The organism is Flagellimonas lutimaris (assembly GCF_003581615.1).
GTDB lineage: Bacteria > Bacteroidota > Bacteroidia > Flavobacteriales > Flavobacteriaceae > Flagellimonas > Flagellimonas lutimaris.
This window is the reverse complement of the sequence record NZ_QXFH01000070.1, coordinates 230,687-346,029: the sequence shown is the minus strand read 5'-3', so window position 1 is coordinate 346,029 and position 115,343 is coordinate 230,687. Positions and strand designations below refer to the sequence as shown.

The following is a 115,343-nucleotide window of genomic DNA, read 5'->3' as shown; positions in this document are numbered from 1 at the left end:
GAGTATGGTAACAACTTTGCCGACACCTTTGTAGAAATTGCTCCTAATTCGAACTTTAAAGAAGTAGATAACAAAGTAAGGGCAATAATTGCCTCGAAAATGGATAGTGATAATGGAATCCCAAATGAGGCTTTTTTGCATTCCATCAAGGATTGGCATTTACGTTCAGATTTTAGAGGTGGAAAGAAGGTTGGAGGCCAAATTACCTTTGTTCGCTTAGTAGCATTTATTGCATTGATCATACTGTTGATAGCGTGTATAAATTTTATGAATCTATCGACTGCTAGGAGCGGGAAAAGGGCTAATGAAGTAGGGGTTCGAAAAGTACTGGGTTCCAGTAAGAAACTACTGGTCTCCCAATTTATGATGGAAGCTTTGATCATGGCGGGTATTTCTGCTTTGTTGAGCATTGTTTTATTGTTGGTTTTATTGCCATTGTTCAACACGCTGGTGGAAAAACAGATTGAATTAAGATTACTTGAACCAGTACATATATTTTCTCTTTTATCAATTACGTTGGTTTCCGGTCTTTTGGCAGGGTGGTACCCTGCCTTATATCTTTCGTCTTTTAGACCTGGACAGGTGCTTAAAGGGAATGGCAAAAATCAAGGCAGCGCAACGATAATTCGCAAGGGGCTTGTAGTCACACAATTTGCGGCATCTATTGTTTTCATCATTAGTAGTATTATAATCTATCAGCAAATACAACATGTTAGAGCTCGTGATGTAGGTTATAAAAAAGAGAACTTAGTTAATGTCTCGGTTAGCGGAAACATGGTTGATAAATTCTATCCAATTAAAGAAGATTTGATGGCTTCCGGGGCAGTTGAAAATGTAGCCCTTACAAATTCTTATATGTTATCCAGTGGTAACAACGGGTCGGGTTTGAGCTGGCAAGGAGGCGTAAATACTGAAGATGTTCTGGTTAGATTTAGATATGTGAGCCCTAGTTTTTTTAATACCGTTGGTTTAGATATGGTTGAAGGACATGGTTTTAATGAAGATAGGGCCGTGGATAGTACCAATGTAATTATAACCCAATCTTTTGCGGATCTTATGGGAGATAAGAGCGCTCTAGGTAAGACCATCATGCGCAATGATATCAATTATAATGTCATAGGAGTTGTAAAGGATTATCTCTATGGCGATATGTACGGTAATGGAAAAACAGGTCCGGTCATGTTCTATAATAATTATGATGGGGCCAATGCCATGTATATAAATATAAGACCAGAATCGTCAAGAACAGAGGCATTGGCGATGATTGAGGAAATTCTTAAAGAATACAATCCTGCGTTTCCATTCGAATATCGTTTTGAAAATGACATGTTCAATTCTAGGTTCAGAAATGAGGAATTGATTGGTGAGCTTTCCAAAATCTTTTCTCTTCTAGCCATTATTATTTCTTGTATGGGATTGCTTGGACTTGCTGCCTTTACAGCAGAGCAACGTAGAAAGGAAATTGGCGTTAGAAAGGTGTTGGGGTCTAGTATTACGGGTATTGTTGGCTTGCTGTCCAAAGATTTTATGCGATTGGTGTTTATGGCAATTGTCATAGCCATTCCTATTGCATGGTTCTTTATGCAAAATTGGTTGGAGAGCTATGCCTATCGTATTTCCATTAATGCCTGGGCATTTGTGATAGCAGGGGCCATTGCCATAATCATAGCCTTGTTGACCATTTGTTTTCAAGCAATTAATGCGGCTAGGGTAAATCCGGTTAAAAGTTTACGTTCGGAATAAATCAATCAAAAATCATCAATCATGTTCAAAAATCACCTAAATATCGCTTGGAGAACTATCAAAAAGGACAAGCTCTTTACTTTTATCAAAATAGGAGGTTTTGCCGTGGGTATTGCCGCCTGTCTTTTAATTGCCCTATTTATTCGTAACGAGGTCAGCTACGATCAGCATTATGCCAAGAAGGACCAAATCTATAGGGTGGTGATGCAGGGCGTGCTCCAGGGCGAGGTATTGAAAAGCACACACTTCCAGTTGCCTTTTGCTGAAGCAGTCCAATCGGATTTTCCAGAAATAATCAAGGCGGGAAAAGTAAACAATATTGAGATTTTTGGTGCAGGCAAGCATGGAATTCGGGTGAACGGTAAACAGGAGAACACTTTTGAGGAGAACTTTGTTCTGGCCGACCAAGAAGCATTCGATATTTTGGAAATCAATCTGAAACAAGGTAATCCAGAAACTGCTTTAATAGAACCCAAAAGCCTTGTGATTTCGAAATCCAAGGCGGAAAAGTATTTTCCAAACGGTAATGCTCTGGAGCAGACCATATTTTTGGATAACGACACTTCAAAACCGTATACCATTACAGGCGTAATGGAGGATATACCCGAGAACTCCCATCTTAACTTCGACTTTATGCTTCCCGTGGAGGACAATTATGGTAGCTGGACGAACCAGAACTATTTCACTTATGTATTGGTCAACCCGAATACCAACATTCAGGAATTGGAGCAAAAAATGTCTTTGATTGTAGAAAAATATATCATCCCGGCACAAATAAAGAGAGGCCGTTCCGCTGATTTTATAGATGTGTTGAGAACGATTGAATATAAACTGCAACCGATAACGGATATCTACCTAAAATCAGATATTAAAATGCAGGACGGTCTAAAGCACGGTGATATTAAGTTTATATGGTTGTTTGCTGCAATCGCCGCCTTTGTATTGCTCTTGGCCATGATTAATTTTATCAACCTTTCCACGGCCAAGTCGGCCAATAGGGCAAAAGAGGTAGGGCTTAGAAAAACTATTGGTGCTTTTAGGAATAATCTCGTGAACCAGTTTCTTACGGAATCGGTGGTTTTCAGTATCATTTCTTTTGTGTTGGGGATTGCACTCGCATGGGTATTGCTCCCTACGTTTAATGAGATTGCTTCGAAAAACATGGAATTGCCATGGTCCACATGGTGGTTTCTTCCAGCTTTATTGATAGCCGCTCTATTGATTGGAGTTTTGGCCGGTTTGTACCCAGCGTTCTATTTATCTGCATTTAGACCAGTGAACGTTTTAAAAGGCACGCTGAGTGTTGGAAGTAAAAGTGGAAGATTAAGGAGTGGTTTAGTGATTTTTCAGTTTACCACTTCGGTAATATTGATTATTGGAACATTGATTATTTATCGTCAAATGGACTATATAATCAGTAAGGAGTTAGGATATAATAAAGAGCGGGTTGTGGTTCTCGAGGGAACCAATATTCTTGGGAACAAAATAGAATCTTTTAAGGAGCAACTATCATCTTTATCACAAGTAAAAAATGTAACATCCACCAATTACCTACCTGTTGATGGGGGAAGTAGAAATGGAAACACTTTTATGGTCGAAGGGCAAGATGATGGTGGTAGAGGCATTCCAGCTCAAATTTGGAGAGTGGATTATGACTATATTAAAACTTTGGGCATTCAAATGACAAAAGGAAGGGATTTCTCCAAGGAATTTGCCTATGATTCGATTAATTCCATTGTCATCAATACTAAAATGGCCTCTGATTTAGGTTTAAAAGACCCAATTGGCAAAAAAATTGACAATGGTGGTCAAACCTTCGAAGTAATCGGAGTTATTGAAAACTTCCATTTTAAATCTTTGAAAGAAGATATCTCTGCACTCTCCTTGGTGATAGGAAAGGATGTTGGTGCCGTTTCCGTAAAACTGGAAAAAGGGAATCCATCAGAAGCTTTATCATCCATAGAAAAGGTGTGGAACAGGAATATACCGAACCAAGCACTCAATTATACTTTTTTGGAACAAGAGTTTGCACAAATGCATGATGACGTTCAACGAATGGGCAAAATATTCAACAGTTTCGCCCTTTTCGCCTTACTTGTAGCTTGTTTGGGATTATTTGCCCTATCTGCCTTTATGGTGGAACAACGACGAAAGGAAATAAGCATCCGACGTGTTTTGGGAGCCCCGTTCAAGAATATTTACCAGTTGCTTACGCTCGATTTTTTAAAGCTGATCGTTATTTCCATCTGCATTGCAATTCCAATTGGGTGGTACTTTATGAACCGATGGTTGGAGGGGTTTGCTTATCACATAACCATTGGTTGGGAAATATTTGCAACCGCGGCACTTATAGCGCTTGGCATAGCAATACTTACAATTAGTTATCAATCGATAGGAGCGGCATTTTTGCAGCCTACTAAAGGATTACGTACAGAATAAATCAATCAAAAACCATCAATCATGTTTAAGAATTATGTGAAAATAGCCTGGAGAAACCTTACTAAGAACAAGGGTTATACCATTATTAATGTAGGCGGTCTTGCACTTGGAATGGCTGTGGCCTTAATTATAGGGTTATGGATCAAGGATGAGCTTTCCCATAACAGTTATTTTTCGAACAAAGATCAAATAGCGCAGATATATCAATCTCAGACAAATAATGGAGAAACAGGAACTGGGCCAGCCATTCCACGACCTTTAGAAATGGCTATTAGGGAAGGCTATATGGATAATTTTAAGCATGTAGTGATGTCATCCTGGACCACCCCACAGTATCTTAAGTACAAAGAAACCAGTATTTCAAGGGAGGGAAACTTTATGCAACGAGAAGCTCCTGAAATGTTTGACCTTAATATTTTAAAAGGAGAAAAGGATGGAATTCGGGAAATCAATTCAATCATGCTTTCGGAATCTACAGCTAAAGCTCTTTTCGGTGATGCTGACCCTATTGGAAAAACGATTGAGGTTAATAGTCAATATGATATGATGGTTACAGCGGTATTCGAAGACATACCGTTCAATACTTCTTTTAGCGACACAGATTTTTTGATGCCATGGGATAAGTACGTTTCCGTTAATGAATGGGTCAAAAATTCTGTAGACCACTGGGGCAACAACTCTTATCAGATGTTTGTCCAGATTGCGGATAATACTTCCATGGAAGCGGTTACAGATAAGATAAGAAATGTAAAAAAAGACCTTAACGAAGACTCTCGAGAATTTAACCCTCAATTGTTTTTGCTTCCTATGAAGGACTGGCATTTGCGTTCACGATTCGAAAATGGAAAACAAGCCGGTGGTAGAATTAAGTACGTATGGTTATTTGGTATTATCGGCGCTTTTGTATTGCTTTTGGCTTGTATAAACTTTATGAACCTTAGTACTGCAAGGTCCGAGAAGAGGGCCAAGGAAGTGGGCATCAGAAAATCGATTGGGTCACAACGTAGTCAATTGATCAATCAATTCTTGGGAGAGTCGTTTTTGGTAGTGCTTTTTGCATTTGTTATTGCTGTTGCCATTGTAGTGCTTTCGCTTAACGGGTTTAATGACCTGGCCAGAAAAGAGTTGGTGTTTCCATGGGGGTCTATTGGTTTTTGGGCGTCGTCTTTGGTCTTCATTCTGTTTACCGCATTATTGGCAGGCAGTTATCCTGCACTTTATTTGTCTTCGTTCAAACCAGTTGATGTGCTAAAAGGCACCTTTAAAACGGGGAAACATTCCGGTTTGCCCAGAAAAATATTGGTAGTGGTTCAGTTTACGGTATCCGTGGCTTTCATTATAGGCACTGTAATCGTGATGCAGCAAATCAACCACGCAAAAAACAGACCTATAGGTTATGACAAGGAAGGTTTGGTACAAGTGCCGACAATGAGTGAGGATTTTACCGGAAAGTTTGAATTGATGCGTGAAGAATTCATCAATTCCGGAGCCGTTACCGAAATGTCCACGTCAAGTGCTCCTACTACCCGCATATGGTCCAATAGAAGCGGGTTTGACTGGGAGGGCAAACCGGAAGGTTTCCAGGAAGATTTAGCTTGGACCGAAGTATCTCCGGAATATGCCAAGAGCCTTAATTTAAAAATTATAGCAGGAAGGGATTTTTCACGAGAGTTTGCTTCTGACTCTACTGGTGTTCTACTTAATGAAACTGCAGTGAAATACATGGGCCTTCAAGATCCTATAGGGAAATTAATCACTGATCCTGACACAGAAAACCCTATCGATCCTATGAAGATTATTGGAGTGGTCCAGGATATGATAGCCCAATCTCCATACGAACCCGTAAAGCAAGGGATGTATGTGTTTGACAAAGATGGAAATGGTTCTTTTTATAATATGCGGTTGAACCCTAGCCAAAGTGCCAGCCAAAATATAGCGGTAATCGAACGAGTTTTTAAGGAGCATTTTCCCAATATCCCATTTCAATATGATTTTGTGGATGAAGAGTATGGTGAAAAATTTGCCGCAGAAGAACGGATAGGTCGTCTTTCCGGAATTTTCACTGCCCTTGCCATTTTAATCAGTTGTTTGGGATTGTTTGGACTGACATCTTTTGTAGCAGAACAAAGAACCAAGGAAATTGGGGTAAGAAAAGTACTGGGCGCCTCTGTGTTCAATGTGTGGAACATGTTGTCCAAGGACTTTTTAAAACTGGTAATTATCTCCTGTTTTATAGCAGTCCCTATAGCCTATTATGTAATGAACGGTTGGTTACAAGAGTATCCGTATCGTGTGATCTTGAAATGGTGGATTTTTGCTCTGGCCATGATCGGGGCTTTAGCAGTTACCATTTTAACGGTAAGCTTTCAGGCCATTAAAGCAGCAAAATTAAATCCAGCCAGAAGCTTAAGAACAGAATAACAGTATCATCAAAAAACGGAAATCATGTTTAAAAACAACATTAAAATAGCATGGAGGAGCCTTAAAAAGCAGCCATTCTTCACCTTTCTCAACATATTTGGATTAGCTATCGGAATGGCTGGGGGGCTTTTGCTCGGTCTTTACATTTATGATGAATTAAGTCACGATACCATGTTCACCGATGCAGACCGGATTTATCGCATTAATGCAGATATGAAGTTCGGAGGCAAGGCGGAGCAAATGGCCGAGGTCTCCGCACCCATGGCGGGCGCAATGATGAATGATTATCCCGAGGTGGAACTCACCACACGGTTCAGGGGTGTTGGAAGTGTTTTTATCAAAGAAGAGGGAACACGCAGCAATGTACGCGAACCAGGGGTCACCTATGCCGACTCCACCTTCTTTGAAATGCTGGGGATAAAACTCCTTTATGGTGATGAAAATACTGCTTTGACAGAGCCCAATACCGTGGTGATGACCAAAACTGCCGCTGTAAAACACTTTCCAATAGACCAGGCCGTCGGAAAGACCGTTTTGCTGAATGACCGAGATGTATATACCGTCTCTGGTATTGTGGATGATATGCCTGAGAATTCCTTTTTAAGGGACAGGGACTTGTTCTTGGCCATGTCAGGATATGAAGATTCGCGGATGGCCGAATGGGGAAGCCATAATTATTATACTCTCATAAAATTGATTCCCGGGGCTTCAGTAGCAGATTTGGAGGTCGAAATGCAGTCCATGGTAGGGAAATATCTTATTCCTTATGCCCAAAGGTTTTTTCCTGGAATTACCGAGCAACAGTTCTTGGATTCTGGAAATTACATGAAATACTCCACCATCGCCCTTACGGACATACACCTATATTCCGGGAGAGGACCAGAATTTAGTCCGGTAAGTGATATTAAAAATGTCTACATCCTAGGAGCCATAGCGTTAATTCTTCTCATATTGGCCAGTGTCAACTTTATGAATCTCACTACTGCGCATTCCCTAAAACGATCTAAAGAAGTGGGTATCCGAAAAACATTGGGATCTCAAAGAAGTAGTTTGATAGGCCAGTTTTTAACCGAATCCGGATTGATTGCGATGGGATCCCTTGTGTTTGCCGTAATTATTGCCGCAGTTACAATGCCATTGTATAATGATCTCAGTGGTAAGGAACTGTCCATTCCATTTACAAACCCCTTGTTCTGGGTGGTTTTGTTGATGGCCTCCTTGGCCCTGGGCATTCTATCCGGTAGTTATCCGGCCTTTTTTATGTCCCGTTTTGTTGCGGCCAAAGTACTGAAAGGTCAGGGAGACAATTCCATTGGCGGGGGACGTGTCAGGAACATTCTGGTAGTGCTCCAGTTTTCCATTTCTGTATTCCTGATCATGGGCACATTGACGGTTTTCCAACAATTGAGTTACATTCAAGGAAAAGATCTTGGCTATGCCAAAGATCAAGTTTTGGTGATTCAAGGGGTTAATTCATTGGATGGCAACAAAAAGGCTTTCAAAAACGAAGTGGGGCAATTAAGCCAGGTGAATACGGCCACATTAAGCAGCTATTTGCCCACACCATCTTCTCGAAGCGATAGTTCATTTATGCGAAAGGAAGATCGAAGTCAGGAAAAGGCCATCAATATGCAACAATGGCGCGTGGATGAAAATTACATTTCCACTATTGGGCTCTCGTTGGTCTCAGGTAGAAATTTTGATGTTACTCGATACGCTAGCGATTCCACGGCAATTATCCTTAATGAAAAAGCGGTGGCTATTTTGGGGGAAACTCCCGAAACTGTATTGGGCCAACAATTTCTGGATAATTTTGACGAAGAATCACTGATTACAGTAATCGGGGTTGTAAAGGATTTCAATTTTGAATCCCTACGGGATGAGGTTGAGGCACTTGCCCTATTTTACGGAACTGATAGGGCCAGTAATTTGATTATTAAACTGGCCAAAGGTGACGTTACCCGAACCATTGGGGACATTGAGAATATCTGGATGAATATTGCCCCCACTCAACCATTCGAATATTATTTTATGGACGACTCCTTCAATACAAGTTATGAAGCGGAGCAACGTCTGGGGCAAATTTTCATGATTTTTACCGTTCTGTCCATAATAATTGCCTGTTTAGGACTTCTTGGGCTTGCTGCTTTCAATGCGCAAAAACGGGTAAAGGAAATAGGTGTGAGAAAAGTGCTAGGTGCAGGAGTGGGACAAATTGTGTATCGTCTCTCCATGGATTTCCTAAAACTCGTCGGGCTCTCGGTAATCATTGCACTTCCTTTAGGATGGTTTGCCATGGATAGGTGGTTACAAGACTTCTCTTACCGAATAGATATTCCATGGTGGATTTTTGCACTATCCGCATTCATGGCTGTGGGCGTTGCCCTTTTAACGGTGAGTTATCAAAGTATAAAAGCGGCGATTGTAAATCCAGTAAAGAGTCTTAGAACAGAATAGATCAACCAAAACCTAAAAAATGTTCAAGAACTATTTAAAAATCGCCTGGCGGAACCTGATCAAGAACAGAATATTTAGCATTGCCAACATAATGGGGCTTACCTGCGCGTTTGCCGTTGCACTTTTGTTGACCATGACCGCAATGTTCGAACTCTCTTTTGATCAATTTCATGAGAATAAAAATTCCACATATCAAGTCTATCTTACCAACCAAACTCCTAGAGGAGCAGAAGTAAGCACATCAAATCCAGTGCCTTTGGCGAAGGCACTGAAAGAAGAAGTTCCGGGAATAAAACAGATTACGCGTTCCTTGAGTGAAGATGCGCTGGTAACCTACAAAGAAAAAAATTTGAATTTGGATGCTGAATATGTAGATCCAGAATTCTTCAACCTATTTACGTTTGCCGTAATTAATGGTAATACCAACAATCCGCTTCCCACCAAAAATTCGGTATCCATTTCGGAGGAAACTGCGTTAAAAACTTTTGGTACAACCAATGTTGTGGGAGAAATTCTTCAGATAAGAATAGGAAGCGAGGAAAAACCATTTACCGTTGCATCCATTTTAGAAAATACACCAGCTAATAGCAGTATGGATTTTGATATTGTGATTCCTTTTGAGAATCATCCGGAATATGAATCCAACAAAGATGTATGGAACTCTCAGTTTCTACCTGTTTACTTGCAGTTGGAAGAAGGAGTGACAACTCAACAATTTGAGGAGAACACAAGAGCCTTTGCAAACCTTCATTATGCGGAAAGTATTGAAAGTGACAAAAGAGATGGTGCCACTCCCGATGTCAACGGGCAATACAAACAATTTCACTTGATGCCCATTACGGACATGCATTTTGCATCTTTTAAAGCAGGTAAAGCTGAAGCGCCACGAACCTTTCCGTATATTATTTTAGGGGTAGCGTTAGTAATCATATTTATTGTTTGCGCCAATTTCATTAATATGAATATTGCCTTGAGCGAAAAAAGACTCAAAGAAATTGGAATGCGCAAGACGCTTGGTGCTGTCAAAAAGCAATTGTTCTTCCAGTTTTGGATGGAAAGTGTGATTGTTTTTTTGATTGCGATAGGTTTGGGACTTATGGTCAGTAATTTGCTCATAGACCCGTTCAAGACCCTTTTTAATACAAAGGCCACATTCGCCGAGGTGACCCAACCAGGAATTATTGTGCTGTTTGCGGCGTCCATTTTTGTAATCACTCTGATTGCTGGAGGGTACCCTGCATTACTTTTGAGCAAGCTGAGTACACTTCGGGCACTAAAGGGTAAACTCGATTTGGGCAAAAACCGACTGCGCAATGGGTTGATCGTCCTTCAATTTGTTATCGCCATTATCTTGATCAGTGGAACTTTGGTATTGCATGGGCAAATAGACTTTTTACGTAACAAAGACCTTGGATACAACAAGGAGCAAGTGGTGTCTATTCCCTTAAACGGAAGAAAGGATAGCTATGCTGTTCTGGATTTATTGCGTGATGAGCTTTCCCAAAATTCTGACATTTTGAGCGTTTCGGGTTCTGATAGTAATTTGGGACTTGGAAAAGACGGAAGTATTACTAGCAGTGCAATGGGCTTTGAATACAAAGGCAGAGGTGTCGTCACCAATGCCCTAACAGTGGATTATGATTATGCCAAAACGCTGGACATTGAGCTTAAATCAGGTCGAATGTTCAACCGAGAATTTAGTACGGACAGCCTTAGTATGGTAATCAACGAAAGTATGGCGAAGCAATTAGGAGAAGAGGACCCTTTGTCCATCCGTATTCCCATGGACGATTCCATTACATATTCGGTTGTTGGAGTTGTAAAAGACTATAATTTTCAGGAAGTCAGCAGAAAAATAAAGCCACTTACGCTTTTCATGAATCGTAATTGGGACCTTTATTATGCCTATGTGAAAATTGCCCCACAAAATACGGCACAATCTTTTGATGCCATAAAAAATGCATGGGAGAAAGTTGAACCACAGGCCGAGTTCTTGGGCTCATTTCTGGACGAAAATGTGGACCGCACCTTTAAAAGGGAAAAAACCATGGCAACCATTATTACAAGTGGCAGTGTATTGGGAATTATTTTAAGTTGTCTGGGGCTCTTTGCCATATCCATGTTGGTAGTTGCCCAACGAACCAAGGAGATCGGAGTACGAAAAGTGGTTGGTGCAAGTGTATCTTCTGTGGCACTTTTGCTGACCAAAGATTTTTTAAAGTTGGTCGGCCTTGCCTTTTTTATTGCCACACCAATTGCTTGGTACTTTTTAAATGAATGGCTTCAGAACTATGCATCCCATGTTAGCTTAAGCCCATTGTTTTTTCTTGGCGCAGGACTTACAGCCAGTCTTATTGCCTTTATTACCGTGGGTTCACGCACAGTAAAAGCAGCATCTGCCAATCCAGTAAAAAGTTTACGAACAGAATAGAACACAAATACTACTGTAAAATGAAAAGTAATATATTGAAAGCGCTATGCCTATCATTGGTTTTCGGTAACACTTTATTGGCTCAAGAGGGGTTAAAAGATGATAGCCTTGCGTTTAAAATTGACAAATTCTTGAGTGAAAGTGTTGCTAACGGTTATTCAGGAAGCGTTTTAGTGGCCAAAGAAGGTGAATTTGTTTTCTCGAAGGGATTTGGTTGGGCCGATAGATCCTTGAAAATAACAAACACTCCGTCAACGGTATTTAATGTAGGCTCAGTAACCAAGCAATTTACGGCGGCTGCTATTTTGAAGCTTATGGAAGATCAAGAACTGAAAGTTTCGGATAACATTGAAAAGTATTTTCCACAAGTACCTGCCGATAAAAGAGACATTACGATACATCATTTGCTTACTCATACATCTGGTGTATCACCAAGAACAGGAGGATTCAGATATGATAAAGCGAGCAAAGAAGCTTTTTTAAAGGACTTTTTTGAAGCAGAATTAATGTATGCGCCGGGAACAAAACATACTTATGCCAATGCCAACTATATTTTGTTGTCAGCAATAATTGAACAAGCCTCCCAACAAGATTATGAAACATTTTTAAGGGAAAACTTTTGGACTCCTTTGCAAATGAACCATACAGGTTATAAGGAGATACATTTTAATAGCGAGCAGCTTGCGCACGGATACTATTTCCATTATACAGATGGTGAATGGCGGGATTGGGGAATAACTCAAGAACATCTACCCTACAACAATGAGCATTGGTACAGTATCGGAAAAGGAGACATATATTCTACCGTCGAAGATTTGTACAAATGGCACCTTGCTTTGGAAAACAGTAAAGTACTGTCTGCCGAAACAAACAACTTAATGGAAAAGGCCCATGTCCCAGAGAATGAAACTAGAACATCATTTTATGGGTATGGTTGGGCCATATTCAATTCACGGAACAACACAAAAATTGTTGCACATAACGGTAGTAATGGAATTTACTTTGCGGATTTTCTCAGGTTTGTAGAAGATGATTTAGTGGTAATTGCTTTGTCTAACATCATTTTAAACCACCAATCAGAAAATGTAGCATGGGATATTGCTTCAATGGTGATAGATGAAGAATACAGTTCCAAAATAATTCCAAAAAACAAGTATGAGCTGGTTTTTGATTTTATTAGGTCGAACTCTCCTGATAAAGTGAGTCTATTACCTCAATTTATTGAGAGCAAAACCGAAACGCCAATAAATGATAAGGCGCTCTTGAACCGAATCGGCTTTAAACAAGTATCAGAGAACAAGGATGTTGAATGGGGCGTTGCACTGTTAAAACTGAATACAGATCTTTTCCCAGAAGATGGAAATCTTTGGGATTCTTTAGGTGAAGGATATTATTTGCTTAATGACAAGCCCAACGCTATTAAAAGTTTTAAAAAGGCGATAGAGCTTAAACCTGGGGCGAATTGCTATTGGTGCGAAAATTCTAGAAAAAAATTAGACGAAATAAAAAACAAATAAGATGCTATTACAACTCAACAACATATTTAAATGGGTACATTCAGGAGGTCAACGCTTCTTTTTACTGAAGGACATCAATCTTGAAGTAGAAGAAGGAGAATTTATCTCTGTAATGGGACCTTCGGGCTCGGGAAAATCCACTTTGCTCAACGTTATTGGGATGTTGGACACCTTTGACGAGGGAGAGTATAATTTCTTGGACGAATCCGTTCATTCTCTAAAGGAGAAACACCGTTCTAATCTGTATAAACAATATATTGGTTTTGTATTCCAATCCTATCATTTGCTGGATGAACTTACGGTAAAGGAAAACTTGGAAATGCCGTTGATTTATAAGAAAATTAAAGGCGCTGAACGTAAGGCCAGGGTAGCTGATATGTTGGACCGGTTCAACATTGTGGGAAAAAAGGATCTTTTTCCCGCCCAGTTAAGTGGGGGACAGCAGCAATTGGTCGGTGTGGCCAGAGCATTGATATCAAATCCTAAACTGATATTGGCGGATGAGCCCACTGGAAACCTAAATTCAAAGCAGGGAGAGGAAATCATGGAACTGTTTAAACAATTGAATGATGAAGGGGTAACCATAATTCAGGTGACGCACTCCGAGAAAAATGCTGAATACGGTTCCAGGACCATCAATTTATTGGACGGAAGAATGGTTTAATCGGCTAAATCAGCCAATTCTTTACCAACAAGGCTTCCCAGAGCCACGCCCATGCCTCCTAACCGAACACCGCAAAAAATGGAATTGGAAACCTGTTTTACGATAGGGGATTTTTGTTTGCCCACGCCCATTATGCCACTCCATCTTCGTTCAATTTTGACGAGTTGATTCGGTAAAATCATATCCTGGAGTAATGCTTCAAGCTTATTTTGGATAATTTGTGTTTCTCCAAATTCTGTAGTTTCCTCGGTTTTAAAATCAAGGTTTCGGCCACCTCCAAACAAGATTCTGTTGTCAATGTTTCGGAAATAATAATACCCTTCATCAAAATGAAAGGTGCCTTTTATTTCCAAACTTTTGATGGGTTCCGTAACCAAAACCTGCGCTCGTGCAGGCTTCACAGTTTCTGATTTTAATAGTTTGGAAGCAAAACCATTGGTGGCCACAAATACTTTTTTGGACGAAAACTCAAAGTCACCTGTTACGATGGTAGCGCCATTATTCGATTCAACAACATCATTGACCATAACCCCATTTAAAATAGGAATTCCCAAGGACAAACATTTTTGAATCAAGGAACGCATCATTTTTCCAGTATCCAATTGCCCTTCCAGTTGGTGTGTGATGTATTTTTCTTGAATATTACCAAAACCGAACAGATTATTGTTGGTTACAAAAGGGTTTTGACCAAAAATGGGCCCCATCAAACCGTTGAGGTAAGGAATGGATTCCAAACAGTTTTCGTAGAACTGAGGTTTTCCCAAAGGGAAAAGTTCATGACTGCCGTGCAATTGAAAACCTATGGCTTCATCGCCCAACAGACTTCGTAGTCGTTGAATGCCATTCCAACGTTTTTGAACCAGTTGCACCACTTCTTCCTCGGTATGATGCTCTAGGTCCGATAAAATTTCGGAAACGCTTCCAAAACAAGCAAAGCCTGCATTTTTGGTGCTTGCTCCTTGGGGTAAGCTGCCTTTTTCAAGAATTAAGATATTGCTTTTGGGGTATTTTTTCTTCAGGTTGATGGCACAGTTAATGCCAACGATGCCGCTGCCGATAACGCTAAAGTCAACATTTGAAAACCAACTTTTATGTTCCCAATAACTTAATTCCATAAAAGAAAAACCCCGAATGTATCGGGGCTCTATTTAATGTTCGTCTTTGTATTTTGGGTCCATTTTAAAATCCTCCATGAATTTGGTAGTATAGTTGCCTGCCAAATAATCTGGATGATCCATCAATTGACGGTGGAATGGAATAGTAGTTTTAACTCCCTCGATTACAAATTCGTCCAAGGCCCTTCTCATTTTGTTAATGGCCTCTTCCCTTGTTTGAGCGGTGGTTATCAACTTTGCAATCATGGAATCATAATTAGGCGGAATCATATAGCCGCTATACACATGTGTGTCCAATCGTACTCCATGTCCACCAGGCATGTGCAATGTGGTAATTTTTCCAGGTGAAGGCCTAAAGTCATTATAAGGGTCTTCCGCATTGATTCGGCACTCAATAGAGTGCAATTTTGGGAAATAGTTTTTTCCAGAGATTGGCACACCTCCCGCAACCAAAATTTGCTCACGAATCAAGTCGTAGTCCACAACTTGCTCTGTAATAGGGTGCTCTACTTGGATACGGGTATTCATCTCCATAAAGAAGAAGTTACGATGTTTATCTACCAAAAACTCAATGGTTCCCGCTCCTTCATATTTTATGTATTCCGCTGCTTTTACTGCCGCTTTCCCCATATCTTCACGGAGCTTGTCCGTCATAAAAGGAGAAGGGGTTTCTTCGGTAAGTTTCTGGTGCCTGCGTTGCACCGAACAGTCCCTTTCGGATAGGTGACAAGCTTTTCCATACTGATCGCCCACAATCTGAATTTCGATGTGGCGTGGTTCTTCAATCAGCTTTTCCATGTACATACCTCCGTTTCCAAAGGCCGCAGTTGCTTCTGTAACGGCGCTGTTGAAGTTTTTCTCCATCTCATCCTCGGACCAAATGGCGCGCATTCCTTTACCTCCACCACCTGCGGTTGCTTTGATCATTACAGGATAGCCCATTTTTTTAGCTTCCTTTCTTGCATGGTCAACATCTTTCAACAAACCTTCAGAACCTGGCACGGTGGGTACACCGGCTTTTTTCATGGTTTCTTTGGCTGTTGCTTTGTCTCCCATTTTATCAATTTGTTCACCAGAGGCTCCAATAAATTTGATATCGTGCTCGGCACAGATTTTTGAGAATTTGGAGTTTTCGGAAAGGAATCCGTATCCTGGATGAATGGCATCGGCGTTGGTAATTTCCGCTGCTGCTATAATATTTGGAATCTTTAAATAAGATTCGCTACTGGGTGCTGGGCCTATACATACGGCTTCGTCGGCAAAGCGTACGTGAAGACTTTCTTCATCGGCCTTGGAGTAAACGGCCACGGTTTTAATGCCCATTTCCTTGCAGGTTCTTATAATCCGCAAGGCAATTTCACCCCTATTTGCAATCAATACTTTTTTAAACATAGAACACAATCTTAAATTCGGAATTCTAAATCTTAAATGGTTCTAAGCAACAAAACTTATTGCCTAAAATGTATCATTTAAAACTCACTAGGATGGGTCTACCAAGAATAATGGTTGGTCAAACTCAACAGGAGAGGAGTCGTCAACCAATATCTTAACTATTTTACCTGAAACTTCTGATTCGATATCGTTGAAAAGTTTCATTGCCTCGATTACACAAAGAACATCGCCTTGGTTTATGGTGGTGCCAACCTCCACGAATGGGGGTTTGTCTGGAGATGGTTTTCTATAGAATGTTCCTATGATGGGGGATTTGATAGTAATATATTTTGAGTCATCATCTGCTTTTTTGGAATCTGATGATGGTGCAGCTTCTTGGGGAGCTGCCGGTGCCGGTGCAGCGGCTGTTGGAGCTTGAGCTACCGGTATTTGTTGAACAATTGTAGTTTCCGGTGTGCTGGAATCGTTGCTTCCTGTTCGAATGGTGATCTTAATGTCCTCCATTTCCAACTTCACCTCGCTGGCACCCGATTTGGCTACAAACTTGATTAAACTTTGAATTTCCTTAATGTCCATGGAATATAATTTAGTTAGTTGTGTGATTAAGAATTATAGGCCCATTTTAAATAAATGGAACCCCATGTAAAACCTCCACCAAAAGCGGCGAAAATGATATTATCTCCTTTCTTTAGTTGCTTTTCGTAATCGTAAAGCAACAAGGGCAATGTTGCAGAAGTGGTGTTTCCGTACCGGTCAATATTGATCATAACCTTTTCGGGTTCGACACCCATCCTGTTGGCTGTTGCGTCAATAATACGTTTGTTGGCCTGATGAGGCGCCAGCCATTGTACATCTTCTTTAGTAAGGTTGTTTCGCTCCATTATAAGTGCGGATACATCAGCCATATTGGAGACTGCAAACTTAAAAACAGATTTACCATCTTGAAAGACATAATGTTGTTTATTCTTTACGGTTTCTTCGGATGCGGGCAAAATTGAACCTCCTGCATCAATCTTTAAAAACTGTCGGCCAATTCCATCGGAACGTAGATACTCATCCTGTAATCCCAACCCTTCTTCATTAGGCTCAAAAAGAACCGCTCCGGCACCATCTCCAAAAATAATACACGTTGTTCTATCGGTGTAATCTATTATGGACGACATTTTATCTGCACCTATAAGCAGTACTTTCTTGTACCTCCCAGATTCTATATAACTAGCGGCTGTTGACATTCCATATAAAAAACTGGAACACGCTGCTTGTAAGTCGTAAGCAAAAGCGTTTACCGCGCCAATTTCCGAAGCAACATATGCCGCTGTAGCTGCAACGGGCATATCTGGAGTAGCGGTGGCAACTAGCACAAAATCTATTTCGGAAGCTTCAATGCCTCTTTTTTGAAGCAAATCTTCCGCAGCTTTGATTGCCATAAAAGATGTTCCTGCGTTCTCTTCTTTTAAGATTCTTCGCTCCTTGATCCCTGTTCTTGTGGTAATCCACTCGTCGTTGGTATCCACCATGGTTTCCAATACTTTGTTGGAAAGAACAAAATCTGGAACGTACCCTCCTACAGCTGTTATTGCTGCTGTTGTTTTCTTCATTTTTAGCCTCTCTTTATTGTCAAAAACATTCAAATTTGACCCAAAAGCGGTGAAAATTAGTCATTTTATATGACTTTATAGTCAAAATTAACCGATTTTGGGTGTTAACATGGGCCCATAAAAAAACTCCCGTTAAAAATTGAACGGGAGTTGCTTTATTTTAAGGGATTTGCGGTTATGCCGCAGCTTCCTCTTCTGTTTTGTCAATCAAAACTTGACCTCTGTAATACAATTTGCCTTCGTGCCAGTGTGCTCTGTGGAACAAGTGCATTTCACCTGTAGTTGAGTCTTTGGCGATTGTTGGCGCAACTGCTTTGTAGTGGGTCCTTCTTTTGTCCCTTCTGGTTTTTGATGTTTTTCTTTTAGGATGTGCCATTATAAACCTATTTATCCGTTAGTAACTTTTTTAAATCGTCCCATCTGGGATCTGTTTCTTCTAATGATTTTGTATTCTCTTTTGGCTGTAACTCTTCAAGTTTGTCCAAAATTTCCGATTGTAACGTACCATCCTCAACTCCAGGGTGAACCCTTTTTTGTGGAACGGCCAGCACCAACATTTCATAAATGTATTGTGCAATATTGAATTGGTGCTCTCCATGTGGAATGACCAAGATTTCATCATCTTCATCATTATACTCTTCGCCAAACTTGACGACTAGTTTTAAATTGGAATCGATAGGCTGATCAAAAGGCTCACCTGTCAAATCACAATCCACATTTACTGTACCCTTCGCTTCAATCTGAAGTTCCATCATGGTGCTCATTTTTTCCAAAACAGCATCAATTCGAACGGAAGCTCCGTTAAATTCTTGGTAGTCAAAAGATTCAAAGAACGCATCATCAATTTCGTACACAAATTTATGTTTTCCCAACTTCAGACCTGAAAAAGGGATAAAAAACTCTTTCAGCTTCATCATTTCTACACTTAAGGTTTGTGTACCAGCCTTTAAAGGCGGGTGCAAAGATACTACTAATTTACAAAACTGCAATTCTTGCTCCAACAAATATCCAAAAAGCAGTTAACTTTTTAGCCTCCACGCTTAATTTTCTGCTTCTGAAGGGGATTTTTGGTCAGTTCCAAATACTCAGTTCTGTTTCTGAATATTTGCATTGCAGTAAATACGGCTTCCTTAAAAGAACTCTCGTCCGCCTTGCCTTTTCCGGCAATTTCATAGGCTGTTCCATGGTCTGGGGATGTCCGGACCTTGTCCAATCCTGCCGTATAGTTCACCCCTTTTCCAAAGGAAAGAGTTTTAAAAGGTATCAATCCCTGATCGTGATAGGCCGCTAAAATGGCATCAAAGTTCTCATGGCTGTTGGAGCCAAAGAAACTATCTGCTGAATACGGTCCGTACACCAAAGTTCCTTTTGCAAACAATTCGCTAATGGTGGGTTTCATAATTTTATCGTCCTCTTCACCAATAGTTCCACTATCTCCACTATGCGGGTTAATGCCCAGCATAGCGATTTTGGGTCGGCGAATACCAAAATCCATTTTTAGGGATTTTTCCATTGTGGTCACCTTGTCACGAATCAATTTTGGGGTAATGGTCTTGGCAACATCTTTTACCGCAATATGATCGGTAAGCAAACCAACACGTAACGAATTCGTGACCATAAACATCAGGCTTTCACCTTCAAGTTCTTGGGCAAGAAAGTCCGTGTGTCCGGGAAATTTAAAATCTTCGGACTGAATATTGTTTTTGTTGATGGGTGCTGTTACCAACACATCAATCTTGTTTTCTTTTAGAGCAGCAACGGCAGCTTTTAAGGAACGAATAGCAAAATTACCTCCTTCTTTGGCGGCCTGACCGTATTCTATTTTAGGAACTTCCCTCCAAACATTGACAATATTTACCTTGCCTTCCAAAGCTTGTTCGGCATCCCTAACACCATTAAACTTAAGGTCCATTCCCAAATCTTTGATTTGTTGGGAGATGGTTTTATTGGATGCAAATATGATTGGGGTACAAAACTCCAACATTCGCGGGTCTTCAAATGTTTTGAGTGCTACCTCGCACCCAATGCCGTTAATGTCCCCTATGGAAATCCCTAACTTTATTTTTTGCTTTTCCTTCATAAAATGAATGCCGTTATGGCTACTTTTGCATTACAAAACTAGTCAATTAATAAGACACATGTTCACAGGTATCATAGAGACTTTGGGTAAAGTCGAAAAGCTGGAAAAAGATGGTGGAAATCTGAACATCACTATCGCTTCGGATATTACTTCGGAATTGAAAATAGATCAGAGTGTGGCCCACAATGGGGTATGCCTTACTGTGGTTTCCTTGGATGGTGATAGCTATACCGTGACAGCCATTGAAGAGACTCTAAATAAAACCAATTTGGATGATTTAGAGCTGGGCGATGAGGTAAACTTGGAGCGTGCCATGGTACTCGGTGCCCGTTTGGACGGACACATTGTTCAAGGGCATGTGGACCAAACCGCGGTTTGTAAATCTGTTGAGGAGAAAGATGGCAGCTGGATCTATAGTTTTGAATATGACCCCAAACTCAATAATGTGACCATTGAAAAAGGATCCATCACCGTAGATGGAGTGAGTTTAACCGTGGTAGATTCTCAAAAGACCAGTTTTAGCGTAGCGATTATTCCTTATACCCATGAGCATACTCGTTTCCATACCTACAAAGCAGGTACAAAGGTGAATTTGGAGTTTGATGTGGTTGGGAAATATGTTTCCCGCTTATTGGAGTTGAGAGGGTAAAGGCTCACTAGAACACATTCCGCATACCACGCCATACTTTTAAAAGGACAAAGGCGGCCACTACCACCAAAACGGTAAGCCCTAGGGCTAAAGGATAATTACCATAAATCCAGTTTCCAGTAGCGAAAAGGCATCCATACACCAAAATACAGCCTACAATCATGGCCAAAACTCCTGAAGGAACGGACCACTTGGCATTTTCATCTTCCAAAGAAACTCCTTCGGCCTTCGCTTCTGCATGAATCTTGTTCCACCCTGGACCTCCTGGTTTTGTGATTTTGTAGAATCGGTACAACACCTTATTTTCTTCAGGTTTGGTCAAAAATGTGGTTGCCAACCAAAGTATGGTGGTTATAAGTACGACCAATGGAAATTTGCTCCAAGTAGGAAAAGGTGCTCCTTCTGCCAAAAAGAGGACGTCTTCATACTGCCAAAACAAAATAGAGATTATACCAGATGAGAACATGGCAACAATTTCGCTCCATGCATTGATACGCCACCAGAACCAACGCAACAAAAAGATGAGTCCTGTTCCCGCTCCAAACATGATGATTATATCGAACAACTGGGTAGCATTATTGAGCTCTAAAGCGAACAAGCTGCTTAAAATCATCAGCACAACGGTGGAAATCCTTCCCACATTAACCAACTCTTTTTCCGATGCATTCTTGTTTACTTGCTGTTTGTAAAAATCATTTACAATATAAGAGGAACCCCAGTTGAGGTGGGTTGAAATGGTTGACATATAGGCCGCTCCCAAGGAAGCCATCACCAGACCCAACAAACCTGTTGGCAATTTGGTCAACATGGCGGAATAGGCCAAATCATTTTTAAGGATGTTTTCGGGCACATTGGGAAAGGCTTGACGAATACTCTCCAAATCTGGAAAGACCACGATGGAGGCCAATGCCACCAAAATCCATGGCCAAGGCCTTAGCGCGTAGTGCAATATGTTGAAGAAAAACGTTGCTCCAATAGCGTGATTTTCATTTTTCGCGGCCAACATTCTTTGCGCAATATAGCCACCACCACCTGGTTCCCCACCAGGATACCAAGCACTCCACCATTGCACTGCCAATGGTATAATCAACAAACCAATTAAAGCATCGGTATCGGAGAAATCTGGAAGAATTGACATTTTTTCCTGCACTTGGGCATTGGCAAAAATACTATCCAGACCACCTACTTCCGGCATATTCACTAAATAGACCGCAGCTCCAATAGCACCGCCCATGGCAACAAAAAACAGAAGAAAATCTGTATAGACTACCCCTCGAAAACCACCGACTGCACTAAATATTACCGTAATGGTACCTCCCAGCAGCACGGTTTCAACGGGTTCCAAACCAAGCATTACCTGTCCAATTTTAATGGCAGCTAAAGTAACGGCCGACATGGCCATTACATTAAAGACCACACCTAAATACAACGAGCGAAACCCTCTTAAAAAATGAGCAGGCTTTCCTCCATATCGCAGGTCATAAAACTCCATATCGGTGGAGACGTTGGATTTCCTCCAAAGTTTAGCATACACAAAAACCGTAAGTAAACCTGTTAGCAAAAAGGCCCACCATCCCCAGTTTCCCGATACCCCGTCGGTACGAACAAAATCGGTTACCAAATTGGGAGTGTCCGTGGAGAATGTAGTGGCTACCATGGAAAACCCTAAAAGCCACCAAGGCATGCTACGACCGGATAAAAAGTATTCTGCGGTGTTTTTTCCTGATTTTTTGGAGACATAGATTCCGATAAAAAGGACTATAGCAAAAAATCCAAAAATGATGATGTAATCTAAAAGTTCTAGTTTCATTTGTTTAGTTTGGCTGGAGTTAAAGATAGGTTTTTTGGGTTACTTTTGTGAATTAGTAAAAAGTCTTCATGTTTCTTTCCACTTTCTCAGATATTTCTGTTGCCGCATGGACCATGGCAGCTACCGCCGCCTTTTTAATGGGGGTTTCAAAAGCGGGACTGAAAGGCATGTCCATTTTTAATGTGACGCTAATGGCATTGGCTTTTGGCTCTAGGGCTTCTACCGGTCTTTTTATTCCCTTGCTTATTGTGGGTGATATTTTTGCGGTGGCCTATTACAACCGGCATACCCAATGGAAGTACATTATTAAGTTTCTTCCTTGGATGATTCTCGGGATTCTTGTGGGGGTTTTAATCGGAAAAGATCTTCCCGAACGTGAGTTTAAATGGGGAATGGTGGTCGTTATATTTATCAGTTTGGGAATGTTGATTTGGTGGGATCGAAGGAAATCTAAAAAAGTACCCACCCATTGGTTGTTTTCCGGTTCTATGGGAATATTTGCAGGCATATGCACCATGATTGGAAATTTGGCCGGAGCATTTACCAATATTTTCTTTTTGGCCATGCGGTTACCCAAGAATGAATTTGTAGGTACGGCGGCTTGGCTATTTTTTATCACCAATCTGTTTAAGCTCCCCTTTCATGTTTTTGTATGGAAAACAATTTCGGTGGAAAGCCTTCTAATTAACTTACGATTATTGCCAGCCATTGGTGCTGGACTGATTTTGGGTGTCTTTTTGGTGAGAAAAATCAACGAAAAAAATTACAAACGCTTTATTTTGATTGTGACGGCAATCGGAGCTGTTGCGATTCTTTTTAGGTAAGACAAAAAATGTATTCAAATAAAAAGCCGCATCAATTTGATGCGGCTTTCCTTTATCCATTAATATGCTTTTTGCTATTCCGAAGCACCGTCGTAAATCGCATTAAAAATCAATTTGTAGGTGCCACGTGGCTGCGCTCTAAACTGTGGACGGAACGCAAACAAGATGGCAGAGCCTTTTCCGTATTTAGCTTTAACCATTGCCGGTTTTTTGGCTATAAACTTATCTTCTCCCATGGCCCAACCGCTCATCAATAGGTCTTTGGCAGCATAGGAGGCAATTACTTCAACTTCGGGTGCGGGGGCATCTTTAATGTCCTCTTCACCACCTTCACCTGATTTTCTCTGTTTGTCAATAGTAAAAGCCCTACTTCTATTAAAGGATACTGCAACAGTATCTTTCATGCCAAAACCCAATGGATGCGAAGTATCCACACCAGCTTTGATTAAAGAACCTGGAATAAAGAAATCATTACTGTCGGCACCTGCTACGGCATCACTCAAGGGCAGTCCAAATTGTTCGATAACAAAATTACTAGCGGCGTCAAAGGCTATCAAAGTTCCACCTTCGTTTACATAGTCACTAAGAGCAACCGAACCTTTAAGGCCAATTCCCCCTGTGAACTTTTCTGGCATGCTTAAATTGCTGTGTCCATGCAAAATGGAACTTGGTCTTTGTGATGGAATAATAATCGCATCATACTGTGAGAGATCTTTGGTTTTGATATCAGCATCGTGCAAGGTATCCATGTCAAACTCGTATTCATCCATTACAAAACGGGTCCATCCTTCGTCCATATTGGCCACCCAAGATTTGTACAAGCCTACTTTAGGCAAATGGATTTTCTTCAACTGTACTTCAGGCTTGGCTGCAAGTCCTGTGAATTCAAGTCCGTACTCATCGGCCAAGGACTCCATCATTTCTTTATCACCAGAAACAATATAAGACCCTGCAGGGAAAGTTACTTTTCCAGCTTTGAATTCAGCCATACTTTTGTGTGCAGTTCCTCCAGCTTTCAAAATTTTGTTTGTGGCGACCACAGAGGCGTTTGTGTTTACACTCAAGGCGTAACCAAAAGAACCATTTCTATTTACATCACCTTCATAATATTTTACAAGACCAGTAACTTTTTCTGTTGGGGCTTTGAATGATTCTGCAATTTTATCCACATTTATTCCCATCTGCATTGGAAGTGTCCATCCGGCTAAATCGTATGGCGTATCCGGAGGACCACCTGGGTATTGAAAACGAGTTGGATAATTTTGTTTTTCCATTAAGTCCAATAAATAAGGCCTGAAAGCTTGTGAAGTATAAATCACATAAGAACCTTCTTCGTATTCTTTTCCGTTTACAGTGAAATCTTTGGTCGCTTTTTCAACTTCAATTCCACCTTGAAGCAATACGTTCACCAAATTTACAGCCTCAAACGAATCCCATTGTTCTTTGCTGATGATGTAAGCGAACAAGTCTTCGGTCTTTCCTTTTTCAACAGCAGATTTACCCATTTTGTATATGTTGTGTAGGTAATTGCTTTTGCGATCGGCAGCAAGATCCAAAGTGGCCCAAGTGGCTGTCAACATATAATCAACCGCGTCCCTAAAATGGGATTCACCACCTTTCCATGGGTCTGGGTACATTATGTCCGTACCATCTGTTGGGGTACCTCCCGCCACTGTCTTTGGAAGCTTTTCTGGGTCATAGAATCTTGGGGTTGGCGTAGTGTGTCCAGTTTCGGTCAAAATACCGATCATGTTGTGATAGTATGGCACCGTACGTCCACCACCGTTCCAGAACATGGTATAAAAGTTGTCTGCAATGGCACCGGGCATATTCTCAAGGGAAAAGCGCTTGGTCATGGCAGAACCCACCTCGCTAACACCTGCAGTGATTGCTGGATGGATCCTTGGGTTTACCGGATCGGCGTAGGGAGGAAGTGAAATTTTGGTCCAAGACGGAGAGGATTGATGGTGATTATAAACAATCTGCGGGTACCATTCGTTGTACAATATTTTGGTAACGTTATAGGTTTCTGGCATTATGTTCATAAACCAGTCCCTGTTATTGTCGTGACCCATGTAGTAGTGGTATAGAATCGGAGGACGTGAGGTCTCATACGCCGTACCTTGGTTTTTTCGGTACCAGTCCACAACAATGTCTAGCCCATCCGGGTTCATTACCGGCATTAAAAGGGTAATCACATTTTCCCTTATTTTTTGCATTTCTGCCGTTTCGGATGTGGCAAGGGTGTAAGCTAGTTCAGAGGTCATCTGCCCGTGGGCCAGTTCCGTGGAGTGCATTCCACCATCTACCCAAACAATGGCTTTCCCTTCTTGTGAAAGTTTAACGGCTTCTTCTTCGCCAACTTGAACGCGGGCAAGTTTGGTGCTGATATCTTTCCATTTATCGAGTTGAGCCAAGTTTTCTTCCGTGGAGATGAACAAGAGGTACATTTTACGACCTAAAACGGTCTCTCCAATCTCAATTTTTTTAACCCTGTTGGAAGCGGCATCCAATTTGGACAAGTAATCTTCTATTTGGGAATAATCGGCCAATTTGTAATCGGCTCCCACCCTAAATCCATATACGTCTTCGGGGGAGGGAACATTTTGTGCTACGGAAAACGCAGCGCAAGACAAAGCCATCACCGCAAAGAGCAGCAATGTTTTGAGGTTTGCAGTTTTAGAAATCATTTTTTTGAATTAGTTAGAATTTGACTGAAAATTAAGCATTTGTAACGAGGATATTAAATCAAGTCCGTTAGAATTACTGTGGAGGATGTTTTTTTAATGGGTTTATAATCTAGTGTTGGTAAAATCAACAAATTCTTATTTCCCCAAATCTGGTTTTTTACGGGTTGCCTTTTTTTCTGAGGTTTTCTTTTTGGACCGTAACCGTTTTTCCTTGGAAGATTTTGTGGGTTTTGTCGGTTTTCGCTTTTTGGGAATGGTAACGGCTTTTTTGAGCATCTCAAAAAAACGTTTTACGACCAAGTCCTTGTTTCGGTGCTGACTTCGGGCTTCATCGCATTGAAGGACCAAAGCACCCTCATTGGTCAGGCGCGATTTTAATTTTAATTGAATCCGATGTTTTTCCCTATCCGAAAGCCCTTCCGAAGCTGGAATGTTAAAAGTGAGTTCTACTTTGGAAGAAACTTTGTTCACATGCTGCCCTCCGGCACCGCTGCTTCGCATAGCCTTAAACTGAAGTTCCCTATGTATTTGTTTTTTGTCCAACTTGGAGCCTTCTGTTGATGGTTTCCAAAGATACATTAAGAAATATGGTTACTCCTTTTTCCTGCTTTTTCTCAGAATTGAAAAAGATTATGGTTCCATCATCTGTGGATCCTTCATTTAAATGATGACCGCCATTAAAAAAAGAGTTGACCACCTCAACTTTTAAACCAGAGGAATCGGAAAATTTGAATTCATGGGGATATACTAGCACTGACCTTTCAATCTCAGAATAGGATTTTAAAAGCTTCATGGGAACTTGGTTTACCTGTCCAAACATGGATGCCGTGTAGTAGTTGGGAGGGTTGTTGTAAAGATCTCGTGTATTTTGATTGGCGATTATTTTTCCTTCTTCCAAAATCAAGGTGCGTTCCGCAAACGGAAGTACATCACTGGGGTCGTGGCTTGCAGTAAGCACCGTAATGCCTTGTTTTTTGAGGTGCAAAAAGAGATTTCTTCGGAGAGAATTGCGCTTAAAATTATCGATATGGCCAAAAGGCTCGTCCAAAATCAAAATTTCAGGTTCTTGAGCCAATACTCGAGCGAGGGCCACTCGTTGCTGCTGTCCCCCGCTGAGGTATTTTACTTTGGTTTTGGCGTAAGGCTTCATCTCAATTAACTCCAGTAGATCATTGATGCGTTCTTCATGGGTTTCCCGCTCAAAAACAGAGAGAAACTGACCAATGTTCTCTTCAACGGATATGAAAGGCATCAAATCAAAATCCTGTGCCAGATATTTCATGTAGGGCTCACCGGGAACCAAATTAAAGTTAGGCCCAAGAGCTTCAATATCTCCCCAAAAAATGGAACCTTCTTCTACATGGAGCAGACCGTAGATGATTTTTAGCAAGGTACTTTTGCCTGAACCACTTTCCCCCATCAAAGCCACATGCTCACCTGGGGCCACTTCAAAAGAAATGTCCTTTAAAATAGTTTGGTCATGATAACCGAAAGAATCTACGTGAACTTTTAGCATAGAAAAGAAGGGCCACTCAAAATCAGTGGCCCTTTATATGTTTAATCTTTAAATTCTTTGAGCACGGCTTGGTTGGGCAATTCATCAAATCCCATATTAAAAAAGGTAAACCCAAAAATATCGGAATATTGCTCAATGGTTTTGCTTACTGGCGTTCCTGCCCCGTGACCTGCATTGGTCTCGATTCGAATTAGGGTAGGTTGTTCGCCAGCTTGTTTTTCCTGTAATTCTGCAGCAAATTTAAAGCTGTGCGCAGGAACCACACGATCATCGTGGTCTCCAGTAGTTACCAAAGTGGCCGGATACTCAGTTCCTTCTTTTACGTTGTGTACTGGGGAGTAGCCTTTAATATATTTAAACATTTCTTCGTTGTCTTCCGAAGTTCCGTAATCGTAGGCCCATCCAGCTCCTGCGGTAAAGGTGTGATAGCGCAACATGTCCATTACACCCACAGCTGGCAAAGCTACTTGCATTAAATCAGGTCGCTGGGTCATTGTGGCACCAACCAATAATCCACCATTGGAACCACCACGAATGGCCAAATATTCTTTAGAAGTGTACTTATTATCAATCAGGTATTCTGCAGCGGCGATAAAGTCATCAAAAACATTCTGCTTTTGAAGCTTGGTGCCCGCTATGTGCCATTTTTTACCGTATTCTCCACCACCTCTTAGGTTGGGAACGGCATACACACCACCTTGCTCCATCCAAACGGCATTCACAATGCTAAATGAAGGTGTCAAACTGATATTAAAACCTCCATAGCCATAAAGAATGGTAGGGTTTTTACCGTTGAGTTCTGTTCCTTTTTTATAGGTGATGATCATAGGCACTTTTGTGCCATCTTTTGAATTGTAGAATACCTGTTTTGATTCATAATCATCTGGATTAAAATCAATTTGAGGTTTCCAATATTGCTCGTACTCACCCGTTTCCACATTGTATTTGTACAAAGATCCAGGCGTGTTGTAATTGGTAAAGGAGAAATAGAATTCCTTGTCTTCTTTTTTGCCACCAAAACCTCCTGCGCTTCCTACACCTGGCAGTTCCACTTCGCGGACCAAATTTCCTTCATAGTCATACTGAAGTACTTTGGAAATGGCATCCACCATATATTCGGTAAAGAAATAGCCTCCGCCGGTTCCTGCTGTCAATACATTTTCAGTTTCTGGAATCAGGTCTTGCCAATTATCTGGTGTAGGGTTGGAAGCATCCACAACCACCACTTTTTTGTTGGGAGCTTCTCGGTCGGTTACCAAATAGAGTTTTGAACCTTCATTGTCGATAACGTAGGTGTCAGAATCGGTGTCATCCAAAATAGTGATGAGCTCTGGATCGGTTTCAGAAAGGTCCATCATAAACAATTTGTTTCCTGATGTGGAAACGGATGCCGAAATGAATAGATATTTTTGATCTTCTGAAACGGAACCACCTACATAACGGTGTTTTTCTTCAGGAGTACCCCCGAAGATGATTTTATCCTCGGATTGGGGTGTACCCAATTTATGATAGTACAGTTTATGCTGGTCCGTTTTTGCAGAAAGTTCGCTTCCCTCCGGTTTGTCGTAGCTGGAGTAAAAGAAACCATCGTTTCCTTTCCAAGACACACCACTAAATTTGATATCGACTAAAGTATCCTCTACAATCTCTTTGGATTCCGCATCAATGGTAATGGCTTTTCGCCAATCGCTTCCTCCTTCGGAAATAAGGTAAGCGGCTTTGGAGCCATCTTTGGTAAAGCTGAGTCCCATTAAGGATGTAGTGCCGTCTTCAGAAAATGTGTTAGGGTCCAAAAACACCTCTTCTTCGCCATCATCTTTTTTACGGTAAACCACATATTGATTCTGTAGGCCATTGTTTTTGTAATAATAGGTGTAGTCACCTTCCTTAAATGGGGAACCTACTTTTTCATAGTTCCAGAGTTTTTCCAATCGGTTTTTTAAATCTTCACGGAACGGAATTTTATCCAAATAGCCAAAAGTGACTGCGTTTTGCTTTTTTACCCAAGCTTCGGTCTCTTCGCTACGGTCATCTTCCAACCAACGGAAGGGGTCGGGCACTTCGGTTCCAAAATAATTATCAATGGTGTCAACTTTTTTGGTAGTGGGGTAGTTCACAGTTATGGGATCTCTTTTTTTTGTTTCTTCTTGGCAGGCTGCAAATAAAACCAACGCAGCCAACAGACTTATGTTTTTCATGTTTTCTTGGATTGATTCGGATAAAAATACCATAAAACAAAGAAACCTGAACGAAGCAAATAGGCTTTAACGAATTTTATGAGATTGATGCTGTCTGGTTTTGTGTGAGTCCTTTTTTTTATAGGAGTTTAAAAAAATAAAAAACAAGATAAGATATGGGCTGGAAAGCGTAATCCACATAAAAAAGTTAAGGTAATGTTAAAAATTTTTTAACGATATAACATATTTTTGTGAGGAAAAGTATTACATTCATCCAGATTAAAACTAAAAACTAATAGAATTATGAAAAAACCTCTTTTAAAAAGGATGGTCTTTTTGGCCAGTACTGGGTTGATTTTATTCTCTTGTTCGGATGAGAGTCAAACTGAAATGGAAAACCTCGAAAATTCAATTGCAGTTCCCGAAACAGAGGAATCTGTGATTTTCAATCAGGGCAGTTACGAAATTGATGGTTCGTACATTGTTGTTTTTGATCAAAAGGTGACCGGTGATGTTGGCGCTAAATTTGGAACTGATTATAAATCAGCCAAAGGAGCTGTAAAACAATTGGCTACTGAAGTTTTGGGAAGTCTACAAATGAAAGGAGAAATTATTGACCGCGTGTATAGCAAAACTTTGATGGGAGTTTCCGCCCGAATGAGTTCTGCAGATGCAGCCAAGCTTTCTGGAGATAATCGTGTGGCCTATATTGAAAAAGACCAAATGTTTACTTTGGCACCACCACCAGGAAAAGGTCCAGGTGGAGGTGGAGGCGGCGGATCTGCTGCTCAAGAAATTCCATGGGGAATAGCCAGAGTTAATGGCGGGTCTTCTTATACTGGTAATAATGTTGCGTGGATTATTGATTCCGGTATAGAATCTACTCACGAAGATTTGAATGTGGATGTAAGCCGAGGGTACAATGCTTTTACCAATGGACCTGATTCTGACTTGACCGTGGATAAAAACGGTCACGGAACACACGTAGCAGGTACTGTAGCTGCCATTGATAACGAGATTGGTGTTGTTGGTGTTGCTGCCGGTGCTACTGTGATTCCAGTGAAGGTTTTGGACCGTCGCGGTAGTGGTTCCTACTCTGGAGTTATTGCAGGAATTGATTTTGTGGCTGCCAATGCTTCTAATGGAGATGTGGCCAATATGAGTTTGGGAGGTGGATTTTCCCAAGCTGTTAACGATGCAGTAATCAATGCTTCATCAGTCGTGAAATTTGCCATTGCTGCTGGTAATGAAAGTGCGGATGCGAATGGGTCTTCTCCTGCTTCGGCCAACGGAAATAATATCTATACCATTTCTGCGATGTCCGAAGGAGATATTTGGGCTTCGTTCTCAAACTATGGAAATCCGCCGGTTGATTTTTGTGAGCCTGGTGTAGCTATTAAGTCTACTTGGCCAGGAGGATACAATACCATAAGTGGTACTTCCATGGCTTCTCCACATGCATGTGGTCTGTTGCTTTTGGGAAACATTAGCAATGGAGGAACGGTAAGTGGTGACCCCGACGGAAACGCTGATACAATTGGTGTAAACTAACCCTATCACTATAAAAGAAGAAGGGGGCCAATTGCCCCCTTTTTTTATTTTAAATAAGCAATAACTTCCTAAGAAATTGCCTCTGATGTATTCGAAACCAAGTTGTTTTCCACCAAATACTCCGCAATCTGCACAGCATTGGTAGCTGCCCCTTTTCTAAGGTTGTCCGCCACTATCCACATATTTAAAGTGTTGGGTTGAGTTTCGTCCCTGCGGAGTCTACCCACAAAAACATCGTCCTTGCCATTGGCAAAAACAGGCATGGGGTAGGTGTTGGTATCTGGATTGTCCTGAACCACGATTCCTGGGGTTTCACTGAGTAACTTTCGAACTTCTGTCAAATCAAAATCGTTGTGGAACTCCACGTTCACAGATTCTGAGTGCCCGCCAGCGGTTGGGATTCGAACTGCGGTTGCGGTAACCGAAAACGTACGGTCGTCCAATATTTTTTGTGGCTCACGGGCCAATTTCATCTCTTCTTTGGTGTACCCATTTTCCAAGAATACATCGCAATGGGGCAACGCATTTCGGTTGATGGGGTAAGGATATGCCATTTCACCTTCGATTCCGGCAGCTTCGTTCTCCATTTGTTCTACCGCTTTAACCCCAGTTCCCGAAACAGATTGGTAAGTTGACACCACTACGCGTTTCATTTGATACTTTTTGTGCAAAGGGTCCAAGGCCAATACCATTTGAATGGTGGAGCAGTTAGGGTTTGCTATGATTTTGTCATCAGCAGTCAATTCATCGGCATTGATTTCCGGCACCACCAATTTTTTGGTCGGGTCCATGCGCCAAGCAGATGAGTTATCGATTACCGTGGTCCCTACATCGGCAAATTTCGGAGCCCACTCCAAAGAAGTGTCCCCCCCTGCAGAGAATATGGCAATGTCCGGTTGGGCAGCAACAGCGTCTGCCAATCCTATTACGGTGTACTCTTCATTTTTATAAGTAAGTTTTTTGCCTACGGAACGCTCCGAAGCAACCAACAACAATTCTGTAATGGGAAAGTTACGTTCTTCCAACACTTTCAACATGACTTCGCCTACCATTCCGGTGGCTCCAACAACTGCTACTTTCATCGTAAAATTATTTCTTGTTGCAAAGGTAGTTCAGTCAGCGACTTAAACAAGCTTTTTTGCAACCAATCAATAAAAAATAACAAAATGTTATAAATAAAACAACCATCAACATGTTAGCGAAACACATTGATGGTTTTTAAAGGTTATTGTGATGTAGCGGCGATACCGAAACTTTTCGGTACCAAAGATTTTTATTTCTTCAACAAATCGCGGATTTCTGCCAACAATTCCTCTTGGGTTGGTCCCTTTGGAGGTTCTGGAGCAGGCTCTTCTTTTTTCTTCATTTTGTTCACGGCTTTAACCACAAGGAACATAACAAAGGCCACTATGATAAAGTCGATAACATTGGTAAGGAATGCACCATACATTACGGCTATTTCCCCGACAATTTCTCCGGCATCATTGGGAGTACCCTCGGTAATCACATACTTCAAATCGTTGAAATCTGCGTTGAACAATAATCCGATCAAAGGAGAAACTATGCCTCCCGTGAACGAAGAAACCACTTCTTTAAAAGCGGCACCCATGACAAAACCTACGGCGATATCCACCAGGTTTCCTTTCATGGCAAAATCTTTAAACTCTTTTAAAAATCCCATTTTTATAGTTGAGTATTGGTTAATCAGAGACAAATTAAGCAAAAAAGCGGTTTGTTCCTCTGTCTAGACCAAAAATCATTGGTTTATTACCTCTCTTTTTACGCGTTGTGATATGGCGGTTAGGATTTCATAAGAAATGGTGTTCGCAGATGACGCAAATCTTTCAGCCGATTTCTTCGGTCCAAAAACGATGACTTCGTCTCCTTCTTGGCAATCGATTCCAGTAACATCTACCATGATCATATCCATGCAAACATTACCGAGTATGGGTGCTTTTTTTCCATTGATAGTAACGAAACCTTTGCCTTTTCCGTACTGTCGGCCAATACCATCGGCATGGCCAATGGGCAAGGTGGCACTTTTGATGGCGCCGTCGGATTTGAAAGCACGGTTGTACCCAACAGATTCGTTGGCATCGATTTGATGGATTTGCGAAATAATGGTTTTTAGGGTAGCCACAGGTTTTAATTGTGCATCCACTTCGGCTTGATTGCCATAGCCATACAACCCGATTCCACTGCGGACCATTTCAAACTGAGCTTCCGGATAGTTGATGATGCCTGAAGTGTTCAGCATGTGTCGCATGGGGGCGTAGCCCAACGCATCAATGAGTTTGTTACTCAAATTTTTGAAGGAGTTGATTTGCTTTAAACTAAAATCACGTTCGTTGATATCTTCCGACGCAGCCAAATGTGAAAAGCAAGAAACTATTTTGATGCTTCCGTTGTCCTTGGTTTCCTCTGCAATAAAATCAGTATCATTTTCTGAAAAACCCAAACGGTTTAAACCTGTATTGAATTTGATGTGGACGGGATAATCCGACTGTTGCTTTGCTTTAGCAACTTCAAGAAACTGGTTCAGGATATTTCTAGAATAAATACTCGGTTCCAAGCAGTATGCAATCAAATCATCAAAATTGGAAGCTAAAGGATGTAACACCAAAATAGGTGTTTTAATACCTGCTTCGCGCAACAAAACCCCTTCACTCACATAAGCAACGGCCAAATAATCGGCACCCAATTGTTTGAGTTTTTTTGCAATAGTTACTATATCACTTCCATAAGCGAAGGCTTTTACAACACCTAAAAATTTGGTTCCAGGGTTTATTTGGGACCGTAAGTAGTTGTAATTGTGTTCCAAGGCCGAAAGGTCCAGAATCAACGTGGTTTCTCCGACCTTACTCATTCGATTCCTCTTTTTTGGTATTTACTTCTTCCGAATCCACATCCATTTCTTTGATTTTTTCGCGCAGCATAGCTTTGTAAAATGCGGCTCGGCTCAAAGGCTCGTATTCTTCGGTTTCGCCTAGCAACACTAAAGTGTCGTTAAGGGATTTTCTAAAACTGTAGTTGGCCAAATTTCCGGTTCGTGTGCAAACAGCATGTACTTTGGTTACATATTCTGCGGTGGCCATTAAAGAGGGCATGGGCCCAAATGGATTGCCCTTAAAGTCCATATCCAGACCAGCGACTACTACGCGAACCCCTCGGTTGGCCAAATCATTGCAGACGGTCACAATTTCATCATCAAAAAATTGGGCCTCGTCAATTCCTACGACATCACAGTCATCTGCCAAGAGGCGAATATTGGCTGCTGCGGGCACAGGAGTGGACCTAATTTCGTTGGAATCGTGGGAGACCACCATTTCCTCATGATAACGGGTATCCACAATGGGTTTAAAGATTTCCACTTTTTGCTTGGCAAATTGTGCGCGCTTCAGTCTTCGGATGAGCTCTTCGGTCTTTCCGGAAAACATGGAGCCGCAGATAACCTCAATCCATCCAAACTGTTCTTTATGATTGACCGTGTTTTCGAGAAACATACCGTATTTTTGAAAGAAATTGTTTGTTTTCCCGTTATATTGGGACAAGCACAAAGCTACTAAAAAATTGCACCCCTGTTTTCAATAAGATTTTAACCTTTTGTTGATAGGGTATTAGCAAAATCATTATATTTTTATAGTAAAAAAGAAAAGCTATGATACGGAAATTGAGGGAAGAGTTGATCAAGTTGTCCACCGAAATAATTACGGCAAGAGAGGACACGGATCTTGCGGCACTTTATGAGAAGTCCAAAGAGATTTACGAAAAGTTGGCCGTATTGAAATTCATAGACGAAAAATTAAGCGATGTTGAGGTTGACACCAGCAAGAATGTGATTGCCACAAGGTTTGAGAAAATGGCAAATGCGGTTTTGAGTGGCAACATCTCTGTGCCTGAAAGCAATCCACATCAGGAAGATATTATGACCCCGGGTATGGACACCATAAAAGATATGGTTTCCGAAATGCCCTCCAACGCCGATTTGGAAAAGGTGTTTGCTGAATTTGTAGCCAAGCCTGATTTTATGAAAAACGATAAGGAAAACTTGGCTCCCACCGATGATAGTGCTGTTACCACCCAGCAGAAAAAAGCTAAATCTTTGAACGACAGATTGGCCAAGGACCTTCAAGTGGGGCTCAACGATAAACTTGCCTTTGTAAAGCACCTTTTTAACAATAGTATGGAAGATTACACAAGGGTACTTTCCCAACTCAACACTATTGACACCGAGGAACGTTCCATTGCATTTATCAACAACATGGTAAAACCGGAGTACAACAATTGGGAGGGTAAAGAAGAATACGAAGCTCGCTTTACCGCTTTAATTGAACGTAGGTTCGCATAAATTCATTTTTCCAATTTTATTTTAACTGGAAGACCTTAACTTTAGTCCATGGGAAAGCTATATCTGGTTCCAACACCAATCGGAAATCTTGAGGACATGACACTCCGCGCCATCAAGGTTTTAAATGAGGTTGATGTTGTTTTGGCCGAGGATACACGCACCAGTGGGAAACTCCTAAAACATTTTGAAATTAACACCCCTTTGCAGAGCCACCATATGCACAATGAGCATAAGCAGGTGGATTCTTTGGTGCAAAAAATGAAAGATGGCTCCACATATGCCTTGATTTCTGATGCAGGCACCCCAGCTATTTCTGACCCTGGATTTTTATTAACGCGCGCTTGTGTTGAGAACGATATTGAAGTGGAATGTCTACCAGGTGCCACTGCCTTTGTTCCCGCTTTGGTAAATAGCGGTTTGCCCAACGACCGATTTGTTTTTGAAGGGTTTTTGCCCGTAAAAAAAGGTCGCCAGACACGACTTTTGGAACTTGCTGATGAAACCCGGACCATGGTTTTTTATGAATCGCCCCATAAGCTTATTAAAACTTTGACCCATTTTGCCGAGTATTTTGGAGAGGATCGACCTGTTTCGGTTTCTAGGGAATTGACCAAATTGTACGAGGAAACGGTTCGAGGAACTGTGTCAGAAGTTTTGAAACATTTCAACAATAAAGCCCCCAAAGGAGAATTTGTGATTGTGGTTGGAGGAAAAAAATAAATGGACCATTAATACTTAGACCCATCATGCTTCCCTTTTTCCCAACCCACTTCACCTAAATATTTTTCCGCACTTTCCACGGCGCCATCTTCAATGTTGGTCCCCATGGAGTCATTCCAGCGATTCAGGTAGCCAAAAAGTGAGATTACCCCCATCATTTCTACAATTTCACCATCATTCCAGTGCTTATGCAACTGCTCTTTAATATCAGCATTAACGGTATTTGGAACTTGCGAAGCAGCCAAAGCAAAATCCAACGCAGCCTTTTCCGCTTCTGAAAAAGCACTATGCGTTCTATATTCCCAAATATTGTCCAGTTGCTCTTGTTCTGCGCCATATCGTTCTGCGGCCCTGATCGCATGTGCTTGACAATAACGGCACCCCGTAGCATTGCTGCTCACCCAGGCAATCATCCTTTTTAAGGCAGAAGTCACTCTGCCCTCATTAGCCATTACCGCTTTGTTGAGGTTGATGAATGCTTTGGAAATAGCAGGCCTGTGCTGCATGGTCAACACGGAATTGGGGCAAAACCCAAGTGTTTCGTTAAAGAACGCTGCTAGTTCTTTGGTTTCTGGATCATGATCGGGGGAAAGGGGGTTTACTAAAGCCATGGATGATATTTAATATTGTATTTTTGAATTCTACAAGAAACAAAAATTATATTTCATGACAAATCACGTCACTACCACTTGGTTGGGTGGAACTACTTTCGAGAGCACAAATCCTTCTGGACATACTATTAAGATTGATACCTCTCCAGAGCATGGGGGGGGAAGCGAAGGACTACGTCCCAAGGCATTGATGCTTACGTCACTGGCAGGGTGTTCAGGATTGGATGTGGCATCGCTAATGAAAAAAATGAAACTTGAAGTGGAAGAATTCAAGATTGAGACCATCGCCAACCTTACAGATGAGCACCCAAAATACTACGATTCTGCAGTAATTGAGTATCATTTTACGGGCGCCAATCTAAAGGAGGACAAGCTTAAAAAAGCAGTAGACCTTTCCGTGGAAAAATATTGTGGTGTGATGGAAATGTTCAGAAAATTTGCCAAATTGGACATTAAGATTTTTTATCATAACAAATAGGCCGAACACAAAGGACAATAACCTCTAGTTCCTTTTTGATGATATGGGTTTTCTTTTTGGAGCCCATGTTGTTCGCTGTCAACATTAAAACTGAAACAAAATGTGGCTAAAAAAGAATGGGTTATATGTATTATTGGGTGTTTCTGTCATCCTTGCAATTTTAGGGGTTTCCACTGCAAATTTTATTTTTAAGTCCGGCACGGCCGGGATGGGGATTCTCATAATTCTGATACTCTACGCGCAGTTTAAGAAAAGTGCCAAGGACACTTGGATGATTTTGGGTGCATTTCTCTTTTCCATTATAGGCGATTGGTTTTTATCCAATATGAACGGGGACAGCCTTATGTTCGTAAAAGGAATCGCCCTCTTCTTTTTGGCACATGTAGGTTATTTGCTTTATGCCCTGTTCAATGGTCGAATCAAGGGAATGTTCACCGTAATTTTATTGGCTGCGTATTTGGTGTTTTTCTTTTTGGTACTGTACCCCACCTTTACAGATGTACCTTTAATGATAGCCTCTTTGGTGTATTTGCTCATTTCCTGTTTTTCGTTGGGAGCGGCTATGGGAATGGAAGGTGACCGCACAGCAAAAGGGAGTTTTATCCTTGGGATTGTTCTTATCATTTTCTCTGATACCATAATTGCTTTTAAAGAGTTTGTGGATTATCATATGTTTGATTTTCTAATCACACCAACCTATTATCTCGCCCATATTTTTATTACATTTTCACTTATCAAAAGGTTTGAAAGTAAAGTCCCAGCAACAAAATAACACCTACTATGCGTTGGACCATAAAACCAAAACCTACACAAGAATCCATTGACCATCTTTCCAAAAAATTAGGGGTAGATGATTTAGTTGCGCAACTGTTGATTCAACGAGGAATTACTAATTATGAAGAAGCCAAAGCATTTTTTCGCCCCGAATTGAGCCATTTGCATTACCCTTTTTTGATGAAGGATATGCACAAGGCGGTAGAGCGGATAGAGCAAGCCATTGCGAATGATGAAAACATTATGGTTTATGGAGATTATGATGTGGATGGAACTACTTCTGTGGCTTTGATGAGTTCTTACCTCATGGAAACCTATCCTAATGTAGCCACATATATTCCCGACCGGTATATGGAAGGATATGGCATTTCGTTTCAAGGGATAGATTTTGCTGCGGATAACGACATTGGTTTGATGATTGCCTTGGACTGTGGGATTAAAGCTATTGGTCAGATAAAATATGCCAAGGAGAAAGGGATAGATGTTATTGTGTGTGACCATCACAGGCCAGGGGAAATTTTGCCGGATGCAGTGGCCATTTTGGACCCTAAGCAAAAAGATTGCAAATACCCATATAAAGAACTTTGCGGATGCGGGGTCGGTTTTAAATTGATTCAGGCCTTGGGTTCGAAACAAGGTAAGACCATAGAAGATTTAATGCTGTATTTGGATTTGGTGGCGACCGCCATAGCGGCAGATATTGTTCCTATTACGGGCGAAAACCGAGTTTTGGCTTATTATGGTTTGATGGTCATCAACGAAAATCCAAGAACAGGGATCAAGGCGCTAATTGATCAAACTAAAAAGCGGGAACTCACCATTACCGATGTAGTGTTCATTGTTGCACCACGCATCAATGCTGCGGGACGTATGAAGCATGGCCAATATGCAGTCACGCTTCTTACGGAAAACGATTTTGAAAAAGCGAAACACTATGCTTCAGAAATAGAGCTGTTCAACACAGAGCGAAGAAGTTTGGATAAAGAAATCACCGAAGCAGCCCTGGTTCAAATCCAAGAAAACCAAGAAGAAGATAGGTTTACCTCCGTTGTATATAATGAAAACTGGCACAAAGGGGTGATAGGGATTGTGGCTTCTCGATTAACCGAAACCTATTATAGGCCTACCTTGGTATTTACCAAAAGCGGTGATAAATTGGCGGCTTCGGCACGATCAGTAAAAGGGTTTGATATCTACAACGCGTTGGAAGGCTGTTCCGATTGTTTGGAACAATTCGGCGGACATATGTATGCGGCAGGACTCACACTGTTGGAAGAGCAGTACGAAGCCTTCAAAAATCAGTTCGAGAAAGTGGTATCGGAATCCATCGACCCAGAACTACTAAAACCCGAAATATCTGTAGACGCCAAAATAGAAATGAATCAAATTACACCAAAATTGATGCGGATTCTGAAACAATTTGCTCCCTTTGGTCCTGGGAACATGACCCCCATATTTATGGCCGAAGGATTAAAAGATACCGGATATGCCCGTGGAGTTGGTGAGGGCGAAAAACATTTAAAATGTAGTTTATATCAAACAGGTTCCAATCCCATTGGAGGTATTGGGTTTAATTTGGGCAATAAATTAGAGCGGGTGAAGGGTATAAAACCGTTTGATGCCGTATTTTCGTTGGACGAGAATGAATGGAACGGAACAGTGACCCTTCAACTTAAATTAAGAGATATTCGCTAGCATTTTATGGACCCCTACGCAGCACTCCGCTATAAGGAATTCAACATTTTTTTAATTGTACGTTTTGCTATGGTATTTGCATGGTCCATGCAATTTATTGTGATTGAGTGGCAGGTGTACTCCTTGACCAAAGATCCACTTTCCCTTGGAATTATTGGGTTGATGGAGGTAATTCCTGCGGTGAGCATGGCCTTATTTGCTGGACATATTGTAGATCAAAGAGAAAAAAGAAACCTTTTGGTCACCTGTATTGTAGGGTTCTCGGTGATAAGTCTTGGACTGTTCTTGTTAAGTTGGCCAGGCCTTGAAGATTCATGGGAATCAAAAACAATTTTGTATTCCATTTATGCCTTGGTGTTTTTAGGTGGGTTTGTACGGTCTTTTTTGGGCCCGACCATATTCTCATTGATTGCTTTGATCGTTCCCAAGAAGATATATCCCAATGCAGCTACTTGGAGCAGCTCCACTTGGCAATTGGCATCGGTTTTAGGTCCTGCCTTGGCAGGATTTTCCATTAGCTGGATAGGAGTGCATTGGAGCATGTGCGTCATTTTTGGTTTCTCTTTGTTTGCCTTGATTTTCCTTTTCCAGATTCCAAAAAAACCCATTTTGAATCCCAAAATTGGAGAACCCGTATTTCAAAGTTTACGGGACGGACTCAAATTTGTTTTTGGAAACAAAGCCATTTTTGGAGCGTTGACCTTGGATATGATTGCGGTACTTTTTGGAGGTGCCGTAGCGCTTTTGCCCATTTATGCCCAGGATATTCTACATGTGGGTTCCGAAGGATTCGGAATTTTGAGGGCGGCTCCCGCTGTAGGTGCTTCCATTACCATGTTGGGCTCAACTCGATTTCCATTGCATAAAAAAGCAGGTAAAAAATTGTTATGGGCTGTGTTTGCCTTTGGGGTCTGCATCATTGTGTTTGGACTATCGGAATTGTTTTGGCTATCGGTAATTGCCCTGTTCCTAAGCGGTGCCGTAGATGGTGTTTCCATGATTATTCGACAAACTATCCTACAATTAAAAACACCCGATAATATGAGAGGAAGGGTAGCTTCGGTAAATTCGATGTTCGTGGGGTCTTCTAACGAGCTGGGCGCCTTTGAAAGTGGATTGGCAGCCAAATTGTTGGGAACTGTTACAGCGGTCGTGTTCGGTGGATGCATGACAATTTTAACGGCCGGAACAACTGCTATTGTTTCACCTTCCTTTAGGAAATTGGATTTACAAAAAGATATTGACGAGCACGAAAAGGAAGATTAACCTTCCAGTTTCTCCAAGCTTAATTTTTCCCCATCAAAAACGGCGTAGGTAAAATAGGAAATCCAATCCCCGAGATTGGTGTAGGTCGATTTTTCGTTGAGTTTGATTTCCAAAGGTAAATGACGGTGACCAAAAATAAAGTGGTCGTAATGTCGCTCTTCCAGCTTGCGTTTGGCATACAAAATAAGCCATTCCTTATCCTCTCCCAAGAATTTGGCATCAGCTTCACCCGAAATTATCTTGTTGTTTACGGAGAGGTGTTGTCCCAAGCGTACTCCCAAATCGGGGTGCAGCCATTTAAAAAACCATTGGGCAACAGGATTGGTAAACACCTTTTTCATCCGTTTGAAACCTTTGTCGTGGGGCCCCAAACCATCCCCATGCCCAATAAAAAAGGAGGTGTCATTAATGAGAAATTGCTGTGGTTTGTGGTAAACAGGAATGTTGAGTTCTTCTTCAAAATAGCCATTCATCCAAAGGTCGTGGTTGCCCACAAAATAGGTGATGGGTATGCCCATATCCGATAGTTCGGCCAATTTGCCCAGGGTACGCGTAAAACCTTTGGGCACCACAGTTTTGTACTCGAACCAAAAGTCAAAAAGGTCGCCCATTAGAAAAATAGCGGCGGCATCATCTTTTATGGAATCCAGCCAGGCCACAAATTTTTTCTCACGCGGCAAACTGTCCTTTCGGGTAGGTGCCCCAAGGTGGTTATCGCTCGCGAAATAGACTTTTTTGCCTTTAGGCAGGGCAATGTTCTTCATTTATTTTTTATAACGTCTGTTGCTACGTATTCTGTTGACCACATACACTACGATTACGAAAAGGGCCAATAAGGGGAACAATAAATCAGTCATAATTACTTTTGTTTTTTAAACTTCTCCAATGCGTTTTTAGTATTCGGAGACAGTGCCAATCTTCCAGAGGCTTCGGCACGCTCCAACAATAAGTCGTCCCAATGCTCGGTTCCTTCCCAAAGTACTTTTTTCATTTCGGCCAGAGCTTCGGGGTTGTAGGTTGCCAGTTTTTGGATGTGAATGTCCAACTCTTTGTCCAATTCGGAAATGGAATCGTATACTTTGGCGTACAGGCCTTGTTCTTTGGCCCAATAGGCATTTTTCCACTCTGTGGGATACAAAGTGAGCTCTGCCAAAGCGGCTTTTCCCATTTTGCGTTCCACGGCGGGAGCAATCACAAACGGACCGATTCCTATGGAAATTTCCGATAATTTGATGGCTGCTTCGACCGTTGCATGCACATAATCGCAGGCCGATGCCAATCCCACACCGCCACCAACAGTTTTGCCTTGAACCCGACCAATAATTGGTTTGGGACATTTGCGCATGGCGTTTATGACATCGGCGAAACCGCTGAAAAACTCTTTGCCCTCCTCCAAGTTGGAAACGGCCACCAATTCATCAAAAGAGGCACCGGCGCAAAATGCGCGTTCTCCCTCAGATTTTAAAACGATGACGGAAACCTCGTCATTTTCACCAAGCCTGTCAAATTCCTTGGCAAGGCGGGCCAAAAGTTCAGAAACAAAGGAATTACTGGCAGGGTGACCAAATTCGATGGTCGCCACCTTGTTTTCTATTTTGGTATATAAACTTCCGTTGGTTCTATCTGTTGTCATTAAAATCGATTGTCAGGTGTCAGATTTATGTAAACACTAAATTAAGGGTTTTGCACCAAGGGGCTGAACTTTCTTCTAAATTTCCAAACCAGGGAGAATCCTCGAATCATCATCCAGACCACAAAAGCGATCCAAATGGCATAAAAACCGAGCCCCAAATACATGCCCAAATACAGACATGGGATAAACCCTAAAAAGGTGGCGGCCAATAGTACATTTCTCAGATATTTCATTTCACCCATTCCCTTAAATATTCCATCAAAAATAAAGGCCAAAGTATTCATGGGCAGTCCTAGAATCACGATGTAAAAAATACTGTAAAAAGTGTTGAGCACAATTTCTTCATTTGAAAAAAGATGACCGATGGGCCGGTAAAAAATAAACCCGAGGCACATAAGGGCGAGACTTACGATCATACCATATTTAAATATGGTTTTGGCCAGTTTCCATAAGCCATCGTAATCGGCGGCACCCAAAAGTTTTCCTCCCATGCTATTGCCCGCGGCAGCATAACCATCAATAAAAAATGCAGCAAACAACCAAAGGTTTACAGCAATGGTATGTGCTCCGATAAAACGGTCTCCCAAGGTGGTGGCCTCACGAACGGCCAGCATCAAGGCGGCATTAAGGGCCAAAGTCCTTACAAAAAGGTTGAGGCTCATGAAAATCAACCGCTTTATCTCCTTGTTCAGCGGAAGGGTCAATTTCATACTGATATCCGTCTTTTTCACCAATAAAATAAGTGCCAATATGGCCATGATGGCCTGTGAAATTAAACTGGCCCATGCAGCACCTTCCAAATAAAGTGCAGGAATCAAGCCGTCGATTCCGTAGACCAGAACAAAGTCCAAAAGGATATTGAGACCTGCACCCAGCATAGCAATTACCATGGGGTAGAAGGTGTTCTGTAATCCGCGGAAGATGCCAAAAACAGCAAAAGTGAAAAGGGTAAGCGGAAATCCCCATACCCGAATGGAATAGTAGGAAACACAATATTCCAAGATTTTTCCCGATGCATTGAAGAGTGCAAAAATTTCTTCAATTACAAAGATGGTGGTAAGCAGTACCACAATGCTCAAAAGGATATTGAGGAAAATAGCCTGCGCGGGAAGGTTTTTTACTTCGTCCAGCCTTCCAGCGCCCAGATACTGGGAAATGATAGCTGAAATGGAGCTTCGGGTTTGGCCGAGCACCCAAATAAGCATGGACAAAAATGACCCCACGATTCCCGCAGCAGCTAAGGATTCCAGTCCATCCACAGGAATATTGCCCACAATGGCTGTATCCGTAATGGAAAGGATGGGTTCCGCAATACCCGAAATGGTCGCGGGAATCGCTAATTGGTTAATACTCTTAAAATTTACCTGTGTGCTCAAATCGGGCGCAAGTTACAGCACTAATTCATAACAATGAAAAGGATGCTCGCTTTGTTTGGGAAAGTAGATGTCTCCCAGTTTTTGGTAGCCCCGTTGTTCGTAAAAACGTTGGTTTCTTTTGTTCTGCGAAAACGTATCTAAGCGAACCGAGACAAACCCGCTTTCTTTGGAATAGGCTTCGGCAAAATCCATCATTTTTTGGGCCAGTCCCTTCCCTTGAAGGCTTGGGTGTACTGAAAGGCGGTGGATATAGGTGCTGTTTCCATTTGGGGTCAACCATTTAATGGGTTTGTATTCTTCATCCATTAGGGTTGATATGACAATAGTACCCAGAACGGTCTTGTTTTCTTCAATCACAAAAAGTTCTTCACGCTCAATGTCTTTTATGAAAGCTTCTTTGGAAGGATAATGCTCGTTCCATTGAAAAATACCATTTGCCTGCATTTTTTTGGCACAGGCCTGAGTTATGGTCAAGATATCGGGGATTTCAGATATCTTTGCGCGTCTTATCATTGATTCGTTTCAATTTAATTGTAAATTTAAGGTTTAATCGTAATCACCAAACCATGAATAACATACTTGTACCCATTGGAACTTCTCCAGATTCTTCTCAAACATTGCAATACGCTGTTGACTTTGCCTCAAATTTTGGAGCTAAGGTCTATGTGATGGATGTATTTAATGTTACCACGGCCGTAGGAAGTTTGGCCAATGTAGAAGAAAAGGTAGCCAAGAGCAGCAAGGAGCACTTAAAAGAGGTGATAGATCAGGTTGACACCAAAGGTGTTGAGATAAAAATGGCTACCTATAATGGTGATATTATAGATGGTTTAAAGAGTATCAACAAGGAGCTTGGTATCGACTTGATTATTATTGCACCAAGAAGTAACGATATCCAAGAGGAACTTTACTTAGGGAATACTTCTGGTAGAATCATTAAACAAACAGAGATACCTACGCTGATTGTTCCTAAAGGGACCACATTTAAACCAGCAAAAAAAATATTGACGGCTTTTGGATCGGGGATTTTAAAAAGAAGCAGTATTCTGACTCCATTGATCATGATCAAAAACAAGTTTAGATCAGAGGTCAGTTTGTTATTAGTGAAAAGGCCAGGTTATACGGAAGATGATTTGAAGGTGAACACCGCTTTAATGGATTTAAGTTCTCATTTATCCATTACCGAAAACGGAACTACCTATTTGGGGGTAACGGAATACTTTCAGAAGGAGCATCCGGATATGTTGTGCGTGTTTAGAAGAAAACGGGGGTTCTTTAAAAAACTATGGGAAAAGAACACGATTCAAAAATCGGAATTCTTTGTTAAGATACCCGTACTGGTTCTCAGCGTTAAAAAAGATTAAGGAAGCGGCGCAATTTTTGATACTTTCGGAAAAAAGTATTTCCTTTGCGCTCACTTTGGGGGATTAGCTCAGTTGGCTAGAGCGCTTGCCTGGCAGGCAAGAGGCCACCGGTTCGAATCCGGTATTCTCCACCAGTAAATATAAGGCTTCAAGAGTTTTTGACTTTTGAAGCTTTTTTCATTTGCACGCAATTTGCACGCAAAACAAGCTTTTATTTTAACTTGATTCTATTTGAAACATTTTGGTTTGCTTTGGCAGTTCATGATTGATTCTAAAATCTTTTTTTAAAAAAATATTGTCTTCATTTTAACCTTCAATGATTTAAGTGATCTAAGCCTTCTAAAAAGGTTAATCAACGAAGCTATAATAAAGGACGGGAAATGGGACTGGTTATCATTTTTTGAATCTTTCATTACTTGGTTTCTTTAAATCAGCTGTTTTATCGGACCGTTTTCCACTTTCATATAATTGAAAGTTATACTAAACCCACCCAAGAATTCTTTAAATAATATATCGGTTATTTGTTATTTTTAGGGAATAATATACATAAGGGCTATGCATCAATCAACTAAATCAAAAACATGACAGGCATCCAACCATTAGTACAGACCATTTATAATTTGTTGAATGGATAATGTTATACCTAATTACAAAAGATGCTTTTATTTAAGTGGCGACCGAAAAAAATATTGGTATTCATCTTTTTTTTTAGGCTTCTTTGTCGCTTTAATTTTAATCGGGCTGAAGCCGTTTGAAAAAAGCATAATAGATCACCCTTACATTACACTCGTTAGAATAGGTGTCGGTTTCATTTGTTCAGTAGTCTATATTATTGGCTATGAAATTTTATTGAACTGGTTTAAAACCACAAAATTCAATTATTTAAAACTGATTCTTTTTGATGTTTTTCTTGCCCTTATAAGCGTTGTGCTCATTTTTCTTTATGACCGTTTAATCGTTGTAAAAGATGGTCTCGTTACTTTTGGTTTTCTTATGGAATATATCTTAATATTGGCCTTACCCTTTTACCCTATCATTCTTTTTATTTTTCATTTTTTAAAAACGGCAGTGTTTCCAATCCAAATATATCTTCCCAGCGCTAAACCTTATTTGTCAGGAGGGAAAAATATTTTATGCATTAAAGAAGAAAACGGATTAGATGGGTTTCGCTTGAATTTAAATTCACTCTTGTATATACAATCGCAAGATAACTATATTGAGATACATTATTTAAAAGATGGTGATTACACCAAATATTTAATGCGGGGTACATTGAAGAAAATTCTAAAGGACTTCTCATTTCTTCTAAAAGTTCATCGATCTTTTATTGTGAACCCATATAAGATAAAGTGTTTAGAAGGCAACTCTAATAAAGCCGCTATTTCTTTTAAAGATGTAGCTATTTCAATTCCGGTATCGAAGTCGTATTATTCTTCAGTCAAAAATTATTTATCTACTAATACCAAAATCTAGTCATTTCGCCACAAAAGGGCTGTTTTCTTTTACTTTGATTGAGATTTTTATACTTTAAAAGCAATAATATGAGCTAGTTTTGGATTCGGGGATAATCCAATTTATTTATAAAAAACCTATGCTCTCTTAAGATAAATCAAATGAAATATTGCTATTTTAAATTCTTAATGCTTTTCTTTTTATCGTTTTCGATGCATTCTCAAAGCCTGGATACCTTAGTGGACTTAGGGGGTTATAAAATGCATTTCAACGTAATGGAAGGAAAGGGGACCCCAATTCTTTTTGAAGCTGGTGGTGGTAACGATGCTACTGTTTGGCACGGTTTGTTAGAGAAAATTCATAATGTTACAGGCGCGACATTAATTACTTATGACCGTTCTGGATTTGGACAAAGTGAATTAAATCCAGATTTGAAAAACGATTCTGATTTTGGAATAGAGAATGGTATAAAAGAACTGGAGACAGGTCTTTCAAAATTGGGCTTCAACAATGAAATTATTCTTGTTTCTCATTCTTACGGGGGGTTATATAATCTCTTGTACGCACGCAAACACCCTAAAAAAGTCAGGTCGATCATTTTAATAGATGCTACACCTAGTGATTTCTGGAACGAGGAATTACTGACAATGAGAGATAACAATGTTGATATAAGTTCTATTGAAAAGCATTCTGGCGACTATTATATGAATGCCAATTTCAATGAAACAATGCGATATGTGAGAAATATGGATTTTCCTGAAAAAATTCCGATTACTAATGTTTTTCCTGAAAAATCTTTCCCATATTTTCCTGATGCACTCTCAAATAGATGGAGAAAACTAAATGAAGAACTTGATGACAATAAAGACAACGTAACAAACATCATCGCCAAGGGAAGTGGTCATGCTGTATTTCAAGATAATCCTGCATTAATCATCAATGTAGTTATTAAAGCGTTTTCAAAAACAGTGGATGAAGAGCAACAAAATGAGCTTTTACAAAAGGCTTTGGATAATGCCATAGCATTGTCTATTGAAAATAAGGTCAATAATCGTTCAGAACAAGATTTGAATGCATTGGGATATTCGTTTTTGGGAAATGAAGAATTAGATAAGGCTATGGAAGTTTTTAAATTAACTACAATTTTATTTCCAGATAGTTTTAATGCATATGATAGTTATGGCGAAGCTTTATTGAAGTCAAATCGAAAAGCAGAAGCAATTGAAATGTATGAGAAGTCTATTGAATTAAATCCAAATAATGAAAATGCAAAAAAAATATTACTGCAAATAAAAGATAAGTAAAATGCATATTACTATGAAGAATATTTGCTAAGAATAGGCAGGTTACTAAAGTCTTCACTTATCTACAATCGGTATTTTCTTTTCTATTTATTGTGCTCAAAATACATAACTAATCTTATACAATTGTATTAAATCGTCATTTTAAAATACTCGCATAAAAAGAATCTTTTTGGGACAAGATTATATACGGATGGCTAGTTTTTTCATTTTTAAGTAATGTAATTTGCCTTTTAACCATACTTATTTTCTTGATAATTAAATTTTCAATTGTTAATAAGTGAAAATCTCTTCATTTAAGAAAAAACTTATTGGTACCATATGAATCGACTTAAAGCCAAATTTTATTTATCAATAGATATTTGGCTTCATTTAAATTGATTTGACATATAAGATTGTATATCAATTTTTTGTGGATAAAGTCTACCGGTCAATCTTACTTTTTCCTTTCCCTCTTTTTATCTTTATCCAAAGAATTCTTCAAAAGAAAACAAAAGCGCTTTTGTTCATTTCGTAACCCTAAAAAGAGACAAAATGGACAATTTTTTAATACTTGAACGGCTCGACCGTTTGGAAAGACTGTTGATTGCCAATAAAGAGGTGCTGACCTTTGAAGAAACCTGTGACTACACTGGAATATCCAGAAGTTACCTGTACAAACTTACCGCTGCGGGGCACATCCCGCACTCCAAGCCCAATGGGAAGCTTATTTTCTTCGAAAGGGAAAAGATAGTCCGATGGTTACTTCAAAACGAACGGAAGCCTTTGCCGGAAAGTGAAACCTTTGGGGATTCTATTTCCTAGTCGGATTCATCTTAAAATCAATTATCTGTTCAACTAAAGTTATAGGGATCACAGTATTTCAAAAAATCTTCATTATGAAAACAGTACCTTACATTAGGGTTGGCACCACTTTTTACAAGTTGGTCATGATTCCCACCATATCCGGACATTTCAACGAGCAGTTGGTGCAATGGAACGAGCATATCATCAAGCAGGACCATGGCAAGGACTATCTGGGCAAGGTGCCCAAATATGATGGATTCGCTTGTATCCCCTGCCATGTCGATTTCAAGAAGGAACACCATGGTTTCTACAATACCTATTCCCCTTTGGCGCACGAACCTAAAGAGGGAAGCATCAAAAGGACACGGGCCTTTTTAGGGCATATCTTCGGTAACCAACTGGAGCTGGGACTGGACTATTTGAAGCTTCTTTACCAAAGACCGGTGCAGGTGCTCCCCATCCTCTGTCTGGTCTCCACCGAAAGGAACACCGGGAAAAGCACCTTTCTCAAATGGCTCAAGGAAATCTTCGGAAACAACCTGACATACCTGACCAATGACAGCTTTGCAAGCCAGTTCAACGCGGACTGGGCCAACAAGCTGCTGATATGCGTTGACGAGGTACTGTTCAACAAAGAGGAGCTTACCGAGCGCATCAAATATCTGAGTACCACCAACCGGAACAAACTGGAGGCAAAGGGCAAGGACAAACGGGAAGTGGAGTTTTTCGGCAAGTTCATCCTTTGTAGTAACAACGAGGACAGTTTTATCAAGATCGATGCCCATGAGACCAGGTTCTGGGTTCGGAAGATCCCATCCCTTAAAAAAGAGGACACCGATTTCTTGGACCAGTTGGTCCAGGAAGTGCCCGCTTTTTTGCATTTCCTTTCAAAAAGGGAGTACAATTCAAAGCAAAGAACACGAATGTGGTTCACAGCTAAACAGGTTTACACACCTGCATTAAAGAAGTTGGTGAACAACAACCGGAACCGGGTGGAGAAGGAACTGGCCAGTCTATTGCTCAGTGCCATGGAAAAGTTCGAGATGGACTCCGTGGACCTTTGTCCAATCGATGCCCTGCACATGCTCAACCGCACACGGGTCAAGACCGACCTGACCCAATTGAGACGGTTGCTGAAAAAGGATTGGAAACTGGACAACCAGCCCAATTCCAACAAGTACCAAAAGATCACCATCTGGAACACCGGTGAGATCAACACCGAGGACGCCAAGGGAAGGTACTTTACCATAAAAAAGAATTTTTTGGTCCAAAATTTTGATGATTTGATGACAGATTGATATAAGCCCAGTGTTTATAAGGGTTCAGGCTGTCATCACTTTGTCATCATTCTGTCATCAAAATAAAAAATGATGACAGGTACCATGAAGAAAAAAACAAAAACGATGAAACGATGACAAAATGATGACTGGGAAACCATCAGTTTTTATAGGGTCTCCCAGAGGTTTGTCATCAAATCATCAAAAATCGATTAAAAACAGAACCATGAAAGAAAAGAGATTGGACTGCGAAAAAGCCCGCAACATTGACATCGTTTCCACGCTTGCCAATTTGGGGCACTTTCCAGTCCGGAAAACGGAGAAAGAAGCTTGGTTCCTCAGCCCGTTCCGGAGCGAGACCCAAGCCTCTTTCAAGGTATCATTGAAGAAAAACTACTGGATAGACTTCGGGACCTTCGAAGGGGGCAGTACCATAGACCTGGTGATGAAAATGGAGAACTTTTCCGTAAGGGAGGCATTGGAACGATTATCAGGGAACATGGGCCATTTCTCTTTTCACCGGCGGCCGATTCCAACCAAAACGGAATGTAAGGCCAACCCCATTAAAATCACCAAGGAAATGGATATTGAGCACGGGGCTCTGGAGACCTATCTGCGGTCCAGAAAAATCTCGGCTACAACAGCCAGAAAGCTGTGCAAGGAAATCCATTATAAAATTTGTGGTCGGAAATACTTTGCCCTCGGACTCCAAAACAGATCTGGAGGTTGGGAACTGCGGAACAGATATTGGAAAGGGTCCACTTCTCCCAAGGATGTTTCGATCATAGGGAATAGCTTTAAGAAATTGGTCATTACGGAAGGCATGTTCGATATGCTTACCCTATTGGAGCTGATGCCAGAAATCGGGAACGGCCATGACCTTTTGATATTGAACACCACGGCCTTTGTAAAAAGGATGATCCCCAAAATAGTGGAATACGAGGATGTAAAGCTATTTCTAGATGGGGATGGAACAGGATTGGGAATGACAGAGCTTTTATTGGAAAAGTGTCCGAACAGCAGGGATATGTCCTTTCTCTATGAAGGTTTCAAGGATATGAACGAATGGATGGTAAAATGCGCTAAGGATGAAGTCCGGCAACGAATTCAAGATGTGTCATTGTCATGACAAATCTTGCTTTTGCTCCCGAAGGTCGCAAAAGATGATGTAAAAATGAAGAAGGAGTTTGTCCAGTTCCGGTGCTCGGTCTACGAGAAGAAACTGCTGAAGGTCAAGGCCCGAAAGAGCGGTCTTTCCATCAGCGAGTACTGTCGACGTGCCGCCTTCGAAGACCGAATCGTGGAGCGGATGACGGACGAACAGATCGAGGCCTATAAGCTATTGGTCAAATACCAGCGAAACTTTAAACTGATCACCAACATGTTCCGGAAGCGTAACCCAAAGTTGGCAGAGGAAACGGCCCAACTGGCCAAGGAGATACGGCAACACCTTTTAAATTTCAAGAAATGATAGGCATGGGAAAATCCATATCGCACACCGCAGCCTCCATGAGCTACGGAATGAACGAGGAGAAAGAAGCCGAAATCATCCACAGCCAATATCTGGCCGGGGAGACCCCAAGGGAGATCACCGAGGAGTTCAAGGTCATCCAAGAACAGAACGAACTGTGCCGGAAGAACACGCTGAGTTTTGTGCTGAGCCCCACCATCGAGGATGGCAGGAAACTGGAAAAGGAACAGCTCAAGGAAATGACGGAGCGGTTTATCAAGGAAATGAACCTCAAGCAGCACCAGGCCGTTGCCTTTGTCCATAGGGACAAGGAACATGTGCACGTCCATCTGTATGCCAACCGGATAAACTTTCAGGGAAAGGCATACAATGACAGTTTCATCGGGAAGCGGAGCCAACAAGTAGCGGAGCAAGTGGCCAAACAGATGGACCTGACCACGGTAAGGGAGGTACAGCAGGAAAAACTCTACCGGATGCAACAGGTCCGCTCTGAAATTCAAAAGATCCATGAAAAGGTCATGGACAGGGGACGTCCAAGGGATTTTGACCAGTACATCAAGTCGATGGAGCAGAACAATGTAAAGGTCATCCCGAGCATCAACAGGCAGAACCAGTTGCAGGGCTTCCGTTTTGAGTACAAGGGAACCAACCTCAAGGGAAGCGAGGTGCACCGTTCCATGTCCATGGGCAGGATCGCCCGTCAAATGAACTTTGAAAGGAACATGGCACAGCGGATTGCCAAGGACAGGAGCATGCAGCTTTTGGGCAGGACAGTAAATGTCCCAACAAGTCTGACCCAGACCATCATAAAGAAAACCATCAAATTGGCCATCAAGGTGGTCAGGGACACAGGAATAGGAATCTAAACATAACATCATGGCAAAACTGGATGAAATAGCGGAACTGTTGACGGAGGAGATCAACGGATTTGAAAAGAGTATCGGCCGATTGGAAAAGGTTCATGAGGATTTCAAAAACCATCCATTAAGGCCAGATACCAGCGAATTAAATGCCCTTCTAAAAGAGTATGGCAACAACCAAAATAACAACATTGAGAAACAACAAAGACTGATGGAAAGGATTCTTCATAAAGTAGAGCGGTCCGTTCTCTTGCCCAGTTGGGCCATAAAACTTACTTGGGGATTGTTGGTCACGGTCCTGTTGGTCCTTGGATTTTCAATCTATCAGGTGTCAAGGACATCCAAGAAAGAAGAGGCCGCTTTCATCAAAGGGCGCGACAGTGCCATGGGACATTACGGGACATTCTTTGAAAAAAGCCCAGAGGCAAAGGAACTGTACCAAAAATGGCTGGAGGAAAAAGGCAAAAAGTAGGACAGCACCCTAGCCTATTTTTGCGGTACGCTTTTCTTCCCGAACGCTACAAAAATGGGCCAGGATCCATGCGCTGAAGTTTTGGGTAAGTATTCTATGGACTTTCCAAATAAATTCTCAACTTTTTTATAGATTATTTTCCCGTTCAATCCGCCCCGTCTTTTTGTGGGGGGCGTTTTGAAGGAAAAATAATGTTTTAGGTAATGTGCCCGTAAAGGTTCACGTATGGGGTTCCCCTATGTATCACGGCAAAGACCCTGGACAACAATTTGTTCCTAATGATATTGATGGTACTCATCTTGTTCTTTCCCATGGCCACTCTGCGTTGGTAATATTCCCGTATTTCAAGGTTGTGCCTGATGGATGATTTGGCACACATATCCAAAAGACTTTTCATCTTTTTGTTCGCAAGCTGGCTAATCCTAGGCCTTCCCTTCAGACTGGTCCCCGATTGGTTGGGAAATGGTGCCACTCCACAGTATGACGCAAATTGCCTTGAGTTCTTGAACTTGGTAAATCCTTCAGTGAAGACCATTAGGTGGAGGGCTGCCTGATTCCCAATGCATTTGATGGAGAGCAATAATTCGAACTTTCGGGCCATTTCCCTATCTGAGGAAATGATGGCCTCCATTTCTGTTCCAATGGTGTCGATTTGAACGGATAGTTCCTTGATCATTTTTTTCTGTACCCCTAGCAATAGTTTGGGCATTTCTTTTCCGAACACTTTTTTTGCTCTTTCAGGCTGGCTTTGTAACCGGCCCTTTGCCTTACCAGTCTTTCCCGCAACGACAGGAGTTTTTTTAGGGTCCTTATTTCTTTTGGGGCGACTTGGGAGGGCTGGATTTCTTCGCGGAGCCTATAGGCGTAGATTGCGATTTTTTCGGCATCTACCCTGTCATCCTTTCCCCTTGATATCCCCAGGGACCTTTTAATCTCAAGTCCGGGAATGATGGAGAAGGGCAGCTTATTGTTCGAGAGAAATTCGGACAGCCGTTCGGAGTATAGCCCTGTATGCTCAAAAGCGAAGAAGATCATTTCCCTTGGATGGACAGTGTTGGCCAAAACCCATTTTACCATAAGGGACATTCCCTTTTCCGTGTTCTCGAAAGTGGCCGACCGCTTGTTTGAATGGATACTTGCATCGAGGGTGGCCTTGCTTACATCGATGCCGATGGTCTCTTTGATTTCCATAACTTTATAGTGTTTTAAAATGGTTACGTTGACTAAAACCTTTAATAGGGGATTCCTAAAATTCTATCTGGTCCATTGTAACCTGATTAGAAGAGAATGGGGACTAATACTTACCATGGGCCGTTAACCCAGGATTTGGGTGAGTTCACCCCATTCTCTTTTTAAAAACCAAAGTTATCCACAAAAAAGGAAGTTATGAGTCTCCCCCGGACCCCCTCTTTTCAACATCATAAACAATGGTTTAAAATAGAAAGTTAATCTAAAGGGATTTGGGACTAGAGATGGTTTGGGCTACAGTTTAACCAACTTCTGATTATAATTGTCTAATATATTATTCGGCAGGGACTTCAGGTATATTTGAGTAGTTGATAGTCGATTATGGCCAAGCATTGAAGAAATAGCTTGTAAGGGAACGTCCTGCAGCATAGCTTGGGTTGCAAAACTATGACGAGATACATAAGAAGTCAACCGTTGTTCTATCTTGCATTTTTTTGCAATTTCTTTTAGTCCTTTATTATATCTCTTTCGTGCCCATAAGACGTCTTTATATTGAAGTTCAAATGTGACTCTTTTAATTATTGGAAATATAAACTCAGACCTCTCTTTATCCTTAAGATAAAACGAGAGAATCTCTTTTAACTGAGGCGTAATGTTAATATCATACGGCTTTGATGTTTTTTTCCTTTGGAATTTAATTCGGTTGTCAATGATATTTTGAACCTTTAAAAAAGCCAAGTCCATAAAAGAAATACCATAAAGCATATAAGAGGCAAGGAAGTAGTTTCTATAGTGAAACAGACTATCCGTTTCTTCCAGTTTTAAAAGCATAATTGATTTGATGCTCTTGATGTCAAGGGCTCTTTTTTCTGTAGGAGTAGTTTTAATCTTATAATGTGTAAAAGGGTAAGCATCTCTAGAAACAACATCAGACTTAATGGCCTTGTTAAAGACCGCTTTGATTGTTCTCATATACGTCGATAAGCTGTTAACAGAATTGCCTTTGGAAAAGTGCCAGTTCTCAAATCTTTTGAGAAAATCATAATTGATTTCATTGAATTTGATATCATTTCCATCAGCGAATTTCTCCAACACCTTAATTACCGCGTAATATGTGTTTGCATTACCATAACGTTCAGCTGCTTTTAACTCATTGACAATATCCTTGCTAAACTGAAAAAATGAATCCAATGATGCAGTTTTTACGATTTTCTTCTTAAGCTGCAAAATGGATAAAAAGTTGAGCTCGTCCTTTTCGTTCAGGTCATTAATTATGTCGACCGCTCTCGTCTTTTCTTTTAAGAGTTGATTATTTAGTTTACTAACTGATGAAGTGCCTTTGAACGCTCTCTTAACTTTCTCATTTTTATTATCCCAAAATTCCTTTTTTATAGATTGACCTAAGCTTATGGAAGTTGTTTTTCGAAAATGAGTTAATCGTAAAATAATAGGATAGGAGGCATCTTTTTTCTTCCTACGTGTATCTAAAGAAAGTTTTATATTGGTATTCATCCTAATCAAAGGTAAAAAAAATTTGCACGCAATTTGCACGCAAATAGCTGATTTTATTTGAACTTATATGAATTCAAAATTTAGTAAAATACTGATAAACAAGTATATATAAATTTATTTGGATTGATTTGGTGTGGTAATCCTCTTGCTGGCAGGCAAGAGGCCACCGGTTCGAATCCGGTATTCTCCACGATTAAGCGCAAGGGGATTGCGTTTAAAACTAATAAAGTCGCCAAATTTATTTGAGCGGCTTTTGTGTTTTAAATGCCCAGGACCTTAAGTCCTGACCCTTGCATTTGCAGAACTGGATATAACGGAACAACGTGTTAATCCGGTATTCTCCAACAAAAATTAAAAAAGCACCTCATACACGGGGTGCTTTTTTTGTGGGAATAGATTTGGTAAACTAGATGTTCTACACAGCGAAACTACCCGGATATGTAGAGTTATTTTACGAAACGCTTTAAATGCTAGCGAGTTAAATATAAAACTGCATTTTATTTGTTTAACTTGTACTATTTCCCTGTAAAGGAATTTGATACGTAAATGGGTGCGAACCGTGATATTGACAAAGATTCTCAAGAAAATATTTTACGGGAATCCTTGGTCGATAAATTGACCAAAGAGATTGAGGCAAATCTAAATAATGAACAATTTGGAGTAGATAGTCTTGCCCGGTCGGTTGGAATGAGCCGTTCCAATCTTCATCGTAAACTTAACAAACTACTTCATACTTCTACCAGCCGATTTATTAGGGAATATCGATTGAAAAGAGCTCTTGAAATCCTCCGACAGGATAACATAACTGTTTCCGAGGCGGCATATCGGGTCGGATTTAGTAGTCCCACTTATTTTAATACCTGTTTCCATAAATTTTATGGGATCACACCAGGAGAAGTCAAATCAAAAAACAACGATGAATTTAATAGACTTCTTACTGGTAAAAATGATGATATTGCAGAAAGTAATGTCAATAAAAATGTTTTTTGGACGATACTTTTAGTGTCGGCATTATTGATAGGTGGATTCTATTTTTACTACTCTAATTCGGGCGCAATAGCAGAGTCGAATAATAACGAAATTAGAATCGATGGGAAATCCATAGTTGTACTCCCTTTGAAAAATTGGACAGGAAATCCTGATTTGGAATATATTTCGGAAGGCATGACCGATGCGATTATCTCCAGGCTTACAAAAATCGATGCTATTGACAAGGTAATTCCATTCACCTCTGCCGTGCTATATAAGCATACCCAAAAATCCATTCAAGAAATTGTTGAAGAATTGGAAGTGACCAACATTTTGCAAGGTAATCTCCAGATTTCTGGTAATCAAATAAAAGTCAACCTTCAGTTGATTCACGGGAGCTCAAACGTTCATCTTTGGTCGGAAGAATATACCAAGGAATGGAAGAGCGATGAGATTTTTGCTATACAGGCAGAAGTGGTCGAAGCTGTCGCAAATAATATGAGGGCCACTATTTCAGAAAACGAATTGCAGGCTATTCAAAAAGTACCCACAAAAAGTAAACAGGCGTATTCCTATTTTCTTCAAGCTGAATTTCAAAAGAACAAAGCAAACGAACAATCGTATTCCAATGCAATTGATTTATACGAACAGGCTATTGAATTGGATTCTAATTTTGTAGAACCATATTTGAGTTTGGCAAATATCTGGAATTTAGGAGGTGGCGTTTGGGGTTTTTACGATAAGCGTACAGCTTGGGATAATGGTAAGGCATTATTACAAAAAGTCTTGGAAATAGACCCATTAAATCGACAGGCAGAAGAAGAATTATACACAGGATATTTTTTTTATGATTGGAATTTTGAGGTTGTAGAAGAATATTATCAATATATTTTGGATCATCCCTTCTACGATAGATCTCCGGTTATATCCCTGGATTACGCTATAAAAACGGGGAGATTTAAGGAAGCATTAAACACAATTGAAGCACATATTTTAATTGATCCTTCCAATGTGTTTTTCCCGTTTTTCAAAGCGGAAGCATTGATGTTTTTAGGCTCCAAGAAAGAAGCTGTTAAAATGTTAAATGACTCAGACCTTTTATACAGCGATAACTGGTTTTATTTAAGAGAGTCTGCCAAACTCTATTTTTACCTCGAGGATTATGAAAAATCTAAGAAGCATCTTAAGAAAATCCAGACCTTATATACCGATTATCCGCCTATTTTGATGTGGTTAAACGCCACATATGCCCAGATGGATGGAGATTCCAACAAAAAGGATAAATACTTGTCGGAACTGCATGAAAAGTACAATGCCGTTTCCTCTGGCAGCCCAGCATGGTTTATTGCCATGTATTATTGCGTGCTGAAGGATTATGAGCGGGCTTTTAAATGGTTGCGGAAGTCTTTTGATCGGCATGAAGTGGAACTCACCTGGTTACGCGAAGAACCCCTTTTGGCTCCAGTGAGAAATGATCCAAGGTATATTGATTTATATGAAAAGGTTGGGTTTTTAAATATTGGATTGCCCATTAAGACTGCCACAGAAATTTATTCCCCAAACTAGCGGCTTGCAACATTTGTTAAAGAATCCGCATCATAATTTCAGTTCTTAAACAATAATTTAATATTTCGGCAACATACCTGTTTAGTAGTGTTTAGCCCTTTTTACCATATTTACTTCATTCGATTAAACAGGTGCAGGAAAGTCCTGTATTTCTTCTAAAAAACACTATAAAAACAGTATTATGAAACCTAAATTAAGATTAGCAATTATTATTTTCATGGGATTTTTAACCACCAATTGTAGCTCACAAATGGAAATGGCCCAAACGGATCTGATCAATGACGAATTCCCGGATGCGAAACAAGAGGTAATGGAAACCTTTGGCGCAATAGCACAGAGCATCAAGGATAAGGATTTAGATAAGTTAATCTCTTTTCATGCCTATGGTCCGAAGTTTACGGAATTCAAAAATGGAGAACATAGAAATGGTGGCGTAGCAAATGAAGCACATGAACGTAATGTTTTTGGTTCTGTAAGCGAAGTGGTAAAATTTGATGCCAATGACCTACAAATTGCTGTTTATGGCGATGTGGCAAACTTAACCTTTCACTCTGATTTTCATCTTAAGTTCGGTGAAGACCTTGTTATAGTTAACGACCAGATTACTTTACTGTTTGTAAAAACAAGCGATGGATGGAAAATGGTCCATGAGCATCATTCTCCTTTGAACAATGGGTAAAATTGAAAAAGTATAATGGAGAACTCATTCGAGGTGCTTTTTTTGTGGTATTTTCTAAGGAAATATCTTCCTATACTTTTCAGGAAGCTCACCTATAATGCGTATGCTCTCGCTGGTAAATGGATGCTCAAACTCCAACGAATAGGCATGTAGGTAGAGACCTTTTCCTCTTAAAATTAAACCTTCCAAGGCGTAGTCTTTATCGCCGAGTATGGGATGGCCCAAACCGAACAAATGCTTGCGTAATTGGTGTCTTCTGCCCGTTTTTGGATGCAATTGCACCAAATTAAGCGTGCCGAACCGTTCCGAGGGAACGGACTCCATTACTTGATAAGCCGTTTTTGATGGTTTACCATCTATTTCGGAGGTTATGGCTCCTTTGCTCTTCATTTTGCCAATAGTAACAGCATAATAAGTTTTTACAATGGTTTTGTCCTCGAACATTTTGTTCAAGGCTCGGATACTGCTGCTCGTTTTCCCGACCAAAACAATACCCGTAGTGGCATAATCCAATCGGTGTACGGGTTGGGGCGTAGTAGCATTTGACAGCGAATTGGGTTGTAAGTTTTGAGGCAGGGCATTGGCGATGGTTTTAAACTTGTTGCCACTCACTTCGATACCTGCTGGTTTGTGGATGGCGGCCAAATGCTCATCCTCAAACAAAACTTGTAGCGGAAAAACGAGTTGCTTTTTAGGCCGGGTTTCTTTTGGAATGGATAAGGTAATGTGCTCTCCGCCGGTAATTAAGGTCGCTGTAGTGGCAATGGTACCATTCACGGTAATGTACTTTTTCTTTAGGGCTTTTTTAAGTGCGGATTTAGTTGGTATAGCCTCAAAAACACCTACACCGTATTCCTGTAGCCTTTGTGGTTCGGGAATTTCAGGGACGCTATGGGTTTCGTTTGCTTCGATTCAAGAGTTGATAATTACATAAAACTACCATTTTTTACATTAAAGCTATTTAATCGATTTATTCCTCAAACATTAACCATCCTTTAGGATGGATTTTTTGTATTTGGCTTGTGCTTTTTTGAACTTTACCTCAAAACAAATCAACATGAGATTAGAAGGAAAAGTAGCATACATCACAGGAGGAACCAAAGGCATAGGATACGGTATTGCCCAATGCTTGTTGGAACAAGGCATGAAGGTGGCCGTTAGCGGAAGAAGCCAAGAAGGCGCCGATGCCGCCGTAAAAGGCTTGAACAGTCCTGATAATGTACTGGGTTTGGTGTCGGATGTATCCAAACTGGAAGATGAGAAAAAGGCCGTAGCCGCCATTCTCGATAAATGGGGACAATTGGATGTAGTGATGGCCAACGCGGGGGTGGGACATTTTGCCCCCATTGACCAAATGGAAGACGAGAAATGGCACCAAATGATCGATACCAACCTAAACGGGGTGTACCACACGCTAAAAGCTTCGGTGGAAGCTTTGAAAAAATCCGAAGGCTACTATATGACCTTGGCCAGTTTGGCGGGAACCAACTTTTTTCCAACCGCAGCGGGTTACAATGCCACCAAATTTGGCGTGGTCGGTTTTACACAGGCAGCTATGTTGGATTTAAGGCAATACAACATCAAGGTCACCACCATTATGCCAGGTTCGGTAGCCAGTCATTTCAACAACAACGAACCATCGGATAAGGATGCGTGGAAAATTCAGCCTGAGGATATTGGTAAATTGGTTATCGATTTGCTAACCATGCACCCACGAACCTTGCCGAGTAAAATTGAAGTACGTCCTACACGGCCCGATTTAAAATAGCAAACTACCTTGGAATAAGCCCATGAGGCATTGGTAGTAAAAACACATTTTAATTTCTGCACAAGTCTCGGAACATTTAAATTTCGATTATCGAGTCAGTCCACCTTTTCGGTTAGGGGAATTTCGGTATTACAGATTTCGCGGATAAGTTGGTACAGGTAATTTTCAAAGGCAGTAAGGGTATCTACATTAATTTGGGTGTTCTTGTCCTCTGAAAAGCGGAACAATCCTTGACTCAGTTTTTTAAAGGAGATGATTCCCGCCTGTACGTCGCTTATGCCGTGTTTTTTTGAATATAGGTAGGCGTAACAGAGCAATTGGAACGCCTTGCTTTTGTCGTAATCCGTAATAAGTGTTTCCCAGTCCGTTATTTTCACATTTTTGGCCTCCACCTTGCCTGTTTTATAATCGATGATTCTGATGGTACCGTCGAATTGATCCACACGGTCCAAAGTTCCCTTTAGTTTGATGGGAAAATCAAGCCCAGGAATAGTGATGAATTCTTCGTAGCGTTCCTCAAGCGCCAATATTTTGATTTCGTGTCGTTTTAGCTGTTTGAGTTCATCATCCAAAAAGTTGTGCAGGTATTTTATGATGACATTGTACACCAGCAGAAACTTTCCTTTGGAAACATCGACCCCAGAAAGATTCTTTTCAAAATGATGCTGCACCATAACGGCAACCTGAGTTTTTAGGACCTTCACATTTTCTTCCGTCAATAGTTGATCAATGAGCGGCGTATAGAGTTGCTCCAAACTATCGTGAATAATGGTCCCGAAGGTATTGGCCGCAATATTTTCTTCCACTTCTTCCAAATCATTGATTTTAAGAATGTTTCTTGTGTAAAAATCAATCGGATTTCTGATGTAGTTTGTTAATGAAGTTGGGGAAAACCCCTTAAGGGCAAAAGCCCTCAGGTCTTCCATAAACTCCCCCTGTTTGTTGATTTGAATTAGAGGTTTTGCCTTAATACTGATTTTGGGGGTGGCAATGGTATGGGTAATGTGTGATTTTAGATTTTCATCCGTCAGCAATTGGGTGATGAGGCGACTCTTTTCTCCACCTTCCAACACATCGGGCTCGGTGTTGTAGGTTATATAAATGTTCTTCGCCCGTTGAATCAATCGGTAGAAGTGATACACATAAATGGCGTCCTTTTCTTTATAGGTTGGCAGGCCATAATCCCGTTTTACATCAAAAGGAATAAAAGAATTGTTGGATTTGCCCGAAGGGATAATACCCTCGTTCACCGAAGTGATGATAACGGTTTCAAAATCAAGGTTTCTACTTTCCAACATTCCCATAATCTGAAAACCCGTCAACGGCTGACCAATAAAATCCAAGGTTTCCATATTGGCTAATTGTTTGAAGAGATTTTTGATGGATTTGAGTTCACCCATAAAATCAACCTTGTCCAAATACTGTCCCAATTGGTTGAAGAGTGCATAGAACCGATACAGATATTCCAGTTCCAAGGCATTTTTCTCGTCTTGATAAATTAATTTCAACCGTTCAATAAGCAACAAACAATTGTTGATCCAATCCATTGGGGAGATTTCACCCGATGGAAATACGATGGATAACAAATCTTTTGCTTTGGAATATTTTGAAAGTGTCTCTGAGTTAAGGTATAACAGGTTTCCTTCCTTGATATCCTTGGACATCCGTTGTGCAAAATTGCCTTGACCTTCAGAAGATAGGGTCAAGGTGTAGGGATTGGAGATAAATTCCAACACCCGTTTAAAAAACCAACCTCTATCGGAAACGTTGAGGTGGAGTTCCAAATAATTTATAAAAAAGGAATAGAGCACCGTTTTGTTCAAAGGCATCCCCATGGTGATGTTCACCTCTGGGATATTGCAGGGAATGGCATTGAGCATAGGGTTGAGCAAAGTTTCATCTGCCAGAACCAAAGCGGTTTTGGTGAGGTCGATATCTTTTTGTTGGCCAATGCTCTCCAATAATTGACCTACATATTTGGTTTGTGATATGCTTTTGGGAACCCCGGTTATAGTAATATTCTTTCTTGCCAGAAAGTTGTGCTGCGGCTCTATTTTATGCCCGTGCTTGTAGTAGGGCCAGTTGTATTGATAGTCTCGCGCAAATAATCCCGCATCGTGAATGGGGTCATTCAGGAAATAATCATCGATGTCCCAATATATATGTGCATTGCCTTGTTCCAGATAGTATTGAATAATGGTAGACTCTGCTGCGTTTAACGCATTAAAACCTACGAATATGATGGGGTCGGTATTGGTTTCTTGATGATTTCCAGTTTGAACGGCTTTCACCGCTTCACGTTGAATCAAGCCTTGATACCCTCTTTTTTGCTCGAGCAAGGCATCATAAAAGTTGTTATAGATGGTTTCCAGATTCTTCCAAAGCTGTAGGTAATTCTTAACGAGTTCGGTTTTTTCCTTACTCGCTGACCAATGGTTGATTTCCTTGATGGCAGAGAGGTAGTTTAATATGTCATGAGCCGGAATTAGATAACCATCAATCTCATTGAAATCCTGTAATAATGTTTGTCCCCAATTGATAAAGGAAGCAAAATCATCTGATTCTTCTATTTCAGATTGTTTGTATACTTTAAAAAGCAGCAGCAGCAAATCAATATTTGATGCTTGATTTAAGTTTGATAGCTTACCAATAAATTCTTGAATAGATACTACGTCTGGACTGAATATGTTTTTTTTCAGTCGGTTGGAGATATGTTTTTTTAAAAAGGTACCCGATCTTTTACTGGGCAGCACAAAGGTACACTTGGTAATATCCAACTTTTTGCCGTGGAGGTCATCCAGTACATATTCTAAGAAAGTATCATGCATGGATTAAAAATAAAAAAGGCCCCGCATTTGCGGAGCCTTTTTCAAGAAAACTTTGTTTCTTATTATTTTACCAAGTTGATTTCAACTCGTCTGTTTTGTGCTCTACCAGCTCTTGTATTGTTAGTAGCGATTGGCTTAGCCTCGCCGTAACCGATGGCAGTCAATCTGTCAGAACCGATTCCTTTGTCGATCAAGAAGTCTCTAACAGAGTTAGCTCTTGACTCAGAAAGTTTTTGGTTCAAGCTTTCACTACCTACACTATCAGTGTGTCCTTCTACAGTAAACTTAGCAGTAGGATACTCGTTCAAGATTTGGATAATGTCAACCATTACAGAAGTAGATTCTGCTTTGATAGAAGACTTACCAGTATCGAACAAGATAGTTCTAGCGTAATCGTTCAATTGCTTCTGAACTTCTTCAGTTACTTCTGGACATCCGTTGTTTGCAACAGTACCAGCAACATCTGGACACTGATCGTCTTTGTCAAGAACTCCGTCACCGTCAGCATCAGGCCAAGGGCATCCGTTGTTTTCAGCAGGACCAGCTTCGTTAGGGCACTCATCATCTTTGTCAGCAACACCGTCACCGTCAGCATCAGGACAACCAGCTAGTGCAGGAAGACCTGGAGTGCTTGGACAAGCGTCATCTTTATCGGCAACACCGTCACCGTCAGAATCAGGACATCCGTTCATTTCTTTAGAACCAGCTTCGTTAGGACATGAATCCTTAGCATCTTCGATTCCGTCACCGTCAGAATCAGGACATCCGTTGAATGCCTCTAGACCTGCAACTTCTGGACAAGCATCGTCTTTGTCGTAGATACCGTCACCATCGGTGTCAGTACCACCAAACTTAATGCTAATACCAGCCATGTGTTGGAAATGCTTAACCAAGTAATCTTCGAAAGCATGCTTGTATTGTGTTTGAAGTGTGAAACCTAGATTATCAGAGAACCAGAAGTTTACACCAACACCACCATTCACGGTACCAGCTCCAATTTCGTCAACCCAAGTGTAACCACCACCGATTTCAACGAAAGGATCTACAACTGTGTTCTTTAAGATGTTGTACTTGATAGTACCATCAATAGCATAGTGAGAAAGATCATTAACGTCCAAATCTCCTAATTTTTCAATTCTGTTCAAGGAACCTCTTGCTCCTACAGAAAAACCATCGCCAACATATTTGGAAACGGCTACATATGACACAGAAGGTAAAATGTTCCAGTGATCGGATACATTAAAATACTCATCGAACAACGTAGTACTTGAAAAAGGATTGTTACTATCGTTAGTTGGATAAGTGTCTATTGCATTCACCCCTATGCTAACCTGCCAGGGATTATTTTCGTCCTGCGCTTGTATGCTGTTGAACCCTACAAATACAAGAGCAACAACTAATAATTTGCTAAGATGTTTCATGCTCAAAATTTTAAGTTTAAGTGTTTATCAGCAGCAAATGTAAGTTGTTAAGAATTATTAACAAAATCTAAATTTCTTTTTTTTTGACTCATTTGCCAGAAGATTTGATGTATTTCGTCGAATTTAGATGACATTTAACGACTTTCCTACCTTTATAAATGCATTAATCGCATGGTCCAAGTGTTGCTTATCGTGGGCTGCGGACAATTGAACACGAATTCTTGCCTTGTCTTTGGGAACCACTGGATAAAAGAAACCAATCACGTAAATTCCTTCTTTCAAGAGCATATCCGCCATGTTTTGGGATAGTTTCGCATCGTAGAGCATTACTGGAACAATGGCAGAATCGCCATCAATTATATCAAATCCAGCTTCTTTCATGCCTTTTTTGAAGTATTCCGTGTTGTTTTGGAGCTTATCGCGCAACGATGTATCTGTATCCAGCATTTCAAAAACTTTAATAGACGCCCCAACAATGGCTGGTGCCAACGAATTGGAGAACAAATAGGGTCGTGAACGCTGGCGAAGCATTTCAATAATTTCTTTTTTTCCAGTAGTATAGCCGCCCATAGCGCCGCCCAAAGCTTTACCGAGTGTCCCTGTAATGATGTCTATACGATCCATAACACCTTTTTCTTCCAAAGTTCCGCGGCCTGTTTCCCCTATAAACCCTGCTGCGTGGCATTCATCAATCATAACCAATGCATCATACTTATCTGCCAAATCACAGATTTTGTCCAAAGGAGCCAAAAGGCCATCCATGGAGAACACTCCGTCGGTTACGATTATCTTAAAGCGCGATCCATCGGCGTTACTTTGTTTGAGTTTTTCCTCAAGGTCGGCCATATCGTTGTTGGTGTAGCGATATCGCTTTGCTTTGCACAAACGAACCCCATCAATAATGGAGGCATGGTTCAAGGAATCTGAAATAATAGCATCCTCAGCGCTGAGCAAAGGCTCAAATACCCCACCGTTGGCATCAAAAGCTGCTGCATATAATATGGTATCCTCGGTGCCGTAGAAATCGGCGATTTTCTGTTCCAATTCTTTATGGATGTCCTGCGTTCCGCAGATAAAACGTACTGACGACATTCCAAAACCGTGGGTGTCCATGGTGTCTTTTGCGGCTTGGATTACATCAGGATGTGAGGAGAGCCCCAAATAGTTGTTCGCACAAAAATTGATGACTTCTTCCCCTGTGGAAATTTTTATCACAGCGTCCTGCGGAGAGGTAATGATTCGTTCTTTTTTAAATAGGCCAGCTTCTTCAATTGCTTCCAGTTCCTTGGCCAAATGTTCTTTTATTTTTCCGTACATATCTTTTAATTCGCTTTATACAAAAATAGGGTCTATTTCTTGGTCAATATAAACAATGACCGATTGTTTGATTTTAAAATCCATTTCTCTTAAAATATCTGCGTAGTTGGCAATCTGCTCTTTGTGGTTGGGCGATGGTTTTCCTGTTTTATAATCAATGATAGTGGCTTCGTTTCCAGAGATAACAATTCTATCGGGACGAAGGGAACGACCATCCGTTGTCAAGATTTCTCGTTCGTTCAAAATTTGAAGCCCCTCCAAGAATAGGTCCTTCAATTTCGGATGGTTCACAACGGCCATTATTTTTTGTTTGATGTCGCTCGCGGCCTCTGTGGGAAAATGCCCCTCAATTTCCAATCGCTCTAGAACACCATCAACATCTTGCTCGGTCCCAATTTGGCTCAATGCAAAGTGAATCAAATTCCCCATCTCAATGGCTTCCATACGTTCATCGTCCCACATACGGCCTGATTTGGTAGAAACCGTAAATCCGGAGTCCTCCTTTGGACGGGTGACATAGGAGATATAATTTTCGGTGGATTCCAAAGGTGAAGTTGCAATTTCTTTTGATGGAAAGGTTCCGATGGTATAAACACCACTTTTACTTTCAGGAATATTCTTCTGCTGAATATACAATTGAAACAAATCAGAGTAGGATGAAGCAGCATCAACTAAAGCAATATCTTTTTTACTGGTCTCGGTAATCACAAAGAGTCCTTTTACGGGACGGGTGAGTGCAACGTAAAGCACGTTCATGGAATCCAACAGGGTCTTTTGCTCCTCGTCTATATATTTTTGTTGGGCTACCTCGTTGTATTCCAACATATCTTTATTATTGTTGATTAGAAATTCGTCCAATCCTAAAGCTTCATCATTGGTTGTGGCTGGCACCCAAGATTTCTTTTTCTTTCGTTTGTCATCCAGAACCGCATTGGCAAACGGAAAAACCACAAATGGGAATTCAAGACCTTTCGCCTTGTGGATGGTCATAATTTTTACGGCATCCACACCATCGGGTGCTGCGATGGAAAGGGAACCTTTTTTTACTTCCCAATAATTAAGAAAAGCATATACGCTTGGTCCTTTCCTTTTTTCCAAATCCAGTACTTCGTCCATCAAAAACGAAATATGCGCAACGGAACCCTCATAAAGCTCAAACTGTACAATAGCGGTTTCCAAAATGGCAAGCACAGGTTCGCCTTTTAATTCAGTTAAATTGAAATGGTATGCCGAGGCTAGGAATGCTTCGATAGTTTCCAGGTTTTTGCTGATGAAGTCGTGTTTGCCGTTTTCATCGGGAGACAGATACATTAATATATGGTATGCTGCCTCTCGGTCTTTTTCATTTTCAAAAATCCGAAGGATGGAAATCAAAAAGATGACCTTTTCATTTTTGCTCAACAGCAACGCATCCGAAGAAATAATGGGAATCTGATGCTGCGCTAAAAAATCCGCCAGCAGCATTCCCTTATTATTGTCGCGAACCAAAACGCAGATATCGGCATACGCATGGTTTTCCGAAATGATGTGTTGAATGGCCCTTAGTGTTTCATTGCAATAAGTGGTGTCCTTTTCTTCTACATCTTTGTCCAAAAAGGACATTTGAATATAACCTCCAGGTTTGTTGTTGGTTTTTTGATGGGAGTCGTTCAAAAAGAGGTTTCGATAGTCTTCGTTGGCGAGTACAGGCGCCACTTCGGTAAAAAAGCTATTGTTGAAGTTCACGATTTCATCATAACTCCGCCAATTGGTATCCAAAGAATGAACGCTGGGCTCTACTACGAAGGGCTGCGATTTTTTATTTATCAGATTAAGGAACTGTTCTGCTCTACCACCACGCCAGCGATAAATGGCCTGTTTTACATCACCCACCAAAAAAAGAGAACCGTGTTGGTGCTTTTCATCTTCACTTTCCAAAGCATTGCCAATAAGCGGCACCAGATTTTCCCATTGCATTTTTGAGGTATCCTGAAACTCATCTATAAAATAATGACGGTATTTTTCGCCCATCCGTTCATAAATAAAAGGTACAGGCTGATTCTTGATTTCTTTTGAGAGAATCGCGTTCAGGGAAGAAATGGGAATGATGTCCCTATCCAGCTCAATATTTTTGATTTCCTTGCCGATTTCGTTCAAAACAGTCATCGGTACGATATTGCCATAAATGTTTTGCAAATAACTATGCCGATAAATCAATTGCTTTATCCTGAGATACTTTTCCAAAATGGTCACGGCCAATTGGGTAACGTCCCTTTTGTCACTGGTCTTGAGCAATTTCCCTTCCACCAGATTGGGCTCCAAAGTTTTGGCGGTGTACAATTTTTTTGGGTCGAGCTCGCCATCAATCATTTTTTTAAAATGATTGGGAAGGGTTTGTCTGGGAAAATCTGCAAAATCAAACCCTTGATTCTGCATTTCCTGAAGCACAATTTCAGCCAGTTGTTTTACCTTTTCTTCAATGGCCTTACTTTCTGATGCCATCCTTTTTTGGATGTCCTGAAAATCCGAAATGGATTTTTCTCGCAAGGGATTTATGTGCTCGGCATGGTTTTCCTGAAAAAGAAGTTTCCCGATTTCTATTAAATCGTATGTAATGTTCCAGCTTTTGTCATCATCAATTTTTTCCAAGGAAAAAGCGATCAGTACCTCGGTAAGTTTTTCATCGTTGCCCGCACGTTCCAGCAATCTACCCACGGCTTCTTCCAATAGTAAATCCAAATTGAGCTCCACTTCAAAATTTTGGGATAGGTGCAGATCGCGGGCAAATGTTTTTATGATTTTGTGGTTGAACTTGTCAATCGTAGAAATCTCAAAAAAAGAGTAATTGTGGAGAATCCGCTTTAGAATAAGCTTTGATCGTTTCGGTAATTCTTCTTCGGTCAAAGAAAGTTCATCACAAAGTGAATGGAAAAGACCTTTCTGTTTTTCGGGGACAACATCTTGACCAAAAGCATAAAGGTTGTCCAATATCCTGGTTTTCATTTCATCTACCGCTTTGTTGGTAAATGTAATGGCCAAAATCTGGCGAAATTTTACCGCAGCATCGTTGGACAGCAATAATTTAAGGTATGTTTTTGCTAAGGCATAGGTTTTGCCCGAACCTGCAGATGCGCTATATATTTTAAAATTAGACCCCTCCAAGGATGTTTTTCCTGCAAAATAAGGATTCCTTGCCTGATGTTAACATGGTTTTAGCGGAATATAAATGTTAAAACTTGTATTTTTACGTGATTAAAGTAATAACCTAAAAAAACAGAATATTATGGCTTTTGAATTACCTAAGTTACCGTATGCATACGATGCATTGGAACCACATATAGATGCAAGGACCATGGAAATCCACCATACCAAGCACCACAATGGCTACACAACTAAATTAAACGCGGCTATCGAAGGAACAGATTTGGCCGGAAAAGATATTGAAGATATCCTTTCTGGTTTGGATATGTCCAACACCGCAGTTAGAAACAACGGAGGAGGATTTTTTAACCACAGCCTTTTTTGGGAAGTAATGTCACCAAACGGTGGTGGAGCTCCATCAGGCGAATTGGCCTCTGCCATTGATGAAGCTTTTGGTTCTTTTGATGCATTCAAAGAAAAATTCAGTGCTGCTGCCGGATCAAGATTTGGATCAGGTTGGGCTTGGTTGTGCGTGCACAAAGGAGGAAAAGTTGAAATTTGCTCAACTCCAAACCAAGATAATCCCATTATGCCAGGAGTAGGTTGTGGTGGTTACCCAATTTTGGGCTTGGATGTTTGGGAACATGCATACTATCTGCATTATCAGAATAGAAGACCTGAATATATTTCAGAGTTTTTCAGTGTTATCAACTGGGATAAAGTTTCTGAAAATTACGCAGCAAGCAAATAAGAGTTAGCTTGCCTTTAAAATTAAAGCCCTGCACGAAAGTGCGGGGCTTTTTTAGTTTTAGTTTTTTTAAATAGAAAAGGGCGAGGAAGTCCTCACCCTTTTCGTCCCAAATCTTACCATAAACTTAACCTACTTATGCTATGGCGAGACTAAAATACTGGTATTGTGAGAAATAACAAAGGGTTTTAAAAAATATTTTGCTTTTTGGAAGAAAAAGAAAACGTGCAGTTCATCGATAAAATGGATAAAAGCTTGGTAGTCAAATATAAAGAAGCCGGAGCACGCTCCGGCTTCTTTCCCCAAATCTTACCATGAACTTAACCTACTTATGCTATGGTTCTCCAAATGTAAGCTAAGCTATGTTTTTGTGCCCAAGCTTTTAGATGAAACCCCCTTTAATTGGTTAAAGTGTACAACTGGACTTTAGGATTGATATTTATCAAGTAAATGAGTGTGTTTTTTTAAAATTGGAGAAGTATGTAAAATAAAAAAGGTGGAATAGCTTCCACCTTTTTTGCCCCAAATCTTACCATGAACTTAACCTACTTATGCTATGGCAGATACTAAAGTAGGATTGTGGGTTTCTGATTGTATAAAAACCCGCCATACTGCTAGTTTCATCGATAAAGTGCACGCTTTGCACTCTTTTTCTATGTAACTGATTAATAAGCTCTTTCGTTTTTGCCTTCAAAAAAGTTGACAAAAGCTTTATTGACTATTCTGTTTCCTCCTGGTGTCGGATAATTTCCTGTAAAATACCAATCTCCCAAGTTTTGAGGACAGGCGCTGTGCAATCCTTCAATAGTCTGATAGATAATTTCAACTTCAGCCTTGATTCCTTCTGGACTCAAAATCTCCCCAATTTTCTTGGAAATCTGTTTGGCAGAGAAGGGCGCATAAAATTCTTGCACGTAGTTCACCGCGTTCTTATTGGACGGGTCGGTCTGCGTTAAGCACTTTTCATAGATTTCCTTGATCAAATGTGTTGTGCCATGATCCTCGTGCAATGCTTTGGCTGCTTTAAAGGCTACAAAATCTTCCAGCTTGGCCATGTCGATTCCATAACAATCGGGATAACGTATTTGCGGAGCGGAGGAAACTACAACAATCTTTTTCGGAGAAAGTCTGTCCAATATTTTTAGGATACTTCGTTTCAATGTCGTTCCCCGCACAATACTGTCATCAATTATAACAAGGTTGTCCGTGCTCTTTACAGAACCGTACGAAATGTCATAAACGTGCGTCACCAAATCATCTCTACTACTATCTTGGGTGATAAAGGTTCTTAGCTTCGCATCTTTGATGGCTACTTTTTCTATACGCGGCCTAACACTCAATATTTTATGAAGCTGTTCTCCTGTCATATTCGGACCTAAGGCCAAAATTTGTTCCTCTTTTTTCTTGTTAAGGTAATTTTGGGCCTCTTTTACCATTCCAAAAAAGGAAGTTTCTGCCGTATTGGGGATATAGGAGAAAACCGTGTTCTCCAAATCGTTATCGATGGACTTCAATATTTCAGGAAATACCAGTTTCCCCAATTTTTTTCTTTCCTGATAGATTTCTTTATCACTACCTCGGGAGAAATAGATGCGCTCAAAAGAACACGCCTTACGTTCGGTTGGCTCCAAAATCTTTTTCAAGGCCATGGAACCGCTCTTTTTGATGATTACGGCATGTCCAGGATCTAGCTCTTTTACATCATCAAAATTAACGTTGAATACGGTTTGAATCACGGGACGTTCCGATGCAACCACCACAACTTCATCATCTTGGTAGTAATAAGCGGGTCGAATTCCCGCTGGGTCTCTCATTACGAAAGCATCACCGTGTCCAATAAGTCCGCTCATGGCATACCCGCCATCCCAGTTTTTTGAGGCTTTTCTCAAAATCTTGGCTACGTTCAAACGTTCTGCAATCAAAGCAGAAGCTTCTCTTTTGGTGTATCCTTCTTTTTTGATCTGTTTGTAGAGCTTGGCAACGGCATCATCCAAAAAGTGACCGATTTTTTCCATTACGGTTACAGTATCAGCTTTTTCCTTTGGGTGTTGTCCCAATTCCACCAAGTTCCCGAAAAGCTCATCAACATTCGTCATGTTAAAGTTCCCCGCAACAATGAGGTTACGGTGCATCCAATTGTTCTGTCTCAAAAACGGGTGTACGTTCTCGATACTGTTTTTTCCAAAGGTGCCATAGCGAACGTGTCCCATTAAAAGTTCTCCGATATAGGGAATGTTCTTTTTTTGCCAGGCTACATCGTCTTCATGTTCTGGATGCTCGGTCAGGGCCGTATTGATACGATTGTTTATTTGGGCAAAAATATCCTGAATGGGCTGTTGTTGGGCCGATCTTACACGGCTCATGTACCGTTCACCGGGTTCCATGTCCATTTTAATACTTGCAAAACCAGCTCCGTCTTGTCCGCGGTTGTGCTGTTTCTCCATCATTAGGTACATCTTATTTACGCCGTAAAAAGCTGTACCGTACTTTTCTTTGTAGTACTCCAGGGGTTTAAGCAAACGGATCAACGATATTCCGCATTCGTGCTTAATGGGATCACTCATAACAAATCAAATAAAAAAGCCCCGAAATTTTCAGGGCAAACATTTACGTTAATTCAATATTGAACTGCGTCAGTTCTTTAAACTGTACCAAGCGGGCATCGACCTCGCTCTTTTCTAAATCTACCATCCGTTCGGTTCCAAAGCGTTCCACACAGAACGATGCCAAATTGGAGCCGTGAATAATGGCGTTCTTCATACTTTCAAAAGATATGTTGCCTGCTTCGGTCAAATATCCTGAAAAACCACCTGCAAAAGTATCTCCCGCACCGGTTGGGTCAAAAACTTCTTCCAAAGGAAGAGCAGGGGCAAAGAAAATATTGTCTTTATGGAACAAGAGGGCGCCGTGCTCCCCTTTTTTAATAACTACATATTTAGGTCCCATTTCCTGGATCTTCGCAGCAGCTTTTACCAAGGAATATTCGTTGGTCATTTGTCTTGCCTCTTCATCATTAATGGTGATAACATCGATTTTGGAGATTACCGCCATCAACTCATCCCATGTATTGTCCATCCAAAAATTCATGGTGTCCAAAACTATAAGTTTTGGTCGTTTTTCCATCTGATTAATTACACTCAACTGGATGTTTGGGTGAAGATTACCCAACATTACGATATCAGCACCGGTATAATCATTGGGCACCACTGGATTAAAGTCGGCCAAAGTGTTTAGTTCGGTGGCCAAGGTATCTCTTGAATTAAGGTCGTTGTGATATTTTCCTTCCCAAAAGAAGGTTTTACCACCTTTTACTACTTCAACCCCGGAAAGGTCAATGTCCTTATTTTTTAAAATATCCATGTAAGATTGAGGGAAGTCATCCCCCACCACAGATACGATTGCGGAGTCTATTTTAAATTGTGAAGCTGCCAAGCCGATAAAGGTGCCAGCGCCACCCAAAATTCTTCCTGTTTTCCCGAACGGTGTTTCAATGGCATCAAAGGCCATGGTTCCCACGATCAGTAATTTGCCCATTCCCTAATTTTTGCTGCAAATATACGGTTTGATATTCCATATTGGAATCATTAGTATAGGTTTTAAGAAAAAGAGTGAGTAAATACTAGTTCAAGCTCAAGTTTCGGGCTTGAGTGCTTGCACAAAAGGAGGATGCTTTCCAAGTCTTACATCTAGCATCACATTTCTGATTTCTCACATCTATTTTCTTCCAAAATCCGCAGGAATTTCTCCCCAGGCTTTGGTCTCCCACTTCACGATTGGAGTGTTGAACCTATTTTTTTTCAGCCATTCCTCGGCCCGTTCTATCAGTTCAAAAAGCTGGGCATTTTTGGCTGTTTTGTTCAATTTGGTGCCACACTTTTTCTTGCGTACCCACCCAATGGCGATTCTGGAATCTGAATAAAGGATACGTTCACTCTTTTGTTGCTTTAAGAAAGCAAGACCGTGGACCAGCGCTAAAAACTCGCCAACATTATTGGTTCCCTGTTCAAAAGGACCTTGGTGGAAAAGAACTCGCTTGGTTTTTGTATCTACTCCACGGTACTCCATTTTTCCAGGGTTGCCACTGGATGCAGCATCTACGGCAATAGAATTGTAATTGGGGTCGCCAATTTTTAATAATTCCTCAGGGGTGAGATCTGTTTTGCTCTTGGATTTGCCTTTATACTCCAAATAATTGCCATTGAAGGCTTTTTTGGCCTCCGCAAAGGTGGAGAAGGATTTGTACTGTGCTCCTTGGACCCCATCAATTTGTGCTTTGCAATCGGCCCAAGATTCAAAAATACCGGGATGTTTTCCTTTCCAGACTACATAAAACTTCTTTTTCTTCGCCATTTAGGATAAGAGTTTTTCGATTACCCGAGGAAAATGTTCGTATTCCAGTTGATGTACTTTTTGGGCAATGGAATTTGCATCGTCTGAAGGAATTACATTTGTTTTTGCTTGAAAAATGATGGCACCCTCATCATAATTTTCGTTTACATAATGAATCGTAATACCGGTTTCAGTCTCTTTATTGTCCTTTACAGCTTGATGCACCTTGTCTCCATACATACCTTTTCCACCATATTTAGGTAGCAACGCTGGGTGAATATTGATAATTTTATTCGGGAAAGCATCAATAAGGTTGGATGGAATCTTCCAAAGAAAACCAGCAAGCACAATTAAATCCGTGTTAAGTCCTTGTAAAAAATTTACGACCGTATCAGAATCTTTAAATGCAGGCTTATTAAAGTAGAAAGCAGGCACTCCAAGACGGTCGCAACGCTCCAAGACCTTTGCCGAGTTCTTGTTGGTAAGCACCGCAGCCACTGTCACCTCTGGTTTTTCATGAAAAAAGGAAATAATATTTTCTGCATTTGACCCACTACCTGATGCAAAGATGACAATTCGTTTCATTCGTTAGGAATTCATGTGATTTTGGATTAAATTACGTCGGCTAAAATAATGTACAACACTTTAAGATCCTTAATTTGGAGCACATTTTATCGACAAATAGTGTATTTAATCCAAAGTTTTATATTTTTGCCAACGATTTAAATTTTTAAAACCACAATAATTATGTCAGACATTGCATCAAGAGTAAAGGCTATCATCGTTGATAAACTGGGTGTAGATGAAAATGAAGTTGTAGCGGAAGCTAGCTTTACCAACGACTTAGGAGCGGATTCCTTGGACACTGTTGAACTTATCATGGAGTTTGAGAAAGAATTTGATATTCAAATACCAGATGACCAAGCAGAGAACATTGCCACTGTAGGTCAAGCAATTAGCTATATAGAAGAAGCTAAGTAATTATATGATATATCGCTAAAGATTATAAATTATCCATGTGGTTATGATCACATGGATAATTTTTTTTATAATTTACGTCTAAAGGGTAAAAAATAGTTCAATGCAGTTAAAGCGAGTTGTGGTTACCGGAATGGGAGCGTTAACACCCATAGGTAACAATTTGGAAGCTTATTGGGAAGGACTACGGACCGGTAAGAGCGGTTCTGCCCCCATTACTTATTTCGATACCGAAAAATTTAAAACAAAGTTTGCTTGCGAGCTTAAAGGGTACGATCCTGCCGATTTTTTTGATCGTAAGGAAGCCAGAAAACTGGACAGGTTTGCCCAATATGCCTTGGTGTCTTCAGATGAAGCCATAGCAGATTCTGGAATCGACCTGGAGGTTGTGGACAAGTTTAAGGTAGGTGTTATATGGGGTGCAGGAATAGGCGGATTGGAAACTTTTCAAAATGAGGTGATCAATTACGCCAATGGTGATGGTACACCACGTTTTAATCCATTCTTTATTCCCAAAATGATTGCCGATATAGCACCAGGTAACATTTCCATTAAACATGGATTTATGGGACCAAACTATACTACGGTTTCTGCATGTGCCTCTTCGGCCAATGCTATGATTGATGCCCTCAACTATATTAGGTTGGGACATTGCGATGTCATAGTAACCGGAGGTAGTGAAGCTGCGGTAACTATGGCAGGTATGGGCGGATTTAATGCCATGCACGCACTTTCCACAAGAAATGAAAGCCCGGAAACCGCTTCCAGACCATTCGATGCCACAAGAGACGGATTTGTCTTGGGAGAAGGTGGAGGAGCACTTATACTTGAAGAGTATGAGCATGCCAAGGCCCGAGGCGCCAAGATATATGCAGAAGTTTTAGGTGGTGGACTATCCAGTGATGCTTACCATATGACCGCACCGCATCCTGAGGGTATAGGGGTTGTCAAAGTTATGGAAAACTGCTTAGAGAATGCTGGACTAAAACCGGAAGACGTAGATGCTATAAATACGCACGGAACATCTACCCCGCTTGGAGATGTTGCTGAGTTAAAAGCCATTACTAAAGTATTCGGTGACCACGCCAAAAATATCAGCATCAACTCCACCAAGTCCATGACCGGACACTTATTGGGAGCAGCTGGAGCCATTGAGGCCATTGCATCTATTCTGGCTATGGAACATAATTTAGTGCCTCCCACCATAAACCATAGTGTTGTGGATGAGCAAATAGACCCATCGCTAAACTTGACCTTGAACAAGGCACAAGAGCGAGAGGTAAAGGTTGCCATGAGCAATACGTTTGGCTTTGGAGGACACAATGCTTGTGTGTTATTCAAAAAATTAGGGTAGTTTTGTAACATGAAACTTACTCCCAAAATATTCAATTCCCATCCGAGCACGGATGGGGATTTTTTTTTGGGAATGAAAAGAATTCTCGGGTTTAAGCCCAAGAACTTGGAAATCTACAAAACAGCGTTCCTCCATAGATCCATGAACAAAAAGGATGAAAAAGGCAATCCCGTTAACTACGAACGTTTGGAATTTTTGGGTGACTCCATGCTCGGAACCATTATTTCAAAACATTTGTACAACGAAGTTCCAGAAGGAGATGAAGGCTATCTAACCAAAATGCGCTCCAAGGTGGTGAGCAGAAAGCATCTTAACGAATTAGGGAAGGACTTGGGATTATTGAAATATGTGGAGAGTAGGATTCCTAAATCACATTTTGGAGAAAACATACATGGAAATGTTTTTGAAGCACTTGTTGGAGCTATATATTTGGATAGAGGTTATAATTATTGCGAAAAATTTATTGATGAAAGAGTAATTGAGCCCTATGTGGATATTGAACAGCTCGAGGGCAAGGTCATCAGTTATAAAAGTTTGGTAATCGAGTGGTGCCAAAAAGAAAAAAAACCTTTCAATTACCACGTGTATGAGGACACTGGGAATGATGAGCTTAAGCACTTTGCTGTAAAACTAACCATTGGAGATAGAATGTTGGCAAAAGCGAGGGCCACGTCCAAGAAAAAAGCCGAGGAAAAAGCATCCAAACGAGCCTATTTTGCACTACAGAGCAAGATAGAAAATCAGTAACTTTAAATAACGGTAAACTCAAACGTTTTCGCTTGTTTTATAAGTGTATTGTTTTGTATTAACTAGGCATTCATTAGGATTAAGCCTATATTTACCGTTCGTGTTATGGGCATGTTAACAACACACAAGATATCGGCAGACTTATATGATGATTGTTTTTCTCTCATCGCCATTCACAGCAATTTGGAAGATTATGCCATCACTTATGCCATAAATTCCGGTTGTGGACTATATTTAAAACGGATGAAAAAAGACCTTCATCTAGATAAAAACAAGTCTTTCTCCGTGTTCGATTGGGATGATGAGATAAATGATGTGTACTGGACGCTGATTTCGAACAAATGTGAAGTTGAGGAGGAGACACCATCGGTCGGGTTATTTGGAAATAACATTTCCATAAGAACTGATCATTTATTGAAAGAACGAAAAGAAGTGGATTATTTTTTGAAAGTTGATGCAGCGGACGATGCTATATTTTCTCAAAAAATTAAAGCCATCAATCAGATTTCCAAAGTGATAACAGCATATCCATTGGACACACAAAACCTAAAATCAAAAAGAAATTTAATCTTTTAACAATGCCAACTAGAAAGAAGACTAAAATTGTAGCAACCCTGGGTCCGGCTACCAGTAAAAAGGAAGTCCTAAAGGAAATGATCTTGGCGGGAGTGGATGTTTTTAGAATAAACTTTTCCCACGCTGCCTATGAGGATGTCACGGAGCGAATCAAGATGATAAGGGAACTCAATGAGGAGTTGGATATCAACACCGCCATACTTGCCGACCTTCAAGGGCCTAAACTAAGAGTAGGGGTAATGGGCGGAGAAGCCATCGTTGCTCCAGGTGATGAGGTTACATTTGTTACGGGAGAACCTTTCGAAGGAACTGCGGAGAGGGTATACATGAACTACCAAACCTTTCCTAAGGATGTAAAAGCAGGAGAGCGTATACTATTGGACGATGGTAAACTTATTTTTGAAGTAAAATCCACCAATGGAGAAGATGAAGTAGTGGCCACAGTTATACAAGGAGGTCCGTTGAAATCGAAAAAAGGGGTAAATCTGCCCAATACAGATATTTCTTTGCCGGCCCTTACCGAAAAGGACATTAAGGATGCCATTTTTGCGATAGGGCAAAATGTTGATTGGATAGCTTTGTCTTTTGTGCGCCATGCACAAGACTTGTATGACCTTCATAATTTGATCAAGGAACATACCGAATACAAAATTCCGGTTATTTCTAAAATAGAAAAGCCAGAAGCACTTGAAAACATTGAGGAGATTGTAAAGGCTTCCGATGGACTTATGGTGGCCCGTGGAGATTTGGGTGTAGAGGTTCCAGCACAAGAGGTTCCATTGATTCAGAAAAAATTGGTGCTCAGTGCCAAAAAAGGTAGAATACCGGTAATCATTGCTACCCAAATGATGGAAACCATGATTACCAGTTTAACCCCAACTCGTGCAGAAGTAAACGATGTGGCCAACTCCGTGATGGATGGTGCAGATGCAGTAATGCTCTCTGGAGAAACATCGGTAGGTAATTATCCTGTTCAGGTTATAGAGAAAATGTCCAGCATCGTATCCAGTGTCGAAGGTTCCAGCTTGATTCAAGTGCCACAGACACCCCCGCACATCAGAACAAAAAGATACATCACCAAATCAGTCTGTTACCATGCGGCATTAATGGCCAACGAAATTAAAGCAAGGGCTATTTCCACATTGACAAATAGTGGCTATACTGCATTTCAGATTTCCGCCTGGAGACCTGCTGCGCACATTCTTGTATTTACATCCAACAAAAGAATATTAACTCAGTTGAATCTTTTGTGGGGGGTAAAAGCATTTTACTACGATAAATTTGTGTCTACAGACCAGACCATTGAAGATGTGAACCAAATAGCCTGTAAAAAAGGATTTTTGGAAGTTGGTGATATGCTTGTCAGCTTGGCAGCAATGCCGATCAAAGAAAAAGGTATGGTGAACACTTTACGTGTAACCGAGATAGAGAGTTGTAACTTTTAAAAGTTACAATAAATAAATTTGTAAAAAGGTGTGCATTTTTTCAATGCACACCTTTTTTGTTTGCCTACTATGTATGATTTCATTTACTAATGAGAAGTTTATGCATTGTAAGTATGAACAAGAATATTGGACTAATTGTTCTGTAACGGAATGATCAAACCAATGAAATACGAATACAACGATTCCAAATTAGGGGCTATTTTAGGTTTTACAGACGACATCAAAAGAGATCAGGAACGTTTTTCCGTTACATCAAAGACCATTAAATTTTTATGGAACAGAAATGATTGCCCGCTCACGATTCAGATAGACGGAATGGATTTGGAATTGTTGCCCAATCAAATTATTACGGTTACTTATCTGCAACATGTTTCCTATTCAGAAACAAAACTGCCTCTTTCGGCCATCCTTTTCAACAGGGAATTTTATTGCATATCCGATCATGATAGTGAGGTTTCTTGCAACGGTATTTTGTTTTTTGGAACTCAGGACATCCCTATTATCACAATTCCCAAAGGTCAGTTGAAAAAGTTCAATTTGTTGCACGATATGTTCATCGAGGAGTTTTCTACCCCAGACAATATTCAGGGCGATATGCTACAAATGCTCCTTAAAAGATTGATTATTATGAGCACGCGTTTGGCAAAGGAGCAGCTCATCGTTAAAACACTTGGGAACGACCAGATAGACACCATCCGAAGATTCAATTTTTTGGTGGACGTGCATTACAAGACTAAGAGAAAAGTAAGTGATTATGCTGAAATGTTGTACAAATCACCGAAGACACTTTCCAATCTTTTTTCCATTTATAACCAAAAATCACCCCAACAGATTATCCTGGAACGAATTGCGTTGGAAGCAAAGCGACTCATCAATTTCACCGATAAGCAAAATCAGGAAATTGCGTTTGAACTAGGCTTCAACGACCCCGCCCATTTTAGTCGATTTTTCAAAAAAATGACACAGATGACCCCCTCGGAATACCGCGAAAACCTTCTTTTGGTGGCCTAAGGGAAAATTGGTCAAGCCATCGGGAAACCCTTCCTAACACCCACCCTTCTTTTGGAAGCATCTTTGCCCTGAAATTAAAAAACAGATAAAAGATGAAACCCACGGAAAAATCTATTTTCAATCTCATTGAGATTTTTAGAACATCACAGAAAACCCAGGCGCAGACCGTACAGGTTTCGAAACACTGTGAGCAGAAATATCATCACGATTTCTATTGTGATGTTGAAAAACCATTTGTACAGACGTATTAATCCATTCATAAAAATTCAATAAAAAATTTACAATTATGAGCACAATCAATGTACCCAAAAGAGAAGAAGTAAGTGCGGCCAATCAGGCCATTTTTGACAATCTGGAAAAAGCAGTGGGTTTTGTACCCAACCTTTTCGCCACCTACGCCCACTCAGAAAATGCGTTGGCTAACTATCTTAACTTTTCCAACGCCAAAACCTCATTAAAGGCTAAAGAAAAAGAAGTGGTTAATTTGGCCGTAAGCCAAGTGAACAACTGTATTTATTGTTTATCTGCACACACTGCCATTGGTCTAATGAACGGTTTTACCGAAGAACAGATTCTTGAATTAAGGACGGGGAAAGCCTCTTTTGATGAAAAATTGGATGCTTTGGCACAATTGGCCAAAAACATTACCGAAAACAGAGGGGCAACAGATGCCCAAGTGTTGGATAATTTCTTTGCCGCCGGATGGACCAAAGAAAATTTAATTGACACCATAGCTTTGGTGGGAGATAAAACCATCTCAAACTATCTCCACAGCACTACAAAGGTTCCAGTTGATTTTCCAGTAGCGCAGCCTTTGGAAGCCGTAGAAGCTTAAAAAAATATAATTATAAGTTTAAAAGCCCTTCCAATTTTGGAAGGGCTTTTTTTTTACAGTTCAGTATCAATAAAGAGTGAGGATGCTATACTTTTGGCCATAAAAATGGGCCAATCATTTTTAAACAAGTGACTCTCGGTAACGGCACTTTCGTACAAAAGATAGAGACCTCCCGATATTTTTTCAGTTTCTGCTTTTGAAAGGTTGGAAATAGTATCACCAACTACTTCTCCCAAATACAGTAGCAACTCTTTTTTTTGTTGCTGAATAACCTTTAGAATATTTGTTTGATCTGGAGAAAGCTCGCCAAGGGTTTTAAGGGCCCAACACCCCTGAAAATTTTCTTCAAGATACATGTCCCGTAACAAATCAAAAATAGCCAACAGTTGATATTTGCTTTCATCTCTTTGATCAACGTAGCTTTTAAACCTGTTCATAAAAACACTGTGACGTTGATTTAGATAAGCAATACAAATATCCTCTTTGGATTTAAAGTGACTGTAAAGGGTAGCTTTCGCAATATCGCATTTGGCTATGATTTCATTGATACCCGTTGAATTGTACCCTTGGGAATAGAAAAGATTTCCAGCAGAGGATATAATATGCTCGTGCAATTCATTTCGTTGCATAGAAGTAATTGAAATTATAAAACACTGGGGGAGATGCTTCTACAAATTAATAAAGAAATTATGTGTCGGGCAATATAGTACAGACCAAAAAACCAAATTAAAGTTCAGCTAATGTACTGAGGAGTGGTCTTTCAATAAGAAGATAACAATAGAGATGTACTTTTACTCATGCTCTAACTTATTAAAATAGTGTTGATTGCAAACTATTCCCTATATTGTAGAAAGCAATTTTATCAATCAAATAATTAACAAACACTACAATGAAAAAATTATTACTGGCCTTTTTCATAGGCTTACTATGCACTCCTTTGAGTTATGGACAAGAATTTCAGTTTAAAGCAGAAGATATTAACATTGATTACAAAACGTACACCTTAAAAAATGGTCTTACCCTTTTGGTTTATGAGGACCATAAAGCGCCTATCGCTGCCGTCAATGTATGGTATCACGTTGGATCCAAAAATGAGAAACCCGGGAAAAGTGGATTTGCACACTTATTTGAGCATTTAATGTTCAATGGAAGTGAAAATTACAACACCGATTATTTCCAGGCTTTGGAAAGTATAGGGGGAACGGACCTTAACGGAACCACCAACACAGACCGAACCAACTACTTCCAAAATGTTCCTGTTTCGGCCTTGGATCAAGTTTTGTTTTTAGAGTCGGACCGAATGGGGCATTTGTTAGGTGCCATTGACCAAGAAAGGTTGGACGAGCAACGAGGCGTTGTGCAAAATGAGAAAAGACAGGGCGAAAATCAGCCATACGGAATGCAGTGGGATTATTTGACCAAGGCCATGTACCCCAAAGGGCACCCTTATTCCTGGACCGTTATTGGTGAGATGGAAGATTTGAACGCCGCCTCCTTGGAGGATGTACAGGATTGGTTTAAATCCTATTATGGAGCAGCCAATGCCGTTGTTGCCATCGCGGGAGATGTGGATGCTGAGGAAGCACATCAAAAGGTGATCAAGTATTTTGGAGATATTCCTTCGGGTCCTACAGTGGAACGACAGGAAGTAAATATCCCCAATAAAATTTATGATTCCCGTCAAGAATACGAAGATCGTGTTCCTGAGACAAGAGTATTATTTGCTTGGAATTCCCCTCCATTTGGATTTAAAGAGGATTTACACTTTGACCTAATCTCGGCTATTCTTACCAGTGGCAAGAACTCAAGGTTATATCAAAAATTTATATACCAAGATCAGTCGGCCAGTGCTGCTGTTTCTTTTCAGGCATCCAGTGAGATTGCAAGTAGATTCATCACCTATTTAAATGTAAAAGCGGGAGAAGATCCTGAAAAGTTAGAAAGGGAACTTCAGGCAGAGATTGATAAATTTATCAAAGAAGGCCCAACAGAAGAAGAGCTTAAAAGAGTAAAGGCGAATTACTTTGCCAATTTTATCAAGGGTATGGAGCGAATAGGAGGCTTCGGTGGAGTTTCGGATATTCTCGCCTCCAATCAAACATATCATGGAGATGCATCTTACTACAAAACAAAATTGGAATACGTTGAAGAAGCCACTATAGCGGATCTACAGAAAACTGCTGCCAAATGGCTCACCAAAGGGAAGCACATTTTGGTTTGTAAACCATTTCCAGAATATGATATTGTAGAATCTTCTGTAGACAGGAGCAAGTTGCCTGAGCTTGGAGCACCAAAAAGTTCCAAATTTCCAGAACTCCAGCGTACACAATTATCCAATGGACTTAATGTAGTTTTGGCCCAGCGCGAAGGAGTTCCCACGGTAGTTATCAATTTAGTTGCCAATGCAGGTTACAAAACCGATTACCTGTCCAGTCCGGGAACGGCAAATTTGGCCATGAATTTGATGGACGAGGGAACCAAGGACATGACTTCATTGGAAATCAATGAGCAGCTTCAACTCCTAGGGGCATCCTTGAGCACCTTTTCAAGTCAAGATGAATCTAATGTGTACATGAGTACTTTAAAGCCAAGTTTGGATGCCAGTCTGGATTTGTTTATGGACGTAGTCCTCAACCCTGTTTTCCCCGAGAAAGAATTCGAAAGACTTCAAAAAGAACAGATCAATAACATAAAACAAGAAAAATCGCAACCCATAACTATGGCTTTGCGGGTCATGAACAAATACCTTTATGGCGAAGACCATCCATACAGTAGTCCTTATACAGGAACTGGATATGAGGATACCGTTTCAAAATTGACTAGGGAAGATGTTTTGGAATTTTATAATACATGGTTCAAGCCCAACAATTCTACCTTAATTGTTACTGGGGATGTTGATATGAGCGAGTTGAAATCCAAATTGCAAAAAACATTGGGCAAATGGAAAAAGGGTGATGTACCGACCATTGCGTTCAACGAACCCAAAACCAATTCCAAGAACACGCTGTATTTGATGAACCGACCAGAATCCCAACAATCTGTAATTCTTGCTGGACATTTGACCGAAAAGTACGGTGATGTTTCAGAGATTGCCTTAGAACAAATGGTGAATATTCTTGGAGGTGATTTTACTTCCAGAATCAACATGAACTTAAGAGAAGACAAACATTGGTCTTACGGAGCTGGAGGCTTTGTATTAGGTTCCAAGGAAGAGCGTCCTTTTATTGTTTATGCCCCTGTGCAAACTGATAAGACGGCAGAATCCGTTACTGAAATCAGGAAGGAAATATCCGAATTCACTTCTACCCGTCCTGCAACCAGTGAAGAGTTGGAAAAAGTAAAAACCAATCAAGTTTTGAAGCTTCCGGGCCAATGGGAGACCAATAGTTCCGTTAATAGTTCGGTCAGGAATTTGATCAGATATGATTTGCCTGACGATTATTATCAAAAATATGATCAGAATGTAAGAAACCTTTCTGTGGATGATATCAGAAAAGTGAGCAATGAGGTGGTTCAACCAGAAAAGGTAAATTGGTTTATGGTGGGCGATAGGGCCGAGATCATTAACAAATTGGATGAACTTGGTTTTGATAACATCATAGAGATCGATGCCGATGGTAATCCAAAGAAGCCAGCAGTAGAACCTGTTAAAACAGATATCAAAAACTAAAAAAGAAGGCCTCCCAATTGGGAGGCCTTTTCTTTAAAAATCAAATTTGAGCTGAACGAGCACCGACTCTTTTTCCTCACTCTTTTTTTCCTTTTCCGTGTTGAGGTTGGCCAAGGAAATACCCAACAACCGGACTGAATTTTCCAAAGTGGATTGGTACAAAAGTTCTTTGGCAGTTTCCAAAATTAAATCCTTGCTTGCAATAAAATAAGGGAGGGTTTTGCTTCGGGTTTGCAGGGTAAAATCGCTGTATTTGATTTTTAAAGTGACTGTTTTTCCTGCTATTTCTGATTTTTGAAGCCTTCTTTCCAATTCGGCGGCAATATTTTCCAGTTTCTCTAACATAAATATCTCGCTGCTCAGGTTCTCAAAAAACGTGCGCTCGGCACCTACGGATTTAGGAATACGATGGGGTTTTACGCTACTCAAGTGAATTCCGCGGACTACATTGTAATAGTAACCACCACTTTTTCCAAAATGGTCCTCCAAAAATTCAAGGGATTTTTTCTTTAGGTCCAGTCCGGTAAAAATCCCCAAACGATACATTTTTTCGGCGGTCACCTTGCCCACACCATAAAACTTTCTAATATCCAAGTTTTCCAAAAATTCAATGACTTCTTCGGGGTTTACCGTTTTTTGTCCGTTGGGTTTGTTGTAATCGCTGGCGACCTTGGCTATAAACTTGTTTATGGAGATTCCAGCCGAAGCCGTCATCCCTGTTTTATCAAATATTTTTTGACGAATTTCTCGGGCAATCAAAGTAGCGGACGGATTTCCTTTTTTATTCTCGGTCACATCCAAATAAGCCTCGTCCAAAGAGAGGGGTTCAACCAAATCCGTGTATTCAAAAAAGACACTCCGGATCTGCATGGAAACCTCTTTGTAGCGATCAAAACGGGGCTTTACAAAGATGAGTTCAGGACAATTTCTTCTCGCAATGGATCCCGCCATGGCACTCCGTACTCCAAATTTTCTTGCCTCGTAGCTAGCGGCAGAAACCACACCTCTTTTGGAGCCTCCACCTACGGCAATAGGCTTCCCTTTAAGTTCGGGGTTGTCATGCTGTTCTACGGACGCATAAAAGGCGTCCATATCTACATGAATAATTTTTCTTAAAGGAAAATCAAAGTCCATTTTCAAATTTAGGGTATATTTAGTTTGATGGAACATTTGGAAATAGAACGTAAATTTTTAGTCAGGTCTGATGGATTTAAACAGAAATTCACATCCCAAACGCGAATAGTACAGGGATTCCTGAACACTGACCCCGATCGAACCGTTAGGGTTAGAATAAAGGGTGATAAGGGCTTTTTGACCGTTAAGGGAGCTAGTAACGCATCAGGAACTACCCGATTTGAATGGGAAACGGAAATTACTGCTTCGGAAGCGGCCAATCTTATTGACCTTTGTGAAGCAGGTATCTTGGAAAAAATAAGGTTTGAAGTGCCTTTTGGCAATCATTTGTATGAGGTAGATGAGTTTTTGGGAGAGAATAAAGGTCTCGTTTTGGCAGAAATTGAATTGAACCATGAGGACGAGCGTTTTGAGAAACCTGATTGGTTGGGCGAGGAAGTAACAGGCCAAGTTCAATATTACAATTCCCAATTAAGTAAAAAACCATTTAAGCAATGGTAAGAAAAGCACCGCATGCATCGAGAACAATCAACCTGTTGATTGTTTTAAGCGCTGTTTTGGCCATTTTGATGGAGTTTTCGGACAATAGGACGGTTTATATGTTTTTAAAGCCATTGACCACTATTCTGGTGACTTCTTTATTGATTTTTCTGCCCGAACAAGAGTCTTCCAAGTTTAAAAAGTTAATGATTTCCGCGTTGTTGTTTTGTTTGTTGGGGGATATACTTTTGTTATTTCCAGCTTATTTTGTGTTCGGACTCGCCGCTTTTTTGGTGGCACATATCCTATTTACAATTGGGTTTATAAACCTTAAAGGATTTCACCCGCATTGGATTTCTTTTTTGATTCTTTATGCCATTGGGACCTCATTGTTCTTATGGTTGAAACCTGGTTTGGGAGACTTTATAATTCCCGTCGGTGGTTACGTGGTGGTTATTTGTTTTATGGCGTGGCAAGGTATTGGGCTTTTCCTTAAGGAAAAGAGAAAAGAATTTCTTTGGATAGCTATAGCTGTTTTGCTCTTTATGTTTTCCGATACCATGATTGCCATATCAAAATTCAAAACAGATTTTGATTATTCCAGCATTGTGATTTTAAGCACCTATTGGTTAAGCATTGGTTTGATTGCGAATGCTGTTAGGAAGATTCTTTTGCTAAAGAAGGCCGAATAATCAATCCAACTTCTTATCTAACGACAAAATAGTGCGCAAAAGCACATTGGCACCGTTTGCCATATCTTCTGCTGAAGTAAACTCTTTGGGTGAATGACTAATCCCTCCTTTGCTCGGCACAAAAATCATCCCCACAGGAGCAAATCTTGATATATCTTGAGCATCATGGCCGGCACCGCTGGGCATATATTGATAGCTTAACCCAAGTGCATTGGCAGATGATTCGATTTCTGTTTGGATGCTTGTATCGGTCAAGGCTGGTTCTGCAGTTGTGTCCAATGGTAAAAATTCGACAGACACATTGGATGCTTCGGCTATTTCTTCTGTTTTTTTCTTGATGGCTTGATACACTTTTTGAATCACCTCCAAAGACAAATCACGAATTTCCAGACTAGCAGTCACCTTTCCTGGAATTACATTGGGTGCACCTGGTTCCGCCTTGATTCTACCCACAGTACCCACTTGAGTTCCTTTAAAACTATTGGTAATCTCATTTACCGCCACAATATATTTGGCAGCAGCCAGCAACGCATCCTGTCTGGCGTTCATGGGGGTGGTGCCTGCGTGATTGGCGAAGCCTGTAAAGACTACGTCCCACCAATTAAGGCCAACAATGCCTTCCACCACACCAATATCCAAATTTTCTTTTTCAAGCTTACCTCCTTGTTCAATATGAAGTTCCAAAAAAGCGGCCAAGCTGCCTTTTTCGCGTTTAGCTTCCTTAAATTTTGTGGTATCTCCACCAATTCTCATGATGCCTTCACCCATGGAATATCCTGTAGAGTTAACAACCGAAAGAGCTGATTTACCCAAGTTTCCTGCCATGGCCCTACTTCCCATTACCCCGCCTTCTTCATTCGGAAAAATGATGACTTCCAGAGGATGCTTGGTTTTAATATTGTTCTCGTTCAGGGTTTCAATCACTTCCAGAGCTGCCATGGAACCTACACATCCATCATAATTGCCTCCATTGGGTACCCTATCAATATGGGAACCAAAAGCTATCGGTTTTTTTGATGAATCTGTTCCTTGCTTTTTTCCAATAATGTTTCCTGCGGCATCAACCCTCACCTCCATTCCAAAACCCTTCAGGGTTTTAATCACCCAATTTCGGGCATCGATATCCGCATCACTAAAGGCAACGCGCTCCGTTTCTCCATTTTCCTGCAGACCAAATTCGGCAAGATTAAATATCCGGTCTTCAAGTCGGTCTTGATTGACTTTTGGTTGCTGTGCAGATAGCGCTCCAACGAAAAAAAGGGTCAAAACAGTAGCGAGTAGTTGTTTCATGATTTACTGATTTTTTGAAAGTTAGGAATTTAAAAATAACTTTTCTTTGGAAACCTAGGCAGCTTTTTCTGTGGCAGCAGAATTTATTTCATGATCGATCAACTTTTGCTCTGACCACTTTTTTTTGCTGACACCACTTATCAATGGAATTGCAAAACCAACTGTTAAGAGCACAACGGCCATCATGAAAATATTGAAAGGGTTCACAAAGAACGAACCGCTGTTTAAAGTTGCCAAAATCAAGATAGTGGACAATGGGAATGACAATGCCAATATGGCCACACCAAAGTCACTACTGAATGTTTTTTTCTTGGATTTTTTGTCCATCTCCATACTATCTACTGCAGCTATGTGTGCGTAGGGCCAAAAACTACAGGCACTTAGGCCAAAGGCTACGGTCAACAAAATTTCATTTCGAGCTTCAATTCCTGCTACGGTCACGAAAATCCCTGAAATCAACAAAACCAATCCTGCACGGGTGCACAACAAGGAAAAAATCTGGAAGAATTGTTTCCTTTTGATTTTCACGGCCAATCCAATAAATAAGAGCACCAAAGGAGTCATGATTAAGCTTAGCTTCTCTAAGGTCTCACTCATAAAGAAAGGAAGCGAATCCATACTAAGGCCAAATCCCAACAACACTAAAGCAGCACCAATAAAAACGTTTACTGGCTCTGATACCATGGCTTTGATTAAGGGCTTTAACTTGGTCCCACCATTTCTCTTTTCATTGGACTGAAGGCTGTAGTGCCAGTTCATGGCGACTAAATACAAGAAGAACAGTACAAAAACCTTGTTTCCAAGATCGGACATGGCAGCTTTGGCCAGATATTTTTCTCCTAAAAACTCTAAAATAAAAGGAAAGGAAGATAATCCCGGAGCCAAAGAAGGCACCAATAATTTGGCGGTTCTGTACTCGGAAGTTCCTTTGCCAATACCCATTAGGGGCAAAATAAAGGGCATGGCAAAAAACAACAATAGGTTAAGCCCAAGCGCTAAAAGGGGCAATATTAATAGGTGTAATTCCACCTTTACCCCTAACAACGCAATAAAAATGGTCGCGGGCAATGCTAGGTTAAGAATTACCTTTTTTATTCCAGTAATCTCGTCCTTGGATTTAAATTTTACCTTGAGTAAAACCCCAATGAAGATGAAAAAAAGAAATACAATGGTTTTTTGAATGCCTACATCCACTATACCAACACTTTATTGAGTGCGGCGGTAAATGTTTTCATTTCGTCCATGGTACCCATGCTGACACGGCACCAGTTTTGATCCATAAATTGGAAAGCACGCACCCCCACCTTTAACTCAGTCATTTGCTCTAAAAACGCCCTACCCTCCATTTCAATAGGGAAAATGATAAAACTTGTTGAAGAGGGGACATAAGAAGTAATGCCCATTTTCTCCAAACTTTTATACACGTAATCCCTGCATTCTGCATTTAGCTCGCGGGATTTTTCGATAAAAGCATTATCATCCATGGCAGCCATTGCGGCATATACGGAGGGTAAAGAGATTCCCATACCCCCTCTTGTGATTTTTTGGATTCTTCCCAAGGTTTCTTCTTGGGCGACAGCGTACCCAACACGTAGTCCTGCCATACCGTGAATTTTGGAGAAGGTTCTGGCGACGATGACGTCTTTACCTTCATTTACCAAGGAAACCATACTTTTCTTAGCTCCTTCATCCAAGAACCATAGGTAGGCTTCATCCACAAATACGGGGACTTTTTCTGACACTCGCGAACAGAAATCGACCAACTCCTCATGATCCGTCATGGAACCAGTTGGGTTGTTCGGGTTGCAGATGTAAACCAATTTGGTGTCATCATCAATTGCTTCTTCCATGGCCTTAAGGTCATGCGACCAGTCATCTTTTAACGGAACTGGCTTCCAAGTGGCACCTACTGATTCGGCCACTCTAATAAGGGACATATAAGCAGGATCGGCAGACACCACATTACCTCCGTTCATAAAGAATACCATGGCTGTTTTTTCCAACAGATCGGAAGAACCAGGGCCCATCATTACGTTTTTACTTTCAACACCTTCAAAATCCGCAATTTTGTCCACTAATTGGAACAATTCCTTCCATGCATATCTGTTTCCTCCGGAAGCTGAATTTTTAAAGGCTTCCAAGGCCATTGGTGAAGGTCCGTAGGGATTTTCGTTGGCATTCAATTTTGCAGCCAGTTCTGGAAGGACCGCCTCAGGTTTCGGTAAATATTCCTTAAAGAAAGGACTGTACACTGCATTTCCTTCGGCGTCCAAGGTTAATGGAGCTTTTGGTGTTTCCGCTAGTCCTATGTAAGGTAAGGCCATTGCACCGCCCGCGGTGAGCACACTTTTTCTTATCCAATCCCGTCTGTTGATGTTAGTTGTAGTTCCCATTGGTTTTTTAGTTTTTTAGAAGAAATTAAAAATATGCGATCATTTTGCTAAAAACAACACTAAAAACATAAAAATCAGCAGTTTATAAAAGAATGTGTTAAAATTAAAGGGATTTTTTTAAAGTATTGTTAGCTGAAACTACTATTGAGGGGGGCTTTTTTGAAGATATTCCAACGTAAGATAACCCCGTAGATTACTGATAATGATAGGATTCAACAAGTTTTGTATGCCAAATACTCATCAACCCTCAGGAAGAACTCCTTCTTTATCTAGGATTGGGATTGTGGTTAGGCTATCTTCGGTGATGGTATGTTTAGGAAATAGGAACCTTTTTTCAAACAGTTTGTTTTCGGCAAAAAAGGTAACAAAGAATTCATTGTTGAGTGCGAGCACCTCTTCTTGTAGCAATTCAATTTTTTTAAAGGATTTTGGTTCAAGAATACCAATGCCGTGGCGCATGGTAGAGGTTTTTGTATCCCCATCAAAACCTTTGGAAACCACAATGGCCATTTCAATGATATCCGTTCTGTTATTAATGAGGTAGGCATTCCAATCTTTGGATAGAAATTCATCGTTCCATTCACGAATTACTGCAACATGCACATCCTTGGCTACGGGAATTTCAATATCCTTTTTCATAAAATGATTTACAGTGCACTTTTGAACTGCTCCAGAAAACGAACATCATTTTCACTAAGTAGGCGAATGTCGGAAATTTGATGTAGTAAGAGTGCTATGCGGTCTATTCCCATACCAAAGGCAAAACCGGAATACACTTCGGGATCTATACCGCAATTTTTAAGCACATTGGGGTCCACCATTCCGCAGCCCATAATTTCCAACCATCCGGTACCCTTTGTCATCCGGTAATCTGTCTCGGTCTCAAGTCCCCAATACACATCAACTTCTGCACTAGGCTCTGTAAACGGGAAATAAGAAGGCCGCAACCTAATTTTTGACTTACCGAACATTTCTGAAGTGAAATATTGCAAAGTCTGTTTTAAATCGGCAAAGGATACATTCTTGTCCACATACAAACCTTCCACCTGATGGAAAAAGCAATGGGAACGAGCTGAAATAGCTTCGTTTCTATAAACCCTTCCAGGGGAAATGGTCCTGATCGGAGGTTTGTTACCTTCCATATATCTTACCTGTACCGATGAGGTATGGGTACGCAAAAGGATATCCGGATCCGTTTGGATGAAAAAAGTATCCTGCATATCTCGGGCAGGGTGGTATTCCGGAAGATTGAGTGCGGTAAAGTTATGCCAGTCATCTTCAATCTCCGGTCCTTCAGAAACATTGAACCCGATTCTTGAAAAAATATCAATGATTTGATTCTTTACAATGCTGATAGGATGACGGGAACCAATTTCCACAGGTTCACCAGGTCTGGTCAAATCACCATATTTTCCAGCTGCATCGGTTTGGTTTTCCAAGGCCTCCTTAAGTTCGTTGACCTTTTCGGTAGCGGCAGTTTTTAATTCATTGACAACCTTGCCAAAATCTTTTTTCTGCTCGTTTGGCACATTTTTAAATTCGGCAAAGAAACTGTTCAAAAGTCCTTTTTTCCCCAAATACTTAATTCGGAAAGCTTCAATTTCTTCAATTGAGGTCGAAGTAAATTTTTCTACTTCGGCGATATGTTCCTTAATGGTATCAATCATGATTGCTTGCGCTATTGGCGGACAAATTTAGCAAATTGTCCTTGAATATATAAGCAATTAGAAAATGTACTGCAATTCCACCCAAAAGATGCCACAACCAATGGGTACCCATGGGAAAGAAATTTTGGTAAAGATCAATACTTCTAAAGAAAATGGCGACACTAAATATTAAGAAGGCAAGTGCAACGTAAGTTATATTTTTGCCTTTGGTTTTGACTAAATACCAGACCAAGGGAACAAGTATGGTAGCCACTGTTATTACATATCCAAGAGAGATCCTCAAACCTGTGGGAATGGGAAGAATCCTCAGCAAAAAGGATGCTCCGAGCAATGCCGTGATTAAGAGAAGTTGTTGCCACCACGACTTCACTAGTTTAAAAATGAAGTAGATTACCAAAGCTGCACATAACAACATTATGGGCATCCAATCCAAACGAAGCCAAAACTCGTGACTGCGTGTTGCATGATAAACTGTTCCACCGATATAACTAATTCCGATTATGGGAAGAACCCAAGCTAAAAATTGATGTTGTTTCGGATTGCGATATACTTTTATACCCCAATAGATGATTAACACCAGGAAAATTAAGTTACTGTAGGTGTTAAAGGGCTCCACTGGAAACCTTCCTTCAACGGTCTCTAAATATATTGGTCCTGAATCCTGAGGAAAATCTTTGAGGGGCATTACGATATAATCAAACTTATGTTTGTGAATTGAGGTTTTCATCTACCCATTCCAAGCAAGATTTAAAGCTTTTAAAAACGTGGTGTTTTGGGATAAGGTCAGGAATAATATCTATACGTTCCAACATATATTCGGGCTGATCCAATATGTTAACCAAGAGAATGGTAACGTCTTTTCGCTTTAAATCCTGCAATACATCCTCCATGGCGTAAAGCCCGGTTTGGTCCATATACTGCATTCTGCCCATTCTGATGATAACCGTAGAAGCTGTATCGGGAATTTGTGATGCCAGTTGTTGAAATTCGTTGGTAGACCCAAAAAATAACGGTCCTTTTATATGTTTTATAAAAACTTCATCTTTTATTTTTTGTGGTATATTTTTTTCATCGGACCAAGCCTCTTCGCGCAAGGCTCTCACATTTGAGCGTTGTGCCGTGAGGTCACCAATTTTCTTCATAAACATTAAAGAGGCAATAACTAAGCCTATTCCAACGGCATACACCAAGTTCCAAACGGATGAAAGCACCATTACTACTAGCATAATAACCACTTCCGAGCTAAGTTTAAACGGCCCGATTTTGATGTCCTTTGGCAAATGGGGGATAGCCTTCAAGCCTCTGTAATCCATCACCCCGATACCTACAGTAACCAAAATACCTGCCAATACTGCGGCCGGTATTTGCGAAGCTATAGGGCCCAGCGCCAGTAAAATAATGAGCAAAAGCACACCGGCGACCATACCGGAAAGTTTTGTTTTCCCTCCGGAATTGATGTTCACCACTGTTCTTATGGTAGCCCCAGCACCTGGAATGCCTCCAAAAATGGCTGCTATACTGTTCCCTATACCTTGACCTATCAACTCTTTGTTGGGTTTGTGTTTGGTCTGGGTCATATTGTCCGCAACAACGGATGTAAGCAAAGAATCTATGGCACCAAGGAGGGCCAAAGTAAAAGCAGTAAAAATATACGGAGTAATACTATCTAAGTTAAATGCTGTAAAAATCTCAAGATTGGGAATTGGCAAACCACTGGGAATCTGTTCAATGGGCCTGTAATCCATTTTAAATCCAAAAGCTACACCCGAAACAACAATCAAGGCCACTAGCGTACTGGGAATAGCCGTGGTTATCCGTTTAAAACCATAAATAATGATAATGGTAGCTAGGGCCAGAGCCAGTTCCAACCAATTAATATTTTTCAAGGCTCTGGGAAGCACTTTAAAAGTTCCAGTAACTCCTGATGCTTCTTTGGAAGCTAGGGTACCAGCTTCTTTTAGCATATCTGCAGGGGTAATTTTGTCAGCACGTTTTATGGTCTCTGTAAAATCTTCCAAAACCAAAATACCCTCACCAGCTTCTTCCTGAAGGATATTTTCCAAAATTTGTTCCTCAGCTTCCGGCATAAATTGATTTACATAAGCTTCGTCTTCCTCAGGATAATACCCAACGGCAGGCAATATTTGAGTCACTAGAATAATAATGCCAATAGCTGTCATAAAGCCCGAAACTACGGGGTATGGAATGTATTTGATATATTTTCCCATTCCCAAAAGCCCCAAACCTACCTGCATGATTCCGGCCAATAAAAAAACGGTAAGAATAGCAGGGAGTGCCTTGTTGATGTCGCCATCGTTTATGGCTATAATACCTGCAATAGCAACCATACTTACGGCGGTCATTGGAGCGGTTGGGCCTGAAATTTGTGTGCTGGTCCCTCCAAATAAAGCCGCAAAAAAACTTATAAAAATAGCACCGTATAATCCAGCACTTGGTCCTAATCCGGAGCTCACCCCAAATGCAAGGGCTAAGGGCAGTGCAACGATGCCTGCAGTAATACCTCCGAATAGATCTCCCCTTAGGTGCTTAAACATAGTGTGGTTGTTAATATGTAGTTTGAATATAGCAATATTATAAATACAAAATGCCAATGGATACAATCCACTGGCATTTATTACACAAAGCTATCTTTTGTTACATAAAGGTGACCTTCCCATCCGAGATGTCGTACATGGCACCGACTATGGCAATTTCTTTATTCTCTTCCATCTCTTTTAAGATAACACTTTGGTTTCTTATGTTTTCCAAGGTCATTTCAACATTTTTGACCGAAACTGCATCTACAAAATCCAAGTTTTTGGAATTCCGCTGGGATTCTTCTTTGGGTTCTTTTACGGCATAAACTGCTGGCTCTATTTTATTTATAAGAGCCGTTAGATTTCCGAGGCGTGCATGGTCACATGCTCCTTTAACCGCTCCACAGCTAGTGTGCCCGAGAACTACAATGGTTTTGGTGCCTGCCAATTTACAGGCAAACTCCATACTGCCCAAAATATCTTGATTAACAAAATTACCAGCTATTCTTATACTGAAAATATCTCCAAGTCCTTGGTCAAAAACAAGCTCAGCAGATACTCTGGAGTCTATGCAGCTCAAAACGGTAGCAAATGGAAATTGCCCATCCTTGGTGTCATTAACTTGCTCTAAAAGGTTTCTGTTTGCTTTTAAATTCTGTTGAAAACGCTCATTGCCCTCCTTTAAAAATTGAATGGCCTTTTCTGGCGTCATCGTCGATTGTGTTTCTTTTGTATGTGCTTTCATAGGTATGTTTTATGCCGATTTTTTCGGTGTCAGATTAAAAAATTCTATATAACTGTCAGGATTTTCAACCTCACCTTTTTCGGAGATAATTTTTATGTCAATGTTTCTATTCTTTGCTTTATCTGAGAAATCTTCAAGGATTTCTACAATATCATTATCAAGAAAACGTGTTTTTCTTACGTCTAATTCAAGGTAGGAATTTTCAGGTAGACTGTCCAGCTCTTTTAAGATAGCGCCTTTATTAAAAAAGGTTACTTCTTCGGCCAATGTCATTTTAATTTTATGAGCCCCATTACTTTTATCCTCAATATGAAGGAAGTGGGAGTTTTGGTAACTTTTAATAAGTACAACTACGATTCCAACTCCAAGACCTAAGCTGATTCCAACTAAAAGGTCGGTAAAAACAATACCTACCACGGTTACCACAAAGGGAACAAATTGCTTCCATCCTGCTTGGTACATGGTTTTGAACAAGCTGGGTTTCGCAAGTTTATATCCCACAATAAATAGTATGGCTGCCAAAACAGATAATGGAATCATGTTGAGCAGGGTTGGTATGATAATAACCGAACCCAAAAGTAAAAATCCGTGAATGATGGCGGAGGCCTTTGTTTTACCCCCGGATTGAATATTGGCGGAACTACGGACGATTACCTGGGTCACTGGAAGACCTCCAACCAGACCGGAAAGCATATTTCCGACTCCTTGGGCTCTAAGTTCACGGTTGGTGGGTGTTGTTCTTTTATCGGGATCTAATTTATCCGTTGCTTCCACACAGAGCAAGGTTTCCAAACTGGCCACCAAAGCTATGGTGAAACCTGTTACCCAGACATCAGGGTTGGTTATGGCAGAAAAATTTGGAAAACTAAAAAAGCCCAAGAATGATTCAATACTGTCTGGAACGGGAACTTTTACCAAATGTTCTGCAGAGATGCCCCATGTGCCATCGCCTTGCGTCAATGTAAAATAAACAATCCCAATTACTACGGCTACCAAAGGACCTTGAATAAGTTCAAAGATTTTGGATTTTTTTGTCAAAACCTGGCTCCACAAAATTAGTATGGCCAGGGCAATAACCGCAATGAGGGTTGCACCTGGACTAATAAAATTGATTGAATTAATAATTTCACTAAATGTGTTTTCGCCATCTACCTGGAAGAAAGCCCAATCACCTTCTGGATCGGCATCATATCCAAAAAAATGTGGTATCTGTTTTAGAATGATAATGATACCAATACCGGTAAGCATTCCTTTAATTACCGAGGATGGAAAATAATAGGCAATAACTCCAGCTTTTAAGAATCCGAAAATAAGTTGGATAACGCCCCCTAAAACTACAGCAACCAGAAAGTTTTGATAACCTCCCAAGGTTCCAATAGCTGTAAGAACAATGGCCGCGAGTCCGGCAGCAGGTCCGCTCACTCCAATTTGGGAACCACTAAGGGCCCCGACTACGATTCCGCCGATAATACCTGCGATAAGTCCTGAAAACAATGGTGCCCCACTGGCCAATGCAATACCTAAACAAAGTGGTAGCGCCACAAAAAAGACGACAATACTGGCAGGCAAGTCATTTTTTATATACTTGAACATAATAAGTAAGATTAGTCCTCTACATGAATGTATTTTTGTAGAAGACGATTAAAAATTGATTTGAATGTGAATTTTAAGATTAAATCAATTTTCGGGGAGGTGGGTCTAAGATTTCAACGGTATAATCAGAAGTTGGGAATATATATCCTAAAAAATCTAATTGTGTTTTTTGAGAAACTTGATGGTCAGCCAATTCTAGAAAGTACTTAAAATAAGCATCTATTTCATCAAACTTTTTTTCTGTCTCTTCCTTTTTATTGCTTTTTTCTTCTTCTGCCGCCCCAAGAATCATAGTCTTTCCCAGCTCTTTATCCAATAAGGGAATAACCGGCGATATCGATATCGACAATATCAACAGGAAAGATATAATTGGAAAAAGTATTGTTTTGAGCACAGAGATAATTTTGATTAAAAATAAAGATTTATAAATAAGGATACGTTTTTTTCCTTAAAAGTCCTTGATTTTCCTAACATTACCATCTTTCAGCCATCCTGTCTGGCCATCTGCGATACGGATTCTTTTCCAATCGTCAAGTTTATCCAGAACATTCACTTTGGTACCCTCATGGATAGTAAAAATGGTACTGCTATTGTTATTGGGTTCCGAATTAACTTTAACTTCTTTACTAAAAATAATGGCAGGGTCGTCTTTCTTATATCGTTGATAGTTAAGGTAAGCCATTAAAATACATACAACGCCAAGTACAAGTGATAATATACTTGAAATAAAGGTGGCCCTTTTTTGATTTGCCGACCTTAAGAAATAGTAAGCCATGTAGGCCAACACGAACAAAAAAACAAAACCTACGGCAAAGTAGGCCCATTGGTCAGAAGAGAACATGCCAACAATAACATTATAAATCCTGGATAATTCGGTCTTTGGCATTTCCTCGATGGCATCCAATCTCATATTTTGGGAAAACCTTAAATTGTTTTGGATTTCTTTATTGTTTGGAGAAAGAAGCAATGCCTTTTCGTAATAATATATGCTTGGACCAATCGAATTAAGCTTATAATAGCAATTCCCCAGATTAAAGTACAATGAGGCCGAATGTTCACCATTTTCGATTATCTGCTCATAGTTCTCTATCGCTGCTGAGTACTCTCCGTTATTGTAAAGTTCGGTAGCTTCGTTAAAGAGGACTTTGTTTTGAGAAAACCCAAAAGAGAATGAAAGGAGAGATAATAAAAGGATAATCTTCTTCATGGTCATAGGTGCTTATCCAAATTAGAAATTACTTCACTTGCCTTTTCATAATCCTGTTGCATCTGAACATTGGAAAAAGGACTATAGCGTGCCATTTCGCAACTGGTCAACAGTGCTATAAACCCATCAATATCATCTTTTTCAACCTTTTTGTCCGAAAGAATATTGGTTATTTTGTCCTTGCTGAACTCGGAGGTCTCTATATGCAATTTGGCCTTCAAGTAATTATGAAGTCCTTTTTCCAGAGCTACATAAAAGGCTTCTTTGTTCCCCAGCTCTTTTTTTGCTGTAGACAGATATTTTTTAGCCAGTTTATTTGCCTTTTTTATTTTATTTCCGACTACGTCGCTAGCAATTGCTTCCCTTTTCTTAAAGGCAAAGATGGTCATTGGTATCAATAAAAGAGGAGCTAACAACAGAATAAAAAAGAGTCTTGAGCCAAAAAAACGATTAACACCAATAGGGCTTAGATTTGGGTTTATATTGATAAAATGAAATTGCTCTCCCGTGGGCACAACTAATTGTTTGCTGGTCGAGGGGCTTACATTATTGTCCGTGTTGCCTGCTGGTCCTTCAACAACTTCAATATTGATTTCATCGGAATTGATGGTTTCATATTTGCCATTTCTAGGATTAAAATAGCTAAAAGAAATACTGGGTATTGGATATTTACCTCTAAAAGAGGGTACAATAGTGTAGTTGTTGACCACTTTTCCTTCCATGCCGGTACTATATGTACGAATATCTTCATCGTACTCTGGGTCATATACCTCCAATGAGCTTGGAAGTTCTGGTTCTGGAAGTTGGAATAGCTTTAAGTTCCCTTTTCCGGAGACTTCAACTTTGGCTTGGAGCGATTCCGATGCATTCAGTTGCGTTTTACTTGTTGTTACGGAAAAATCAAAATCCCCGACTGCTCCGCTAAAATTGGCTGGCTTTCCTGCTTCTGGCAATGGTTTTACATTAATTGTTCTGCTACCTGCCGAAACCGTTTTGCTGGTTTGGGTATAAATCCGACCGCCAAAAAAATCCCTTTTGTCTGTAGGCACGTCCACAAAAATCTCCAGGGAAAGGGGCTCAATATTTAATTGCCCTGATTTTTGAGGATAAAGGACAACTCGTTTTAAAACCACATATCGGTAAGGTTTACCTTGGTAAGTGCCATTTTGTGCAGTGTGTTTTGTAACTGGAATGTCCTGGCTCCAAAAATTGTTATAGGTTGGATTGTCTAATGGACGATAATTGGTTACGCTTATGTTTGGACTGACATATAATTTATAGATAACAGTGACAGCTTCATTGAGATAGGGGGTTCCTTTAGAAACCTCGGCGACCAAATGAAGACTTTCATCGGCGACATCGTCCACCGTTTTTTGAGAATTTGGCTTGTCGACCGCAGCGGTTACTTCAACCTTTTTAGGTGTTGTTTTATAGGTTTGCCCGCCAATCTCTATGGTAGCTTGGTTTATGGTAAAATTACCTCTGGCGGTGGGCACCAAAATATAAGTGTAGGTTTTAGAAAAGCTACGCTTACCATTTACCCAAGAGGAGCTAATGGACTGAGAGGGGCCCATGACCACTTTGAAACCTTCAAACTGGGGTGGCTTAAAATTGTCGCCATCTTTGTTCATGGTAAAATCCACGCGAAGACGTTCGTTTAGACCCAATTCCTCTTTGCTCAAGTTCATGGTAAACGTAATTTCTTCGGCATTGTCTTGGGCATATGAATGCAGTCCTGTTAAAAGGAACATTCCCAAAATAAATAATATGTTGCCCTTTAGCACTTGCATTACCAGTCCTTTTCGTTTTTAACTTTTTTGCCTCGAACTTTACGTGCCTCCATTTTTTCCTGTACTTTTTTCTCCTCGTTTTGCATGGCCTCTAACAGATTCTGAATCTGCTGTTTGGAAAGCTGATTAGGTTTGGGCTGTTGTTTTTGGTCTTGAGGCTGATCTCCCTCATTTGGCTTTTTCTCTTGTTCTTTCTTCTCATCCCCATCGCCTTTTTGGTTTTCTTCGGGCTTATCTTCTCCATTTTCCCCTTGGTCGCCTTTGTCCTTATTTTCATCTTCTTTCTGCTCGCCTTCGTCCTTTTTCTCGTTGTCTCCCCCTTCGTTGTTCTGGTCCTGATTTTTATCCTTATCCTCGTTTTCCTGGTCCTTTTTATCTTGGTTGTCCTTGTTTTGGTCGTTCTTTTGCTCGTCCTGTTGTTTTTCCAACATTTTTTTGGCCAAGGCAAGGTTGTAACGGGTTTCGTCGTCATTAGGGTTACTGCGGAGGGCTTGTTTATAAGCTTCCACAGCTTTTTCATATTCTTTATTTTTCATAAACACATTGCCCATGTTATGAAAAGCCTTGTGTTTTTCTACTTTGTCTTCGGTGGCCTCTCCTGCTTGCTTGTACCTTCCAAAGGCTTCGCCGAAACTCTCCCTGTTGTAGTATGCATTGCCTAGGTTAAATCTTGCGGCGGCATTTTTATTGCTTTTGGAAATGGCCCTTCTATAATCTGCTTCTGCGGTAACAAAATCGTTGGCAGAAAGTTGCTCATTGGCCTCATAGGTAAGGTCGGTGGAGGCCTGTAATGCTTTTTCCGCTTCTTTGTTCGCTTGTTCGGTGATGTCGTCCTGCGCTTGGACAATCCCGAAACATAGCAATAGTCCGAATGTCAACTTTATCTTATTCATCATGTTCATTAAAAAGATTCAGTTTTTTCAACCATTGTGTTTTTCTATCCAAAACGAAGATGTCCAAAAATAGAAATAAAAAGCCCGCAGCAAGAAACCATTGAAATTGGTCTTTGTACTCCGCAAATTGTTTGGCTTCAAATTCCGTTTTGTCCATTCGGTTCAGTTCTTCTTTGATGTATTCTACGGCACTTTCCGTGTTGGAACCATCAATATATTCGCCATTGCCCCTGTCGGCAATTTCTGTCAATACGTTTTCGTTCAATTTGGTGATGACAACTTCTCCTTGATTGTCCTTTTTCAAACTTTCTACAATGCCGTTCCTTTTAATGGGGATGGGTGCTCCCTTTGCTTGTCCAACTCCGATGGTATAAACACGGATTCCGTTTTGTGTGGCTTTTTCAACCGCATTGGTAGTGGCACTTTCGGAGTGGTCTTCACCGTCAGAAACAATAAAGAGTACTCTATTCGTTTGTTGGGAATCATCGTAGTAGGTGCTTGCCAAATCTATGGCTGCATTTATAGCAGTTCCTTGGGACGAAAGCATATCCGTATTCATACTCTGCAGAAACATTTTGGCTGCGCCATAATCTGTAGTTATCGGTAATTGTGGATAGGCTTGCCCAGCGTATGCAATTATTCCAATACGGTCACTTGCCAATTGGTTGATGATTTCCGAAACAATGCGTTTTGCTTTTTCCAATCGGTTGGGGGCAATATCTTCTGCCAACATACTTTTGGACACATCAATGGCAAAAACAATATCAACACCTTCACGTTTTACAGTTTCCAGTTTTGTCCCGATTTTAGGGTTTACCAATCCTAAAACTAGAAATACGAGTCCGGCCAATAGAAAGGCCAATTTAACTGTTGATTTAAAACTAGATCTGTTTGGGGCCAATCGCTTTAAAAGGGACGAATTGGCAAAACGTTTCTGGGTCTTTTTTTTCCAGATTTGAAGAAAAAAGAAAGCCAGGACCATAACTGGAATTATGGCCAAGAGGTAGAAATATATTTTTTCGTCAAACTGAATCATTCTCTAAATAAAACTTTTAAATATGGAATTACGCAATCCCCATTCCAACAACAACAAAATCCCGGCCAAGAAAATCAACGGTCTGAATTTTTCCTCGTATTTGTAATATTTAAATTCTTCTATTTCTGTTTTTTCCAACTTGTTGATCTCATCATAAATTTCTTCCAAAGATTCATTGTCAGTAGCACGGAAATATTTTCCTCCGGTTACCTCAGCAATTTCTTCCAGCAATTCTTCATCAATTTCCACTTGTCGCATTCCGTATCTGAAAGAACCATCCCTGTTATAAGCGATGGGAGATAATGCATTTCCGTTAGTTCCTAAACCAATGGTGTATGTTTTAATCCCAAACTCCACCGCCAAGTCAGCAGCAGTTCTGGGTTCAATAAAGCCAGAATTATTGACACCATCCGTTAAAAGAATGATAACTTTACTTACCGCTTTGCTTTCTTTTAATCGGTTTACCGATGTTGCCAGGCCCATTCCAATAGCGGTACCATCTTCAAGTTCACCATAGGTAATGTCTTCAAGGGCATTTAAAACAATGGTCTTGTCACTTGTTATAGGTGTCTTGGTATAGCTTTCCCCAGCATAACCGACCAATCCAATACGGTCGTTGGGTCGTTCTTCTATAAAATTTGCCGCCACGTCCTTAAGGGCGGACAAGCGATTGGGCTTCAGGTCACGGGCCAGCATACTGGAAGAAACATCGATGGCCATTACAATATCGATACCCTTTGTGGTTTTGGTCCTAGTGGATATATCCTCTGTTTGTGGCCGTGCCAATGCCGTAATAATGGCAGCCAAGGCCAGCAACCGAATACCGAAGAGAACAGGTTTTAATTTTGAGGCCCAACTAGTCACTGTAAATCCTTTGATACTTGAAATGCGCAAGGACGCCATTTCATTTTTCCGTTTGAAAAAATACCATAGCAAAGCCAGTGGCAGGAAAAGAAGCAGCCAGAAAAATTCAGGATTTGCAAATTCTATATTCTCAAACATCTATGCTTGTGTTTTTACGTCTAAACTGTTCAAAATTCGGTCTACAATCTGCTCTGCATATTCATCGCCTTCTTCCCACGTAATTACCACTTGCTGGATAAAACCTTTGCCACCAAAAGAAAGAATACTATACTTCGCTTTTTTGGAATCGCCTTTAGGTGTTTCCAAAGTTCCAGTGCCAAAGGTTTTCACTCCCTTTACACCAGATTGGGTGACAAACTCCTCTTGCTTGGTGATGATATTTTTTAGCCCCAGTTGTTCAAAATTGTTCAGGGTTGAGCCGATTACAGCATCAAATTGGGGATCTTCTTTTTGTTCTTTAAATGTGATGGAGCTGGTACTTACCGAAAATATTCCCACATAACTTCCATATGAGAAAGCCTGAAGCTCTTTGATCAACTCTTCGGTTTCTTTGGGAAGCTCCACATCTTGGCGCACCAAAACATCGGGTGTTTCCAATTGAATGGGTGGGAAGCCATAGGAGCTCGCTACCCATTCGCCTTCCAAAAGTTCTTTGGTAGGGTAACCGAACACAGTATCCCTAACTTGCTTGAAACCAAAGTAGGCAACAGAAAACACACTGCTCAAAACAATGATTCCTGCAAAAATTGCAGCGGCCAAATAAATTCTTTTTCGTTGTTTTTTCTTGACCAGCTCTTCCAGGTATTCTTCATCCAGAAGTAAATCCTCCTCAGTAGGTTCTGGTAAAGCTTCGTGGGTTTTGGTCACAATCTGCTCAACTACCATTCTGTCTTGCTCTGCAATGGATGTAGCTGGTTTGGATTTGGCGAATTTCACCAAATCCGCCGTTTGTAATATTTTTTGGAATTGTTGCAGCGTATCATCATCCAATTTAAGTTCGCCCGCATCCCGCAACATTTCCAGTTTAGTGATGAGCTCGGAAGTAGTGCTTTCCATAGCTGAGACGTGCACATCTTCTTCTAAATAAGACCGTACAATATCGGTAAGCTCCGAATAATATTGTTTGTACTCGTCCTGGATAAGGTACTTTGAGTTCTCTAACTTTTTTAGCTCCATAAGGGCTCTGTCATACGGCGGTAGCAAGGCAACTTTTTCCTCTTCGGTCAAAGGTTTCTTCCGTAAAAAGAACCAATAGACCAATCCTCCGATCACAATCAACCCCAAAAAAATCCAGAGCGCGGTGAGCCACATATCGGCGGTACTTCGCTCTACCTCAATCAAGGGTTTGATGTCGTACATCTTTTGTTTGGTGGTGTCCACGACCACATCGGCAACCTTCACTTGAAAAGAGTCCGTAAAGAAAGGTTGCTCGTTGATAGCGATTCGCTGTGGTGGAATGGTGTAGGCTCCGCTATCAAATTGAGTTAGGGAATATATTTTTTGAAGAATGACCTTCTCATCATTTTTAAGGGTATCGGCCATGATGGCCTCTACAGTTTCCAGTGGGGAAAAGGTTTGTCCTTCGGGAAAGAAAACTACATCGGTAGAGTCTGTCTCGACGGTTATTCTGTATTGGATTTGCTCCCCAATTTTGATGGCCAAAGTATCCACTTCGGCATCTATCTTGGGTCCGGTTTGCGAAAAACCAACCGTGGGCAATAGAAATAAAAACACTAAAGGCCCCCATAAAATATGGAGTCTTATCTTGTTTCTTATTTTATGTAAACCTTCAATTAGCATTATCCTCTTCGTTTAAAATACCCCAATAGTTTTTTCACATAGCTTTCATCCGCCCGACAATTTATTACACCGCATCCTGATTTATTAAAGGCATTAGTGAAATAGGCCACTTTATCTCGGTAGTGTTTCCCATAGGCCAATCTCACCTGTTTGGATTGGGTGTTCACCAATTGAATTTCCCCTGTTTCGGCATCTTGCATTTGCACCATGCCCAAGTTTGGGATAGTTTCTTCACGTTCATCATAAACTCGGATACCTGTTACATCGTGTTTATTGCCAACAATACGAAGTGTATTGTCATACTCGTCTGCGATAAAATCCGAAAGCACAAAAACAATGGCTTTTTTCTTCATCACATTGGTAAGGAACTTTAAAGCTTCTGCCAGATTTGTTTCATTACTTTTTGGGTGGAATTCCAGCAACTCCCTAATGATTCGTAGTACGTGGCTTTTTCCTTTTTTAGGAGGGATAAAAAGTTCTACCTCATCAGAAAAAAGTATTAATCCTACTTTATCGTTATTCTGAAGCGCGGAAAAGGCAAGTGTGGCAGAAATTTCGGTGATAATTTCTTTTTTGAACTGGTTGGACGTACCGAAAAGTTCCGATCCACTCACATCCACCATCAGCATCATGGTGAGTTCACGTTCTTCTTCAAAAACCTTTACGTAGGGTTCGTTGTAGCGTGCCGTAACGTTCCAGTCTATGCTTCGTACATCATCCCCAAACTGATACTGGCGTACTTCGCTGAACGTCATCCCCCGACCTTTGAACGTAGAATGGTATTCCCCACCAAAAATATGGTCGGAAAGACGCCGGGTCTTTATTTCAATTTTACGTACTTTTTTTAGTAGTTCCTTTGTATCCATTTGGTTCAAAAAAATAGGTTTTCGGGTTGGTTAAAAGTATTGCTACTTATATTCCGATAAACATTGAACCGCTAAGGCACCTCTACCTCGTTTACAATCTTGTTGATGATTTCTTCGGAAGTAATATTTTCTGCCTCGGCCTCGTAAGTGATTCCAATTCTATGACGCAGCACATCGTGCACTACGGCCCTTACATCTTCGGGGACCACATAACCTCTTCGCTTGATGAACGCATAGCACTTGGATGCTTTGGCCAAGTTTATACTACCTCTTGGAGAAGCACCAAAACTGATAAGTGGCTTCAAGCTTTCCAAGTTGTATTTTTCTGGGTAACGTGTAGCGAAAATGAGGTCGAGAATATATTTTTCAATTTTTTCGTCCATGTAAACATCGCCAACAGCTTCTTGGGCTCTTAGAATTTGCTCTAAAGAAACCACAGGGTTAACGGCCTCTGTTTTGCCCCTCAGGTTTTGACGGATAATCAGTTGCTCTTCGTTCAATTTTGGATAGTCTATTACAGTTTTTAACATAAACCTGTCTACCTGTGCTTCGGGAAGTGGGTAAGTACCTTCTTGTTCCACAGGGTTTTGCGTGGCCATAACTAAAAATGGCGCGTCCAATACAAATGTTTCATCCCCAATGGTCACCTGTTTTTCCTGCATGGCCTCCAAAAGAGCGGATTGCACTTTTGCGGGAGCCCTGTTTATCTCATCTGCCAAAACAAAGTTGGCGAAAATGGGCCCTTTTTTAATGGAGAAATCGTTCTCTTTAATATTGTAGATAAGTGTTCCTACCACATCGGCAGGCAAAAGATCTGGAGTAAATTGTATTCTGCTGAAACTTCCTTTTACTGCTTTGGCCAAGGTGTTGATGGCCAATGTTTTTGCCAATCCCGGAACACCTTCAAGCAAAATATGTCCTTTTCCCAAAAGACCTATCAGTAAACGCTCTACCATATGGGTCTGGCCTACGATGGCCTTGTTCATTTCAACCTTTAAAAGGTCAATAAAAGCGCTTTCCTGGGCGATTTTTTCATTCACAGCACTAATATCAATAGTAGTGTTTTCTTCCATTGTATACTTTTATTGTTTGGTGTTAATGTCGGGGTTTTTTCTAAGGTGTGCAAAATGAAAATTTATTTAAAACCTGCCTGTTAATTAATGGTTAAAAAAAACGCTAAACCCCTAGTTTTATGAAGGATTTAAGGGTTTAATTTTATACTTTCAGCACATATGGAACAGACAACGAATTTTTCCCGCATTATATCGGGAGCGATGACATGGGGCAGTTGGGGCAAAAAACTTTTCAAAAAAGAAATGATTGAATTAATGCACCATAGCATTGAATGTGGCCTAACCACTTTTGATCATGCCGACATTTACGGAAGCTACTCCACCGAAGCGGATTTTGGGGAGGCGTTTGGAGATAGCGGAATAAAAAGGGAGAACATTCAGCTCATCACCAAATGTGGTATTCAATTGACCCGAGGAAGAGATAATCGAATCAATCATTATCAATATGACAAGGACTACATCATTTGGTCGGCTGAAGAGTCTCTAAGAAAGTTGAAGACGGATTATTTGGACTTCTTTTTGATGCATAGGCCAAGTCCGTTAATGGAACCCGTAGAGATGGCAGAAGCTGGACAGCAATTGTTGCAAAGCGGTAAAATAAAACAGTTCGGCGTATCTAATTTCACACCATCCCAAGTAGCCATGTTGGAAACGGCCATACCGGTAAAAGGAAACCAAGTCGAATTTTCTCTGACACATCGAGACCCAATGTATGATGGAACTTTTGATGATTGTATTGCGAATAAAAGAATGCCCATGGCTTGGAGTCCTTTGGGGTCATTTTTTAGGGAAACGGATGAACAAGCGGCTCGTATAAAAGAGGCGATGGGCCCGTTGCTGGACAAGTACGATGCCGATGAGAACCAGTTGCTTTTGGCATGGATTTTAAAACATCCTGCCAAAGTGCATCCGATCATAGGGACAACAAATAAAAAAAGAATGGAATTGGCCGCAGAGGCCAGCAAAATAGCATTGGAACTTCAAGATTGGTTCACCCTTTTGGTGGCCGGCCAAGGACATGATGTTCCATAAACAATATAAAAAATGAAAAAAACAGCACTAATAACTGGAGCTACGAGTGGAATAGGTAAAGCAACAGCGGAACTTTTTGCAAAGCAAGGATTCAATTTAATTCTATGTGGGCGAAGGCAAGAACGTTTGGAAGAACTCAAAAATGAACTGGGGAGAGATACTGCAATTTTCACTCTAAATTTTGATGTAAGAAATCGAGAAGATGTGTTTTCAGCTATTGAAAATTTACCCAAGGAGTTTTCAGAAATTGATATTCTGGTAAACAATGCAGGGAATGCACATGGACTGGACCCCATCGACAAGGGTAATCCGGATGACTGGGACGCTATGTTAGATATTAATGTTAAAGGATTGTTGTACATGTCCAAAGCTATCATTCCAAAAATGGTGAAACGCAAATCTGGACATATCATCAACATAGGTTCTACAGCGGGGAAGGAAGTTTACCCAAACGGAAATGTGTACTGTGCCAGTAAGCATGCTGTAGATGCGATAAATCAAGGCATGCGGATAGATCTGAATGCTTACGGAATTCGTGTTGGAGCAGTTAACCCTGGATTGGTGGAAACAGAATTCAGCGATGTTCGTTTTAAGGGCGATACGGAAAAAGCTTCCAAAGTGTACCAAGGCTTTCAACCTTTAAAACCAGAAGATATTGCGGATATCATTCTTTTTGTTGTCACGCGTCCTTATCATGTAAACATTGCCGACCTTGTGGTGATGCCCACTGCACAGGCCAGCAGCACAATAGTGAAGAAGGAACTATGATCAATAAACGCCTACTCGTAAAAAACCTGTTAGCCCACAACGACGAAAATAGTTTTTACGACAAAAAGCGTTTTATATCCATAGGTGAAAAAGAAGGAAAGGCCAAGTTTTTAAAGCATGTCTGTGCCTTGGCCAACAGCAATCCAAAAAACAATTCTTTTATTGTAATAGGCGTAGAGGACGAAGATAATACGATTGTAGGTGTCGATTTTTTTGATGACAGTAAAATCCAGAATCTCGTTAATGCCTATTTGGATAATCCACCCTTGATTTCTTATGAAAACATTCCCTTTCCCCATCTGCCAGAAGGGAAGGTAGTCGGTCTGGTCACCATTAGATCCAACGGAAAAGTCTGCGCTTTGCGCAAAAATATTTGGAAGTATTATGGCGGTGCGGTTTTCTTTCGGGAAGGGAGCATTAGCCTACCTAAAGCCTTTGATATTGAGTTGAAGGATATTAACTCCGATAAGGTAGCCACCATAGAGCAACATGCCCGGAACAACATCGAATACACTTTGGACGCCGTTCTAAATTTTTTTAACACACGGCACCCGGACTTAACTAGTGATTACAAGGTTTTCAAGGAACAATTTGTGGTCTGCTGGGCAGGGAACAAGAAAAAAGTAAAGGGTAAAACCTATTATTCAAGAGTAGACATAGAACTCATCAACGAACAAGTAAAACTTTTCTATTCCGCTTTGGATGAAATAACCATCGACTATGATGATGATTCGTTCAAAACCTTGGAATATGTTCAACTGGGGTTGGGATCACAACAAAAATATTATCCATTGGAAGAAATGGTGATCACATTTTCGGACAATGGTAAGTACGCCATCAACAGTAAATTGATATTTGAACCGCCGCAGTTTGATAAGAAAACGCTGTATCATGTTTACAATACCAACAATGCGCTTCTGAAAAAGTTGGAAAACCATATTCCATTGACAGATTCGGAGCATACGGATATGACCCACCTCCCAGCAACGTATCTTATCTGTTATTTGAATGGTTTTGAAGAAGCCAAGGATAAAATGAATAATTCACGGGCCTTAATAAAGGCTTACGATAGTCATGTATATCAATCGTTAAAGGAATCGCAGCGAATTTTGCGGAAGGTATATTACGCCTAATCTCTTTGTAACCACATCATTTGATAAGGGGCAATTTCCAAAAGACCACTGTTTAACTCTATTTTTTCATCGGATACTAAATCCAAGGGTTCCCCTTTACTGAAATAGCCAAGCTTTTTGATCCAGCTACTATCGATGACCTGAGGGTTTTCATCAAAATTGCATATAACAAGCAACCCCTCTTGGTCTTGAGTTCTTTCAAATGATAAAATATGGTCGTTGCCCGTGTGGCACAATTCCAGATTATTGTTATCCGCAAAAACCGTGTTCTTTTTTCTAATTCCGATAAGTTTTTGAAGAGTATGGAATATTTTGGACTGAGGTAGGTTCTGATTGTCCAGTTTTGAAATGGTTTCCCAATCCTGCATGGGGCGATTTACCCAGCGACTATCTCCTTTTTTGGATGCATCATTTTGGAAGGAATAATCGTTTAAGGTGCCAATTTCATCACCTGCGTAAATCAAAGGAATACCACCAAAAGCTAAGGTGATTCCGTGCAGCAAAATGATTTTCTTCACCGATTCTTCCAGTAAACTTTCATCTTTTGTTGCCAAAGCCTTTTCCATTCCCAGTAACGATGCTGCACTTCCAGTGATGCGCCCATCGCCTGTTTTTGGGTTGTACATAAAAAGCATTCCGGTGGCTGGGGACCAATCCAATCGTTGGCAATAGTAATCCAATAAAAATTTACGGTGCATCCCGGGATTCCAACCCAATTCTTCGATGAGGTGGTTTTCGTATCCCAGTCCAATATCATCGTGGCAACGGATATAGTTGATCCAAGTACAATCTTTGGGTTTTGGCGGCACGTGCATCAAACTTTTATAGAGTAATTGAGTTTTTTTAGTGGCAATGGAATTCCATAACAGTGCCATCAGCGAAGCATTATAGGCCACTTCACATTCGTTGCCCCGTTTTTCTTCTTCTCCAAAATATTTCACAATGTCCATTGGGGCTACAATGGCCTCTGCCAAAAGTATGGTGCCCGGAGCAACAATTTGTAAACACATTCGGAACAAGGCAATGAGATTGTGGGCTTCGGGAAGGTTTTGGGAAATCGTCCCGATTTTTTTCCAAAGAAAAGCGAGCGCATCAAAACGAACCACATCCACGCCCAAATCCGTTAACTTCACCAAATTGGTGAGCATTTCCAAAAACACATCGGGGTTGGTATAGTTGAGGTCCCATTGATAACTGTTGAATACCGTCATTACCCATTTTTCCATTTCGGGGATATAGGTAAAATTACCAGGTGAGGTTTCCGGGAAGACTTCGGGCAATGTTTTTTCAAATTCCTCTGGAATAGTGAAATCCTCAAAAGTGTAATAATAGCCCTGATATTTTTTATCGCCTTTTATCGCTTTTTTAGCCCAAGAAAATTCGTTGGAAGTGTGGTTCACAACGAAATCGAGCATCAAATAAATACCATTGTTACGGAATGCCGTGGTCAATTCCTGTAAATCTTCCTTGGAGCCATATTTTTTATCCACCTGAAGGTAGCTGTTCACGGCGTACCCACCATCACTTTCCCCTTTGGGCCTTGTGGTGATAGGCATAAGGTGTAAAAAGTTTATTCCCAATTTTTTAAAGTAGGGTATTTTTTCTTGTAGCCCTTTTAGGTCTTTGTTGAAATGCTCGACATACAACTGCATGCCAACAAGTTTTTCGGATTGGTACCAATTGCCCGATTTCAATCTCTCCAAATCTTGATTCCTTAACTCTTCAGGTCTGTCCAAGTACAATTTGGCCAGAAGTTTCAACAGTTTTTGAAAATGTTTCTCATGACGCTCTTCGGAGTATAGAGAAAAGAACTGTTTTTGAATCAAGGTGAGGTTGGTGGCCAACCGAAGGTCGAAGAGTTCCTTGCTGTCTTTCCCTTTTTGAGAAAGTAGTCTATGTAAATTGGCTTGGTTCATTTACTTTTCGAGCTGGTCCTTTGTTGGTAGGGCCACAATGGCCCCGTAATTTGTAGTGGTTATGGCCCCGGCCTTGTTGGCTGTGGCCACCATGTTTTCAACTAAAGAAAAATCTTCAAAGACAGATTCAAAATTACCCAAATCGGAAATTTGATATAATAAACACCCTATAAATGCATCCCCCGCTCCTGTAGTGTCAACAGGATTAACAGGAACACTTGGAATTACTTTTTTAGAGCCGTTCATACTTAAAAGAGTTCCATCTTTTCCTAAGGTAACGGTAATAATTTTTGTTCCGGCCTTGTGTAGTAAATCACAAGCTTCATTTAAATCTTTTTTACCTGAAATTAATTGAGCTTCCTCAAGGCTGAACTTGCACAAATGTGATTTCTCCACAAAAGGCATGCATTTTTTTATGAAGGTTTCTTCATCATCTTTCCAAAGGTCACTTCTAAAATTTGGGTCGAAGCAAATAAACATCTCTTTGGTAAGGCCATCAAAAAGATATTTGGTGTATGTTTTTTCCAAAGGGCCACCCAACAGAGCAGTTGCTGCCCCTAGGTGCAGTATATTTCCTGGAAGATTTTTTCTTAGGTCGGGGTTGTATTTAAGTTCCTTATCCGCACCCCTACTAAAAACAAAGTCTCGCTCTCCATCTTCCGCAATGGAAACAAAGGCAAGAGTGGTAAAGGTTTTTGATAGTTGGGCCAACGAAATATCTACCCCTTCAGTTTTGAGAGTTTCTAAAAGAAATTTACCAAACGGGTCGTCCCCAACACATCCGATAAAGATTCCATTTCCTCCCAATTTGGATATGGCACAAGCCACATTGGCCGGGGCACCGCCTGCTTTTTTGGTGAATTCATTCGCTTTGGAAAGGTCGCTCCCTTGCCGTTCGGCAACAAAATCAATTAATAATTCACCAATACAGTATACTTTCTTCATATTGTTTCGAAATATTCTAAGGTACATAGAAAATTATACCACGTCCAAAAATCAGTTAGGTTTATTTGAATTGTAGGTTAAATACGTGATAAAGCCACTGTGATTTTTCATCGGCCAACCATTTGTGTGTAATATTGCGAAAAACTTTTCTATGCGGACACTTGTAGTGGGCGACATCCATTCTGGGGTGCGGGCTTTGGAACAATTAATGACAAAAGCCAAGGTTACCTCTAATGATCATATTATTTTTTTGGGAGATTACGTAGATGCTTGGAGCACCGCTGTTGAAACGGTTGATTTTTTGATTCAGTTACAAAGTGAATACACTTGCACCTTCATTCGCGGAAACCATGATGAACTCTGCAGGGCTTGGTTGGTGGATCAAAAAGAAAACCCACAATGGTTGGCGCATGGTGGCACTGCTACAAGGAACTCTTATTTAAATGCGAATAGGGATAAATGGGATTTGCATCTCAAGTTTTATGAAGATTTGAAGAACTATTATCTGGCTAATGACAGCCGTTTGTATTTGCACGCCGGCTACACAAACCTCAAGGGAATAGACTACGAATATTTTGAACAATCCTTTTATTGGGACAGGACATTATGGGAGCTAGCCACTGCACTTGATCCAGATTTAAAGCCAACAGACCCAAAGTTTCCAAAAAGATTGACCCATTACAAAGAAGTATTTATTGGCCATACACCCTTGTCCAAAAATGAGTTTGTAAAACCACAAAAGAAGGCTAATGTTTGGAACGTGGATACAGGAGCTGCATTTATGGGTGGATTAACGATGTTGGATGTAGAAACCAAGGAATATTGGCAAAGTGACCCGGTTCATACGTTTTATCCCGGTGAAAGAGGAAGAAATTAACGTTTATTCATTAAATTATGAAGACCTTTGTAAAAACCCCCATATATGTCGATTAAAAATGTAAGATTGGAAGTGATGCAGTCGATTGAACCCAAAGTTGAAGGGTTTATTGATGAATTTCTTATTCCAAGTGAAAAAATATGGCAGCCCACTGATTTCTTGCCAGATTCCCAAAGCGATAATTTTTTTGATGAAATAGAGCAGATTAGGGGCGAAGCCAAGGAGTTGGGCTATGATTTTTGGGTAACCCTTGTGGCCGATACGATTACTGAAGAAGCACTCCCAACCTATGAATCATGGTTAATGGATGTAGAAGGTATTGATCAACACAACGGCAAGGATAATGGATGGAGCAAATGGGTGCGAGCGTGGACTGCGGAGGAGAACAGACATGGTGATGTTTTGAACAAGTATCTCTATCTATCGGGTCGTGTAAACATGCGGGAGATTGAAATTACCACGCAACATTTAATTTCTGATGGGTTTGATATAGGAACTGATAGAGACCCATACAAAAACTTTGTGTACACCTCTTTTCAGGAGCTTGCTACCAATATCTCCCACAAAAGGGTGGGAAAAATGGCCAGAAAGAAAGGGAATGCCCTTCTCGCAAAAATGTGCACCATTATTGCAGGTGATGAAATGAGACATCATTTAGCGTATCGGGAATTTGTAAAGACGATTATAGGACAAGACCCGGATGGGATGGTATTGGCATTTGCCGATATGATGAAGAAAAAAATAGTGATGCCTGCCCATTTTTTAAGGGAATCAGGAGGAAATATTGGCGAGGCGTTCGAGCAGTTTTCCAATTGTGCCCAGCGTTTGGGGGTATACACTGCGCAGGACTATATCGATATCTTGAAAAAGCTGAACGATTATTGGGAAATTGGGAATCTTCGAGGACTTTCCGATCAAGCGGAAAAGGCCCGGGTTTATTTAATGAAACTTCCAGAAAGATTACAGCGTATATCAGAGCGCATGCAATTTTCACAAGATCAATATACCTTTAAATGGGTGCAAGCAAACGGAATGTTGTAGAAAGACAGGTCGGTCTTGCTGACTAGTATTTGCCGGCACGATGCTTTTCCTGCCACTCGAATAATTGTTCCCAATGACCCTCGTAGGCCATTTTTGCTTGCATGGGCCATGAGGCAGGATCATGGATGCGATAACGTTTTCCGCCAGAGTCCAGCACTTCCTGACATTTATCCGCGGAGGTTTCAGCAAGTTCTTTCCAGGTTTTAATGCCGAAATTGTGAAATAGGCCTTCAATTTTTGGACCGATACCCTCAACAAGCTTTAGGTCATTTTCCTTGATGGTTTTTCCAAACGCAGCTTTAGCTTCGCCTGTATCAAAAGAGAAAGACTTACTTTGTAAAGAATTTGTATGGTTATCAAATTCAAGCTGTTTAGTTTTAGTAGTGAAGGATTCAAGCCTTTTACGACATGTCTCCAAATCGGATTTTAATTTGGCGTTCTGTATTTCTAGTGTATTTATTTCAAACGATTTTTCTTGAATTGATGGCGTGTCCGACTTTCCAAAAAAGTATCCAAGGATTCCGGAAATAATTCCCGTGATAGCCAAAATAA

The 115,343-nt window shown here is 40.6% G+C and carries 100 protein-coding genes and 2 tRNA genes (2 of these 102 running past the window's edge); 46 read left to right on the top strand and 56 right to left on the bottom strand.

Going from position 1 to position 115,343, the window contains the following annotated elements; translation table 11 throughout:
- The 7 genes in view from D2V08_RS05990 to D2V08_RS05960 are tightly spaced (at most 24 nt apart) and all read left to right on the top strand, a layout consistent with a single transcriptional unit that may run on beyond the window.
- Positions 1-1,743: the 3' portion of an ABC transporter permease gene (locus tag D2V08_RS05990; RefSeq protein ID WP_119607148.1), read on the top strand. It extends 636 nt beyond the left edge of the window; the window shows 1,743 of its 2,379 coding nt (coding positions 637-2,379); its start codon lies beyond the left edge, outside the window; its stop codon occupies positions 1,741-1,743.
- Positions 1,744-1,764: 21 nt separating this feature from the next.
- Positions 1,765-4,182: an ABC transporter permease gene (locus D2V08_RS05985; protein ID WP_119607147.1), complete on the top strand. Its 2,418-nt coding sequence runs from the start codon at positions 1,765-1,767 to the stop codon at positions 4,180-4,182.
- A 21-nt stretch (positions 4,183-4,203) separates the two neighbouring features.
- Positions 4,204-6,603, top strand: a complete 2,400-nt coding sequence (locus D2V08_RS05980; RefSeq protein WP_119607146.1) for an ABC transporter permease — start codon at positions 4,204-4,206, stop codon at positions 6,601-6,603.
- Between the two features lie 24 nt (positions 6,604-6,627).
- Positions 6,628-9,060: an ABC transporter permease gene (locus D2V08_RS05975; RefSeq protein WP_119607145.1), complete on the top strand. Its 2,433-nt coding sequence runs from the start codon at positions 6,628-6,630 to the stop codon at positions 9,058-9,060.
- A 19-nt stretch (positions 9,061-9,079) separates the two neighbouring features.
- On the top strand, positions 9,080-11,491 hold the full coding sequence (locus D2V08_RS05970) for an ABC transporter permease (protein WP_119607144.1): 2,412 nt from the start codon (positions 9,080-9,082) through the stop codon (positions 11,489-11,491).
- A gap of 20 nt (positions 11,492-11,511) precedes the next feature.
- Positions 11,512-13,008: a serine hydrolase domain-containing protein gene (locus D2V08_RS05965; RefSeq protein WP_119607143.1), complete on the top strand. Its 1,497-nt coding sequence runs from the start codon at positions 11,512-11,514 to the stop codon at positions 13,006-13,008.
- Between the two features lies 1 nt (position 13,009).
- A complete protein-coding gene (locus D2V08_RS05960; RefSeq protein ID WP_119607142.1) occupies positions 13,010-13,672 on the top strand; it encodes an ABC transporter ATP-binding protein in 663 nt (220 codons plus the stop codon).
- On the opposite strand, the gene D2V08_RS05955 is transcribed toward D2V08_RS05960, so the two are convergent.
- The 7 genes from D2V08_RS05955 to pdxA all read right to left on the bottom strand — a co-directional run bounded on the left by D2V08_RS05955 (position 13,669) and on the right by pdxA (position 19,857).
- On the bottom strand, positions 13,669-14,787 hold the full coding sequence (locus D2V08_RS05955; protein ID WP_119607141.1) for an NAD(P)/FAD-dependent oxidoreductase: 1,119 nt from the start codon (positions 14,785-14,787) through the stop codon (positions 13,669-13,671). The two genes, D2V08_RS05960 and D2V08_RS05955, sit on opposite strands and share 4 nt — an antisense overlap.
- 33 nt (positions 14,788-14,820) lie before the next feature.
- The gene (accC, locus tag D2V08_RS05950) at positions 14,821-16,179 is read right to left on the bottom strand and encodes an acetyl-CoA carboxylase biotin carboxylase subunit (RefSeq protein WP_119607140.1); all 1,359 of its coding nucleotides are present in this window, start codon (positions 16,177-16,179) and stop codon (positions 14,821-14,823) included.
- Between the two features lie 87 nt (positions 16,180-16,266).
- The gene (gene accB / locus D2V08_RS05945; RefSeq protein ID WP_119607139.1) at positions 16,267-16,755 is read right to left on the bottom strand and encodes an acetyl-CoA carboxylase biotin carboxyl carrier protein; all 489 of its coding nucleotides are present in this window, start codon (positions 16,753-16,755) and stop codon (positions 16,267-16,269) included.
- A 26-nt stretch (positions 16,756-16,781) separates the two neighbouring features.
- The gene (locus D2V08_RS05940; RefSeq protein ID WP_119607138.1) at positions 16,782-17,777 is read right to left on the bottom strand and encodes a beta-ketoacyl-ACP synthase III; all 996 of its coding nucleotides are present in this window, start codon (positions 17,775-17,777) and stop codon (positions 16,782-16,784) included.
- A gap of 175 nt (positions 17,778-17,952) precedes the next feature.
- Positions 17,953-18,153 carry a 50S ribosomal protein L32 gene (rpmF, locus tag D2V08_RS05935; RefSeq protein WP_119607137.1) on the bottom strand — a complete coding sequence of 67 codons (201 nt, stop codon included), beginning with the start codon at positions 18,151-18,153 and terminating at the stop codon, positions 17,953-17,955.
- Between the two features lie 7 nt (positions 18,154-18,160).
- Positions 18,161-18,694 (bottom strand): YceD family protein, encoded by a 534-nt coding sequence (locus tag D2V08_RS05930; RefSeq protein ID WP_119607725.1) that lies wholly within the window; start codon positions 18,692-18,694, stop codon positions 18,161-18,163.
- Positions 18,695-18,804: 110 nt separating this feature from the next.
- Positions 18,805-19,857: a 4-hydroxythreonine-4-phosphate dehydrogenase PdxA gene (gene pdxA / locus D2V08_RS05925; protein ID WP_119607136.1), complete on the bottom strand. Its 1,053-nt coding sequence runs from the start codon at positions 19,855-19,857 to the stop codon at positions 18,805-18,807.
- 58 nt (positions 19,858-19,915) lie between these two features.
- Here pdxA and D2V08_RS05920 point away from each other — a divergent pair, with 58 nt between their 5' ends.
- Positions 19,916-20,506, top strand: coding sequence for a riboflavin synthase (locus tag D2V08_RS05920; protein ID WP_119607135.1), 591 nt, complete (start codon positions 19,916-19,918; stop codon positions 20,504-20,506).
- A gap of 7 nt (positions 20,507-20,513) precedes the next feature.
- Here the strand turns inward: D2V08_RS05920 and D2V08_RS05915 are convergent, their stop codons facing one another.
- Positions 20,514-22,316 carry a sodium:solute symporter family protein gene (locus D2V08_RS05915; protein WP_119607134.1) on the bottom strand — a complete coding sequence of 601 codons (1,803 nt, stop codon included), beginning with the start codon at positions 22,314-22,316 and terminating at the stop codon, positions 20,514-20,516.
- A gap of 68 nt (positions 22,317-22,384) precedes the next feature.
- Between D2V08_RS05915 and D2V08_RS05910 the strand changes: the two genes are divergently transcribed.
- A complete protein-coding gene (locus D2V08_RS05910; protein WP_119607133.1) occupies positions 22,385-23,140 on the top strand; it encodes a sulfite exporter TauE/SafE family protein in 756 nt (251 codons plus the stop codon).
- A 74-nt stretch (positions 23,141-23,214) separates the two neighbouring features.
- On the opposite strand, the gene D2V08_RS05905 is transcribed toward D2V08_RS05910, so the two are convergent.
- The 4 genes from D2V08_RS05905 to D2V08_RS05890 form a co-directional block, all read right to left on the bottom strand.
- Entirely contained in the window at positions 23,215-25,830 is a 2,616-nt protein-coding gene (locus tag D2V08_RS05905; protein WP_119607132.1) for a M14 family metallopeptidase, read from the bottom strand.
- A gap of 135 nt (positions 25,831-25,965) precedes the next feature.
- Positions 25,966-26,373, bottom strand: a complete 408-nt coding sequence (gene arfB, locus D2V08_RS05900; RefSeq protein ID WP_119607131.1) for an alternative ribosome rescue aminoacyl-tRNA hydrolase ArfB — start codon at positions 26,371-26,373, stop codon at positions 25,966-25,968.
- Entirely contained in the window at positions 26,351-27,346 is a 996-nt protein-coding gene (locus D2V08_RS05895; protein ID WP_119607130.1) for an ABC transporter ATP-binding protein, read from the bottom strand. Before D2V08_RS05895 ends, arfB begins: the two co-directional genes overlap by 23 nt.
- Positions 27,347-27,387: 41 nt before the next feature.
- Positions 27,388-29,544, bottom strand: a complete 2,157-nt coding sequence (locus D2V08_RS05890) for a prolyl oligopeptidase family serine peptidase (RefSeq protein WP_119607724.1) — start codon at positions 29,542-29,544, stop codon at positions 27,388-27,390.
- 282 nt (positions 29,545-29,826) lie between these two features.
- Here D2V08_RS05890 and D2V08_RS05885 point away from each other — a divergent pair, with 282 nt between their 5' ends.
- The gene (locus D2V08_RS05885; RefSeq protein WP_245980516.1) at positions 29,827-31,074 is read left to right on the top strand and encodes a S8 family serine peptidase; all 1,248 of its coding nucleotides are present in this window, start codon (positions 29,827-29,829) and stop codon (positions 31,072-31,074) included.
- 68 nt (positions 31,075-31,142) lie between these two features.
- Here D2V08_RS05885 and D2V08_RS05880 read toward each other — a convergent pair whose 3' ends face one another.
- The 4 genes from D2V08_RS05880 to D2V08_RS05865 form a co-directional block, all read right to left on the bottom strand.
- Positions 31,143-32,156, bottom strand: a complete 1,014-nt coding sequence (locus tag D2V08_RS05880; protein ID WP_119607128.1) for an aspartate-semialdehyde dehydrogenase — start codon at positions 32,154-32,156, stop codon at positions 31,143-31,145.
- Between the two features lie 191 nt (positions 32,157-32,347).
- Entirely contained in the window at positions 32,348-32,755 is a 408-nt protein-coding gene (gene mscL, locus D2V08_RS05875; protein WP_119607127.1) for a large-conductance mechanosensitive channel protein MscL, read from the bottom strand.
- 75 nt (positions 32,756-32,830) lie between these two features.
- Positions 32,831-33,940, bottom strand: coding sequence for an alanine racemase (gene alr, locus D2V08_RS05870; protein WP_119607126.1), 1,110 nt, complete (start codon positions 33,938-33,940; stop codon positions 32,831-32,833).
- On the bottom strand, positions 33,933-34,577 hold the full coding sequence (locus D2V08_RS05865; RefSeq protein WP_119607723.1) for a thymidine kinase: 645 nt from the start codon (positions 34,575-34,577) through the stop codon (positions 33,933-33,935). The genes alr and D2V08_RS05865 overlap by 8 nt, the downstream gene beginning before the upstream one ends.
- 155 nt (positions 34,578-34,732) lie before the next feature.
- On the opposite strand from D2V08_RS05865, the gene D2V08_RS05860 reads away from it, so the two are divergent.
- Positions 34,733-35,422, top strand: coding sequence for a DUF8457 domain-containing protein (locus tag D2V08_RS05860; RefSeq protein WP_119607125.1), 690 nt, complete (start codon positions 34,733-34,735; stop codon positions 35,420-35,422).
- Positions 35,423-35,470: 48 nt separating this feature from the next.
- Entirely contained in the window at positions 35,471-36,142 is a 672-nt protein-coding gene (gene rsmI, locus D2V08_RS05855) for a 16S rRNA (cytidine(1402)-2'-O)-methyltransferase (protein ID WP_119607124.1), read from the top strand.
- 8 nt (positions 36,143-36,150) lie between these two features.
- On the opposite strand, the gene D2V08_RS05850 is transcribed toward rsmI, so the two are convergent.
- Entirely contained in the window at positions 36,151-36,753 is a 603-nt protein-coding gene (locus D2V08_RS05850) for a carboxymuconolactone decarboxylase family protein (protein ID WP_119607123.1), read from the bottom strand.
- A 55-nt stretch (positions 36,754-36,808) separates the two neighbouring features.
- Here D2V08_RS05850 and D2V08_RS05845 point away from each other — a divergent pair, with 55 nt between their 5' ends.
- From D2V08_RS05845 to D2V08_RS05830, 4 genes are all read left to right on the top strand, one after another.
- On the top strand, positions 36,809-37,231 hold the full coding sequence (locus tag D2V08_RS05845; protein ID WP_119607122.1) for an OsmC family protein: 423 nt from the start codon (positions 36,809-36,811) through the stop codon (positions 37,229-37,231).
- 100 nt (positions 37,232-37,331) lie between these two features.
- Positions 37,332-38,003, top strand: a complete 672-nt coding sequence (locus D2V08_RS05840; protein ID WP_119607121.1) for a lysoplasmalogenase — start codon at positions 37,332-37,334, stop codon at positions 38,001-38,003.
- Positions 38,004-38,011: 8 nt separating this feature from the next.
- Positions 38,012-39,700 (top strand): single-stranded-DNA-specific exonuclease RecJ, encoded by a 1,689-nt coding sequence (gene recJ, locus D2V08_RS05835; protein ID WP_119607120.1) that lies wholly within the window; start codon positions 38,012-38,014, stop codon positions 39,698-39,700.
- Between the two features lie 6 nt (positions 39,701-39,706).
- Positions 39,707-40,966, top strand: coding sequence for an MFS transporter (locus D2V08_RS05830; protein WP_119607119.1), 1,260 nt, complete (start codon positions 39,707-39,709; stop codon positions 40,964-40,966).
- Here D2V08_RS05830 and D2V08_RS05825 read toward each other — a convergent pair.
- The 4 genes from D2V08_RS05825 to D2V08_RS05810 all read right to left on the bottom strand — a co-directional run bounded on the left by D2V08_RS05825 (position 40,963) and on the right by D2V08_RS05810 (position 44,488).
- Positions 40,963-41,730: a UDP-2,3-diacylglucosamine diphosphatase gene (locus D2V08_RS05825; protein WP_182835497.1), complete on the bottom strand. Its 768-nt coding sequence runs from the start codon at positions 41,728-41,730 to the stop codon at positions 40,963-40,965. The two genes, D2V08_RS05830 and D2V08_RS05825, sit on opposite strands and share 4 nt — an antisense overlap.
- Before the next feature lie 95 nt (positions 41,731-41,825).
- A complete protein-coding gene (locus D2V08_RS05820; RefSeq protein WP_119607118.1) occupies positions 41,826-42,599 on the bottom strand; it encodes an enoyl-CoA hydratase/isomerase family protein in 774 nt (257 codons plus the stop codon).
- 41 nt (positions 42,600-42,640) lie between these two features.
- Entirely contained in the window at positions 42,641-43,975 is a 1,335-nt protein-coding gene (locus D2V08_RS05815) for an MATE family efflux transporter (RefSeq protein ID WP_119607117.1), read from the bottom strand.
- Positions 43,976-43,987: 12 nt separating this feature from the next.
- Positions 43,988-44,488 (bottom strand): GNAT family N-acetyltransferase, encoded by a 501-nt coding sequence (locus D2V08_RS05810; protein ID WP_119607116.1) that lies wholly within the window; start codon positions 44,486-44,488, stop codon positions 43,988-43,990.
- A gap of 53 nt (positions 44,489-44,541) precedes the next feature.
- Here D2V08_RS05810 and D2V08_RS05805 point away from each other — a divergent pair, with 53 nt between their 5' ends.
- The 10 genes from D2V08_RS05805 (at position 44,542) to D2V08_RS05760 (ending at position 52,958) form a co-directional block, all read left to right on the top strand.
- Complete coding sequence (locus D2V08_RS05805) at positions 44,542-45,339, top strand: universal stress protein (RefSeq protein ID WP_119607115.1); 798 nt, start codon at positions 44,542-44,544, stop codon at positions 45,337-45,339.
- A 57-nt stretch (positions 45,340-45,396) separates the two neighbouring features.
- Positions 45,397-45,473 (top strand) — tRNA-Ala (locus D2V08_RS05800).
- A gap of 493 nt (positions 45,474-45,966) precedes the next feature.
- Positions 45,967-46,812 (top strand): LytR/AlgR family response regulator transcription factor, encoded by an 846-nt coding sequence (locus D2V08_RS05795; RefSeq protein ID WP_119607114.1) that lies wholly within the window; start codon positions 45,967-45,969, stop codon positions 46,810-46,812.
- Between the two features lie 140 nt (positions 46,813-46,952).
- Entirely contained in the window at positions 46,953-48,095 is a 1,143-nt protein-coding gene (locus D2V08_RS05790; RefSeq protein ID WP_119607113.1) for an alpha/beta fold hydrolase, read from the top strand.
- A 531-nt stretch (positions 48,096-48,626) separates the two neighbouring features.
- On the top strand, positions 48,627-48,896 hold the full coding sequence (locus D2V08_RS05785; RefSeq protein WP_119607112.1) for a helix-turn-helix domain-containing protein: 270 nt from the start codon (positions 48,627-48,629) through the stop codon (positions 48,894-48,896).
- A 74-nt stretch (positions 48,897-48,970) separates the two neighbouring features.
- Entirely contained in the window at positions 48,971-50,176 is a 1,206-nt protein-coding gene (locus D2V08_RS05780; RefSeq protein ID WP_119607111.1) for a primase-helicase family protein, read from the top strand.
- A gap of 205 nt (positions 50,177-50,381) precedes the next feature.
- Positions 50,382-51,284, top strand: a complete 903-nt coding sequence (locus D2V08_RS05775; protein WP_119607721.1) for a DUF8464 domain-containing protein — start codon at positions 50,382-50,384, stop codon at positions 51,282-51,284.
- A 12-nt stretch (positions 51,285-51,296) separates the two neighbouring features.
- On the top strand, positions 51,297-51,626 hold the full coding sequence (gene mbpA / locus D2V08_RS05770; protein ID WP_245980515.1) for a mobilization protein MbpA: 330 nt from the start codon (positions 51,297-51,299) through the stop codon (positions 51,624-51,626).
- The gene (locus tag D2V08_RS05765) at positions 51,623-52,492 is read left to right on the top strand and encodes a relaxase/mobilization nuclease domain-containing protein (RefSeq protein WP_119607110.1); all 870 of its coding nucleotides are present in this window, start codon (positions 51,623-51,625) and stop codon (positions 52,490-52,492) included. The genes mbpA and D2V08_RS05765 overlap by 4 nt, the downstream gene beginning before the upstream one ends.
- Before the next feature lie 10 nt (positions 52,493-52,502).
- Entirely contained in the window at positions 52,503-52,958 is a 456-nt protein-coding gene (locus D2V08_RS05760; RefSeq protein ID WP_119607109.1) for a DUF6730 family protein, read from the top strand.
- A gap of 196 nt (positions 52,959-53,154) precedes the next feature.
- Here the strand turns inward: D2V08_RS05760 and D2V08_RS05755 are convergent, their stop codons facing one another.
- The 3 genes from D2V08_RS05755 to D2V08_RS05745 form a co-directional block, all read right to left on the bottom strand.
- Positions 53,155-53,667 (bottom strand): transposase, encoded by a 513-nt coding sequence (locus tag D2V08_RS05755; RefSeq protein WP_119607108.1) that lies wholly within the window; start codon positions 53,665-53,667, stop codon positions 53,155-53,157.
- The gene (locus tag D2V08_RS05750; RefSeq protein ID WP_119607107.1) at positions 53,649-54,149 is read right to left on the bottom strand and encodes an IS110 family transposase; all 501 of its coding nucleotides are present in this window, start codon (positions 54,147-54,149) and stop codon (positions 53,649-53,651) included. Before D2V08_RS05750 ends, D2V08_RS05755 begins: the two co-directional genes overlap by 19 nt.
- Before the next feature lie 291 nt (positions 54,150-54,440).
- On the bottom strand, positions 54,441-55,658 hold the full coding sequence (locus D2V08_RS05745; RefSeq protein ID WP_119607106.1) for a site-specific integrase: 1,218 nt from the start codon (positions 55,656-55,658) through the stop codon (positions 54,441-54,443).
- 120 nt (positions 55,659-55,778) lie between these two features.
- Here D2V08_RS05745 and D2V08_RS17290 point away from each other — a divergent pair.
- The 3 genes from D2V08_RS17290 to D2V08_RS05735 all read left to right on the top strand — a co-directional run bounded on the left by D2V08_RS17290 (position 55,779) and on the right by D2V08_RS05735 (position 58,872).
- Positions 55,779-55,848: transfer RNA gene (locus tag D2V08_RS17290), tRNA-OTHER, on the top strand.
- A 356-nt stretch (positions 55,849-56,204) separates the two neighbouring features.
- The gene (locus tag D2V08_RS05740) at positions 56,205-58,193 is read left to right on the top strand and encodes a helix-turn-helix domain-containing protein (RefSeq protein WP_119607105.1); all 1,989 of its coding nucleotides are present in this window, start codon (positions 56,205-56,207) and stop codon (positions 58,191-58,193) included.
- A gap of 181 nt (positions 58,194-58,374) precedes the next feature.
- Positions 58,375-58,872, top strand: coding sequence for a YybH family protein (locus D2V08_RS05735; RefSeq protein ID WP_119607104.1), 498 nt, complete (start codon positions 58,375-58,377; stop codon positions 58,870-58,872).
- Positions 58,873-58,926: 54 nt separating this feature from the next.
- On the opposite strand, the gene D2V08_RS05730 is transcribed toward D2V08_RS05735, so the two are convergent.
- Positions 58,927-59,784, bottom strand: a complete 858-nt coding sequence (locus D2V08_RS05730) for an RluA family pseudouridine synthase (protein WP_119607103.1) — start codon at positions 59,782-59,784, stop codon at positions 58,927-58,929.
- Between the two features lie 145 nt (positions 59,785-59,929).
- Here D2V08_RS05730 and D2V08_RS05725 point away from each other — a divergent pair, with 145 nt between their 5' ends.
- Entirely contained in the window at positions 59,930-60,640 is a 711-nt protein-coding gene (locus tag D2V08_RS05725) for an SDR family oxidoreductase (protein ID WP_119607720.1), read from the top strand.
- 95 nt (positions 60,641-60,735) lie between these two features.
- On the opposite strand, the gene D2V08_RS05720 is transcribed toward D2V08_RS05725, so the two are convergent.
- From D2V08_RS05720 to D2V08_RS05705, 4 genes are all read right to left on the bottom strand, one after another.
- Positions 60,736-63,468, bottom strand: coding sequence for a PD-(D/E)XK nuclease family protein (locus tag D2V08_RS05720; RefSeq protein WP_119607102.1), 2,733 nt, complete (start codon positions 63,466-63,468; stop codon positions 60,736-60,738).
- A 62-nt stretch (positions 63,469-63,530) separates the two neighbouring features.
- Complete coding sequence (locus D2V08_RS05715; RefSeq protein ID WP_119607101.1) at positions 63,531-64,889, bottom strand: OmpA family protein; 1,359 nt, start codon at positions 64,887-64,889, stop codon at positions 63,531-63,533.
- A gap of 123 nt (positions 64,890-65,012) precedes the next feature.
- Positions 65,013-66,206 carry a glycine C-acetyltransferase gene (gene kbl, locus D2V08_RS05710; protein WP_119607100.1) on the bottom strand — a complete coding sequence of 398 codons (1,194 nt, stop codon included), beginning with the start codon at positions 66,204-66,206 and terminating at the stop codon, positions 65,013-65,015.
- Positions 66,207-66,221: 15 nt separating this feature from the next.
- Positions 66,222-69,347 carry a UvrD-helicase domain-containing protein gene (locus D2V08_RS05705; RefSeq protein ID WP_119607099.1) on the bottom strand — a complete coding sequence of 1,042 codons (3,126 nt, stop codon included), beginning with the start codon at positions 69,345-69,347 and terminating at the stop codon, positions 66,222-66,224.
- Between the two features lie 121 nt (positions 69,348-69,468).
- On the opposite strand from D2V08_RS05705, the gene D2V08_RS05700 reads away from it, so the two are divergent.
- Positions 69,469-70,077, top strand: a complete 609-nt coding sequence (locus tag D2V08_RS05700) for a superoxide dismutase (RefSeq protein WP_119607098.1) — start codon at positions 69,469-69,471, stop codon at positions 70,075-70,077.
- A 662-nt stretch (positions 70,078-70,739) separates the two neighbouring features.
- Here the strand turns inward: D2V08_RS05700 and D2V08_RS05695 are convergent.
- From D2V08_RS05695 to purN, 4 genes are all read right to left on the bottom strand, one after another.
- Positions 70,740-72,638, bottom strand: a complete 1,899-nt coding sequence (locus D2V08_RS05695) for an amidophosphoribosyltransferase (RefSeq protein WP_119607097.1) — start codon at positions 72,636-72,638, stop codon at positions 70,740-70,742.
- 43 nt (positions 72,639-72,681) lie between these two features.
- Positions 72,682-73,608, bottom strand: coding sequence for a PfkB family carbohydrate kinase (locus D2V08_RS05690; RefSeq protein WP_119607096.1), 927 nt, complete (start codon positions 73,606-73,608; stop codon positions 72,682-72,684).
- A 180-nt stretch (positions 73,609-73,788) separates the two neighbouring features.
- Complete coding sequence (locus D2V08_RS05685; protein ID WP_119607095.1) at positions 73,789-74,424, bottom strand: ribonuclease H1 domain-containing protein; 636 nt, start codon at positions 74,422-74,424, stop codon at positions 73,789-73,791.
- Positions 74,425-74,988, bottom strand: coding sequence for a phosphoribosylglycinamide formyltransferase (gene purN, locus D2V08_RS05680; protein WP_119607094.1), 564 nt, complete (start codon positions 74,986-74,988; stop codon positions 74,425-74,427).
- A 162-nt stretch (positions 74,989-75,150) separates the two neighbouring features.
- Here purN and D2V08_RS05675 point away from each other — a divergent pair, with 162 nt between their 5' ends.
- The 7 genes from D2V08_RS05675 (at position 75,151) to D2V08_RS05645 (ending at position 81,349) form a co-directional block, all read left to right on the top strand.
- Positions 75,151-75,384 carry an acyl carrier protein gene (locus D2V08_RS05675; protein ID WP_009778413.1) on the top strand — a complete coding sequence of 78 codons (234 nt, stop codon included), beginning with the start codon at positions 75,151-75,153 and terminating at the stop codon, positions 75,382-75,384.
- 100 nt (positions 75,385-75,484) lie between these two features.
- Entirely contained in the window at positions 75,485-76,735 is a 1,251-nt protein-coding gene (gene fabF, locus D2V08_RS05670) for a beta-ketoacyl-ACP synthase II (protein WP_119607093.1), read from the top strand.
- A 9-nt stretch (positions 76,736-76,744) separates the two neighbouring features.
- Positions 76,745-77,482, top strand: a complete 738-nt coding sequence (gene rnc, locus D2V08_RS05665) for a ribonuclease III (RefSeq protein WP_119607092.1) — start codon at positions 76,745-76,747, stop codon at positions 77,480-77,482.
- A 105-nt stretch (positions 77,483-77,587) separates the two neighbouring features.
- Positions 77,588-78,058 (top strand): IPExxxVDY family protein, encoded by a 471-nt coding sequence (locus D2V08_RS05660; RefSeq protein WP_119607091.1) that lies wholly within the window; start codon positions 77,588-77,590, stop codon positions 78,056-78,058.
- Between the two features lie 2 nt (positions 78,059-78,060).
- Positions 78,061-79,503, top strand: a complete 1,443-nt coding sequence (pyk, locus tag D2V08_RS05655; protein ID WP_119607090.1) for a pyruvate kinase — start codon at positions 78,061-78,063, stop codon at positions 79,501-79,503.
- A 162-nt stretch (positions 79,504-79,665) separates the two neighbouring features.
- Complete coding sequence (locus D2V08_RS05650; protein WP_119607719.1) at positions 79,666-80,514, top strand: helix-turn-helix domain-containing protein; 849 nt, start codon at positions 79,666-79,668, stop codon at positions 80,512-80,514.
- Between the two features lie 286 nt (positions 80,515-80,800).
- The gene (locus D2V08_RS05645; RefSeq protein WP_119607089.1) at positions 80,801-81,349 is read left to right on the top strand and encodes a carboxymuconolactone decarboxylase family protein; all 549 of its coding nucleotides are present in this window, start codon (positions 80,801-80,803) and stop codon (positions 81,347-81,349) included.
- Positions 81,350-81,402: 53 nt separating this feature from the next.
- Here the strand turns inward: D2V08_RS05645 and D2V08_RS05640 are convergent, their stop codons facing one another.
- Positions 81,403-81,978, bottom strand: a complete 576-nt coding sequence (locus tag D2V08_RS05640; RefSeq protein ID WP_119607088.1) for a TetR/AcrR family transcriptional regulator — start codon at positions 81,976-81,978, stop codon at positions 81,403-81,405.
- A gap of 260 nt (positions 81,979-82,238) precedes the next feature.
- Here D2V08_RS05640 and D2V08_RS05635 point away from each other — a divergent pair, with 260 nt between their 5' ends.
- Positions 82,239-85,019 carry a M16 family metallopeptidase gene (locus D2V08_RS05635; RefSeq protein WP_119607087.1) on the top strand — a complete coding sequence of 927 codons (2,781 nt, stop codon included), beginning with the start codon at positions 82,239-82,241 and terminating at the stop codon, positions 85,017-85,019.
- Positions 85,020-85,052: 33 nt separating this feature from the next.
- Here the strand turns inward: D2V08_RS05635 and dinB are convergent, their stop codons facing one another.
- Positions 85,053-86,153 (bottom strand): DNA polymerase IV, encoded by a 1,101-nt coding sequence (gene dinB / locus D2V08_RS05630; RefSeq protein WP_119607086.1) that lies wholly within the window; start codon positions 86,151-86,153, stop codon positions 85,053-85,055.
- A 27-nt stretch (positions 86,154-86,180) separates the two neighbouring features.
- Here dinB and D2V08_RS05625 point away from each other — a divergent pair, with 27 nt between their 5' ends.
- Positions 86,181-86,654 carry a CYTH domain-containing protein gene (locus tag D2V08_RS05625; protein ID WP_119607085.1) on the top strand — a complete coding sequence of 158 codons (474 nt, stop codon included), beginning with the start codon at positions 86,181-86,183 and terminating at the stop codon, positions 86,652-86,654.
- Positions 86,648-87,325 carry a lysoplasmalogenase gene (locus D2V08_RS05620; protein WP_119607084.1) on the top strand — a complete coding sequence of 226 codons (678 nt, stop codon included), beginning with the start codon at positions 86,648-86,650 and terminating at the stop codon, positions 87,323-87,325. Before D2V08_RS05625 ends, D2V08_RS05620 begins: the two co-directional genes overlap by 7 nt.
- Here the strand turns inward: D2V08_RS05620 and D2V08_RS05615 are convergent, their stop codons facing one another.
- The 18 genes from D2V08_RS05615 to D2V08_RS05530 form a co-directional block, all read right to left on the bottom strand.
- The gene (locus D2V08_RS05615) at positions 87,326-88,615 is read right to left on the bottom strand and encodes a Zn-dependent hydrolase (RefSeq protein ID WP_119607083.1); all 1,290 of its coding nucleotides are present in this window, start codon (positions 88,613-88,615) and stop codon (positions 87,326-87,328) included.
- A gap of 54 nt (positions 88,616-88,669) precedes the next feature.
- Positions 88,670-89,809: an AEC family transporter gene (locus D2V08_RS05610; protein WP_119607082.1), complete on the bottom strand. Its 1,140-nt coding sequence runs from the start codon at positions 89,807-89,809 to the stop codon at positions 88,670-88,672.
- Entirely contained in the window at positions 89,809-91,008 is a 1,200-nt protein-coding gene (locus D2V08_RS05605) for a pyridoxal phosphate-dependent aminotransferase (protein WP_119607081.1), read from the bottom strand. Before D2V08_RS05605 ends, D2V08_RS05610 begins: the two co-directional genes overlap by 1 nt.
- A 240-nt stretch (positions 91,009-91,248) precedes the next feature.
- Positions 91,249-91,647 carry a hypothetical protein gene (locus D2V08_RS05600; RefSeq protein ID WP_119607080.1) on the bottom strand — a complete coding sequence of 133 codons (399 nt, stop codon included), beginning with the start codon at positions 91,645-91,647 and terminating at the stop codon, positions 91,249-91,251.
- 8 nt (positions 91,648-91,655) lie between these two features.
- On the bottom strand, positions 91,656-92,675 hold the full coding sequence (gene pheS, locus D2V08_RS05595; protein ID WP_119607079.1) for a phenylalanine--tRNA ligase subunit alpha: 1,020 nt from the start codon (positions 92,673-92,675) through the stop codon (positions 91,656-91,658).
- On the bottom strand, positions 92,668-93,402 hold the full coding sequence (locus D2V08_RS05590) for a ceramidase (RefSeq protein ID WP_245980513.1): 735 nt from the start codon (positions 93,400-93,402) through the stop codon (positions 92,668-92,670). The genes pheS and D2V08_RS05590 overlap by 8 nt, the downstream gene beginning before the upstream one ends.
- Positions 93,377-95,230, bottom strand: a complete 1,854-nt coding sequence (locus D2V08_RS05585; RefSeq protein WP_119607078.1) for a SulP family inorganic anion transporter — start codon at positions 95,228-95,230, stop codon at positions 93,377-93,379. Before D2V08_RS05585 ends, D2V08_RS05590 begins: the two co-directional genes overlap by 26 nt.
- 100 nt (positions 95,231-95,330) lie before the next feature.
- Complete coding sequence (locus tag D2V08_RS05580) at positions 95,331-95,957, bottom strand: carbonic anhydrase family protein (RefSeq protein ID WP_119607077.1); 627 nt, start codon at positions 95,955-95,957, stop codon at positions 95,331-95,333.
- A gap of 9 nt (positions 95,958-95,966) precedes the next feature.
- Positions 95,967-97,550, bottom strand: a complete 1,584-nt coding sequence (locus tag D2V08_RS05575) for a SulP family inorganic anion transporter (protein ID WP_119607076.1) — start codon at positions 97,548-97,550, stop codon at positions 95,967-95,969.
- Positions 97,551-97,629: 79 nt separating this feature from the next.
- Positions 97,630-97,944, bottom strand: a complete 315-nt coding sequence (locus D2V08_RS05570; RefSeq protein WP_147374070.1) for a hypothetical protein — start codon at positions 97,942-97,944, stop codon at positions 97,630-97,632.
- Positions 97,945-97,998: 54 nt separating this feature from the next.
- Complete coding sequence (locus D2V08_RS05565) at positions 97,999-98,757, bottom strand: tetratricopeptide repeat protein (RefSeq protein ID WP_182835495.1); 759 nt, start codon at positions 98,755-98,757, stop codon at positions 97,999-98,001.
- 2 nt (positions 98,758-98,759) lie between these two features.
- The gene (locus D2V08_RS05560) at positions 98,760-100,547 is read right to left on the bottom strand and encodes a BatD family protein (RefSeq protein WP_119607073.1); all 1,788 of its coding nucleotides are present in this window, start codon (positions 100,545-100,547) and stop codon (positions 98,760-98,762) included.
- Entirely contained in the window at positions 100,547-101,440 is an 894-nt protein-coding gene (locus D2V08_RS05555) for a tetratricopeptide repeat protein (protein WP_119607717.1), read from the bottom strand. Before D2V08_RS05555 ends, D2V08_RS05560 begins: the two co-directional genes overlap by 1 nt.
- On the bottom strand, positions 101,433-102,476 hold the full coding sequence (locus D2V08_RS05550) for a VWA domain-containing protein (protein WP_119607072.1): 1,044 nt from the start codon (positions 102,474-102,476) through the stop codon (positions 101,433-101,435). The genes D2V08_RS05555 and D2V08_RS05550 overlap by 8 nt, the downstream gene beginning before the upstream one ends.
- 3 nt (positions 102,477-102,479) lie before the next feature.
- Complete coding sequence (locus D2V08_RS05545; protein ID WP_119607071.1) at positions 102,480-103,478, bottom strand: vWA domain-containing protein; 999 nt, start codon at positions 103,476-103,478, stop codon at positions 102,480-102,482.
- Positions 103,479-105,140 carry a BatD family protein gene (locus D2V08_RS05540; RefSeq protein WP_119607070.1) on the bottom strand — a complete coding sequence of 554 codons (1,662 nt, stop codon included), beginning with the start codon at positions 105,138-105,140 and terminating at the stop codon, positions 103,479-103,481.
- Positions 105,140-106,006, bottom strand: a complete 867-nt coding sequence (locus D2V08_RS05535) for a DUF58 domain-containing protein (RefSeq protein ID WP_119607069.1) — start codon at positions 106,004-106,006, stop codon at positions 105,140-105,142. Before D2V08_RS05535 ends, D2V08_RS05540 begins: the two co-directional genes overlap by 1 nt.
- Before the next feature lie 71 nt (positions 106,007-106,077).
- The gene (locus tag D2V08_RS05530; RefSeq protein ID WP_119607068.1) at positions 106,078-107,079 is read right to left on the bottom strand and encodes an AAA family ATPase; all 1,002 of its coding nucleotides are present in this window, start codon (positions 107,077-107,079) and stop codon (positions 106,078-106,080) included.
- A 159-nt stretch (positions 107,080-107,238) separates the two neighbouring features.
- Here D2V08_RS05530 and D2V08_RS05525 point away from each other — a divergent pair, with 159 nt between their 5' ends.
- The 3 genes from D2V08_RS05525 to D2V08_RS05515 are packed head-to-tail and all read left to right on the top strand — an operon-like array spanning position 107,239 to position 110,012.
- The gene (locus D2V08_RS05525) at positions 107,239-108,111 is read left to right on the top strand and encodes an aldo/keto reductase (RefSeq protein ID WP_119607067.1); all 873 of its coding nucleotides are present in this window, start codon (positions 107,239-107,241) and stop codon (positions 108,109-108,111) included.
- Positions 108,112-108,123: 12 nt separating this feature from the next.
- A complete protein-coding gene (locus D2V08_RS05520; protein ID WP_119607066.1) occupies positions 108,124-108,879 on the top strand; it encodes an SDR family NAD(P)-dependent oxidoreductase in 756 nt (251 codons plus the stop codon).
- Positions 108,876-110,012: an ATP-binding protein gene (locus D2V08_RS05515; RefSeq protein WP_119607065.1), complete on the top strand. Its 1,137-nt coding sequence runs from the start codon at positions 108,876-108,878 to the stop codon at positions 110,010-110,012. The genes D2V08_RS05520 and D2V08_RS05515 overlap by 4 nt, the downstream gene beginning before the upstream one ends.
- On the opposite strand, the gene D2V08_RS05510 is transcribed toward D2V08_RS05515, so the two are convergent.
- Positions 110,009-111,928 (bottom strand): alpha-amylase family glycosyl hydrolase, encoded by a 1,920-nt coding sequence (locus tag D2V08_RS05510; RefSeq protein ID WP_119607064.1) that lies wholly within the window; start codon positions 111,926-111,928, stop codon positions 110,009-110,011. The two genes, D2V08_RS05515 and D2V08_RS05510, sit on opposite strands and share 4 nt — an antisense overlap.
- The gene (locus tag D2V08_RS05505) at positions 111,929-112,873 is read right to left on the bottom strand and encodes a carbohydrate kinase family protein (RefSeq protein ID WP_119607716.1); all 945 of its coding nucleotides are present in this window, start codon (positions 112,871-112,873) and stop codon (positions 111,929-111,931) included.
- A 151-nt stretch (positions 112,874-113,024) separates the two neighbouring features.
- On the opposite strand from D2V08_RS05505, the gene D2V08_RS05500 reads away from it, so the two are divergent.
- A complete protein-coding gene (locus tag D2V08_RS05500; RefSeq protein WP_119607063.1) occupies positions 113,025-113,750 on the top strand; it encodes a metallophosphoesterase in 726 nt (241 codons plus the stop codon).
- A gap of 45 nt (positions 113,751-113,795) precedes the next feature.
- Positions 113,796-114,791, top strand: a complete 996-nt coding sequence (locus tag D2V08_RS05495) for an acyl-ACP desaturase (protein WP_119607062.1) — start codon at positions 113,796-113,798, stop codon at positions 114,789-114,791.
- A gap of 22 nt (positions 114,792-114,813) precedes the next feature.
- On the opposite strand, the gene D2V08_RS05490 is transcribed toward D2V08_RS05495, so the two are convergent.
- Positions 114,814-115,343, bottom strand: partial view of a helix-hairpin-helix domain-containing protein gene (locus D2V08_RS05490; protein WP_182835494.1) — the 3' portion only. Its footprint extends 34 nt past the window's final position; the window shows 530 of its 564 coding nt (coding positions 35-564); the start codon falls outside the window, past its right edge; its stop codon occupies positions 114,814-114,816.

Excerpts from the sequence above, each read along its gene's own strand:
- D2V08_RS05625 (WP_119607085.1), top strand. The coding sequence starts at position 86,181 with ATGGAACATTTGGAAATAGAACGTAAATTTTTAGTCAGGTCTGATGGA.
- D2V08_RS05565 (WP_182835495.1), bottom strand. The coding sequence starts at position 98,757 with ATGAAGAAGATTATCCTTTTATTATCTCTCCTTTCATTCTCTTTTGGG.
- D2V08_RS05955 (WP_119607141.1), bottom strand. The coding sequence starts at position 14,787 with ATGGAATTAAGTTATTGGGAACATAAAAGTTGGTTTTCAAATGTTGAC.
- D2V08_RS05960 (WP_119607142.1), top strand. The coding sequence starts at position 13,010 with ATGCTATTACAACTCAACAACATATTTAAATGGGTACATTCAGGAGGT.
- mscL (WP_119607127.1), bottom strand. The coding sequence starts at position 32,755 with ATGGGATTTTTAAAAGAGTTTAAAGATTTTGCCATGAAAGGAAACCTG.
- D2V08_RS05495 (WP_119607062.1), top strand. The coding sequence starts at position 113,796 with ATGTCGATTAAAAATGTAAGATTGGAAGTGATGCAGTCGATTGAACCC.
- D2V08_RS05580 (WP_119607077.1), bottom strand. The coding sequence starts at position 95,957 with ATGAAAGCACATACAAAAGAAACACAATCGACGATGACGCCAGAAAAG.
- D2V08_RS05910 (WP_119607133.1), top strand. The coding sequence starts at position 22,385 with ATGTTTCTTTCCACTTTCTCAGATATTTCTGTTGCCGCATGGACCATG.
- D2V08_RS05510 (WP_119607064.1), bottom strand. The coding sequence starts at position 111,928 with ATGAACCAAGCCAATTTACATAGACTACTTTCTCAAAAAGGGAAAGAC.
- pdxA (WP_119607136.1), bottom strand. The coding sequence starts at position 19,857 with ATGAAGGAAAAGCAAAAAATAAAGTTAGGGATTTCCATAGGGGACATT.
- D2V08_RS05820 (WP_119607118.1), bottom strand. The coding sequence starts at position 42,599 with ATGACAACAGATAGAACCAACGGAAGTTTATATACCAAAATAGAAAAC.
- D2V08_RS05880 (WP_119607128.1), bottom strand. The coding sequence starts at position 32,156 with ATGAAAGTAGCAGTTGTTGGAGCCACCGGAATGGTAGGCGAAGTCATG.
- D2V08_RS05605 (WP_119607081.1), bottom strand. The coding sequence starts at position 91,008 with ATGGGAACTACAACTAACATCAACAGACGGGATTGGATAAGAAAAAGT.
- D2V08_RS05540 (WP_119607070.1), bottom strand. The coding sequence starts at position 105,140 with ATGCTAATTGAAGGTTTACATAAAATAAGAAACAAGATAAGACTCCAT.
- D2V08_RS05500 (WP_119607063.1), top strand. The coding sequence starts at position 113,025 with ATGCGGACACTTGTAGTGGGCGACATCCATTCTGGGGTGCGGGCTTTG.
- D2V08_RS05520 (WP_119607066.1), top strand. The coding sequence starts at position 108,124 with ATGAAAAAAACAGCACTAATAACTGGAGCTACGAGTGGAATAGGTAAA.
- D2V08_RS05760 (WP_119607109.1), top strand. The coding sequence starts at position 52,503 with ATGGCAAAACTGGATGAAATAGCGGAACTGTTGACGGAGGAGATCAAC.
- D2V08_RS05775 (WP_119607721.1), top strand. The coding sequence starts at position 50,382 with ATGAAAGAAAAGAGATTGGACTGCGAAAAAGCCCGCAACATTGACATC.
- D2V08_RS05545 (WP_119607071.1), bottom strand. The coding sequence starts at position 103,478 with ATGTTTGAGAATATAGAATTTGCAAATCCTGAATTTTTCTGGCTGCTT.
- D2V08_RS05845 (WP_119607122.1), top strand. The coding sequence starts at position 36,809 with ATGACAAATCACGTCACTACCACTTGGTTGGGTGGAACTACTTTCGAG.
- D2V08_RS05895 (WP_119607130.1), bottom strand. The coding sequence starts at position 27,346 with ATGCTAAAAGTTCACGTAGATTCTTTCGGTTATCATGACCAAACTATT.
- D2V08_RS05645 (WP_119607089.1), top strand. The coding sequence starts at position 80,801 with ATGAGCACAATCAATGTACCCAAAAGAGAAGAAGTAAGTGCGGCCAAT.
- D2V08_RS05965 (WP_119607143.1), top strand. The coding sequence starts at position 11,512 with ATGAAAAGTAATATATTGAAAGCGCTATGCCTATCATTGGTTTTCGGT.
- D2V08_RS05795 (WP_119607114.1), top strand. The coding sequence starts at position 45,967 with ATGGATAATGTTATACCTAATTACAAAAGATGCTTTTATTTAAGTGGC.
- D2V08_RS05650 (WP_119607719.1), top strand. The coding sequence starts at position 79,666 with ATGAAATACGAATACAACGATTCCAAATTAGGGGCTATTTTAGGTTTT.
- D2V08_RS05585 (WP_119607078.1), bottom strand. The coding sequence starts at position 95,230 with ATGTTTAAGCACCTAAGGGGAGATCTATTCGGAGGTATTACTGCAGGC.
- D2V08_RS05675 (WP_009778413.1), top strand. The coding sequence starts at position 75,151 with ATGTCAGACATTGCATCAAGAGTAAAGGCTATCATCGTTGATAAACTG.
- D2V08_RS05535 (WP_119607069.1), bottom strand. The coding sequence starts at position 106,006 with ATGGATACAAAGGAACTACTAAAAAAAGTACGTAAAATTGAAATAAAG.
- rnc (WP_119607092.1), top strand. The coding sequence starts at position 76,745 with ATGAAACTTACTCCCAAAATATTCAATTCCCATCCGAGCACGGATGGG.
- accC (WP_119607140.1), bottom strand. The coding sequence starts at position 16,179 with ATGTTTAAAAAAGTATTGATTGCAAATAGGGGTGAAATTGCCTTGCGG.
- D2V08_RS05975 (WP_119607145.1), top strand. The coding sequence starts at position 6,628 with ATGTTTAAAAACAACATTAAAATAGCATGGAGGAGCCTTAAAAAGCAG.
- fabF (WP_119607093.1), top strand. The coding sequence starts at position 75,485 with ATGCAGTTAAAGCGAGTTGTGGTTACCGGAATGGGAGCGTTAACACCC.
- D2V08_RS05790 (WP_119607113.1), top strand. The coding sequence starts at position 46,953 with ATGAAATATTGCTATTTTAAATTCTTAATGCTTTTCTTTTTATCGTTT.
- D2V08_RS05785 (WP_119607112.1), top strand. The coding sequence starts at position 48,627 with ATGGACAATTTTTTAATACTTGAACGGCTCGACCGTTTGGAAAGACTG.
- D2V08_RS05505 (WP_119607716.1), bottom strand. The coding sequence starts at position 112,873 with ATGAAGAAAGTATACTGTATTGGTGAATTATTAATTGATTTTGTTGCC.
- D2V08_RS05600 (WP_119607080.1), bottom strand. The coding sequence starts at position 91,647 with ATGAAAAAGGATATTGAAATTCCCGTAGCCAAGGATGTGCATGTTGCA.
- D2V08_RS05690 (WP_119607096.1), bottom strand. The coding sequence starts at position 73,608 with ATGGGCAAATTACTGATCGTGGGAACCATGGCCTTTGATGCCATTGAA.
- D2V08_RS05745 (WP_119607106.1), bottom strand. The coding sequence starts at position 55,658 with ATGAATACCAATATAAAACTTTCTTTAGATACACGTAGGAAGAAAAAA.
- D2V08_RS05970 (WP_119607144.1), top strand. The coding sequence starts at position 9,080 with ATGTTCAAGAACTATTTAAAAATCGCCTGGCGGAACCTGATCAAGAAC.
- D2V08_RS05860 (WP_119607125.1), top strand. The coding sequence starts at position 34,733 with ATGATACGGAAATTGAGGGAAGAGTTGATCAAGTTGTCCACCGAAATA.
- D2V08_RS05515 (WP_119607065.1), top strand. The coding sequence starts at position 108,876 with ATGATCAATAAACGCCTACTCGTAAAAAACCTGTTAGCCCACAACGAC.
- D2V08_RS05980 (WP_119607146.1), top strand. The coding sequence starts at position 4,204 with ATGTTTAAGAATTATGTGAAAATAGCCTGGAGAAACCTTACTAAGAAC.
- dinB (WP_119607086.1), bottom strand. The coding sequence starts at position 86,153 with ATGGACTTTGATTTTCCTTTAAGAAAAATTATTCATGTAGATATGGAC.
- D2V08_RS05780 (WP_119607111.1), top strand. The coding sequence starts at position 48,971 with ATGAAAACAGTACCTTACATTAGGGTTGGCACCACTTTTTACAAGTTG.
- D2V08_RS05635 (WP_119607087.1), top strand. The coding sequence starts at position 82,239 with ATGAAAAAATTATTACTGGCCTTTTTCATAGGCTTACTATGCACTCCT.
- D2V08_RS05660 (WP_119607091.1), top strand. The coding sequence starts at position 77,588 with ATGGGCATGTTAACAACACACAAGATATCGGCAGACTTATATGATGAT.
- D2V08_RS05700 (WP_119607098.1), top strand. The coding sequence starts at position 69,469 with ATGGCTTTTGAATTACCTAAGTTACCGTATGCATACGATGCATTGGAA.
- D2V08_RS05685 (WP_119607095.1), bottom strand. The coding sequence starts at position 74,424 with ATGGCGAAGAAAAAGAAGTTTTATGTAGTCTGGAAAGGAAAACATCCC.
- D2V08_RS05890 (WP_119607724.1), bottom strand. The coding sequence starts at position 29,544 with ATGAAAAACATAAGTCTGTTGGCTGCGTTGGTTTTATTTGCAGCCTGC.
- D2V08_RS05915 (WP_119607134.1), bottom strand. The coding sequence starts at position 22,316 with ATGAAACTAGAACTTTTAGATTACATCATCATTTTTGGATTTTTTGCT.
- purN (WP_119607094.1), bottom strand. The coding sequence starts at position 74,988 with ATGAAACGAATTGTCATCTTTGCATCAGGTAGTGGGTCAAATGCAGAA.
- D2V08_RS05830 (WP_119607119.1), top strand. The coding sequence starts at position 39,707 with ATGGACCCCTACGCAGCACTCCGCTATAAGGAATTCAACATTTTTTTA.
- D2V08_RS05765 (WP_119607110.1), top strand. The coding sequence starts at position 51,623 with ATGATAGGCATGGGAAAATCCATATCGCACACCGCAGCCTCCATGAGC.
- D2V08_RS05560 (WP_119607073.1), bottom strand. The coding sequence starts at position 100,547 with ATGCAAGTGCTAAAGGGCAACATATTATTTATTTTGGGAATGTTCCTT.
- pyk (WP_119607090.1), top strand. The coding sequence starts at position 78,061 with ATGCCAACTAGAAAGAAGACTAAAATTGTAGCAACCCTGGGTCCGGCT.
- rsmI (WP_119607124.1), top strand. The coding sequence starts at position 35,471 with ATGGGAAAGCTATATCTGGTTCCAACACCAATCGGAAATCTTGAGGAC.
- D2V08_RS05695 (WP_119607097.1), bottom strand. The coding sequence starts at position 72,638 with ATGAGTGATCCCATTAAGCACGAATGCGGAATATCGTTGATCCGTTTG.
- D2V08_RS05840 (WP_119607121.1), top strand. The coding sequence starts at position 37,332 with ATGTGGCTAAAAAAGAATGGGTTATATGTATTATTGGGTGTTTCTGTC.
- D2V08_RS05920 (WP_119607135.1), top strand. The coding sequence starts at position 19,916 with ATGTTCACAGGTATCATAGAGACTTTGGGTAAAGTCGAAAAGCTGGAA.
- D2V08_RS05525 (WP_119607067.1), top strand. The coding sequence starts at position 107,239 with ATGGAACAGACAACGAATTTTTCCCGCATTATATCGGGAGCGATGACA.
- D2V08_RS05720 (WP_119607102.1), bottom strand. The coding sequence starts at position 63,468 with ATGCATGATACTTTCTTAGAATATGTACTGGATGACCTCCACGGCAAA.
- alr (WP_119607126.1), bottom strand. The coding sequence starts at position 33,940 with ATGAGTAAGGTCGGAGAAACCACGTTGATTCTGGACCTTTCGGCCTTG.
- D2V08_RS05715 (WP_119607101.1), bottom strand. The coding sequence starts at position 64,889 with ATGAAACATCTTAGCAAATTATTAGTTGTTGCTCTTGTATTTGTAGGG.
- kbl (WP_119607100.1), bottom strand. The coding sequence starts at position 66,206 with ATGTACGGAAAAATAAAAGAACATTTGGCCAAGGAACTGGAAGCAATT.
- accB (WP_119607139.1), bottom strand. The coding sequence starts at position 16,755 with ATGGACATTAAGGAAATTCAAAGTTTAATCAAGTTTGTAGCCAAATCG.
- D2V08_RS05905 (WP_119607132.1), bottom strand. The coding sequence starts at position 25,830 with ATGATTTCTAAAACTGCAAACCTCAAAACATTGCTGCTCTTTGCGGTG.
- D2V08_RS05640 (WP_119607088.1), bottom strand. The coding sequence starts at position 81,978 with ATGCAACGAAATGAATTGCACGAGCATATTATATCCTCTGCTGGAAAT.
- D2V08_RS05740 (WP_119607105.1), top strand. The coding sequence starts at position 56,205 with ATGGGTGCGAACCGTGATATTGACAAAGATTCTCAAGAAAATATTTTA.
- D2V08_RS05885 (WP_245980516.1), top strand. The coding sequence starts at position 29,827 with ATGAAAAAACCTCTTTTAAAAAGGATGGTCTTTTTGGCCAGTACTGGG.
- D2V08_RS05850 (WP_119607123.1), bottom strand. The coding sequence starts at position 36,753 with ATGGCTTTAGTAAACCCCCTTTCCCCCGATCATGATCCAGAAACCAAA.
- D2V08_RS05615 (WP_119607083.1), bottom strand. The coding sequence starts at position 88,615 with ATGAAACAACTACTCGCTACTGTTTTGACCCTTTTTTTCGTTGGAGCG.
- D2V08_RS05825 (WP_182835497.1), bottom strand. The coding sequence starts at position 41,730 with ATGAAGAACATTGCCCTGCCTAAAGGCAAAAAAGTCTATTTCGCGAGC.
- D2V08_RS05750 (WP_119607107.1), bottom strand. The coding sequence starts at position 54,149 with ATGGAAATCAAAGAGACCATCGGCATCGATGTAAGCAAGGCCACCCTC.
- D2V08_RS05985 (WP_119607147.1), top strand. The coding sequence starts at position 1,765 with ATGTTCAAAAATCACCTAAATATCGCTTGGAGAACTATCAAAAAGGAC.
- rpmF (WP_119607137.1), bottom strand. The coding sequence starts at position 18,153 with ATGGCACATCCTAAAAGAAAAACATCAAAAACCAGAAGGGACAAAAGA.
- D2V08_RS05735 (WP_119607104.1), top strand. The coding sequence starts at position 58,375 with ATGAAACCTAAATTAAGATTAGCAATTATTATTTTCATGGGATTTTTA.
- D2V08_RS05805 (WP_119607115.1), top strand. The coding sequence starts at position 44,542 with ATGAATAACATACTTGTACCCATTGGAACTTCTCCAGATTCTTCTCAA.
- D2V08_RS05575 (WP_119607076.1), bottom strand. The coding sequence starts at position 97,550 with ATGTTCAAGTATATAAAAAATGACTTGCCTGCCAGTATTGTCGTCTTT.
- D2V08_RS05865 (WP_119607723.1), bottom strand. The coding sequence starts at position 34,577 with ATGTTTCTCGAAAACACGGTCAATCATAAAGAACAGTTTGGATGGATT.
- D2V08_RS05755 (WP_119607108.1), bottom strand. The coding sequence starts at position 53,667 with ATGCCCAAACTATTGCTAGGGGTACAGAAAAAAATGATCAAGGAACTA.
- D2V08_RS05555 (WP_119607717.1), bottom strand. The coding sequence starts at position 101,440 with ATGAATAAGATAAAGTTGACATTCGGACTATTGCTATGTTTCGGGATT.
- D2V08_RS05940 (WP_119607138.1), bottom strand. The coding sequence starts at position 17,777 with ATGAAGAAAACAACAGCAGCAATAACAGCTGTAGGAGGGTACGTTCCA.
- D2V08_RS05550 (WP_119607072.1), bottom strand. The coding sequence starts at position 102,476 with ATGATTCAGTTTGACGAAAAAATATATTTCTACCTCTTGGCCATAATT.
- D2V08_RS05590 (WP_245980513.1), bottom strand. The coding sequence starts at position 93,402 with ATGAAAACCTCAATTCACAAACATAAGTTTGATTATATCGTAATGCCC.
- D2V08_RS05810 (WP_119607116.1), bottom strand. The coding sequence starts at position 44,488 with ATGATAAGACGCGCAAAGATATCTGAAATCCCCGATATCTTGACCATA.
- D2V08_RS05620 (WP_119607084.1), top strand. The coding sequence starts at position 86,648 with ATGGTAAGAAAAGCACCGCATGCATCGAGAACAATCAACCTGTTGATT.
- D2V08_RS05930 (WP_119607725.1), bottom strand. The coding sequence starts at position 18,694 with ATGATGAAGCTGAAAGAGTTTTTTATCCCTTTTTCAGGTCTGAAGTTG.
- D2V08_RS05530 (WP_119607068.1), bottom strand. The coding sequence starts at position 107,079 with ATGGAAGAAAACACTACTATTGATATTAGTGCTGTGAATGAAAAAATC.
- recJ (WP_119607120.1), top strand. The coding sequence starts at position 38,012 with ATGCGTTGGACCATAAAACCAAAACCTACACAAGAATCCATTGACCAT.
- D2V08_RS05725 (WP_119607720.1), top strand. The coding sequence starts at position 59,930 with ATGAGATTAGAAGGAAAAGTAGCATACATCACAGGAGGAACCAAAGGC.
- pheS (WP_119607079.1), bottom strand. The coding sequence starts at position 92,675 with ATGATTGATACCATTAAGGAACATATCGCCGAAGTAGAAAAATTTACT.